Source organism: Mycobacterium montefiorense (assembly GCF_003112775.1).
Classification (GTDB): Bacteria; Actinomycetota; Actinomycetes; order Mycobacteriales; family Mycobacteriaceae; genus Mycobacterium; species Mycobacterium montefiorense.
Window position 1 is genome coordinate 57,672 of sequence record NZ_BFCH01000021.1, and the last position, 115,343, is coordinate 173,014.

General features: G+C 65.5%; 101 protein-coding genes, 1 tRNA gene and 6 pseudogenes (2 of these 108 cut by a window edge). 44 read left to right on the forward strand and 64 right to left on the reverse strand.

Annotated features, from left to right (window positions below):
- Together DB708_RS19975 and DB708_RS19980 are read right to left on the reverse strand one after the other, a co-directional pair.
- Positions 1–1,388, reverse strand: partial view of an AMP-binding protein gene (locus DB708_RS19975; protein ID WP_108924944.1) — the 5' portion only. 199 nt of this gene lie to the left of the window's left edge; the window shows 1,388 of its 1,587 coding nt (coding positions 1–1,388); it begins with the start codon at positions 1,386–1,388; its stop codon lies beyond the left edge, outside the window.
- A gap of 10 nt (positions 1,389–1,398) precedes the next feature.
- Complete coding sequence (locus DB708_RS19980) at positions 1,399–2,508, reverse strand: Rieske 2Fe-2S domain-containing protein (protein WP_108925271.1); 1,110 nt, start codon at positions 2,506–2,508, stop codon at positions 1,399–1,401.
- Positions 2,509–2,591: 83 nt separating this feature from the next.
- On the opposite strand from DB708_RS19980, the pseudogene DB708_RS19985 reads away from it, so the two are divergent.
- Positions 2,592–3,879: pseudogene (locus DB708_RS19985) on the forward strand (cytochrome P450).
- A 1-nt stretch (position 3,880) separates the two neighbouring features.
- Here the strand turns inward: DB708_RS19985 and DB708_RS19990 are convergent.
- Together DB708_RS19990 and DB708_RS19995 are read right to left on the reverse strand one after the other, a co-directional pair.
- Positions 3,881–4,075 (reverse strand): ferredoxin, encoded by a 195-nt coding sequence (locus DB708_RS19990; RefSeq protein ID WP_108924946.1) that lies wholly within the window; start codon positions 4,073–4,075, stop codon positions 3,881–3,883.
- Positions 4,076–4,114: 39 nt separating this feature from the next.
- Positions 4,115–6,514 (reverse strand): CaiB/BaiF CoA-transferase family protein, encoded by a 2,400-nt coding sequence (locus DB708_RS19995; protein ID WP_108924948.1) that lies wholly within the window; start codon positions 6,512–6,514, stop codon positions 4,115–4,117.
- A 124-nt stretch (positions 6,515–6,638) separates the two neighbouring features.
- Here DB708_RS19995 and DB708_RS20000 point away from each other — a divergent pair, with 124 nt between their 5' ends.
- Positions 6,639–7,469 (forward strand): FadR/GntR family transcriptional regulator, encoded by an 831-nt coding sequence (locus DB708_RS20000; RefSeq protein WP_108924950.1) that lies wholly within the window; start codon positions 6,639–6,641, stop codon positions 7,467–7,469.
- A 15-nt stretch (positions 7,470–7,484) separates the two neighbouring features.
- On the forward strand, positions 7,485–8,201 hold the full coding sequence (locus tag DB708_RS20005; protein WP_108924952.1) for an SDR family oxidoreductase: 717 nt from the start codon (positions 7,485–7,487) through the stop codon (positions 8,199–8,201).
- Here DB708_RS20005 and DB708_RS20010 read toward each other — a convergent pair.
- Positions 8,167–9,036, reverse strand: a complete 870-nt coding sequence (locus tag DB708_RS20010; RefSeq protein ID WP_108924954.1) for an LLM class flavin-dependent oxidoreductase — start codon at positions 9,034–9,036, stop codon at positions 8,167–8,169. The two genes, DB708_RS20005 and DB708_RS20010, sit on opposite strands and share 35 nt — an antisense overlap.
- Before the next feature lie 70 nt (positions 9,037–9,106).
- Here DB708_RS20010 and DB708_RS20015 point away from each other — a divergent pair, with 70 nt between their 5' ends.
- The 8 genes from DB708_RS20015 to DB708_RS20050 all read left to right on the forward strand — a co-directional run bounded on the left by DB708_RS20015 (position 9,107) and on the right by DB708_RS20050 (position 18,608).
- Complete coding sequence (locus DB708_RS20015) at positions 9,107–10,168, forward strand: acyl-CoA dehydrogenase family protein (RefSeq protein WP_108924956.1); 1,062 nt, start codon at positions 9,107–9,109, stop codon at positions 10,166–10,168.
- A complete protein-coding gene (locus DB708_RS20020) occupies positions 10,165–11,289 on the forward strand; it encodes an acyl-CoA dehydrogenase family protein (RefSeq protein WP_108924958.1) in 1,125 nt (374 codons plus the stop codon). Before DB708_RS20015 ends, DB708_RS20020 begins: the two co-directional genes overlap by 4 nt.
- A gap of 2 nt (positions 11,290–11,291) precedes the next feature.
- Positions 11,292–12,440: an acyl-CoA dehydrogenase family protein gene (locus tag DB708_RS20025; RefSeq protein WP_108924960.1), complete on the forward strand. Its 1,149-nt coding sequence runs from the start codon at positions 11,292–11,294 to the stop codon at positions 12,438–12,440.
- The gene (locus DB708_RS20030; protein ID WP_108924962.1) at positions 12,437–13,372 is read left to right on the forward strand and encodes an acyl-CoA dehydrogenase family protein; all 936 of its coding nucleotides are present in this window, start codon (positions 12,437–12,439) and stop codon (positions 13,370–13,372) included. The genes DB708_RS20025 and DB708_RS20030 overlap by 4 nt, the downstream gene beginning before the upstream one ends.
- Positions 13,369–14,868, forward strand: a complete 1,500-nt coding sequence (locus tag DB708_RS20035; RefSeq protein ID WP_108924964.1) for a class I adenylate-forming enzyme family protein — start codon at positions 13,369–13,371, stop codon at positions 14,866–14,868. Before DB708_RS20030 ends, DB708_RS20035 begins: the two co-directional genes overlap by 4 nt.
- Before the next feature lie 162 nt (positions 14,869–15,030).
- Positions 15,031–15,852 carry a hypothetical protein gene (locus tag DB708_RS20040; RefSeq protein ID WP_108924966.1) on the forward strand — a complete coding sequence of 274 codons (822 nt, stop codon included), beginning with the start codon at positions 15,031–15,033 and terminating at the stop codon, positions 15,850–15,852.
- A 2-nt stretch (positions 15,853–15,854) separates the two neighbouring features.
- Positions 15,855–16,829 carry a hypothetical protein gene (locus DB708_RS20045; protein WP_108924968.1) on the forward strand — a complete coding sequence of 325 codons (975 nt, stop codon included), beginning with the start codon at positions 15,855–15,857 and terminating at the stop codon, positions 16,827–16,829.
- Between the two features lie 102 nt (positions 16,830–16,931).
- Complete coding sequence (locus DB708_RS20050; RefSeq protein WP_108924970.1) at positions 16,932–18,608, forward strand: HNH endonuclease signature motif containing protein; 1,677 nt, start codon at positions 16,932–16,934, stop codon at positions 18,606–18,608.
- Between the two features lie 309 nt (positions 18,609–18,917).
- Here the strand turns inward: DB708_RS20050 and DB708_RS20055 are convergent, their stop codons facing one another.
- Positions 18,918–19,328, reverse strand: coding sequence for a hypothetical protein (locus tag DB708_RS20055; protein WP_108924972.1), 411 nt, complete (start codon positions 19,326–19,328; stop codon positions 18,918–18,920).
- A 26-nt stretch (positions 19,329–19,354) separates the two neighbouring features.
- Positions 19,355–23,776, reverse strand: coding sequence for a cation-translocating P-type ATPase (locus DB708_RS20060; RefSeq protein WP_133251038.1), 4,422 nt, complete (start codon positions 23,774–23,776; stop codon positions 19,355–19,357).
- A gap of 197 nt (positions 23,777–23,973) precedes the next feature.
- Between DB708_RS20060 and DB708_RS20065 the strand changes: the two genes are divergently transcribed.
- From DB708_RS20065 to DB708_RS20085, 5 genes and pseudogenes are all read left to right on the forward strand, one after another.
- Positions 23,974–24,255, forward strand: coding sequence for a hypothetical protein (locus DB708_RS20065; RefSeq protein ID WP_108924976.1), 282 nt, complete (start codon positions 23,974–23,976; stop codon positions 24,253–24,255).
- Between the two features lie 125 nt (positions 24,256–24,380).
- Entirely contained in the window at positions 24,381–25,409 is a 1,029-nt protein-coding gene (locus DB708_RS20070) for a hotdog fold thioesterase (protein WP_108924978.1), read from the forward strand.
- A 75-nt stretch (positions 25,410–25,484) separates the two neighbouring features.
- Positions 25,485–26,690 (forward strand): annotated as a pseudogene (locus tag DB708_RS20075) (amidohydrolase family protein).
- Between the two features lie 203 nt (positions 26,691–26,893).
- Positions 26,894–27,325, forward strand: a complete 432-nt coding sequence (locus DB708_RS20080) for an anti-sigma factor antagonist (RefSeq protein WP_108924980.1) — start codon at positions 26,894–26,896, stop codon at positions 27,323–27,325.
- A 173-nt stretch (positions 27,326–27,498) separates the two neighbouring features.
- Entirely contained in the window at positions 27,499–29,463 is a 1,965-nt protein-coding gene (locus tag DB708_RS20085) for a SpoIIE family protein phosphatase (RefSeq protein ID WP_108924982.1), read from the forward strand.
- 15 nt (positions 29,464–29,478) lie between these two features.
- On the opposite strand, the gene DB708_RS20090 is transcribed toward DB708_RS20085, so the two are convergent.
- The 6 genes from DB708_RS20090 to DB708_RS20115 form a co-directional block, all read right to left on the reverse strand.
- Positions 29,479–30,714 (reverse strand): acyl-CoA dehydrogenase family protein, encoded by a 1,236-nt coding sequence (locus tag DB708_RS20090; protein WP_108924984.1) that lies wholly within the window; start codon positions 30,712–30,714, stop codon positions 29,479–29,481.
- Complete coding sequence (locus DB708_RS20095) at positions 30,711–31,877, reverse strand: acyl-CoA dehydrogenase family protein (protein ID WP_108924986.1); 1,167 nt, start codon at positions 31,875–31,877, stop codon at positions 30,711–30,713. Before DB708_RS20095 ends, DB708_RS20090 begins: the two co-directional genes overlap by 4 nt.
- Positions 31,878–31,996: 119 nt before the next feature.
- Positions 31,997–32,962: an alpha/beta hydrolase gene (locus DB708_RS20100; protein WP_108924988.1), complete on the reverse strand. Its 966-nt coding sequence runs from the start codon at positions 32,960–32,962 to the stop codon at positions 31,997–31,999.
- 199 nt (positions 32,963–33,161) lie between these two features.
- Positions 33,162–34,334 (reverse strand): amidohydrolase family protein, encoded by a 1,173-nt coding sequence (locus tag DB708_RS20105; RefSeq protein WP_108924990.1) that lies wholly within the window; start codon positions 34,332–34,334, stop codon positions 33,162–33,164.
- Positions 34,334–35,374, reverse strand: coding sequence for an amidohydrolase family protein (locus DB708_RS20110; protein WP_108924992.1), 1,041 nt, complete (start codon positions 35,372–35,374; stop codon positions 34,334–34,336). The genes DB708_RS20105 and DB708_RS20110 overlap by 1 nt, the downstream gene beginning before the upstream one ends.
- Positions 35,371–35,730 (reverse strand): Rieske (2Fe-2S) protein, encoded by a 360-nt coding sequence (locus DB708_RS20115; protein WP_235616866.1) that lies wholly within the window; start codon positions 35,728–35,730, stop codon positions 35,371–35,373. Before DB708_RS20115 ends, DB708_RS20110 begins: the two co-directional genes overlap by 4 nt.
- Positions 35,731–35,925: 195 nt before the next feature.
- Between DB708_RS20115 and DB708_RS20120 the strand changes: the two genes are divergently transcribed.
- Together DB708_RS20120 and DB708_RS20125 are read left to right on the forward strand one after the other, a co-directional pair.
- Positions 35,926–37,152 (forward strand): cytochrome P450, encoded by a 1,227-nt coding sequence (locus DB708_RS20120; protein ID WP_108924996.1) that lies wholly within the window; start codon positions 35,926–35,928, stop codon positions 37,150–37,152.
- Complete coding sequence (locus DB708_RS20125) at positions 37,149–38,306, forward strand: Zn-dependent alcohol dehydrogenase (protein WP_108924999.1); 1,158 nt, start codon at positions 37,149–37,151, stop codon at positions 38,304–38,306. Before DB708_RS20120 ends, DB708_RS20125 begins: the two co-directional genes overlap by 4 nt.
- Positions 38,307–38,308: 2 nt before the next feature.
- On the opposite strand, the gene DB708_RS20130 is transcribed toward DB708_RS20125, so the two are convergent.
- The 5 genes from DB708_RS20130 to DB708_RS20150 are packed head-to-tail and all read right to left on the reverse strand — an operon-like array spanning position 38,309 to position 42,745.
- Entirely contained in the window at positions 38,309–39,043 is a 735-nt protein-coding gene (locus DB708_RS20130) for an SDR family NAD(P)-dependent oxidoreductase (RefSeq protein WP_108925001.1), read from the reverse strand.
- Positions 39,040–39,480, reverse strand: coding sequence for a VOC family protein (locus DB708_RS20135; protein ID WP_108925003.1), 441 nt, complete (start codon positions 39,478–39,480; stop codon positions 39,040–39,042). Before DB708_RS20135 ends, DB708_RS20130 begins: the two co-directional genes overlap by 4 nt.
- A gap of 41 nt (positions 39,481–39,521) precedes the next feature.
- Entirely contained in the window at positions 39,522–41,426 is a 1,905-nt protein-coding gene (locus tag DB708_RS20140) for a YhgE/Pip domain-containing protein (RefSeq protein ID WP_108925005.1), read from the reverse strand.
- Positions 41,427–41,428: 2 nt separating this feature from the next.
- The gene (locus DB708_RS20145) at positions 41,429–42,106 is read right to left on the reverse strand and encodes a hypothetical protein (protein WP_108925007.1); all 678 of its coding nucleotides are present in this window, start codon (positions 42,104–42,106) and stop codon (positions 41,429–41,431) included.
- Positions 42,107–42,118: 12 nt separating this feature from the next.
- Positions 42,119–42,745: a TetR/AcrR family transcriptional regulator gene (locus DB708_RS20150; RefSeq protein WP_108925009.1), complete on the reverse strand. Its 627-nt coding sequence runs from the start codon at positions 42,743–42,745 to the stop codon at positions 42,119–42,121.
- Positions 42,746–42,858: 113 nt separating this feature from the next.
- On the opposite strand from DB708_RS20150, the gene poxB reads away from it, so the two are divergent.
- The gene (poxB, locus tag DB708_RS20155; RefSeq protein ID WP_108925011.1) at positions 42,859–44,595 is read left to right on the forward strand and encodes a ubiquinone-dependent pyruvate dehydrogenase; all 1,737 of its coding nucleotides are present in this window, start codon (positions 42,859–42,861) and stop codon (positions 44,593–44,595) included.
- Positions 44,596–44,662: 67 nt separating this feature from the next.
- Here the strand turns inward: poxB and DB708_RS20160 are convergent, their stop codons facing one another.
- From DB708_RS20160 to DB708_RS20170, 3 genes and pseudogenes are all read right to left on the reverse strand, one after another.
- On the reverse strand, positions 44,663–45,487 hold the full coding sequence (locus tag DB708_RS20160; protein ID WP_108925274.1) for an SDR family NAD(P)-dependent oxidoreductase: 825 nt from the start codon (positions 45,485–45,487) through the stop codon (positions 44,663–44,665).
- Between the two features lie 36 nt (positions 45,488–45,523).
- A pseudogene (locus tag DB708_RS20165) lies at positions 45,524–46,743 on the reverse strand (cytochrome P450).
- Between the two features lie 11 nt (positions 46,744–46,754).
- Positions 46,755–47,777: an LLM class F420-dependent oxidoreductase gene (locus DB708_RS20170; RefSeq protein ID WP_108925013.1), complete on the reverse strand. Its 1,023-nt coding sequence runs from the start codon at positions 47,775–47,777 to the stop codon at positions 46,755–46,757.
- 87 nt (positions 47,778–47,864) lie between these two features.
- Between DB708_RS20170 and DB708_RS20175 the strand changes: the two genes are divergently transcribed.
- The gene (locus DB708_RS20175; RefSeq protein WP_108925015.1) at positions 47,865–49,361 is read left to right on the forward strand and encodes an acyl-CoA carboxylase subunit beta; all 1,497 of its coding nucleotides are present in this window, start codon (positions 47,865–47,867) and stop codon (positions 49,359–49,361) included.
- A 20-nt stretch (positions 49,362–49,381) separates the two neighbouring features.
- Here the strand turns inward: DB708_RS20175 and DB708_RS20180 are convergent, their stop codons facing one another.
- From DB708_RS20180 to DB708_RS20200, 5 genes are read right to left on the reverse strand one after another with little or no spacing between them, the layout of a single operon-like run.
- Positions 49,382–50,425, reverse strand: a complete 1,044-nt coding sequence (locus DB708_RS20180; protein ID WP_201263569.1) for a TIGR03857 family LLM class F420-dependent oxidoreductase — start codon at positions 50,423–50,425, stop codon at positions 49,382–49,384.
- Positions 50,422–50,802 carry a nuclear transport factor 2 family protein gene (locus DB708_RS20185; protein ID WP_108925017.1) on the reverse strand — a complete coding sequence of 127 codons (381 nt, stop codon included), beginning with the start codon at positions 50,800–50,802 and terminating at the stop codon, positions 50,422–50,424. The genes DB708_RS20180 and DB708_RS20185 overlap by 4 nt, the downstream gene beginning before the upstream one ends.
- Complete coding sequence (locus DB708_RS20190; RefSeq protein ID WP_108925019.1) at positions 50,799–51,911, reverse strand: alpha/beta hydrolase family protein; 1,113 nt, start codon at positions 51,909–51,911, stop codon at positions 50,799–50,801. The genes DB708_RS20185 and DB708_RS20190 overlap by 4 nt, the downstream gene beginning before the upstream one ends.
- 18 nt (positions 51,912–51,929) lie before the next feature.
- Positions 51,930–53,552, reverse strand: a complete 1,623-nt coding sequence (locus tag DB708_RS20195) for a flavin-containing monooxygenase (protein WP_108925021.1) — start codon at positions 53,550–53,552, stop codon at positions 51,930–51,932.
- On the reverse strand, positions 53,545–54,009 hold the full coding sequence (locus DB708_RS20200) for a nuclear transport factor 2 family protein (protein ID WP_108925023.1): 465 nt from the start codon (positions 54,007–54,009) through the stop codon (positions 53,545–53,547). Before DB708_RS20200 ends, DB708_RS20195 begins: the two co-directional genes overlap by 8 nt.
- 97 nt (positions 54,010–54,106) lie before the next feature.
- Here DB708_RS20200 and DB708_RS20205 point away from each other — a divergent pair, with 97 nt between their 5' ends.
- Genes DB708_RS20205 through DB708_RS20225 form a run of 5 tightly spaced genes read left to right on the forward strand, consistent with a single transcriptional unit; the run spans position 54,107 to position 58,872 of the window.
- On the forward strand, positions 54,107–55,117 hold the full coding sequence (locus tag DB708_RS20205) for a Rieske 2Fe-2S domain-containing protein (protein WP_108925025.1): 1,011 nt from the start codon (positions 54,107–54,109) through the stop codon (positions 55,115–55,117).
- Positions 55,114–55,752: a cysteine hydrolase family protein gene (locus DB708_RS20210; protein WP_108925027.1), complete on the forward strand. Its 639-nt coding sequence runs from the start codon at positions 55,114–55,116 to the stop codon at positions 55,750–55,752. The genes DB708_RS20205 and DB708_RS20210 overlap by 4 nt, the downstream gene beginning before the upstream one ends.
- Positions 55,749–56,369 carry a PaaI family thioesterase gene (locus DB708_RS20215; protein ID WP_108925028.1) on the forward strand — a complete coding sequence of 207 codons (621 nt, stop codon included), beginning with the start codon at positions 55,749–55,751 and terminating at the stop codon, positions 56,367–56,369. The genes DB708_RS20210 and DB708_RS20215 overlap by 4 nt, the downstream gene beginning before the upstream one ends.
- A 20-nt stretch (positions 56,370–56,389) precedes the next feature.
- Entirely contained in the window at positions 56,390–58,048 is a 1,659-nt protein-coding gene (locus tag DB708_RS20220) for an acyl-CoA synthetase (RefSeq protein ID WP_108925030.1), read from the forward strand.
- Entirely contained in the window at positions 58,045–58,872 is an 828-nt protein-coding gene (locus DB708_RS20225) for an SDR family NAD(P)-dependent oxidoreductase (RefSeq protein WP_108925032.1), read from the forward strand. Before DB708_RS20220 ends, DB708_RS20225 begins: the two co-directional genes overlap by 4 nt.
- On the opposite strand, the gene DB708_RS20230 is transcribed toward DB708_RS20225, so the two are convergent.
- A complete protein-coding gene (locus DB708_RS20230; RefSeq protein WP_235616870.1) occupies positions 58,869–60,305 on the reverse strand; it encodes a coniferyl aldehyde dehydrogenase in 1,437 nt (478 codons plus the stop codon). The genes DB708_RS20225 and DB708_RS20230 overlap by 4 nt on opposite strands.
- Positions 60,306–60,507: 202 nt before the next feature.
- On the opposite strand from DB708_RS20230, the gene DB708_RS20235 reads away from it, so the two are divergent.
- The 3 genes and pseudogenes from DB708_RS20235 (at position 60,508) to DB708_RS20245 (ending at position 64,138) form a co-directional block, all read left to right on the forward strand.
- Positions 60,508–61,713, forward strand: a complete 1,206-nt coding sequence (locus DB708_RS20235; protein ID WP_108925036.1) for a cytochrome P450 — start codon at positions 60,508–60,510, stop codon at positions 61,711–61,713.
- Between the two features lie 64 nt (positions 61,714–61,777).
- On the forward strand, positions 61,778–62,995 hold the full coding sequence (locus DB708_RS20240; protein WP_108925279.1) for a CaiB/BaiF CoA transferase family protein: 1,218 nt from the start codon (positions 61,778–61,780) through the stop codon (positions 62,993–62,995).
- A pseudogene (locus tag DB708_RS20245) lies at positions 62,992–64,138 on the forward strand (thiolase family protein). Before DB708_RS20240 ends, DB708_RS20245 begins: the two are co-directional and overlap by 4 nt.
- 16 nt (positions 64,139–64,154) lie before the next feature.
- Here DB708_RS20245 and DB708_RS20250 read toward each other — a convergent pair.
- From DB708_RS20250 to DB708_RS20275, 6 genes are read right to left on the reverse strand one after another with little or no spacing between them, the layout of a single operon-like run.
- Entirely contained in the window at positions 64,155–65,348 is a 1,194-nt protein-coding gene (locus DB708_RS20250; RefSeq protein ID WP_108925038.1) for an acyl-CoA dehydrogenase family protein, read from the reverse strand.
- Between the two features lie 15 nt (positions 65,349–65,363).
- On the reverse strand, positions 65,364–66,428 hold the full coding sequence (locus DB708_RS20255; protein ID WP_108925040.1) for an acyl-CoA dehydrogenase family protein: 1,065 nt from the start codon (positions 66,426–66,428) through the stop codon (positions 65,364–65,366).
- A gap of 2 nt (positions 66,429–66,430) precedes the next feature.
- Complete coding sequence (locus DB708_RS20260) at positions 66,431–67,279, reverse strand: amidohydrolase family protein (RefSeq protein ID WP_108925042.1); 849 nt, start codon at positions 67,277–67,279, stop codon at positions 66,431–66,433.
- Entirely contained in the window at positions 67,276–68,928 is a 1,653-nt protein-coding gene (locus DB708_RS20265) for an acyl-CoA synthetase (protein ID WP_108925044.1), read from the reverse strand. The genes DB708_RS20260 and DB708_RS20265 overlap by 4 nt, the downstream gene beginning before the upstream one ends.
- 12 nt (positions 68,929–68,940) lie before the next feature.
- Complete coding sequence (locus DB708_RS20270; RefSeq protein WP_108925046.1) at positions 68,941–70,143, reverse strand: amidohydrolase family protein; 1,203 nt, start codon at positions 70,141–70,143, stop codon at positions 68,941–68,943.
- A gap of 18 nt (positions 70,144–70,161) precedes the next feature.
- Positions 70,162–71,019, reverse strand: a complete 858-nt coding sequence (locus DB708_RS20275; protein ID WP_108925048.1) for an enoyl-CoA hydratase — start codon at positions 71,017–71,019, stop codon at positions 70,162–70,164.
- Positions 71,020–71,264: 245 nt separating this feature from the next.
- On the opposite strand from DB708_RS20275, the gene DB708_RS20280 reads away from it, so the two are divergent.
- Both DB708_RS20280 and mbp1 read left to right on the forward strand, forming a co-directional pair.
- Positions 71,265–71,537 carry a hypothetical protein gene (locus DB708_RS20280; RefSeq protein ID WP_108925050.1) on the forward strand — a complete coding sequence of 91 codons (273 nt, stop codon included), beginning with the start codon at positions 71,265–71,267 and terminating at the stop codon, positions 71,535–71,537.
- Positions 71,538–71,634: 97 nt separating this feature from the next.
- A complete protein-coding gene (gene mbp1 / locus DB708_RS20285) occupies positions 71,635–71,853 on the forward strand; it encodes a microaggregate-binding protein 1 (RefSeq protein WP_108925052.1) in 219 nt (72 codons plus the stop codon).
- 77 nt (positions 71,854–71,930) lie between these two features.
- Here the strand turns inward: mbp1 and DB708_RS20290 are convergent.
- Positions 71,931–72,938 (reverse strand): annotated as a pseudogene (locus DB708_RS20290) (dihydrodipicolinate synthase family protein).
- A 34-nt stretch (positions 72,939–72,972) separates the two neighbouring features.
- Entirely contained in the window at positions 72,973–73,770 is a 798-nt protein-coding gene (locus DB708_RS20295; protein ID WP_108925054.1) for an SDR family NAD(P)-dependent oxidoreductase, read from the reverse strand.
- A gap of 252 nt (positions 73,771–74,022) precedes the next feature.
- On the opposite strand from DB708_RS20295, the gene DB708_RS20300 reads away from it, so the two are divergent.
- Positions 74,023–74,829, forward strand: a complete 807-nt coding sequence (locus tag DB708_RS20300) for a TetR/AcrR family transcriptional regulator (RefSeq protein ID WP_108925056.1) — start codon at positions 74,023–74,025, stop codon at positions 74,827–74,829.
- Between the two features lie 27 nt (positions 74,830–74,856).
- Here the strand turns inward: DB708_RS20300 and DB708_RS20305 are convergent, their stop codons facing one another.
- Together DB708_RS20305 and DB708_RS20310 are read right to left on the reverse strand one after the other, a co-directional pair.
- Positions 74,857–75,747 carry an enoyl-CoA hydratase/isomerase family protein gene (locus tag DB708_RS20305; protein WP_108925058.1) on the reverse strand — a complete coding sequence of 297 codons (891 nt, stop codon included), beginning with the start codon at positions 75,745–75,747 and terminating at the stop codon, positions 74,857–74,859.
- Positions 75,744–76,421 carry a hotdog family protein gene (locus DB708_RS20310; RefSeq protein WP_108925060.1) on the reverse strand — a complete coding sequence of 226 codons (678 nt, stop codon included), beginning with the start codon at positions 76,419–76,421 and terminating at the stop codon, positions 75,744–75,746. Before DB708_RS20310 ends, DB708_RS20305 begins: the two co-directional genes overlap by 4 nt.
- Positions 76,422–76,607: 186 nt before the next feature.
- Here DB708_RS20310 and DB708_RS20315 point away from each other — a divergent pair, with 186 nt between their 5' ends.
- The 6 genes from DB708_RS20315 to DB708_RS20340 are packed head-to-tail and all read left to right on the forward strand — an operon-like array spanning position 76,608 to position 83,662.
- Positions 76,608–77,429, forward strand: coding sequence for an enoyl-CoA hydratase/isomerase family protein (locus tag DB708_RS20315; protein ID WP_108925062.1), 822 nt, complete (start codon positions 76,608–76,610; stop codon positions 77,427–77,429).
- Positions 77,430–77,476: 47 nt separating this feature from the next.
- Positions 77,477–78,289 (forward strand): enoyl-CoA hydratase/isomerase family protein, encoded by an 813-nt coding sequence (locus DB708_RS20320; RefSeq protein WP_108925064.1) that lies wholly within the window; start codon positions 77,477–77,479, stop codon positions 78,287–78,289.
- Positions 78,280–79,089: an enoyl-CoA hydratase/isomerase family protein gene (locus tag DB708_RS20325; RefSeq protein WP_108925065.1), complete on the forward strand. Its 810-nt coding sequence runs from the start codon at positions 78,280–78,282 to the stop codon at positions 79,087–79,089. Before DB708_RS20320 ends, DB708_RS20325 begins: the two co-directional genes overlap by 10 nt.
- Complete coding sequence (locus tag DB708_RS20330) at positions 79,089–80,570, forward strand: class I adenylate-forming enzyme family protein (protein ID WP_108925067.1); 1,482 nt, start codon at positions 79,089–79,091, stop codon at positions 80,568–80,570. Before DB708_RS20325 ends, DB708_RS20330 begins: the two co-directional genes overlap by 1 nt.
- Entirely contained in the window at positions 80,560–82,125 is a 1,566-nt protein-coding gene (locus tag DB708_RS20335) for a class I adenylate-forming enzyme family protein (RefSeq protein WP_108925069.1), read from the forward strand. Before DB708_RS20330 ends, DB708_RS20335 begins: the two co-directional genes overlap by 11 nt.
- Complete coding sequence (locus DB708_RS20340) at positions 82,118–83,662, forward strand: class I adenylate-forming enzyme family protein (RefSeq protein ID WP_108925071.1); 1,545 nt, start codon at positions 82,118–82,120, stop codon at positions 83,660–83,662. Before DB708_RS20335 ends, DB708_RS20340 begins: the two co-directional genes overlap by 8 nt.
- On the opposite strand, the gene DB708_RS20345 is transcribed toward DB708_RS20340, so the two are convergent.
- The 6 genes from DB708_RS20345 to fabG all read right to left on the reverse strand — a co-directional run bounded on the left by DB708_RS20345 (position 83,659) and on the right by fabG (position 89,217).
- Positions 83,659–84,021 (reverse strand): hypothetical protein, encoded by a 363-nt coding sequence (locus tag DB708_RS20345; protein ID WP_108925073.1) that lies wholly within the window; start codon positions 84,019–84,021, stop codon positions 83,659–83,661. The two genes, DB708_RS20340 and DB708_RS20345, sit on opposite strands and share 4 nt — an antisense overlap.
- A gap of 89 nt (positions 84,022–84,110) precedes the next feature.
- Positions 84,111–84,824, reverse strand: a complete 714-nt coding sequence (locus DB708_RS20350; RefSeq protein WP_108925075.1) for a GntR family transcriptional regulator — start codon at positions 84,822–84,824, stop codon at positions 84,111–84,113.
- Positions 84,825–84,828: 4 nt separating this feature from the next.
- Positions 84,829–86,022 (reverse strand): acyl-CoA dehydrogenase family protein, encoded by a 1,194-nt coding sequence (locus tag DB708_RS20355; RefSeq protein WP_108925077.1) that lies wholly within the window; start codon positions 86,020–86,022, stop codon positions 84,829–84,831.
- A gap of 24 nt (positions 86,023–86,046) precedes the next feature.
- Positions 86,047–87,249: a CoA transferase gene (locus DB708_RS20360; RefSeq protein WP_108925078.1), complete on the reverse strand. Its 1,203-nt coding sequence runs from the start codon at positions 87,247–87,249 to the stop codon at positions 86,047–86,049.
- A gap of 2 nt (positions 87,250–87,251) precedes the next feature.
- Positions 87,252–88,475, reverse strand: a complete 1,224-nt coding sequence (locus DB708_RS20365; protein WP_108925080.1) for an acetyl-CoA C-acetyltransferase — start codon at positions 88,473–88,475, stop codon at positions 87,252–87,254.
- A gap of 1 nt (position 88,476) precedes the next feature.
- The gene (gene fabG, locus DB708_RS20370; RefSeq protein ID WP_108925082.1) at positions 88,477–89,217 is read right to left on the reverse strand and encodes a 3-oxoacyl-ACP reductase FabG; all 741 of its coding nucleotides are present in this window, start codon (positions 89,215–89,217) and stop codon (positions 88,477–88,479) included.
- Positions 89,218–89,340: 123 nt separating this feature from the next.
- Here fabG and DB708_RS20375 point away from each other — a divergent pair, with 123 nt between their 5' ends.
- Together DB708_RS20375 and DB708_RS20380 are read left to right on the forward strand one after the other, a co-directional pair.
- Positions 89,341–90,534 (forward strand): acyl-CoA dehydrogenase family protein, encoded by a 1,194-nt coding sequence (locus DB708_RS20375; RefSeq protein WP_108925084.1) that lies wholly within the window; start codon positions 89,341–89,343, stop codon positions 90,532–90,534.
- Entirely contained in the window at positions 90,534–91,355 is an 822-nt protein-coding gene (locus DB708_RS20380) for a mycofactocin-coupled SDR family oxidoreductase (protein WP_108925086.1), read from the forward strand. The genes DB708_RS20375 and DB708_RS20380 overlap by 1 nt, the downstream gene beginning before the upstream one ends.
- A 66-nt stretch (positions 91,356–91,421) precedes the next feature.
- Here DB708_RS20380 and DB708_RS20385 read toward each other — a convergent pair whose 3' ends face one another.
- Positions 91,422–91,619 (reverse strand): hypothetical protein, encoded by a 198-nt coding sequence (locus DB708_RS20385; protein ID WP_133251039.1) that lies wholly within the window; start codon positions 91,617–91,619, stop codon positions 91,422–91,424.
- Between the two features lie 169 nt (positions 91,620–91,788).
- Here DB708_RS20385 and DB708_RS20390 point away from each other — a divergent pair, with 169 nt between their 5' ends.
- Positions 91,789–93,639 (forward strand): fatty acyl-AMP ligase, encoded by a 1,851-nt coding sequence (locus DB708_RS20390; protein WP_108925282.1) that lies wholly within the window; start codon positions 91,789–91,791, stop codon positions 93,637–93,639.
- Between the two features lie 7 nt (positions 93,640–93,646).
- On the opposite strand, the gene DB708_RS20395 is transcribed toward DB708_RS20390, so the two are convergent.
- From DB708_RS20395 to DB708_RS20420, 6 genes are all read right to left on the reverse strand, one after another.
- Positions 93,647–94,723, reverse strand: a complete 1,077-nt coding sequence (locus DB708_RS20395; RefSeq protein WP_108925090.1) for a phosphotransferase — start codon at positions 94,721–94,723, stop codon at positions 93,647–93,649.
- A 91-nt stretch (positions 94,724–94,814) separates the two neighbouring features.
- Positions 94,815–96,554, reverse strand: coding sequence for an ABC transporter ATP-binding protein (locus DB708_RS20400; RefSeq protein ID WP_108925284.1), 1,740 nt, complete (start codon positions 96,552–96,554; stop codon positions 94,815–94,817).
- Entirely contained in the window at positions 96,551–99,169 is a 2,619-nt protein-coding gene (locus DB708_RS20405; protein ID WP_108925092.1) for an ABC transporter ATP-binding protein/permease, read from the reverse strand. The genes DB708_RS20400 and DB708_RS20405 overlap by 4 nt, the downstream gene beginning before the upstream one ends.
- 181 nt (positions 99,170–99,350) lie before the next feature.
- Entirely contained in the window at positions 99,351–100,583 is a 1,233-nt protein-coding gene (locus tag DB708_RS20410) for a fatty acid desaturase family protein (protein ID WP_108925094.1), read from the reverse strand.
- A gap of 10 nt (positions 100,584–100,593) precedes the next feature.
- Positions 100,594–101,721 (reverse strand): ferredoxin reductase, encoded by a 1,128-nt coding sequence (locus tag DB708_RS20415; RefSeq protein WP_108925286.1) that lies wholly within the window; start codon positions 101,719–101,721, stop codon positions 100,594–100,596.
- Between the two features lie 210 nt (positions 101,722–101,931).
- Positions 101,932–102,013 (reverse strand) — tRNA-Leu (locus DB708_RS20420).
- Positions 102,014–102,152: 139 nt separating this feature from the next.
- On the opposite strand from DB708_RS20420, the gene DB708_RS20425 reads away from it, so the two are divergent.
- Positions 102,153–102,785, forward strand: coding sequence for a GNAT family N-acetyltransferase (locus tag DB708_RS20425; RefSeq protein WP_108925096.1), 633 nt, complete (start codon positions 102,153–102,155; stop codon positions 102,783–102,785).
- Here the strand turns inward: DB708_RS20425 and mbtN are convergent.
- From mbtN to DB708_RS20440, 3 genes and pseudogenes are all read right to left on the reverse strand, one after another.
- Complete coding sequence (gene mbtN / locus DB708_RS20430; RefSeq protein WP_108925098.1) at positions 102,752–103,921, reverse strand: mycobactin biosynthesis acyl-ACP dehydrogenase MbtN; 1,170 nt, start codon at positions 103,919–103,921, stop codon at positions 102,752–102,754. The genes DB708_RS20425 and mbtN overlap by 34 nt on opposite strands.
- A gap of 1 nt (position 103,922) precedes the next feature.
- Positions 103,923–105,497, reverse strand: coding sequence for a long-chain-fatty acid--ACP ligase MbtM (gene mbtM, locus DB708_RS20435; protein WP_108925100.1), 1,575 nt, complete (start codon positions 105,495–105,497; stop codon positions 103,923–103,925).
- A pseudogene (locus DB708_RS20440) lies at positions 105,494–105,748 on the reverse strand (acyl carrier protein); the annotation flags it as partial. The pseudogene DB708_RS20440 and the gene mbtM, both read right to left, overlap by 4 nt.
- A 134-nt stretch (positions 105,749–105,882) precedes the next feature.
- Between DB708_RS20440 and DB708_RS20445 the strand changes: the two are divergent.
- Both DB708_RS20445 and DB708_RS20450 read left to right on the forward strand, forming a co-directional pair.
- Positions 105,883–106,275 carry a hypothetical protein gene (locus DB708_RS20445; RefSeq protein WP_108925288.1) on the forward strand — a complete coding sequence of 131 codons (393 nt, stop codon included), beginning with the start codon at positions 105,883–105,885 and terminating at the stop codon, positions 106,273–106,275.
- Positions 106,272–106,610 (forward strand): DUF3817 domain-containing protein, encoded by a 339-nt coding sequence (locus DB708_RS20450; protein WP_108925104.1) that lies wholly within the window; start codon positions 106,272–106,274, stop codon positions 106,608–106,610. The genes DB708_RS20445 and DB708_RS20450 overlap by 4 nt, the downstream gene beginning before the upstream one ends.
- A gap of 20 nt (positions 106,611–106,630) precedes the next feature.
- Here the strand turns inward: DB708_RS20450 and rdgB are convergent, their stop codons facing one another.
- From rdgB to clpS, 11 genes are all read right to left on the reverse strand, one after another.
- Entirely contained in the window at positions 106,631–107,236 is a 606-nt protein-coding gene (rdgB, locus tag DB708_RS20455; protein ID WP_108925290.1) for an RdgB/HAM1 family non-canonical purine NTP pyrophosphatase, read from the reverse strand.
- Positions 107,237–107,280: 44 nt separating this feature from the next.
- Positions 107,281–108,060: a ribonuclease PH gene (rph, locus tag DB708_RS20460; RefSeq protein WP_108925106.1), complete on the reverse strand. Its 780-nt coding sequence runs from the start codon at positions 108,058–108,060 to the stop codon at positions 107,281–107,283.
- Positions 108,061–108,106: 46 nt separating this feature from the next.
- The gene (locus DB708_RS20465; RefSeq protein WP_201263570.1) at positions 108,107–108,892 is read right to left on the reverse strand and encodes a cyclic nucleotide-degrading phosphodiesterase; all 786 of its coding nucleotides are present in this window, start codon (positions 108,890–108,892) and stop codon (positions 108,107–108,109) included.
- 71 nt (positions 108,893–108,963) lie between these two features.
- Positions 108,964–109,779: a glutamate racemase gene (gene murI / locus DB708_RS20470; protein WP_108925110.1), complete on the reverse strand. Its 816-nt coding sequence runs from the start codon at positions 109,777–109,779 to the stop codon at positions 108,964–108,966.
- The gene (locus DB708_RS20475; protein ID WP_108925112.1) at positions 109,776–110,438 is read right to left on the reverse strand and encodes a rhomboid family intramembrane serine protease; all 663 of its coding nucleotides are present in this window, start codon (positions 110,436–110,438) and stop codon (positions 109,776–109,778) included. Before DB708_RS20475 ends, murI begins: the two co-directional genes overlap by 4 nt.
- Positions 110,435–111,406, reverse strand: a complete 972-nt coding sequence (locus DB708_RS20480; RefSeq protein WP_108925114.1) for a cysteine synthase — start codon at positions 111,404–111,406, stop codon at positions 110,435–110,437. Before DB708_RS20480 ends, DB708_RS20475 begins: the two co-directional genes overlap by 4 nt.
- Before the next feature lie 9 nt (positions 111,407–111,415).
- Entirely contained in the window at positions 111,416–111,676 is a 261-nt protein-coding gene (locus DB708_RS20485) for a MoaD/ThiS family protein (protein WP_108925116.1), read from the reverse strand.
- Between the two features lie 34 nt (positions 111,677–111,710).
- Positions 111,711–112,151 (reverse strand): M67 family metallopeptidase, encoded by a 441-nt coding sequence (locus DB708_RS20490; RefSeq protein ID WP_108925118.1) that lies wholly within the window; start codon positions 112,149–112,151, stop codon positions 111,711–111,713.
- Positions 112,126–113,157 (reverse strand): P1 family peptidase, encoded by a 1,032-nt coding sequence (locus DB708_RS20495; protein WP_108925120.1) that lies wholly within the window; start codon positions 113,155–113,157, stop codon positions 112,126–112,128. The genes DB708_RS20490 and DB708_RS20495 overlap by 26 nt, the downstream gene beginning before the upstream one ends.
- Entirely contained in the window at positions 113,154–113,747 is a 594-nt protein-coding gene (aosR, locus tag DB708_RS20500; protein WP_108925122.1) for an oxidative stress transcriptional regulator AosR, read from the reverse strand. Before aosR ends, DB708_RS20495 begins: the two co-directional genes overlap by 4 nt.
- A 25-nt stretch (positions 113,748–113,772) precedes the next feature.
- Positions 113,773–114,078 carry an ATP-dependent Clp protease adapter ClpS gene (clpS, locus tag DB708_RS20505; protein WP_108925124.1) on the reverse strand — a complete coding sequence of 102 codons (306 nt, stop codon included), beginning with the start codon at positions 114,076–114,078 and terminating at the stop codon, positions 113,773–113,775.
- Between the two features lie 56 nt (positions 114,079–114,134).
- Between clpS and DB708_RS20510 the strand changes: the two genes are divergently transcribed.
- Positions 114,135–115,343: the 5' portion of a nicotinate phosphoribosyltransferase gene (locus DB708_RS20510; RefSeq protein WP_108925126.1), read on the forward strand. It continues 96 nt past the right edge of the window; 1,209 of the gene's 1,305 nt are visible here — the first part of the coding sequence; its start codon is at positions 114,135–114,137; the stop codon falls past the right edge of the window.

Consider the following 115,343-nt stretch of genomic DNA (forward strand, 5'->3'; position numbering starts at 1 on the left):
TCGGGGTGCAATGTCACGGCCAGCAGGATGTCGTCCTCGCCCAATTCGCTGGGCACGCCGATCGCTGCGGCTTCGGCCACCGCGTGATGTTGCGTGACAACACGTTCCACTTCGATCGAGGAGATGTTCTCACCGCGCCGGCGCAGCGAATCCTTGAGTCGATCCAGATACGTCAGGTTCTGATCGGCGTCGAGTCGGCCGAGATCGCCGGTGCGGAACCATTCCGGATGCGGGTCGACCCGCGCACCGTCGCCCACGTAGCCCTCGCTCATCACGTGCGGATGCCTGGGCCGGCAGGCGATCTCCCCGACGGTGCCGGCGGGCAGTGGGTTGCCGTCGCCGTCGACGATACGCACGTCGAAATTGGGATTCGGCTTACCCGACGTTCCGGGTTCGCCCTCGTCGGCCACACCTTTGACCGCGATCGGAAATGCTTCGGTCAGCCCGTACATCGTGACAATCCGGCAGCCATAACGCTTTTCGATGTCGTGGTAGGAAGCCGCGTCGATCGGCGCGGCAGAGATGAACCGCAGCGGCAGCTGCGCGTCGCGCGCATCGGCGGGCAGGTTGTGCAGCATCGACACCATCGCTCCGGCTCCGGCAAAACCGACGGCGCCGTGGGCGCGGATGTCGTCCCACACCCGGCCGGGATGGAACGAATCGGCCAGCACCGTCGTCCCGCCGACCAGCATCGGGGTCAGCACACTGGGCGCGGCGCTCAAGTGGAACAACGGCATCGCCGTCCACAACGCCTCCCCCGCCTGCAACTTCCAGGCCGTCGCGACGGTCGCGGCGACCGAGAACAGGTAATGCCAGCTCGTGGCAACGGCTTTCGACGGACCGGTGGTGCCCGAGGTGTAGAACAGCGCCCCCACCTCGTCGGCATCCTCCGGGTCGTCGGCAGCACTGCGGCCGGCATCGTCTACCAGCCGACGACTCAGCGAATTATCCTGCACCACAACGTCGGTCACCGTATCCAACCGGTCGGCAACCTCGTCCACACGGGGCTTGCGCTCGGCGTCGGTGAGAATCACCTTGGCCCGCGACAGCCGCAGAGTGTGCAGCAGGAAGTCGCCCCTGTTCGCGGCGTTGACCGCCGCGCTCACCGCGCCGATACGTGCCGCGCCCAGCCAGAAGTAAACCCATTCCGGGCAGGTGCCGGTGAACAGAGCCACGCCATCGCCGCGCCCCACACCCAACGACGCCAGCAGGTCGGCGGCCGCGCGGGAGCGCCGCCGCATCTGCTCGAACGTCACCTCGGTGCCGGCGATCGACATCATCACCCGGTCGGGGTATTCCTGGGCCCGGCGATCCAGCACCGCCGCGACGGTGAAGCGATCGACGCCGAAATCGGAGGGCCGCAGCGGCTTACTCCGGACCGAATGCATCAGGCGCCACTTAGGCTTTCGCGGCAGCCGGGTCGGGCTCGCCCTCGGCGGTGTACCCGAAGTCGATGGGCGTGGGCTCCGTGCCCGGGTAGAAGCGGTGTGCCCAGCGGCGCAGCGCCGCGTAGTCGTGTGCCTCTTCAGGAGCCAGGTTCGGCTTCTCCAGGTACTTCATGTTCTCCCACGTGAAGAAGTCCTGTTTGATGACCTGTTGCTGCAGCTCTAAGAACTTGGCCGCGCGCCCGGTGGGCACGTCGCCGCTGTCGCCCGGCTCGCGGATCGACGCCTGGGTATAGAAGTAGTCGGTGTAGTCCTCGTCGACCGGGGTTTGTCCGGTGACCTCGATGGTGGCCACCAGGTCGCTCGGAAACCGGACGAGCCCCAGCCCGAGCGAGTAGTTGTCGTAGATGATCTTGGCGTCGACCGGCCCGTTGGGGGTCAGCCAGGTCTTGGCTCGGCCTCCACCGAAGTGAGCGTTGACGGTGGCGTGCAGGTGATATCCCGCTACCTCGAAAGAGGCCGTATTGGCGGGGTTGGCGGCCTTGTGCACGTATTGCACGTGGTACGGGTCGGCCGCGTTCTCGATGATCATCTGCGCGTGCACCTTGACCCGGTTGAGCATCCGGCTGTGCGGGTGCAGCGGGTAGTACTCGCCGGTTTCCAGTTCGGGCAGCGCCGGCGGCTGCCAGTACGGTGCGCGACCGTGGCGTTCGTGCCAGACCAGGATGAAGCCGTACCACTCCACACAGGGATAAGTGCGGATTCGAACGTTGTTCTTGCAGCCGATCTTGCTGTACGGGATCAACGCGTTGGTGCCGTCACCCCGCCACTGCCAGCCGTGCCAGGGGCAGACGATGTTCTCGTCTTCGACCGTGCCGCCGACGCCCATGTTGGCGCCAAGGTGCTGGCAGTAGGCATCCAGCACGCTGACCTTGCCGGAAGCGGTGCGGAACAGCACCAGCTCCTCACCGAAGTAATGCAGGCGCTTGACGTCGCCGGGTGCCACGTCGCTGGCAAAGGCGACGATGAACCACCCCGTCGGGAACCGGTAGGTGGACAGCGCAATGCCGGACTGTCCGAACTCACGTTCGGACGGGTCGGACTCTGAAATCGTATTCGTCACGAGAACTCCGTTTCCCACGCGGCCGGGCCGCTCTTACCTCACCGCGTTTCGACGACTAAAGTCTATTTTTACTATTTTAAGCATTGAACGTCAACGCGGCACCAGCCGGTGGCCGCGTGGCAGGAGAGCAAGCGGGGTTGCGCATGACTGCTGCCGCAGTGGATCTATCCGATTTCGCGTTGTGGCGTAACGGTTTTCCCGACGAGTTGTTCACCGAGTTGCGGCGCACCAAGCCACTTTTCCGACACGACATGACGCCGGGCGTGGCGCAGACCGTGCACCGTGATTTCTGGGTCGCGACCAAACACCGGCACGCGGTCCGCCTGCACCGCGACACCGAGTCGTTCACCGCGGCTGACGGCCCACTCATTCAACCGGTCGCCATGTTCTCGTCGTCCCCCACGATCATCACGCTGGACCCGCCGGACCTGAACAAGCGCCGCAAGCTGATTTCCAACGCTTTCAACCCGCGTGCGATCGCCAAACTCGAAGACGGCATCCGGGCGCGTGCGGCGCGGATGATCGACGCCCTGCTCACCAAGGGCGGCGGGGATTGGATCGAGGACGTCGCCGACGCGTTGCCGATGACGGTGATCGGCGACATCATCGGCATCCCGGACGACGACCGGCCCCGAATATTCGACCTCTTCGACCGCATCCTCAAGGCGCTCGCGCCCGAGCGGGCAGGTAGAACTCGAGCTCTTCGCCTCGGTCTTCGGATACGCGACCGACCTCACCGCCGAAAAGCGGCGCAACCCAACCGACGACATCTGGAGCACACTGGCGTCCGCGGAGATCACCGGTGACGATGGCGAGCAGTTCAGCCTGCCCGGAAACGAACTCGACTTCTTCTTTTTCGTGCTGGCCTTTGCCGGCAGCGACACCACCAAGAACGCCCTGGCCATCGGGCTGCAGGCGTTCGTCGGCAATCCCGAGCAGATCGAACGCTATCGCGAGGATGAAGCGCTGCGGCCCGGCGCCGTCGAGGAGGTGCTGCGCTGGGCGTCGCCGGTGGCGTACTGGACGCGCACCGCGAAAGTCGACGTGGAGATGGACGGCCAGCACATTCCGGCGGGCGACCGGGTGGTGTCGACGCTGCGTTCAGCCAACCGCGACGAGGAGGTCTTCGAGTCCCCGTTCACCTTCGACATCGGCCGGCAGCCCAACCCGCACGTCGCTTTTGGCGGCGGCGGGCCACACCACTGCCTGGGTGCGATGCTCGCGCGGGCCGAACTGCGGGCGGTGCTCGACGAACTGCTGCTGCGCTGCGATCGCATCGAAATCGGGCCTGCCAAGGTGTCGTATCCGAACCTGACCACCAACATGTCGATCTATGACGAGATGGCGATCTCGCTGACCGCGCGGCGCTGACTCAGTCTTCGTGGATTCGCAGCGCGGCTTTCGGGCATTGCTCCACCGCGGCGCGCACGTCGATCTCGCGATCCGGCGGCACCGGGCCGTCCGCGATCTGCACCACGTCCTCGTCGCCCAGCTCGAAGATGTCGGGGGCCAGCGATTCACAGAAGCCTTGTGCCTCACACAATGTCTCGTCGACTGTCACGCGCATCAGATGCCTCACTCTCTACGGTCCTCTGGGAAGGGACTCCTACAGGCCCTTGGGGCGGGTTCCGATCACCCCGCTGGCGGTGAGGTTTGCCAATTCCTCGTCGGTCAGCCCGCACCGATCGCGCAGTACTTCTCCATTGTGCTCGCCCAGCAGCGGCGGTGGGCGCAACAGCCACCGGTCCTGGCCGGACAGCGCTGCGAACGGCGGGCACGGATACTGCGCCGACCCGATGCTCGAATGCTGCAGCGTCTCGAAGAAACCCCGATCGCGCAGCTGGGGGTTCTCGGTCACCAGCGACGGCGAGACCACCGGCGCGGCGGGAACACCCGCGCCGGCCAGCCGCTCCACCGTCGAGCCCAGTGGCTGCTCGGCGAACCATTGCTGCAGCCGGTGATCTATGTCGTCGGCCCGTTCGCGACGGCCGTCGGCGGTGGCCAGTCCCTCGTCGCACCAGGCCGGTCGCCCCATCACCTCGACGAGCGCAAGCCAGTGCTGGTCGTCACGCACGATGACCGCGATCCAATCGTCCTTTTCTGGCGCGCCGGCACACCGGTAGATGTTCTGGACGAACCCGCCGTGACCGCGATTGCCACGGCGGCTCAACGTCTTTCCGAAGACCTCGGATTCGATCGCCTGTATCGCGGTGGCGTTCAGCACCGTTTCCAGCATCGGCAGCTCGACCTGCAGACCAATTCCGGTGCGTTCGGCGAAGTTCAGCGCGGCCAGCACGGCGAACGCGGCGTGCACCCCGGCCAGCGGATCGCAGGCACCCCGCGGCGTCACCGGCGGAGCGTCCGGCAGTCCGGTCACCCAGGCCAGCCCCGCGAGCTGCTCCATGGTGGGGGCGAAGCCGACCCGTTCGCGCCACGGGCCGTCCAGCCCGAACGCGGGCATGCGGGCGACGACGAGTTTGGGATTGACCTCGAGCAGCACATCGGCGGTCAACCCGAACTGGTCCATCACCCGCGGCGAGAAGTTCTCGATCACCACGTCGGCGCCGGACGCCAACTTCTTGAACAGCCGACGCCCCTCCTCGGATCCCAAATCCAGTGTGACCGAACGCTTGTTGGTGTTCATCGCATGGAAAACCCAGCCGTACTCCCACCAGTCGTCAACGTCTTTGCGCATACCGCCGGAGTACCGAATGCCGTCGGGGCGCTGGATCGACTCCACTTTGATCACCTCGGCACCGAACGCCGCCAGCAGGTGGGTTGCTGCCGGCCCGGCCCAGAAGGCGGTCAGATCGACGATCCGGACGCCTTCCAATGGGCGTGCTAGCTTGGCCGGCTGGATCTCAGATTGACTTGTACACCAAGGAGATTCGTCGTTGTCCGCGCCCGGGGCGGCGGTGTCTCCCACCGGGGCCGCCGCGCACTGCGACATCAGCCACGGCGCACGGGGCTGATGAAAGCCGGCGGGGTTTTGCACGAATACCCCACGCTCGGTGGCGTATTCCACGTCACGGATGGTGGCGCCGTTGCCCAGCGACGCGATCGGCAGCCGGAACAGTTGCCCGAGCTCGACGATCTCCGCCACGGACCGCTGCGCCAGCCACGGGCCGATCTGTTCGCGGATCAGGTCGCGGTAGCCCCAGCGGCCGATCTGAAAACGCAGCTGCTCAATCTCTTCCAGGCCCGGGCACTCGACCATCGCCAGGAAGTCGAGCCACTGCTGGCCGGTGACCATGGTGATCCCGACGTAGCCGTCCTGGGCCGGCTCGATCGACGGGACTTCGGTGGTGCGGCTGATCGGCGGCACCCGCAGCAACTGCGAATGCAGCCATTCGCTGCTCTGCATCAACGTCATCGCCTCGAGCATGGACAGGTCGAGATGCTCGCCGGGACCGCCCCGTTCGACGCGGCGGCGCACGGCCAGCGCACCGAACGCGGCGAACACCCCGCCCATGTACTCGCCCAGGTCGCCGCCGATCGAAATCGGTGGCCCGGCCGGATCACCGCGGAAACCCGGCGAGCCCGCCCAGGCCTGCAAGGTGAACTCGGTGGCGGCGCGATCGGCATACGGTCCGGTCCAGCCGAAGTCGGAGATCGTGACGACGACCGCCCGCGGCGCGTCGGCCAACAGCTGGTGCGGATCGATGCCCAGCGCCGCGGCGCGCGATGGACCGGCGGTGAGGATGATCACGTCGGCGGCGGCCAATTCGGCCCGAAACCGCTCGGAGTCGGGCGCGAAGGTCATGCTGCGTTTTCCCGCGCTGAGGTAGCTGTAAAACGGCGACGCCTGGTCATCGGCCACCGGCGAACAGCTGGCGGAATACCGGCGCAGCCAATCCCCTTGCAGCGGTTCGATTTTGCGCACCTGCGCCCCGGCGTCAACCAGCAACTTACCGCAGTAGCTGCCGGCTATCCGGTCGCTGATCTCGACGACACGCAACTCGTGCAGCGGTGTCGGACGGTCATCAGACCCCTGACTCACTTGCATCCGCCCTTCCGATCGACACGCGACCAGAGATGCTATTTATATCATTACTGCTAAAATAGCTAAGCCAGCTGAGTGCGCGCGCCACGCGCCGCGCCGCTCTTCCCGCTGCTCCTGCGAGGATTGAATGACCCTGGGGATTGGTCCCGATGCCCGTCGCCGGTTGTCGGCGCCGAGGATCGCCGAAATCGTAGCCGACGAACTGCGCCGGCAAATCATCGACGGCGAGCTTGCCGACGGCGATCTGCTGCCGCGCCAGGAAGTGCTGGTCGAACAGTTCAACGTCAGCCTGGTCTCGTTGCGGGAGGCTCTGCGCATCCTGGAAACCGAGGGACTGGTCTCGGTACGACGCGGTAACCGTGGCGGCGCCGTCGTGCACGCGCCGGCCAAGACCAGTGCGGCCTACATGTTGGGGCTGTTGCTGCAAAGCGAGTCCGTTCAGGTCGCCGACCTGGGCATGGCGTTGCAGGAACTCGAGCCCGCCTGCGCCGCGCTGGCCGCCCAGCGACCGGACCGGGCGGACACCCTGGTGCCAGAACTCAAGCAGGTCAACGATTCCATGGCCGAGAATCTCGACGACGGTCGGCTGTTCACCGAAATCGGCCGCCAGTTCCACGATCTCATCGTGCAGGGGTGTGGAAATCACACCATCATCGCGGTCGTCGGCAGCCTCGAGACGCTGTGGGGCAGCCACGAACGCCAGTGGGCCGACGAGAGTGCGGCGCGTGGCACTTACCCCTCGCTGGCCCAGCGTCGTGCGGTCCTCAGCACGCATACCAAGCTGGCCGAGACCATCGCGGAAGGCGACGTCGACCGGGCCCGGCGTATCGCGGGTCGTCACCTCGCCGACACCCAGACCTATGTGCTCGCCGGCCGGCCCACCCAACGGATCTATGCACTTTCGCCGCAGGCTCTTTCTCGTTCGGGGTCACGCTCGCCGGGCCTCCGGCAGTCCTGAGGAGCCTCCATCCCGATGCGAACCGCGTTGGTCACCGGCGGCAGCGGCGGGATCGGAAAGGGCTGCGGCGCCAAGCTGGCCGAACTCGGCTACGACGTGGTGCTGGCGGCCCGGCGCGAGGGCCCGTTACGCGCGGCCGCCGAGGAGATCGGGGCCCGTCACATCGTTGCCGACGCATCCGATCCGGACGGATTCGCCGCTGCGCTAAGCGCTTTGGAGGCGATCGACCTGGTCGTTCACGCCGCGGGCACGCTGGGCGGAACGTATGCGCGCAAGCAGACGTTCGAGCAGTGGCAGACCATCATCTCGGCCAACCTGGATTCGTGCTTCGTGGTGACCTCCGCGGTGCTGCCGCGGATGCACGCCGGCTCGCGGTTCGTGTTCATCTCGTCGTCGGCGGCACACGAGCCGATGATGGCCCGCACCGCTTACTCCGCGTCCAAAGCCGGCATGAACGCGTTCGCCCGGGCCTTGGCGCTCGAGGTCGATCGGGACGGCATCGCGGTGCACATCGTGACACCGGGCCCGGTGGAAACCGAGATGCTGCAGGACGTTCCCTTCGAGATGTACGCGATTCAGATCTCCGACGTCGCCGAGGCCGTCGCCTGGCTGGACACCGTGGACCCGTCGGTCGATCTGCCGGAGATCCGGCTTTCCGCGGTGCAGCGCGGTCCGTATGCCCGGCCGCCGGTCGTCCCTAACGAAGCTCGCCGGCGCCAGGGAACGTCTTGATCACCGTCTCGCCGAACTCGTGCAGGGAGTCCGGGTTCGCGAAGTCGGCGAACCAGACGTAGCAGCGCTCGACGCCCTGGGCAGCCAGACCCGCAAAGTGCTGGGTCAGCTCGTCGGCGTCGCCGCACACCAGCCCCGGGCCGAGGTTGCCGAACCGGCGGGTGCTCACCTCGCGCACGGTGTCGGGGTCGTCACCCGAACGAACGAAGCCGATCATCTGTTGAACCGAAATCCGGGCACTTCCCGCCGCCGGGGCCAGCTTGGGCAGCCGGTCGAGGTGGTTGGCCTGCAAGTTCCACCAATCCGCGTAATTGCGAACGAGTTCCATCATGCGCGGTCCGCTGCCACCCAGAACCAGCGGTATCGGATGACTACGCCTCGGTAGCGCAACCACGCCGTCCTCGTTCGTCTCATCGCCCCAGTACTGCCTGATCAGGGCCAGGTGCCGGCCGAGCTGCTGGACGCGGGCCACCGGATCCTGCTGACCGACATCGAATCTGGTGAACTCGGCGGGCCAGGATCCTGAACCGAGGCCCAGATCGAATCTGCCTTCGGAAGCGTCGGACAGGGTGACGGCTTGCTTGGCCAGCACGGCGGGATGCCGAAAGGCATCGCACAGCACCAAGTGACCGATCCGCAGCCGCTCGGTCTTGGCCGTCACCCAGGTGGCGACGGCCATTGCCTCCCAAATGCTTTCGCCGGGCAACCCGGGAGCCTCGAGATGGTCGATGAACGCCATGCCATCGAAGCCGCTGGCCTCGGCGTGACGGGCCCGCTCCGTGATGCCGCTTACCGACAACCGCACCTGCGGCAGGAACAGATACCAGTCGACCATGCGCCCACCTATGCTCGTGCCGATTGCAACCGAGTCGCTAGTTTACTATCTTTATTATGTTAGGGGTCTTATGGATGTCGGACTGACTTCGGATCAGCTGTCGCTGCGCGACACCGTGCGCGACATCCTGCGCACCGAATGTCCTCCCGATGCCGCCCGGCAGGCCCTGACGGATCCGGAGCGCTGGCGCGCTGTGTGGAAGACGGTAGTCGACCTCGGTTGGACCGAACTGGCCGCACCCGGCGGCGACTACGGGCCCGTCGAACTGGCCGTGGTTCTCGAGGAGTGCGGCGCGGCGCTGGCGCCAATTCCGTTACTCAGCAGCGTCGGGCTGGCCGCGGGTGTCTTGCGCGCGTGTGGGCTGGACCCATTGCTGACCGAGATCGCCGGTGGCGCGGTTGCCACCTTGGCGGTGCACGCCAAGGGATCTCGGACGGCCGGGGCGCCGATGACGCTGCGGCACGGACGGGTGCGCGGTCGCGCGGTCGCGGTCCCGAACGTGTCCCGGGCAGAGCTGATCGTGGCGCTGGCAAAATCCATCGACGGCTACGTCGCCGTGGCCGTCCGCGGCGGCGACGGCGTGGCAATCATTCCCGGCGAGTCCACCGATCCCGCCCAACCGGTGGCCGACGTCGAGATCGACGCCGAGCCGTTGGCGTCTGCACCCGTCAACCTCGAATCAGCGCTGACGGCACCGTTGGTCGCCGTCGCCGCGGATCTGGTCGGCGTGGCCAGCGCTGCCCTGCGCCGCTCCGTCGAGCACGCGAAAGCACGCCGCCAGTTCGGCACGGTGATCGGGGCGTTCCAGGGAATCAAGCACGCGCTGGCCGACAACTACGTCGGCGTCGAGCGGGCCCGCAGCCTCACCTACGCGGCCGCGGCACGCCTTGCCGATCCGGACACCGCGCCCGCGGATGCCTGGATCGCCGCGGCACTGGCCAAGGCGGCGGCCGGCGACGCCGCGGCCGGCTGCGCGCGCACCGCAATCCAGGTACACGGAGCGCTCGCGCAGACCTGGGAGCACGACATGCACCTCTACGTCCGGCACGCCTGGCAGGGTGCGGCGCTGCTGGGAGACAGTCGCGCGCTCTACCACGAAGTGGGCTGCCGTTTCACCGGAGGCACCGCATGACAAGCACAACGACTCCGTCGGCGGCCGTCGCCGAGTTCGTCGACTGGTTAGCCGCGTTCCTGCCCGACGACTACTACGAGAACTACCGCCAATACCGATGGGATATCCCGCTGCGGCGCGACTATCAGCGGGCCGCCTTCGAGGGCGGGTGGATCCAGCCCACTTGGTCGCGCGAGCACGGCGGCCGATCGCTGGGCTTGCGCGACGCGATGGAGATCCGGATCGAAGGCGCGCTGCGGTCGGCGCCAAAGCTGCCCAACATTCAGGGGCCAGGCGTCGCCGCACCCGGCATTCGCCAATTCGGCACCACCGCACAGATCGAGCGCCTGCTGGTGCCGCTGCTGCGCGGCGACGAGTGGTGGGCACTGGGCATGTCCGAGCCGGAAGCCGGGTCGGATTTCGCCGGCTTGCGCACCCGCGCCGAGCGCGACGGAGACGTCTTCCGCGTCAACGGTCACAAAATCTGGACCACCCAGGCCCACGAATCGCGGTGGTGCACGCTCTACGCACGCACCGATCCGGACGCGGCAAAACACCGTGGCATCTCGTGCCTGATCCTCGACCTGCACTCCCCCGGTGTGCGCATCGAACCGATCCGGATGTCATCGATCTCCGACGAGACGTTCTGCGAGGTCTTCCTCGACGAAGTCGAAATCCCCGCGGAAAATCTGCTGGGCCCGGTGAACGGCGGCTGGAACGTCGCCCTGTCGTCGCTACACCACGAACGCCAAATAATCTGGATCATGAACTGGGTCGAAATCAAGCGTGGACTCGACGCCGTGCGCAACGCCGGAGCCGTCGGCGACAGCCAGGACCTCTACACCGAGTTGGGGTCGTTGCTGGCCGACGCCGAAGCGCTGCGGGCCACCGGATACCGCGCACTGGTCAACGAACTGGCCGGCCGGAACAGCCCGGAAGCCGACATTATGAAGCTGCTCGGATCGGTTACCTTGCAACGGGTTTGGGAACTTGCGGCCGCCGCTGAAGGACCGCATTCGGCCAGCGACCCCGATCTGCTGTTCGAACGCCAGGACGCGCTCGCCGCCACCATCTACGGCGGAACATCGGAGGTGCAGCGCAACATCATCGCCGAGCGACTGCTCGGGCTGCCGAAGGGATGACGATGGACTACGACCTCGGTGACGACGCCGTCGAACTGCGACACCGCCTGCGGGAGTTGATCGCTGCGCATGTCCCGCCCGATTTCCTCGGTGCCTGTACGGAGGATCCGGCAGACCTGGCCACCACCGAAACCTTCTGCAAGCTGCTGGCAGCCGAGGGGCTGCTGGCACTGGCTTGGCCCAAAGAGCATGGCGGCGGCGGTGGTTCGGTCTGGCAGCAAACGGTGCTGCGCGAAGAGATGTGGGCCCAGCACGAGCCGCGCGGCCCGCAGTACATGGGGATCAACTGGGTCGGTCCGGCACTCATGCGATACGGGACAGCAGAGCAGAAAGCCAAGCACCTGGCGGCCATCGCCTCCGGTGATGTGATCTGGTGCCAAGGGTTTTCCGAGCCAGAGGCCGGAACTGACCTCGTCTCGCTGCGTACCCGGGCCGTGCCGGAGGGGGACCGCTGGCGCATCAGCGGCCAGAAGGTGTGGACGTCGTACGCCCAGATGGCGTCATGGTGTGTGCTGGCGACGTGCACCGACCCTGACGCGCCAAAGCACAAGAGGCTCACCCTTTTTCTGATTCCGATGGACCGTGAGGGCTTCACGGTGCGCGGAATCCCGTCGATGCTGGGGCCGCATCATCTCAACGAGATGTTCCTCGACGACGTTCCGGCGTATCCCGGCGACGTCCTCGGCGAGGTGGGTGACGGTTGGCGAGTGATGCGAGAGGCGCTCGCGTTCGAGCGCGTCGGCATCGCGCGCTACGCGCGCTGCGAGTCGCTGCTGCATCGAATGCAGAGCGAGCTCGGCGACCGGTGGGACCGGCTGCCCGAATCGCTTCGGGCTCGGTGGGTCCGGGCGCTTGTCGATTTACGGGTGGCCAGGCTGCTGGCCTATCGTGCCGTGTCGCTGCAGGATGACCCGTCGGCCGGAGCGGCGGCCAGCGCCGCCCGCATCGCCACCACCACCTGCGACCAGCAGGTCGCCGAGTTGCTGTTCGACGTGCTCGGCCCGATCGCGCTGGACAGCGGGGCGTCGGCGGGACTGCACGGGGCGATCGAAGACCATTGGCGCTACGCACAGGCGGCCACCGTAGCGTCCGGAACCATCGAGGTGCAGCGCATGCTGGTGTCACGAGACGCGCTAGGAGAACGCCGATGAAAACCGCGCTGCCCCAAGATATTAGCGACTTCGCGGCGGTCGCCGCCAAGCGATTCGACCGGCTGGGCGGCCCGCAGGCCGCGCTGCGGGCCGAGCAAGACGACGGCGTTCGGGACGCGGCGCGCGCCGCCCTGGGCGAGCTCGGCGCGTTCGAGCTCGACGTCCGGTCCGGGCCGGACGATCTGCTGGCCGCGGCGGTGCTCTGCCAAACCGCCGGTGCGCACGCGCTGCCCTATCCCCTCGTCGAGGAGCTGCTGGCCATCGACGGCGCCCGACTGGCCTTGGTCAATCCCGAGGCGCCGCGCATCGACCACGGCGATCTGCCCGGCGACTGGATCGCCGCGGACCTGGATGGCAACCGGTACCGGCCGCGGCTCGCATCGCGGACCAACGCCAAATTGGGGCCTTTTCTGGTGCCGGCCTCATTAACCGCACCCGACGGGACAGTCCCGCCGCGCGACGTTAATCTTCTTCTCGTGCTGGGATCATGGCGGATTCTGGGAGCGATGCAGCGCTCGCTGGAGATCGTCACCGAGCATGTCCAGGCCCGTATCCAGTTCGGCAAGCCGCTGGCCGACTTCCAGACCGTCCGGTTTGCCGTCGCGGACGCCTCGGTCGCGTTACGCGGACTACACGAGCTGGCGAAATACACCATCTGCAGACCGGAATCGCTGCCGGTGCAGGTGCATTCCGCCGATGCGCTGATACTCCGGTTCAAGGCCACCGACACCGCACGGCAAGTGCTGCGTACCTCGCACCAGCTGCTCGGCGCCCTGGGCTTCTGCGACGAGTCCGACATCAGCGTGCTCGACCGGCACACCCAGCCGCTGATCCGCCTTCCCCTGGGCGCCGAGGCACTCGGACTGCGGCTGATCTCCGATGTGCGCGACGGCTCCCTGGAGACGCTGTTCAGCGAGCCGGTATCCGCGTGACGACCGAATCCGCCACGGCCGGGGTGACGCCCAACCCGTTCGAAGACGGAGTTCCGTTCAGCACCAAACTTGCCGAGCTCGCCCAACAGCTGCCAGACAAGGCGGCCGTCACCGTTGTCGCGCTCGACGGCACCGCCCAGACCCTGACCTTCGCCGAACTCGACGCCGGCGCCAACCAATGGGGGCGGGCGCTGGCGGCCAGCGGCGCTCAGACGGGTTCGCTTGTCGCGCTTGCCATCCCGAACTCTCAGCACCTCACCTTGGCCACGCTCGGGTGCTGGAAGATCGGTGCGGTTCCGATTCCCATGCACTGGGATCTGCCCGAATGGGAGCGAGACCGGGTACGCGAGGTGATCAACCCCGCCGTGGTCGTCGACGAAAATACCCGCTGGGAGTTGGATGCGCGTGCGGCCGGCGAATCCCGGGACCCGTTGCCCGAAGCCGTGTCACCCGCCGCGAATGGCATTTGCAGCAGCGGATCCACCGGCGTGCCGAAGGTGATTCTCACCTTGGCGCCGTCGCTGTGGATCCCGCAGCAGGGCGAACCGTTCCTGTCGAACTGGACACCGGTGGCCAAGCCGCAGACCATTCTGGTGCCCGCGCCGATGTATCACACCAACGGCTTCGCGACGTTCCTGATGCTGCTCAGCGGCGACCATCTGGTGATCCTCGAAAAGTTCGATGCCGCAGTGTTTGTCGACACCATTGAGCGTTACCGGATTACGAACTTCACGGCCACGCCGACGATGTTGGCACGCATCGCGGCCCTGCCCGACATCCAGGACCGCGACTTCTCCAGCGTTGTGTTCGTCCTGCAAGGCGCGGCGGTGATGCCGCCGTCGCTGCTGCACACCTGGTTCGAATTGCTCAGTCCAGAAAAGATCGTGACGGCGTACGGCATGACCGAGAACCTCGGCCTCACCGCGTTGCGCGGCGACGAGTGGCTGGCTCATCCCGGCAGCGTCGGTCGCGGCTTCCGCGACACCGAGATCCGGATTCTGGACGCCGACAAAAACCCGTTGGGACCCGGCGAAGACGGCGACGTATACCTGCGCTCGGTGATGAGCGCGGGCTACCGCTATCTCGGTGGCGCGCCTCCGTTGCCGTTGACCGACGACGGATTCCGTTCGGCCGGCGACATCGGCCACCTCGACGAGGACGGCTTCCTCTATATCGTCGACCGCCGGGTCGACATGATCGTCAGCGGCGGCGCCAATGTCTTTCCCGCCGAAGTCGAGTCCGCGCTTGCTGGTCACCCCGGCATCGCCGACGTTGTGGTCATCGGGCTCGCCGACGCGCGGTGGGGGCGCCGGGTGCACGCAGTGGTGCAACGCGCCGAGGGCGCTTCGCTCACCGAACAGCAGGTGATCGGGTACGCCAAGGACCGGCTGGCACCCTACAAGGCGCCCAAGACCGTCGAGTTCGTCGACGCGATCCCCCGCACGGCGGCGACCAAGGTTAATCGCTCGGCACTGATCGCCGCCCGCGAGGGGTGAGGATCCGCGCCCGAGACTCTCGGAGTTTTCCAAAATCAATGGCCACTTTGCGCTGGGTACGCATTCACTGCAAGCAGATTTCAGATCGAAGTACCGGTGGGCGATGACGCGGCGATGGGTCAAACGCCGGGTCGGTCATCGGCAGCAGGACGAGGAGCAATCGTGATAGTGCAGCGTGAGTTAACGGTCGAGCAGGGCTTCGAGAACCTCGCAACCCGCATCGCCAACGACTCGCGGGACCTAGAAGCAATCAGGGTCCAGCCCGACTCGCCCGTCTGGGACGAGGACGCGTTCCTGGCCCCGGTCTACCGGCCATTCTCGCTATGCACCAAACAGCCACTCGGAAGTGCCCTCGACCATTTGGAGGTCGTCGCCGAGACATTCCACGCACTCGGGCAGCCACACTCTTTCGCTGAATCAACGCTGATCCGCACGGCCATCACAGCGTCGTCGTACGCATTGTGGTTGCTGTCGCTCGAGCCGACCCAACGCCGTCTCCGCGTTCTGCAATTCTCGTTCAAGGACTACGACATGTGGGCAGGCTTTGTGCGGACAGAGAGCCGGAATCCCGAGGCGCCCGAGGACCTCGTGAACACAGCCCCTGCGGTGTTAGACGAGCTGAACGAGCGTCGGACGTGGATCGTCAAGCAGGCCAACGACATCCTCATCGGCGACGAGCCCCGAACTGTTCGGGAGTACCGGAAGGATCTTCCGACGGACACAGCCGTGGTCAAGGAGGCGGGCACTCGCGTGTTGGGCGCTTGGCGCTTTCTCAGCGGTTACGCCCACGGCCTGCCCTGGGCAACACTCGCCAATCAGGTCCAGGTCCCAGGGACCGAGCCGCATCCTGAGACCGGGGCGATCACGGTCCATCAGCACGGAAACCCGGAACAGCTCCTCGACGCCGCGTTCTACACGATCGAGGTTATCGAGCAGGCGACGGCGCGATACCGCCTGCTCTGCCATGGCGAGAGCGGGGCATAGCGATGAGCGAAGATTCGATCATCTTCGAAGGCGAGTGGTCGCCGTGGCCCGAGGATCTCGACCCCGTTAAAGCTGCGGATCAGCTGACCACTTCCACGCTCGGTGATCCGCACGATTCGTTGATCCAGTTGCTCCGGACCGTCCCGACGGTAATCGGTTCGGCGCCAGTTCGGATCAGGGAAGGTAGTCGGATGGCCGAGGACGGAGATGCCGTGCCCGGATTGCTCAATTTGCCCATGCTGTGCCACAACTACCTCGCCGGGTCGGCCGACTTCTTCAAAGGGCTGTACCGAATCATGCGTCCGCGGCCAAAAGCCTTGGAAATTCCGAGGTTTTCCGCTTATCCGCTATTGCGTGGAGTGATCGAATCCAGCGGCCAGACCGCTTGGGTGCTGGGCACCAGTGAGCGCCGTGATCGCTTTCAGAGGCTGTTGCAGCTTGAGAAGGCTGAGATGGACTACGACCGCAGGTACGTCAAGAGCGCGACGGTACTGCATGACGATTACACGCGAGAGCGGCGGTCGCACATGAACGAAATCCTGCGGAAAGCGGAAAGTGAGCGGCGTATCCGTTGGAAGCAGCTCTGCAATGCGGCAGCGGCTTTGGGCATTGACGAGACCGAATTTGAGCAAGGAGTGCCGGGCGGCTACGAGTCGATAATCTCCGAATCGGCCTATGAGAGTCACCTGTCTGACGGTGAACACACGCCGGTCGAGTGCCACTGGATCAGCCGCTACTACGCGAGCATCTGGGTGTTCATAAGCGGCCTGTCGCACCCGTCGGTGTCTCGAGCATGGGCGGGCTCACTGCACGGCCCTGGCGAGACCGGGGCGGATGGTTATACGCGGGTTAAGACGTCGGCGAATCCTGAGCTCATCCGGGACGCGCTCCTAATGGCACTCAGGCTGCACATGCGCGCTCTGCGTCTCTGGGCAGAAGCGAGCGGCGTGCGCTGGTCCGACGCAATATTCGGCTGACTTACCCAACCGAAGGGGCCAAGTGGCCCCGATGATCGCCGCCCGCGGCGGCTGACGGGCCGGCGCCAAAAGCTGTCACACCCTCTCCGTATAATCGAATGTATGTTCGATATTCACGGGGATCCTCCTGCATCGGTCATCGATCGGATCTGTGCGGCGTCGCGTGCGGAGAACCGGGCGGCCGGCGCCCGACTGGCCGCGATCGGCGAACTCGACTTACTGCGGCTGCGCGAATGCGGGGAACGCGAGTCGTGGGTCTGCGATACGTGGGACGCCATCTCCGCGGAGGTCGCGGCGGCACTGAATATCAGCCAGGCGCTGGCATCGAGTTATCTGAACTATTCGCGCGCACTGCGAATTCGACTGCCACACGTGGGTGCCTTACTGGTTGCGGGCGACATCAGCTACGCGACGTTCCAGACGATCGTCTACCGCACAGACTTGATCACCGACCCCGACGTGATGTCCGCGGTCGATACCGAACTCGCGAGGAAGGTGCGGGGGTGGCCGTCGATGACGCGCGGCCAGCTGGGCGCTGCGGTCGATCGCGTGGTCGCGCGAGCGGACCGCGACGCTATCCGGCGCACCCGAAAGCAGCAGGCCGACCGCGACTTCTCTCTTCAAGACAGCGGCAACGGTCTCACGGAAGTTTTCGGCAGGCTGCTCACCACCGATGCGCGTGTGGTGGAGGCACGACTAAATATGTTGGTGCGCACGGTGTGTGGCGCAGATCCGCGAACCGTTGAGCAGCGCCGCGCCGACGCCTTGGGTGCGTTAGCGGCCGGTGCGGAAAGACTGCAGTGCCGCTGTGGACAGGCGGCGTGTCCGGCAGACGCAACGCCGGTGCCGAGCCCCGTGGTCATCCACGTGGTCGCCAACCAATCCACCGTCGACGGCACAGCTTTAGAGCCCGGCGCCATCATCGGCGCCGATGGGTTCTTTCCGGCCGAGCTGATCAGAGAACTAGCTGACTCGGCGAGATTGCGCCAGCTCGTGCATCCCGGCACCATGCCGCCCGAGAATGGGTACGTTCCCTCGCAGGCTTTAGCCGATTTCGTGCGGTGCCGCGATTTGACGTGCCGATTTCCCGGGTGCGACCGACCCGCGACCGAAGCCGACCTCGACCACACGGTCCCCCACTCGCAGGGTGGCCCCACCCACGCGACGAACTTGAAATGCCTTTGCCGCCTTCATCATTTGATCAAGACATTCTGGGGATGGCACGACCGACAGCTGCCCGACGGCACGGTGATTTGGACGTCGTCGTCCGGGCGCACACACGTGACCGCTCCCGGAAGCGCATTTCTGTTTCCGGACCTGTGTGCATCCACGGGTGAGGTCGCGTCGCCCGTGCAGCCCGACCGCTGCACCGATCGGGCTGCCATGATGCCGCGGCGACTGCGTACCCGTGCGAGGTATCGCCTCGACTACATCACCACCGAGCGACGGCGAAACCGCACAGCACGTGAAGCGCGGCGGACCGGCTCGGCCGCAACACAACTCGCCGCACAGGGCCATGCACCCGACGGCGAACCACCGCCCTTCTACGCAGAAGCGAGTGTCGCCCGACGTTGTGCCTTGCGCCTTGTGCAGGATTGGCATCTAACGGACTGCGCCGAACGCTGCCCGTTAAACAACAACAAGGGCCGGATGGTTAGACCCGGCCCTTGTTGCCCTCTCGTTTCGCCTGATTTCGCAGACTCCTCAGCAGGTATCCCTATACGAGAGGAGGCGCCCGTCTGCCCAGGACTCGACGATGGAGCGCTTGATATTCGATAGGGCTTTTCCGGCCATATCCACTCCCTTCTCCGCGACGCTAGACACCTGATGAACCAACTCCGCCAAAAAGAACTCAACCAAGAAAATCATCGGTCCGAACAGTTCGTGCAGCAGCCCTGCCATCATCAGCCTGAGTAGGGCACCTCCCAGGGACATCCCAAAAATGGGCGGAATGTTTCGACCCCTTCAGGATACCGCCGATCAGTTCTAGTCGAACGGGACGAAACCGCGACGCCAGAGTGGCTCAAAGCGCCGGCCCCGCAAGTCCGCCCGACGGCGAACCGCCGCAGTTCTAAATGTGGTGACCGACTAGATGTGGTGGCCGAAGACGTCTTCCATGACTTCACCGACCGCGGCCAGGGACCGGCTGGAGTGCTGCTTGACCAGCACGTGGCCGCCCAGCACGATGACGGCAATCGGTAACTCGACGGCCCCGAACGCCAGCAGGGCAGTGAGTCCCACGACGTAGACGACGTCATGTTTGTCGGGTCGATGGAACTTCCCGATGACCGGTAAGTCAATCGCCCGTGTTTCCAACTCCCGCAGCGTGCGTAGCGTCCTGGCACGCTTCGACGTCGGGTGCGCCGCGGCGTAGGCAGCCCACCGTTGCGCGAAGCTCGGTACGGCGCGCAGCTCGTCCGCGCCGTGATCCGTTTGCTCAGAGCCGAGTTCGTCATGCACGGTCGAGGCATTGACGTGCTCTTCGTCCAGCGTGGTCATGTCTGCCCTCTTCGTTGTGTCGGCGGTTAACCGGCTGGTGCGAGCTCAAGTTGAGGCGCCGGGACAGCCTTGGCGCCATTGCCGCCGTCCATCCCCGGGAGTTCCTGGGCCCACGCAGTGAGCGACCCGACGATGCCGGCCAAGGCGCGGTCGGCTTCGCCGCCGTACTTTGAGACGCGCTTGCCGATCCGCGATGCCATCCGGAGCAAGAGGTCGGGCTTGGCGGCGGTGAGCACGGTCAGCGCCACGGCGGGAGCAACGCCTTCGATCCACCCCAGCGGACCCAGCGGAACGCAACCGACGAGTTGGCTCAGGCCCGGAGTCGTGATCAGGGCGCCCATCGTGACGAACGTTGCTGCGCAGGTGCCGATTACGAGCGGATCGCGTGATTCCAGCAGCGTCTGCCCGAGCTGCGTGGTGACCAAGCCCACCAGACCAACGGTCGCCGCACGCTGCGGAGCCGCCCGGGTAAAGGTGGCCAGGCTCCACGAAGCGCTGGCGCCAACGGTGGTTGCGGCACCGCGGATCGCGACGGTCTGCATCAGATCGGCCATGTTGATGCCGCGCTCTGACGGCGGCCGCATGTTGCGAACCGCGCTCACCGCAACCGCCGTGGTGGGGAAGACGTCGGTCAGGATGTTCACCAGCAAGATCTGGCGCGCCGTCAGCGGCGCCACGCCGCGCACCATCGTGCCGTACATGTTGAAGGCCACTTCACCGGCGTTGCCGCCCAACAACATTGCCACCGCGGCCTGCGCTTGTTGCCAGAGTCGATGACCTTCCTCGATCGCGTCCAACAGACTTCCGACGCGCCCCTCGGTCAGCACCACGTCGGCGGCACCGCGGGCCGGATCACTGCCGTGCGAGGACACGCCCACTCCCACGGCCGCGGCACGGATCGCCGCGGCATCGTTGGCGCCGTCGCCCACCATCGCGGTGACTACCCCGGAATTGCTGATCTGCTGGACGATCTGGACCTTCTGCTCGGGCGACATCCGCGCGTAGATCACGTTGTCCTTGACGACCTCGGCGCGTTCGGCGATCGACAGTCGCTCCCAGCGTGCTCCGGTGATGATGCAGTCGTCGGCGACGTCGAGCCCAATCTCACGAGCGATGGCGCGGGCGGTTGCCGGGTGATCGCCCGTGATCACTCGCGCGCCGATGTCGCGCTTGGCCAGACCGACCAGGAGTTCCCTGGCGCCGGGCCGCGGCGTGTCGGTGATCCCGAGGAATCCCAGCAGTCGTAACCCGCTGCGGCACAGCGGTTCCAGCCCCTTCTCCTGCGCGACCGCGAGTTCGTCTTCCGTCAACGTCCGATCGGCGACCGCGATCACCCGCAGGCCGCGGGTGGCCATGTCATGGACGTGTGCCAACAGGTCCTCACGAAGGTCGTCGTCGCGGCCCTCGACGCAGGCCGAGAGGACGACCTCCGGTCCGCCTTTGACCGCGAGGGTGTCGCCGTCCAGCCCCGCCGCGTAGGCGCGTCCGGCACGGAACGGCAACTCGCGGTCGCGCCTCGGCTGGCTTCCGGCCCGATTGACGACGGCGGCATCCGTCGCCTGCAGCGGAGCGTGCTCGGTAAGCGCCACCGGTGTCGCCAGCGCTGCGCGCTCGAGAATCGCGTCCTCGTCGAACCCCGGCTGAGCCGAGACATCTGTTACCACCAAGCGGTTTTCACTCAGCGTCCCGGTCTTGTCGAAGCACACCACCTCGACGCGGCCCAGCGTCTCGACCGAGCGCGGAGCCCGGACCAGAACGTTGCGTTCGCTGAGTCGCCGCGCCGCCTCGCGCTGGGCCAGCGTCGCCACCAACGGCAGGCCTTCGGGAACCGCAGCCACCGCGCAGTACACACCGCTGGTGACGGCCTCCTTGATTCCGGACCCGCGCAGCAACGCGGTGGCGAGCACGCCGACGCCGCCGGTGAGGGTCCAGGGCAGCACCTTCGCGGTCACCGCGGCCAGCTGTGCGTGCAGCCCGACCTCGTCGCGCCGGCGCGGGGCGAGCGCCATGGCCCGACCCGCGGCGGTCGCATCGCCGACCGCGACGACCACCGCGCCACACACACCGCTGAGCACGGTCGAGCCTTCGTAGAGCATGCAAGCCCGTTCGGCCAGCGGACGGCCCGGTGTCGGAGCCGGGTTTTTGGTCACCGGCAACGACTCTCCGGTCAGCGACGATTCGTCGACTTCCACCGCGACCGCGTTCAGCACGCGCGCGTCGGCGGGGACGACCTCGCCGGCGCGGACCTCGATGATGGTTCCCGGTGTCAGATGCTCGGCGGCCACGAGCTCGAACTGGCCTAGTCCCGTACTGACGCGGGCAGGCGGCGTCTGGGCGTTGAGCATCTTGGCCAACTGGCGATCCGAGCTAAGTCGTTGCGCGGCGGAAATCGCGGCACTGCCCAACAACACGATCCCGACGAGAGCACCGTCGATCGGAGAACCGATCAGCGCGCTCGCCAGCGCCCCGGTCGCGAGGATCGGCGTGAGCGGGTCCTGCATTTCGTGCCACATCGCCTCGACGACGTCCCTGCTGCTGTCCGCGAAATTTGCGGCCAACGCCTGCATCCGGGTCTTCGGAAGCCGAGCCTGGGCCGCGACCGCGGCGGGGCTGGCGAGATCGGAGAAAAGCAGTCGAATATGTTCCTGCGCCTGGTCGACGTCCAACGCATGCCATTCGTTGTTCGCGGCGGCGGCCGGATCGGGCTGCATAGCTACCCCCCGCCCGATCATGTAGCCGGGGATCAGCGCCAGGGCAGCGGCCGCGATGCTCGGACGCACGCCCGCCGCCCGGACACCCGGCAGTAATGTCAGCGAGCCGAGAACGGTTCCGGCAGCAGCCAACTCGACGCCGCGCCGCGCCGCCGACTTCGCCGCGGGGATGGCGTCGATGATCCGGCACGCGACTTTCAGATCCGGCATCAGTATGTCCGCTGTCCAGGCGGGCGCCCGGCCGGCGACCCAGACCGCCAAGGACAGGTCCGCGGCCGCGAAGGCATTCCGGAGGTCGCGCCCGACCACGGCGACGATCTTCCCGTCGGCCTGCAATTGCCGCACCGCGGCGAAGATCGCGAGATCGACGTCGTCATCGACGGGCAGCAGTTCGTCGAACGTTCCGCGCAGGTGGCCGGCATCGGCCCGATCCACCGACAGAAGTCTGAGATCCGCCGCCCGGGCCGCGGCGATCAGCGGCTCGGCGTAGGGGTCCGCATTGCGCGCCACGACGACCTCCAGGTCGCGCAACTCCGGCAGCTGATGCGCGGGCGAAAGAGCACACCCCGTGTGGACTCCAGCCCCGAGCAGACCGTCGGTGACATCGGTTTGCGCGCACTGCCACACCTTGGTGCGAAGTTCGCCGTCGACGCCGCTGATCTCAGCGACACGCAGGGTGTCGCCGATCAGCACCGCGGGGTCGACGATCAGCACGTCGACACCATCCAGGCGCCGGATCGCGTTGGGTTGCATCACCAGCGTGTGATGGTTGCGACTCAAGCCGGCGCAGAACGTCGTGGCAAACGACTCGCGGGCGTAGTTGAGCGCCCGCGGCGCGGCGACGATGACCGCTTCGCTGGCGAGCGCCGCACCGCCGCTGACCGCGAGCGCGATGGCGCCGGCAAGGCCCGCCGCGGTTGCTGCCCTGGCGTAGTTTTCCGACGCGGTGTCCGGAATCGGCCGGGGCCGGGAAGGCTGCGGGTGTGGCTCGCACTCGGCGCTGACCGCCAGCTGGGGCTCGTGCTCTTTCCAGGCGCCGACCGCCGACAGCGCTTCAATGAGGCGCAGGCTCCGAAGCAACATGTCGGCGGCGATCACCGACGGGGTGTGGCCGAGCGACTGCGTGATGGCAGTGCCCAATGCGAGCAGTGCGTCGGCGCGGGCCCGACCGAGGGATCGCTCGAACACCCTGCGAACGTCGGGCTGCGCCTCGGCGAAAATGGTCGCGGCGGCGAATGCCCGCGGCAGTCGGGGCACCCGCGTCACTTGCAGAAACACCGTCACACCCAGCGACACAGCCTTGGCCCCCAACAGGCTCGCCCGATTGACGACCTCGGCGCCATCTCCGGGGATGTCGATCACCGGCAACTGGCCCGGTCGCCGCGACCCGGACTCGTCGCTCGGCTCGGATTTCTGGGCGACGGCGCACTCGATGGCGTCCACCATCAGGGCAAGATCGTCGACGCTGGGCCCGTCTGCATCGATGTCGACGACCAGGCGCGAAAGCGGCCAGTTCACCTGTGTGCGCGCAACGCCGGTGGTGTTGCCGATTGTCTTCGCCAGGGCGGTTGCGTACTCGCACGAGCGGGCCCCCTCGGGCATGCGCAGCTCGATCCACCCTCGGCCATTACCGGCCCACCTGCGGCGCGGACGCTCACCGCCCAACAACTCAGCTGCCGCGGCCGCGCCGCCCTTGACCACCATACGAAGCCCCGAGACGATCGGCTCTATGCGCATATTTGTGCTGTTACGCCCTCTCCTGATAGTTAGCTTTGACATTGCAGATTCACGCTGCAGACTCGCTGAAGTTGTACGTGCGTGCTATACACCGTAGGGACAGAGAGGATCTAAGAAGCAACTTAGAGAATCTGAAAAGTAAACGGACAACGAATAATTGGCCACGCGCGCAACGAAACGAATATTGGGAGAGCACAGTGACGCTCATCGAACGAGCCACCAGGTCGGCCAACTCGGTTGCCGACCAGACCGTTTCCACAGTTAGCCAGATCGGCACCGCGATCGCCGAGGGTGTGGTCGTCACAACGAGAGACATTCGTACCGGGATGCGCGAAGGCCACATCCGCCCGCGGACCGCTGTCGTCGCCGCGGCGGTCGGCCTGATCGCCGTCGTCGAATGGCCCGTCCTGCTTGCCGCCGGCGGCGCCGCCGCGCTCGCCGGCAAACTCAAGAATCGGCCCCCCGAGGCCGCGCAATAGCGATCCGACCCAACCCGCGGCGGCCGGGGCGCGCAGTCCCGGCCGGTCCCGCACGGCGCGAAGATACGCGCGGTAACCTCATTCTCGATGCGCACGCATGCGCAACGGAAGGGGATCTAGCGCTGATGACCGCCCCCAGTGATGAAGCCGAAGTGACGCGCGGTGACCGCTTTATCAAGACGGCCGTGGAGATCCTGCGCGAGACCGGTCGCACTGACTTCACCGTGCAGGAGATCGTCGCCCGCTCCAAAACCTCGCTGCGGGCCTTCTACCAGCATTTCAGCAGCAAGGATGAGCTGCTGCTGGCGCTGTTCGACCGGACCATTTCACAGTCGGTGCTGAGCTGGCGTGCCGAGGCCGCCGGGCTGGACAGCACGTCCGCACTGAAGCTGTTGATCGACCGAATCAGCCAGCAACCGGAATCAAGCACCCAGGACAGCCTGAACCGGGCGCTGGGTCTCTACAACCAGCATCTGGCCGAGACGCGTCCCCGCGAATATGCGCGGGTGCTGTCCCCGTTGCACCAACTGGTCCGCGACATCGTGGGGCAAGGCATCACCGAGGGCGTGTTCAACCCGGGCCTCGATGTCGCGGCGTCGGCCGCGATTGTGATGCAGGCGATCATGGGAGCGCAGCGTTTGCATTGGCTGGGCACCGAATTGAACGGAGCACCGGTCGATACCGGCCAGCTGTACGACTTCCTCACCCGCGCGTTGGGCATCCGGGAAACCGACGACGAAATAAGCAAGCCGACGCTGGCCGAGCTATTCGCCCAAATCGGCCTGCGTGCGGGCTCACGCAATGGCGAATTCGCCATGACGATGCCCGTAAGTCCGCATGTAGTAAACACTTCCGGTGCATTGCAGGGCGGCCTGATTGCCACGCTTGTCGACGTGGCGGGCGGACAGTTCGGACTGGATTTTCTTCAGCCGGGCACCACGATGACGACCGCGGATCTGTTCGTCCGCTACCTGCGGCCGATCCGGCAGGGTGCCGCGCTGGCGGTGCCCCGGATGCTGCGAGCCGGCCGCCGGGCGATGGTCATGCAAGTCGATATCTACGGCGACGGCGAAGACGAAGTCGCCGCAACCGCGACGGTCAATTTCGCCATCATCAACGGCGCGACACCGAAGGGCCTGCGGGCGGACACCTAGCCCGATTCACGTTGTTGTACGTAAGTGGTAACGTCATTACCACACACTGAGAATCCAGCCCTCAAGGAGATCGCCATGCCGTCTCGCGAACTTTCCTTCCCCGTGTTCGACGCCGACAACCACATGTACGAGTCGGAGGAGGCACTGACCAAATTCCTTCCGGAGAACCGCAAGCGCGTCATCGACTACGTCCAGGTCCGCGGCCGGACAAAGATCGTGGTCCGCGGCCACATCAGCGAGTACATTCCCAACCCGACCTTCGAGAAGGTAGCCAAGCCCGGCGCTCAAGAGGACTACTTCCGCAACGGCGCGCAGGGCAAGACCTACCGCGAGATCCTCGGCGAGCCGATGAAGGCGATTCCCGCGTTCCGCGAGCCCGGTGCGCGCCTCGAGGTGATGGACGAGCTCGGCATCGACTACGCGCTGATGTTCCCGACGCTGGCCAGCCTGGTCGAAGAGCGCATGAAGGATGACCCGGAGATGACCCACGACGTCATCCACGCGCTCAACGAGTGGATGCATGAGCAGTGGTCGTTCAACCACAAGGACCGCATCTTCGCTACCCCGGTGATCACCCTGCCGATCGTCGAGCGCGCGCTCGAGGAGCTCGAATGGTGTCTGGAGCGCGGCGCCCGCACCGTGCTGGTCCGGCCGGCGCCCGTACCCGGTTTCAAGGGCAGTCGCTCCTTTGGACTCGAGGAGTTCGACCCGTTCTGGCAGGCGTGCATCAAGGCCGGCATCCCGGTCTCGATGCACGCCTCCGACAGTGGCTACTCCGAATTCGCCAACGTGTGGGAACCCGGCGACGAGTTCCTGCCCTTCAAGCCGACCGCGTTCCGCAGCTTTGCGATGGGGCACCGGCCGATCCTGGACGCGATGGGTGCGTTGGTGTGTCACGGCGCGCTGTCGCGTAACCCGGAGCTGCGGATCCTGTCGATCGAGAACGGCGCCGACTGGGTGCCGGATCTGTTCAAAGGACTCAAGGGCGTCTAAAAGAAGATGCCGCAGGCCTTTCTCGAGGACCCGGTCGAGGCCTTCAAGCGCTGCGTCTACATCACCCCGTTCTGGGAGGACCGGTTCACCGAGATCGTCAACATGGTCGGCACCGACCGGGTGCTGTTCGGATCCGACTGGCCCCACCCCGAGGGACTCAAGGATCCGATCAGCTTCGTAGACGAGCTCACCGACTTCAGCGAAGAGGACGTCGCCAAGATCATGGGCGGCAACTTGATGCAGCTGATGAAGGTCTCCAGGCCGGCCCGAAAGCCGGTCTCCGCCTGATCCTGCACGCCGCATCGCCCGCCTCCGACCGACATACCGCCGAGTTGTCGCTCGGAGGCGGGCATTGTTATATGTCCAGGTCCAAGGCTTGGCTCTAGACGCGGCGTTGCGGCTTGCTATAGAAAAGAAGCTTCCCTCCGAACAAGAATGTCGTCGCCGGCGTCCCGCACGGTCTCGTTGACGCGACCGGTTAGGAGCGCACGATGAATCTGGCTTCGATCGAGTCCTCGGTGACCAGAGTGACGCTAAGCCCCCGGCTGGTCTCCGAACTCGGTGATCCGCACAGCACATTGCGGGCAGCGACCCAGCGCAGCGGCACGGTGGTCATCATTCGCGCCGGTGGTGAGGTTGACGGCGCCAACGAGGACACTTGGCGTTGCCTCGTCGAGGAGGCGGCCGCCGTCGCGACCACACCGGGTCCATTCATCGTCGACATCAATGGCCTCGATTTCATAGGTTGCGGTGCGTTCGCCGTGCTGGCCGCCGAATCGGAACGGTGCCGCGATCGCGGCATCGCAGTGCGGCTGGTCAGCTGCGACCCTGGCGTTGCCCGGACCATCCAGGCCTGCAATCTCGGCCGCGTACTGCCCCTGCATCCGACGATCGACACGGCGCTGGCAACGACAGTCGCGTGAGACGAGCCGCTGGCTCGTGGCCCGCTGACGGGCCGTTAGCAAACTGATGCACGACACACCCGCCGGCCATTGCTAATCTGATAACTTGCGTGTGTCGAATAAGCCCCGCGCAGTGCCGGATTTCTCGGTCCATAGAAAGGCCCGCAGGGAGGCTCCGTAGGAGGGACGGCCATATGGTGGCCGAAAAGGACTGGGACAAAATTGTCGGTACGGCTGACGACGTACGCCGCACCTTCGAGAAGGTCCCCGCGATGTTGGTCGGCCTGCAAGAGCCCGAGCATCGCTTCGTCGCGGCCAACGCGGCCTACCGTGCCTTGAATCCGGCGTTCAACCCGGTGGGAATGTCGGCTCGCGACGTCTATCCCGAACTCGAGAGCCAACAGATTTTCCAGATGCTCGACCGGGTCTATCAGACCGGTGAGCGGCAATCCGGCGCGGAGTGGCGGCTACAGGCCGACTTCGAGGGTTCGGGAGTCGAGGAGAGGTACTTCGACTTCCTCGTCACCGCGCGCCGCGGACCGGACGGCTCGATCGAGGGTGTGCAGATCATCTTCGACGACGTCACCGAGCGCGTGCACGCGCGGTCGGCTACCGAAACGCGCATCGAGGAACTCTCCGAGCGCTACCGCAACGTCCGCGATTCCGCCATCGTCATGCAGCAAGCGCTGCTCGCCTCGTCCGTGCCCGTCGTTCCCGGCGCCGACATCACCGCGCAGTACCTGGTCGCCACGGAGGACACCGCGGCCGGCGGGGACTGGTTTGACGCGATACCCCTCGGGGACCGGCTGGTGCTCGTCGTCGGCGACGTAGTCGGCCACGGCGTCGAAGCCGCGGCGGTGATGTCGCAACTGCGCACCGCGTTGCGCATGCAGATATCGCAGGGCCACACCATCACCGAAGCGCTCGAGGCAGTCGACCGCTTCCATGAGCACGTACCGGGATCCAACTCGGCCACCTTGTGCGTCGGGTCGCTCGACTACACCACGGGAGAATTCCAGTACTGCACCGCAGGTCATCCGCCGCCGCTATTGGTGGCCGCCAACGCGACCGCACGTTACGTGGAACCTTCCGGCGCTGGCCCGCTCGGCACCACCGTCGGATTTCCGGTCCGCACCGAAATGCTCGGCATCGGCGACTCGATCCTGTTCTATTCCGACGGCCTGATCGAGCGGCCCGGCCGGCCACTGGGCGCAAGCACCGCGGAATTCGCCGACCTGACCGCCAACATCGCCGCCGGCATCGGCGGCTTTGTCATCGACGCACCGACACGAACCATCGACCGCATCTGCTCGGAGACGCTCGAATTGCTGCTCCGGTCAACCGGTTACAGCGATGACGTGACACTGCTCGCGGCGCAACGGCGCACCCCGCCGGCGCCGTTGCACATGACGCTGGACGCAACGATCCACGCAGCACGCAGCGTGCGCTCCCGGCTGCGCACCTGGCTATCGGAGGTCGGCGCCGACGCCGACGACATCTCCGACGTGGTGCATGCAATCTCCGAATTCGTGGAGAATGCGGTCGAACATGGTTACGGCACCCAGGTTTCCGAAGGTGTCGTCGTCGAGGCATCGCTGTCCGGCGATGGCAACCTGCATGCCGCGGTGATCGACCGCGGACAGTGGAAGGATCACCGTGAAGGCGAACAGGGTCGTGGGCGCGGACTTGCGATGGCCGAGGCCCTGGTTTCCCAGGCGCTCATCACCCGCAGCGACCACGGAACGACGGCCAGCGTGACGCACCGGCTGTCGCGACCGGCGAACTTCGTCACCGACACGATCGTCAGCCGGGCCACCTACCGGCGGGCCGTCGACAACGAATTCGTATCAACGGTCCGCGATGCCGGCCACATCGTGGTCAGCGGTGACGTCGACTCCAACACCGCGTCCACGCTGGACCGCCTGATCGCAGTCGAAAGCTGCTCGGGCATAGCACCTTTGACGATCGACCTCAGTGCGGTCACGCACCTGGGGTCGGCGGGCGTCAGCGCGCTGGCCGCTGCCCGCAACCGGGCTAGCAGACAGGGCGGCGGCTGCGTACTGATCGCCCAGCCGGGAAGCCCGGCCCACCACATTTTGTCGATGGTCCAGATACCTGTCGAAAGCGGAGATAGCGAGAACGTCTTCGCGCAGGACTAGCGGGGCAGACCGCAATCAGCGAGCCTGGCCATGCCGCACCTGATTGAACGGCACCCCGCGGTCGGCGGCGTATTCGCGGGGGAAGCCCAGCAACCGCTCCCCGATCACGTTGCGCGCCATTTCCGTTGTGCCACCGCCGATCGCGACGCTTTGCCGCACCAGGTACCGCAGTCCGGTCTGTAGGCCGTCGCCGATTTCGCCGACCACGCCGGCGGCTCCCGTGATCGCCATCGCAGTGTCGACGTCGGTTTGCACGGTCTCGGAGTGGAACAGCCGAATCAGCGTGCCGGCCGACGGCGGCAAGCCTCCGTTGCGGACATTGCGGGACACGTGATCGATCAGCTGCTCGGCCACCGCCCGATGCACCAGCACCCGGCCGGCCATCTCCCGCACGCGTTCATTGCCGGCTTGGCCTGTCGACTCTATAAGTCCAACGTAGTCAACGGGATTCGCGTGGCCGCCCTCGCTACCGCTGCCGCTGGCGAACTCAGATCCTTGCCCGACGGCCCGGCGCTCGTGATACAGCTGGCGCGAAGCCACCGCCCAGCCACCGTTGACCTCGCCCACCACGGCGTCATCGCCGACATCCACGCCGTCGAGGAACTCCTCGCAAAACTCCGTGGAACCGCTGAGCATCGTGATGTGGTGCAACGTGATTCCCGGATGATCGATCGGCACCAGGAACATGGTCAGGCCTTCGTGTTTGGGCACCTCCCAGTCAGTACGGGCCAGGCACAGTCCGTAGTCGGCGGCGAACGCGCTGGTGCTCCAAGTCTTGGCGCCGTTGATAACCCACCGGTCGCCGCGCCGTTCGGCGCGGGTGATGACACCGGCCAGATCCGATCCCCCGCTGGGTTCGCTCAACAGCTGCACCAGGATCTCGTCGCCGCGCAGTGCCGCCGCGATGTGCTGCTTCTTCTGCTCTTCGGAACCGGTGTCGAGCAGCGTGGCGCAGCAGATGGTGAACGTCGGAATGTTGAGGATCAACGGCATCTCGTAGCGCAGGGATTCGTCGTCGAATGCCTTCTGGTAAGCGTAATCAAGTCCCAGGCCGCCGTACTCGCGGGGAAAGCAGATGCCGGCGAATCCGCCTTCGTAGAGCCGCTTTTGCAGTTCTCGCGCCCGCTTCCAAGCGTCCTCGTCGTCGCGCGGCGCGGGTGGCGGCGCCTCGGGGTCGATCGCCGGCAAGTTGTCCGCCAACCACGCCCTGGCGCGGGCGGCGAACTCTGCAACCGATTCCGTCGACGTCATCTGATCGTGTTTGCGGTCGAGGAGCGGCCGGCCTTCTCTGCTTCATACACCCGCAAGTTGTGCTCCTCCGGTGTGCCGAACATGGAGCGGTACAACGTAACTCGCCTTAAGTAGAGGTGTAGGTCGTGTTCCCACGTGACACCGATGCCGCCGTGCATCTGTACGCAACCCTGGACGATGCGCCCCGCCATCTCGCCGACGTAGGACTTGGCGATACTGGCCGACAAACCCGCTCCCGGTGAACGATCAGCGACGTCGGCAACCGCGGTGCTCGTGGTGGCGCGACACGCCTCCAGCCACAGCTTCATATCGGCGAAGCCGTGTTTGAGCGCTTGATACGACGCCAGCGGCCGGCCGAACGTGTGCCGGTCCAGCGCCCACTGGACGGTGAAGTCGAAGACCGTCTGCACCACGCCGACCACCTCGGCGCACTGCAGCACCTGAGCGATCTGACTCTGCCGGTCGATCAATGCGGCGGTCTCGGCCGCGGTGCCGACGGCAGCAGATGCGTCGACCACCACCCCGTCGAAATGCACCCGCGCGTATTGCTTGACCAAGTCGACGGACTGCTGCGGCTCGATCCGAACGCCGGGTGCATCCGTCGGGACCAGGAACTGGCGGATCTGGGAACCATCCGGGCCGCAGCGCGCCACCACGAGCAGCAACGCACTCTGGGCGGCGGCCTCGACGCGATCCTTGGTGCCGTCGATGCGATAGCCGGCGTCGGTCGCGGTCGCCGTCACCGACGGGTCCAACGGCGCCCAGCTTCGGCCGGGTTCGGCGACCGCCCAGGATGCCACGGTTTCGCCGGAGATCAGCGACTCGATGACGGCGGCATGTGCTTGCGCGTCGGCGCATTCGGCCAGGCCGGTGAGCACCACGCTGACCGGATACAGCGGCCCGGGTGCCACGGTCTTGCCGAGTAGTTCGGCGACGGTGGCCAGATCCGCGAGACCGCTCTGCGAGACGCTGCCGCCGCCGAGCTCCTCCGGAACAAGCAGGCCCGTCCAGCCGAGTTCCGCGGCGCGCTGCCACCAGGCCGGGTCGAAGGACGCCCCCGTCGCGTGCAGTTCGCGGACGCGAGCCAGCGGCGCTTCCTTCTGCAGGAAGGACTGGGTTGTCGAAACGAAGAGCGTCTTTTCGGGAGAGTCGACGGCGGTCATGAGGCCGCCAGACCGTTGCGCAACATTAGGCCGCCGCCGCCAAGAATCACGTTCTCAATATTAGCAAACGTCGATACCGTAAGAGCTACCGGAGTTCGGTCGATAGCCCGATCGAGCTGCTACATAGTGAACACGCGCCGCACCGACTGCGCATGCAATGCCCGGTTCTCTTCAGAGACAGCCCAATCCGGCACCATCGAATCGAAGCCGTTGAATGTCGCTGCGATGACGTGCAATTCGGTATGGACAAAAGCATGTAGCAGCCGGTTGGCATAGTCGATGGCTTCGTCGCGGCACGGGTCGATCTCGGAGCAACTGATGAATGTGGGCGGCAGCCCCTCCAGGTTCGCCCGGTGCGCGGGAACGTGTTGGCCGGTGCCGCTCGCCGGGCCCAGGTAGTGGCCCCACGCGCGGCTCACCGCGGGACCGTTGAGTCCCGGCGTGCGCTGAAACTCGCGCCGCGACGGCGTGGCGTCGCTGTCGAGCATCGGGTGGTGCAGGATCTGCATCCGGATCTGTGGACCTTCGTTGTCGAACATGCGCTGGGCCAGGCTCGCGACCAGGGCGGCACCCGCGTCGCGGCCCATCACGGCGACGCGGTTCGGATCGACATCGAGCTCGGCGCAGTTGCGGATCACGTAGTACATCCCCGCTTCAACATCGTCGAGCGCCGCCGGGGCCGGGTTCTCGGGTGCCAGCCGGTAGTCGACCGAAACCACCAGACAGCCGCCCTCGCGCGCTAGCTCCACGCACTCCGCGTGGTCGGTGTCGAGGTTGCCCGCCACGAAGCCGCCGCCGTGGGCGTACACCAGCAACGGCGCCCCCTGACCGCCTTCGATGCGGCCGCGGTAGAAACGAAGATTCAGCTGCTGGCCGCCCGGCCCGGAGATGGAGCGCGATTCGACCGCCACACCGTCGGTGTCGACTGCCGCGGCGTGCTGGGCGGCCAACCGGTCGGCGCGCTCCCGCTCGGCGGCCAATGTCTCGGCACGGAATTCGACGATGCCCAGCTCACTCGCGGCGTCGCGCAGCACCGGGTCGAGGCGGTTAATACCTTGTGGGCGGGTCAGATCCGTCTGTGTCATACCCTCTCAACTTCCGGGCTCGTGGGGCGGGCTGTCCTCCGGGCCTGGCTGAAGGCCATGTCGGAATCCACCTTCAAGGTAGACCTGAGGGGCGCGCGGCCGTCACACTCCCACAGGTCGGCCCCGGACGGCTGCATCGGGCGCCTCCCATTTCCCGTCGTATTTGCTGATCAGAGCCCAGCGAGCGGGCTCCGGCGATTCAGGTCTGCGCAGTGCCGGCGGCTTCGGACTCACCGGGGAGCGCCTTGACGGTTGCCGGCAGCCCATACAGCGCCGTCGCGTTCCCGCGCATAATCCGCTCCCGCTGGTCGGCGGGGAACCGGTTGATCGCATAGGTCGGCGAGTCATAGCTCCAGTGCGGATAGTCCGTCGAGAACATCAGATTGTCACCCATGTCCATCATTTCCAGATACTCGCGAAACTCGACGGTGTCGGCGTCTTCCAGCGGCTGGGTAGTGAAGCGGACATGTTCGCGCACGTAGTCCGACGGACGCCGACGTACCTGCGGCAGGTCGCCGCGGCGGGCCTCCCAGATCCGGTCCATCCGTGGCATCACCGGCATCGCCCAGGTGAAGCCACCTTCGACGAACACGATGCGCAGGTCGGGATGGCGATCGAAGGCGCCGTCGAAAACCAGGCTCATCAAGTGCGAGACGTAGAGCAGCGGCCAGGATGCGAAAAAGTCGTGCCAGTGCGCGGGGTTGCCGACCGGGTAGAGCGGAATTAATTCGAAGGGTGTCTGTCCCATCAGATGGGTGGCCACCGGGAAGCCGTTGCGCGAAGCGGCCTCGTACAGCGGATCGAAATGCGGGTTGCCGAAAGGTATTCCGCGTGTCTGCGGTGTCATCAGCACTTGGGACATATAGGGATGTCCCGCCCAGCGCTCGACCTCACGCGCCGCCTGCTCCGGTGTCTGCGCGCTGACGCTGATCGACCCGCGCCAGCGGCCGTGCCCGTTGCCCTTGTCCAGCCAGATGTCGGCCAGCCAATCGTTATAGGTCGACTTCAGCACGTGTTCGGCTTGCGGCAGCTGCGCGTCGCACATCGGCTCCAGCGATGCGATGCTGACCCCGGCGTCGACGAGTAACTGCTTGGCGGCGTAGTCCGGATCGCTGCCGGCGACTCCCCCATTGGGTGGCCACGAGTCCATCCGCAGCGACGAGGTCTTGTAGGCATCCGGGGTGTCGTAGAAATACGAACTCGGGCTGACCGCGTTTCCTGTCGGCCAGATTTTGTCGACCCACTCGGCGGGCGCATAGGACTTGAGTACATCCGCCGAAACGGGCAGTGGGTGCACGTCGGTGTCGACAATGGTGACCGCGATTTCGCCGTCCTGATTGGTCGGGGAATTGACTCGTTCGATGGTCGTCATCAGACACGCTCCTTGAGTCCATACAGCTCACTGGCATTTCGCCACAACACCTGGTCGCGCTGCGCGGCATCGAGCCCCACCGCGGCGGTCTCGGGCGACGACGTCGACCAATGTGGGTAGCTCGATCCGTACATCAGCAAGTCGCTCTTGCCGCTGAACTCGATCCAGCGCTGTGTCTGGCCGGGCTCGAGCGCCCCGTCGAATGCCGACGAGCAGAACCGGACGTGGCCGGGCAGGTATTCGCTGGGATAGCGATCGACCCATGGCGTCTGGTCGCGCATGGACAACCAGAAGGTGTCCAGCCGCCACATCAATGGAGTGAGGATGTCGTAGCCGCCGTCGGCGAAAACAAATTTCAGGTCGGGTAGCCGCCCGAACACGCCCTCGACGATCAGTGTGGCCAGATGCACGAAGTAGTTCAGCGGCATGAACGCCGCATATCCGGGGTAGGTATGCGCGTGCCCGGCGAAGGTGGGCGCATGATCGACGCCGTTGCCGCCGTTGATGTGCACCGCGACCGGCAGTCCGTGGGCGGCCGCAGCCTCCCAGATGGGCTCGAACATCGGCTTGCCGTACGGCTCGCGGGACTGCATCGGAACGCCGACCTGCACCAGCTTCGGGTGGCCGGCAAGGCGCTCGATCTCGGCGACCGCGCCCCGGGGGTCTTCGGGGTTGACGCGGATGGTGCCCCGGAATCGGTCAGCGGTGTCGGGCTCGAGCCACCGGTCCAGCAACCAGTCATTGACCGCGGCGCAGATTCTGCTGTTCAGCAGGTAGTCGGCGATGTTGCCGCGAGTCAACGGGTTGAGGATGGCGAAGTCAATCCCCATGTCGTCGAACAGGTGGCGACTGACGGTCTCGGGATCAGAACCGGGGTACAACTCGGCGTCGTAAAGGTCTTGCCGGTAATCGCCGCCCGGAGCCTGGTACCACTGCTGCTCCACGTCGGGAATCGACCGCAGTTTGTGGGCGTCCGGGAGGTAGCGCCGTATCTCGGCGTTGTAGCGAAAGTGCGGTTGCACGCATGTGTCGATGATCATGCGGTCAGGTACACCTCCCCGTCGGTGACATCGACTTGGTAGGTACGAATGCGGCGACGCGGATCGGCGACGTTTTGTCCCGTGGTGACGTCGAATTCCCAGTTATGCCAAGGGCATCGGACGATCTGTCCGTCGCGCACCCGGCGTATCCCGCCGGGCTGCTCGGGGGCCGATTCGGTGGTGCCGCCCAGCAAGCCCAGGCACAGTGGGGCGCCTTCGTGCGAGCAGTAGTTCACGATCGCGTACAGCGCGCCGTGCACGTTGTACACACCGACGCCGAACTTGCCGACATCGACCAGCTTCATCCCGCCGGGCGGCAGCTCGTCGAGGGAGCACACGAAACGCCGCTGGGACACTTGCGAATCACCGCCTCGTTGACCTATCCGAATCAATACTGAGCCCGTTACGGTAACCATCACAAGCCGTTGGGCTTCGTTGCTATTTATACTATGATAGCGACAATCCGCTCGGATACACCCGCCGAAGACGCCGGGGGCCGGTCAGCCCCGTCCCGCGTCGACGGCCTTACCGGTTGCTCAGGAGGAGCGCTGATGCCGTTAAGCACCGACCCCGTCGGCCAGCCCGTCACACTCGATTTCACCGGTGAAACCAGCCCCTATCCGTTTTTCGAATACATGCGGCGTACCGACCCGGTCTGGCACGGCGCCCTCGGGGACCACTCCCAGATGCCGGAGGAGCTGCGGCCCAACGACGAGTGGGTGCTGTTCGGCTATGACGGTGTGTTTCAAGCGTTCCGCGACGACCGAATCTTCACCTCGGCCGCCTACGAGAAGACCATCGGCTTGGTCATGGGACACACCATCCTGGCGATGGGCGGCAAAGAACACCACGACCACCGCAGCCTGGTCGCCAAGGCTTTCCGGGCCACCGCGCTCGAGCGCTGGGAGCCGTCCGTCATCGGGCCGGTCTGCGATCAGCTGATCGACGAAATTAAGCATGCCTGTCACGCGGACCTGGTGAAGGCGCTGACGTTCGAATTTCCGACCCGGATCATCTCGGTGCTGCTCGGCCTCCCCCCCGAGGATCTCGACATGTTCCGGCGGCTGTCGCTCGACCTCATCTCGATTCCGACCGACATCATGGCGGGGCTCAACGCGGCGAGCGAGTTGCACGGCTATTTCCTCGAACAAGTCGAGCAGCGGCGCCGCAAGCTCACCAACGACATCATCGGCGACCTGGTCGCCGCCGAGATCGACGGCGAGAAACTCACCGACGACGCCATCATCGCGTTCTTGCGCTTGCTGCTGCCCGCCGGACTGGAGACGACCTACCGTTCGTCGGGCAACCTGTTGTACTTGCTGCTGACCCACCCTGAGCAAATGGAGATGGTTCGCCAAGACCGGTCACTGATCCCCGCCGCCATCGAAGAGGGTCTCCGCGTCGAGACGCCGCTGACCATGGTCATGCGGACCACCACCGAAGAAGTCGAGATCGGCGGCAAGACAATCCCCGCGGACGCACAGATCGACATGTGTATGGGCTCGGCCAACCGAGACGAAAGTCGTTGGCCCGACGCCAATCGCTTCGACATCCACCGGCCACGCCAATCCCACATCGCGTTCGCCGGCGGCATTCATATGTGCCTCGGAATGCATTTGGCCCGGCTGGAAACCCGGGTGATGCTGGACAGCCTGCTCGACCGTGTTTCGAACCTGGCTTTCGTACCCGACGACGGCACCGGTGAGGAGTCCAGAATCATCGGCCTCACCTTCCGCTCGCCGAACAAGCTTCCCGTCACGTTCACGCCGGCCACATGAAAAGCCGGGCGGCGATCCTGCACGATGTCGGCGGACCGTGGTCCGTCGAGGATTTCGAATTGGATGCGCCGCGCGCCGGCGAGGTACTGGTCGAGATGGCCGCGGCCGGCATGTGCCACTCCGATGATCACATCCTCAAAGGCGACATGTCGGCGCCCAACGAGATGCTGCGCTCGCTCGGGCTGCCCACCATGTTCCCGATGATCGGCGGCCACGAGGGTTCGGGCATCGTGCGTGAAGTTGGGGACGGCGTAACGGAGTTCGTGCCCGGCGACCACGTGGTGATGTCGTTCGTCGCGGTGTGCGGGCAATGCCGCTGGTGTGCGAGCGGCATTGAGTACATCTGCGACATGGGTGCCAGCGTGCTGACGCCGGGCATGCCGACCGACGGCACCTACCGCCATCACACCGCCGAAGGCAAACCGCTGGGCCATTTGGCCAAAGTCGGCGCGTTCTCCAAACACACTGTGGTGTCCACGAATTCGCTGGTGAAAATCGAGCCGCATCTTCCGCTGGCGCCCAGCGCGTTGCTGTCCTGCGCGATCCCGACCGGGTTCGGCTCGGTGGCCAACCGTTCCAACATGCGACCGGGCGACACCGTCGTCGTGGTAGGTGTCGGTGGAATCGGAACCGGTGCCATTCAGGGCGCCCGGATCGGCGGTGCGGCTTACATCGTCGCGGTCGATCCGGTGGAGTTCAAACAGAAGTCGGCGTTACAGTTCGGCGCCACGCACACCGCGTCGACCGCGGTCGAGGCAATGGATCTGGTGCGCGAGCTGACCTACGGCGTGCTGGCCGACGCCGTGGTGGTTTCGCCGTCGCTGGTCACCGCCGACGATGTCCGCGACGCGGTGCGGCTCACCCGTAAGGGTGGGACCTGTGTGCTGACCGGCATGACCTCTCAGTTGACCAGCTCAGTCAAAATCGATCTGCAGGATTTCATCCTGTCCAACAAATCGCTCGCCGGCACCGTATTCGGTTCGTGTAACCCGAAATCCGACATCTTCCGGCTAGCCCGGCTCTACCAGACCGGACAGCTGCAGCTCGACGAGATGATCACCCGCCGTTATCACCTCGACGACATCAACGACGCCTACGACGACCTGCGGAACGGCAAAATCGTGCGGGGCATCATCGATTTCGGGATCGAGTGAATTTACTTTCCGCGACCCTTCAGCCGCTGTACCTGGCCGTAGGCATCGATGGGACTGTGCAGGGCCAGGCCACCGTCGGCGTGCACGATCTGTCCTGTCACCCAGGGTAATTCGAGCACGCCCACAATGGCCCCGGCCACGTCGTCGGCCTGTCCCAGGCCGCCGAGTGCTGTTCGCTCGGTCATGCCTTCCACCCAGCCGGGCAGAGATTCCGGATTGGCCAGCATCGGCGTCCGGGTCACCCCGGGCCCGACGGCGTTCACCCGGATGTCGTGCCTACCCCACTCCACCGCGGCGACCTTGACCAACATGTCCACACCGGCCTTCGACACACAATAGGCACCCATGTCGCGATCGGCGATCGACCCGCTGATGCTGGAGACCGCGACGATCGACCCGCCCACCCCCGCGTCGATCATGGCAAGTGCGGCGGCGCGGATCGTCAGCCAAGTGCCGGTGAGGTTCACCGCCAGCACCCGTTCCCAGTCCACCGGCGACTGTTTGAGTAGCACGCCCGCCGCTCCGATTGCGGCGCAGGTCACCACCCTGGTGGGCACACCGTGCTCACGCACGGTTCGTTCCATCGCCGCCGACACCGCATTGGGATCGCTGATATCGCAGGCGATGTCGGCGTTCGCCAAGTCCCACACCACGACGTCGTGACCCGCGTCGCACAGCCGTTTCCCGACTTCACGCCCGATGCCCGACGCGCCGCCGGTTACCAGAGCGATGCTCATTTCGCCCGTCCGATCAACTCGACGAGCACACCGTCCGGTGCGGTGATCACCGCCATGGCGACCGTCTTTCCGTCCGGAGCCACCACATCGATGCGACGAACACCCTCGGTGAATCCCAATGCCGCCAGAGCGTAGAGCGTCTCATCGACCTCGCGCTGCAGTGAGAGCAGGAAGAATCCATGCCGCGGCACACTGGACCCCGGTGGCTCCTCGGCTGCGCCCGCTAGCTCCACGAGTTCGACAATCCCGCTGCCGGGCTTTTCCGGATCGCCGAGAAAGATCGATCGCAGCCGGTCGGTCTTGGCGCCGAACAATTCTGGCCAGTTGCCGGTGAAGTGATAGTCCATTAACTGGCTCATGCCCAGGCCGTCACGCCAGAATCGAAGCGATCGTTCGACATCGGAGGTGCAGATCGCCGAATGGTGCACACCTAACATGGGCTTCCTCTCGATTGCAGACTAGCTGCGCAGACCTTTGGCTACATCTTGATCGCGGGGATCAGCCTGCTGACATTCCAGGTTCGGTCTCGTCGTGCGGATACCGACGAGATCGCCAGTGCGACAGCCGTGATCACCACCAGCACGACGATCGCTTGCCACAGCCGGGCGTCGATGCCGCCGAGTATGAGCTGCCGGAGTCCGTTGACGCCGTAGGTCATCGGGTCAAAGCGATGCAAGATCTGGAACGGCCGTGACGTGGTCTCCACGGGGTACATGCCGCCGGCGCTGACGAGCTGCAGCATAAGCAGGGCCATGATCAGCACTCGGCCCACCGCTGGACCTACAAGCGCGTTGATCGCCTGCGTCGCCGCCACGAATGCACCGGAAATGAGAACCATGAACCCCAGCATTGCCACCGGGTGTACCGCGTGCATGCCGAGGGCGAACCGGACCACGCAGTACAGAATGATGGCCTGGAATAGCCCGATCGCCGCCGCCGGCAGATAGCTGGCGAGCACCACGCGGAACGCGAGCACCTCGGCGGCAATCGGGCGGGTCTGCAAGGGCCTCAGCACCATCCACAGCACCAATGCGCCGAAGAACAAGGCCAGCGTCAAGAAGAACGGAGCCATACCGGTGCCGAAGTTAGGCGCGGCATTCTCATGTGAGGCGGCGAGTTGCACCGGGCCACCGATGGTGTCCGCGACCGCATCTTTTTGCTGGGTATTCCAGTTGGGCAACTGCTTAGCCCCGTCGGCAAGTTTGGTCGCCAGCTCGGCAGATCCCGCCTTGAGTTGTTGAGCGCCGTCGTCGAGTTTCGCTATGCCGCCGGCTAATTCGGCGTTGCCTGCGGCGAGCTGTTGGGCTCCGTCGCGGAGTTGGGTGAGCTTGTTCGTCAGCTCCTGGCTGCTATTGCCGACTTGGTCGAGGGCCGATCCCAGCGGGCTGCCGGGTCCGCGCAGCGAAGACGTCATCGCGATCGCGGCGTTTTGCGCGTCGGTGAGCTGCTGGCGGATCTGCGGCGTGAACTGGTGTCCCCGAAGCTGATCCTGGACGCCGCGCAGGTTGTTCGCCAACGGATCCTGTCGCGCGGACAGCTGATCGATCACCGATGAAAGCGCGTTCGCGGCGGCATCCTGGGCCGTGGCGACGGCACCGATCTGATCGTTGGCCTGCTGTAGCGCGCTCGCCCCCTGTTGCAGTTGCTGCGTATTGCCGCTGACTTGCGACAGTGCCCTGGTTATCGCGATCAGTGGGTCGGTGGCTTGGTTGATTCCGTCCGAGAGTTGCCGGGCACCGGCGGCAAGCCTCGCCGAACCGGACCGGGCACTGTCAAGACCGGCCAACAACTGACCGGCGCCGTCATCGAGTCGAGCCGCCCCGTCGGCAGCCTGCTTGATGCCCGCTCCGGACGAAACCACCACCGAAAGCATGTGATTGACCGCCTGTCCGGAGATCCGGCTGGAGACGGCGTTGAGCACCTGGCTGATAGCGGTGCGACCAATACTCGTCGAGATGTAGTTGTTGGCGTCGTTGTAGACGGCGATAAGGTTGGCCTTCTTGGGTTGCCCGGTCACGGGCGACGCGATCGCCGCGCTGAAGTCGGGCGGCAATTCGACCATGAAGTAGTACTTGCCGTGGTCAACCCCGTTGCGCGCTTCCGCTAAGTCCACGACGTGCCACTCCAAGCCACCGTCCGCGGTCAGGCTCTTGGCAATCTCTGCGCCGGCGTTGAACTGCTCCCCGGAAATCATGGCCCCTTGGTCCGAGTTGACCAGTGCCACCGGCATTTTGTTGGTGTGCCCGAACGGGTCCCAGAACGCCCACAGGTATAACGCCCCATACACCAACGGCAGCAGCATCAGCACAACGATGGCCACGCGCGTCAACCGTTTGCGACCGAAACGCTTTATCTCCGAGCCGAATGCGAGTCCAGCCAGCATCGTCAATCCCCTTCGGTCAGGATGCGGTGATCGTGAAGTTCATGCTCGGGTGCGTCCGTACCGAGCGGGTTGGTGGCACCGACGACGACGGTGCGTTGCTTCGCGATGGCGCCGAGACGCTCCACCGCGATCGCTCGCCGGGAATTGTCACGAACTTGCTCGAGGTCGCCGACCACCAGGATCGGGCGGTTCGACAGCAGGGCCAGCGTGATGCGCAGCAAAAACAGCTCGAGGTCGGACAGCTCAACGATGTAGGCGGCCGACGGCGGCGGGGGTGTCTCGCCGAAGACCTGTGCCAGTTCATCCTGACCGGCTTGCAGCGGCACCAGTGAGTACCACGGCGCCAACCACCGGCGTTGCTCCGCGAGCACGGTCGCCACGGTCACCGACTCCTCCAGGTCGTCGATGTCGTCGAAGGCCGCTATCGAGCATTGTCGGCGAATCGCGTGCAGCGTCGTTTCGCCGAGCACGGTCAGCGAGCCGTGGGTGGGCTTGAAGCGCCCCGCGAGGGTCAACAGCAGCGTCGTCTGTCCCGGTCCGCCGGGCATCTGAATCGCGTGAAAGCCCGGCGTGAGCTCGAGATCGACACCCGAGAACAAAGGTCCGTGCTCGCCGTCGACCCCTAATCCGGATGCGACGATCACCGGCGCATCAGCGTCCGACTCGTCTGTTGTATCCATCTGTGGCTCCCCCTAGTCGCCGGAATCCGGAGCCGATTCCAGCAGTGCGGTGATCAGTTGCGTGAGCAAGTCAGGGTTTATGGTTCCGGGGCGCAGGACCTCTTCCATCGCGACGCCCAAATTAAGGGTGACGACGAGCTGGGCGAGGTCGGCCAGCCGCCGGTCGGAGGGCACGGTGTCAGTCGACTTGACGATGTGAAGTGCTTGGCCGGCGGCGGCACGACGGCGTTCGATCAGTCGCTCGCGAAGCTGCGGATCGCGCTGTGCGCGCAGCCAGTACTCGACCAGCAGGACGTAATAGTCGGAATGATCACGAACCGAGTCGAGCACCGACCGGCTCAATTCGGTTGCGGCCACGCCGGTGTCACCGCCGCTGCTGTCCAGCACCGTCGCGATCTGCTCGCCGCGCAGCTCGAACTCGCGGTCGAGCAGGGCTAGGAACAGTTCGTCCTTGGACTCGAAGTTCGAGTAGACCGCACCCTTGGTGAAGCCCGCGGCCTGACCGATCGCATCGATGGTGGCACCGGCGAACCCTTCAGCGGCGAACACTTTCGAGGCCGCATCCAAGATCCGGTCGCGTACCTCGCCGCGAGTGGGGCGGGTCCGATGCGGCTTGACCGACGACATGTCCCGCAGCATACTCTTCGGTATCGATTAGATACTAATGAGTATCGAAAGCGTCCGGTGCCCCGGTGTGGGATGGTCATTTCTAACGAAGCCAACGCCGGACAGACTCGGAGAGGACGGCAACGATGACGACCGTCGCCGACCAGATCATCGCCGCGCTGAAAGCCAGTTGCATCCAACGTGTTTACGGCCTGCCCGGTGACAGTCTCAACGGGTTCACCGACGCGATCCGCCGCGCGGCGGGCATCACCTGGAATCACGTACGCCACGAGGAGGCCGCCGCGTTTGCCGCTGCCGCGGACGCCGCCTTAACCGGTGGGCTGGCAGTGTGCGCCGGCAGCTGCGGGCCGGGCAACCTGCACCTGATCAATGGGCTCTACGACGCGCAGCGCAGCGCGGTTCCGGTGCTCGCGATCGCAGCACAGATCCCGCTGACCGAAATCGGATCGGACTACTTCCAAGAGACCCACCCCGAGCAGCTATTCAAAGAATGCAGCGTCTATTGCGAGCTGATCAGCACGCCCGAGATGGCACCGCGCATCGTCGAGATGGCGATGCGCGCCGCCGTCGAAGAACGCGGAGTCGCCGTGGTGGTGATACCCGGCGAGGTGTTCTTGAGCCGAGCGGCACAGAACGCGTGGGACGTTCGCCCCGTAAAGCCCACCCACTCGGTGCTACGTCCCGACGACGAGTCGCTGACCCGCGCGGCCCGGATCCTCGACGTTTCAAACCGGATCACGATCCTCGCCGGCGCCGGCGCGGCCGGTGCCCACGGTGAATTGATCGGGTTGGCCGCCACGCTGCAGGCGCCGATCGTTCATACCCTGCGCGGCAAGGAGCACATCGAATACGACAACCCCTACGACGTTGGCATGACCGGGCTATTGGGATTCGCCTCCGGGTACAAGGCGATCCGCGAGGCCGAGGTTCTGCTGATGTTGGGCACGGACTTTCCCTACCGGCAGTTCTATCCCGAGAACGCCACCGTGATCCAGGTGGATATCCGCGGACGCCATCTCGGGCGGCGCACCCCCGTCGATGTCGGTTTGGTCGGTACGGTCAAGGACACCATCACCGCGCTGCAGCCGCTACTGCGCAATAAGACCGACCACGACCACCTGGACCGGGCAGTGCGGCATTACCGCAAGACCCGAGGGTCGATGGACGCGCTGGCGGTCAACGACCGAGACCGCACCCCGATCCGGCCCGAGTACGTGGCGGCAACAATCGACCGGCTCGCCGCCGACGATGCCGTGTTCACCTACGACGTCGGATCCCCGGTGATCTGGGCGGCGCGGTATCTGACCATGAATGGGCGGCGCCGGCTGATCGGTTCAGCTACCCACGGCACCATGGCCTGCGCGTTACCGCACGCCATCGGAGCCCAAACCCCGGACCGCGGTCGGCAGGTAGTCGCCCTGGCGGGCGACGGCGGACTCGCCATGCTCTTCGGTGAGCTGCTGACCCTGGTGCAGAACAAACTGCCGGTCAAGGTCGTGGTGTTCAACAACGCCTCGTTGAGCTTCGTCGAGCTGGAGATGAAGGCAGCAGGCATCGTCAACTTCGGCACCGATCTGCATAACCCCGACTTCGGGGCGGTCGCCCGAGCATTAGGAATGTTCGGTGCCCGCGTCGAAAAGCCCGGCGAACTCGAGTCGGCACTGGCCGGCGCGTTCGCCCATGACGGGCCCGCCCTTGTCGATGTTGTCACCGCCCGCCAGGAATTGAGCATCCCGCCCTCGATCTCCGCCGAACAGGCCAAGGGCTTCACGCTCTACGCGATCCGCACCATCCTTGCCGGTCGCGGCGACGAACTGCTCGACCTGATCACGACCAACGTTGCCCGTCGAATCCTCGACTAACCTCCCGCGGGACCATCAACAGCGATTACCTTGGGAACGAGCGATTTTCGGGTGCGCTCCGGGGTGCTCAGCCGAGCGTGGCCGAAGTGCGCTCCCACAGCTCGCGGGCAAGGCTGGGATCGCCGGCCAAGCGGCTGGTTCTAGCGACCCTGCGTTTCGCGAAGTACTCCCCCGGCATCCATTCGTCACCGGGAACGCTGGATGCGAGCCACACCAGTTGGTCTGCCCCTTCGTCCACGCTCGCGGTGAACCGGGCCTGCGGCGTGTACTGCTGCATGAAGACCAGGAACCGCGATCCCGACGCGCGGCCGAAGTTGGAGTTGACGTAGCCGGGATGGACCGTCGCAACGGACAGCCCGCCGGCGTGGTGGCGACGGTGTAATTCCTTGGTGAACAACACGATTGCCAGCTTGGACAGTGCGTACGCGGTGCCGGGACGGCGCCGCGCGGTGTCCTCCAGGTCGTCGACGGTGGCCCGGCGAACCAGCTTGTGCGACGAGCTGGTCGTGTTGACGATGGTCGCGCGCGAATCAATGAGCACCGGCAGCAGCTGGGTGGTCAGCAGGAACGGCGACAGGTAGTTGACCTGATAGGTGTGTTCGTAGCCGTCGGGTGTCAGCTGGATTTTTGTCCGCATGCCGCCGGCGTTGTTGAGCAGCACGTCGATGCGCGGATACCGGGAACGAATCTTGTCCGCCAAGGCGCGTACCTGAGCCAGGTTGCTGAAGTCGGCCACGAAGTAGTCGGCGCCCAATTCCGTTGCCACCGCGGCGGTCTTACTCTCCGAGCGCCCGACCACCACAACGTCATCACCGCTATGGCGTAGCCGGCGAGCTGCGGCGGCACCAATGCCGTCACTGCCACCCGTGATGACAACCGTCCTATGCGTCATTGCGTAGTCCTCCACGGGGAGTCTAGCGAGCGCGTGTTAGGCCAGCGAGTAACGAACCGGCAGGTGCTTGAGGCCGCCAACGAACGTCGTGGCAACCAGTTCCGGATCACCGGTCAGCTCAATCGATTTGAGTCGGGGCAGCAGCTCGGAGAAGAAGCTGTTGACTTCCATCCGGGCCAGGGCCGCACCCATGCAGAAGTGCACGCCGTAACCGAAGGCCAGGTGCTTGTTGGGGTCTCGCCCGACGTCAAAACGGAACGGTCGTCGAAGACTTCCTCGTCGCGATTGGCCGACACGTAAGACAGCAGCACGGAATCTCCCGCGGCGATAGGTACCCCGCGCACGGTGGTGTCCTCGTTGGCAGTCCGCATGAACTCCTTGACCGGCGTCACCCAGCGGATCATCTCCTCGGTCGCCAACGGCATCAGGTCGAGATTTTCGCGCAACCGCCTCTGTTGGTCCGGATTCTCGATGAGTGCCTGCAGGCCGCCGGAGATGGTCGCGCTGGTGGTGTCGTGGCCGGCGGTCGCCACGATCAGGTAGTAGGACACGGTGTCGATGTCGGACAGCGGTTCACCGTCGACGCGGGCGTTGGCGATCGCCGAGGCGAGATCCTCGGTCGGACTCTCGCGGCGGGCCGCGGTCACGCCGTTGAAGTAACCGAACATGTCGAGCAACGCGGGTATCTGATCCTCGCTTGTGTCACCGCGCTTGAATTCGGAGTCGTCGCTGCCGAACAGTTCCTGGGTGAGCTTGAGCATGCGGGCGAAGTCGGCCTCCGGGATACCCAGCAGCGACATGATCACGTAAAGCGGGTAGTTCACCGCAACCTGCTGGACGAAGTCACATTCGGGGCCGACGGCCAGCATCTTGTCGACGTAGATCTTGGCGAGCTCGTCAACTCGCATCTTCAACGCGCGCATAGCCTTTGGACGAAACCAGTCGGAGCCGATCGCACGCACCACCCGGTGTTGCGGGTCGTCCAAATGGATCAAGGTGCGCACCCCGGCGGCGGCTTGCAGCTCGTCGCCCTCGACGGTGGTGAGCACCGGGCGCGGCCAGTTCGTGAACAGCATGTTCTCGCGCTCGATGTCCATGATGTCGGCGTGTTTGGTGATCGCCCAGAACGCCTTGTAGTCCGGCACCTCGACCCGCGACACCGGCGCGGTGGCACGCAAATGAGCCAGCGCCGCGTGCAGCCGCTTTTCGTCGGTGTACGCCAACGGATCTGCCAACAATCGACCGGCATCGTCCATCGTCGTTGTGCTCACTGGCGAAACTCCTTCATTGCGGCGGTGATACAGGACTGGGAAGCGTTGTAGAAGATCGGCAGCACCCGGTCGACCATGCCCTCACACCGGGTTCTCAGGGCGGCGCCGACTTTGTCCACCGGGCCGACGACCGCGAAGGCCGCCAGCATTTCGTCGTCGATCAGCGATCCCATCGCGTCCCATTCGCCCTGCTTGGACAGGCGATTCAGCTCGGCGTGCAGGTCGCCCCAGCCATGCAGCTCAAGCACTTTGCGGTACGCGGGTGTGGATCCGTAGAAGGCGATCTGCTTGCGCGTGGCGGTCTTGGCCGCGGCCAACTCGGCGTCGTTCTCTCCGGTCGCCACCATCACCTCGCAGGACACCTGGAAGTCGCCGCGGTCGCGGCCGCTGCGCGCCATCCCGCGCAGCAGTGCCGGCACCGTCACCTCGTCGAGGTACCGCTTCGAGACCATCGGGTGGCCGAGGTGGCCGTCGGCGACCTCGCCGCACATCTCGGTCATCACTTCACCGACCGCCGCCATGAACACCTTGGGCACCGAATACGGGTGCTGCTCCGGGGTGAACATCGGCGTCATGATCTTGTGCGTATAGAACTCGCCCTCGAAGCTCAGCTTGGCGTCGCCGTTCCAGGCCGACCAGATGGCGTGCAGCGCGGAGACGAATTCGCGCATCCGGCGGGCCGGATGACTCCACGGCATGCTGAATCGCTTCTCGATGTGGGGCTGAATCTGGGTGCCCAGGCCGAGAATGAAGCGGCCCTGCGAATACGCCTGCAAATCCCAGGCGACGTTGGCGACGATCATCGGATTGCGCGCGAACGCCACCGCGATGTTGGTGCCGAGCTCGAGTCGCGACGTGTGCTCGGCGGCCAGCAGCAGCGGCAGAAACGGATCGTGACTGGTTTCGGCCGTCCAGCCGCCGTCGTATCCCTGTCGTTCCAGGTTGCCGACCGCTTCAACCACGCGTTCAAGTCGATTCGGGATGCCGCCATCGATCTTGAGGCGGGGGCCGTCAGGCATGCGGGTAACTTTACAGTAAGCAATCCAGTATGTGACCCTGCAGATCCAGGCGTGCGCGATCGAATCCGCAAGAGGTAGGACTAACGCATGACAAAACCCCCGGACTGGGAGGAAACGCTCTCCGATCTCGCCCTTCGACGTCAGCGCGCACGGGGCATGGGCGGGGCGGAGCGGCTCGACAAGCACCGCGGCAAGGGCAAGCTCGACGCCCGCGCGCGCATCGAGCGGCTCCTCGACCCGGGCACCTTCCGCGAAATAGGCACGCTCGTCGGCGGCGAGGTCGCGGCCGACGCACTGATCGTGGGATCGGGGGAGATCAACGGCTCGCCGGTGATGCTGGGCGCCGAGGACTTCACCACGATGGCCGGCAGCATCGGGCCCGGGGGCAACTCGAAGCGCTACCGCATCGCCGAGCTGGCACTGCGCAACAAGACTCCGCTGGTGATGTTGCTCGAAGGGGCGGGCTTTCGCCCCGGCGGCGGGCACTATGGGCGCGCCCCCACCGACCTGCTCGCTCAGGCGCAGTGTTCGGGCAAGGTGCCGACCGTCGCCGCGGTGCTGGGTCCCTCGGCCGGACATGGCGCGCTGGTGGCACCGGTGTGCGACTTCCGGATCATGAGCCGACAGGGCGCGATCTTCACCGCGGGACCCCCGGTCGTCAAAGAGTCGACCGGAGAAGACATTTCAAAGGAAGACCTCGGCGGACCCGTCACCGCCTTGCCCAGCGGCGTGATCCACAACGTCGCCGAAGACGACGAAGCCGTCATTGCCGACATCCGGCGTTACCTGTCGTACTTCCCGCGGAGCGCATGGTCGTACCCCACGCCGCTGGCACCCGACGAAGACAACGGGCCACGGCCGACGCCGGAACTGCTCGAGATCGTTTCGCGCGACAACCGCCGCGTCTATGACATGCGCGCGGTGCTCGATGTGGTTTTCGACCGGCCGGACTGGTTCGAAGTGCAGCCGCAGTACGGCAAGGCGATCATCTGCGCGCTGGCCCACCTCGGTGGCCATCCGGTCGCGGTCGTCGCGAACCAGCCCAACGTGCTGGCCGGCTCCATCGACGCCGACGCCGCGGACAAGGCGGCTCAATTCATCATGGTGGCCGACTCATTCCACCTGCCGCTCATCTTCTTTGCGGACAATCCCGGCATGCTGCCCGGCAGCCGGTCCGAGCGCAGCGGGGTGCTGCGCGCCGGCGCGCGCATGTTCGCCGCCCAGACGGCGGCCACCACCGTGAAGCTGCATGTGACGCTGCGCAAGGCATACGGGTTCGGCTCGATGGTCATGTCGCTACTGGGTTTCGACAGCCAGTCCGCGACCTTCGCCTACCCCGGCGCAACGATGGGCGCCATGAGCGCGGCGGCGCTGGGCCGGGCGACGCACGCCGGCGAGGACGTCACCGCGAAGTTGCGCGACGCCGAGTTGCAGGCGTCCTATCGCTCGGCCGAAAGCATGGGATTCGACGAACTCATCGATCCCCGCGAAACCCGAGACGCCTTGCTGGCTTCCCTGCTACGGGGTCTGTCGGCCCGGCAGGCCGTCGCGGAGCCGGTGAGCCGGACCCTGATTCTGCCGTGAGCGGCGGCAGCGTCTAAGGGCTAGTCCCCCGCCCGGTACGCCGCGACCACCGGCTCCAGCTCGTCGGGGGTCGCGCCGTGCATGATCACCGCATCGGCCCCGTACTCGAATTCCTTGCGGATGCGATCCGCACACTGCTGCGACGAGCCGGTGGCCGACGGCTCCAGCCACTCGTCGGGAATCAGCGTCGCGATGTGCGCGATCTGCTCGGGCGTGGCCTTGTGGTCGATGCCGCCGGCGACCGAGGTCACCACCGCATCTGCCCGGAAGCGTTCCAGCACAGCGGGATCCCAGTTGTTGGTCTTGACCAACAGATCGCCGTACCCCTGCAGATAGGTGGCCAGCCGGGCGACGGTCTTCTTCAGGCGCAGCTGCTCGGGCAGGTGGTCACCGACCGTTGCGAAGCATGACCACACCCGCACGCTGTCGGGGTCGCGGCCCGCCTTCTGGGCCGCGGATTTGACGGTTTTGACGCAACGCGCCAACGTCTCCGGCGTGAAGTAGGTGTGCAGGATGACGTCGTCGAAGGCGCGCCCGCCGAGCTCTAGTGTGTTGGGTCCGAACGCCACCAGCGCCAATCGAATGTCTTCGTTGAAGTCCGGGTCGAGAAACAGAATGGGGTATTTACCCATCGGGCCGTCATGGTTGAAGATCAGCTCGCCGTGGAACAGGCGCCGCATGACGTGCGCCCAGTCCTCCATCTGCGCGGTCGTGACCGCCGGTATGCCGAAGGCGCCGTAGATTGCGGCGATGCCACGCCCGATGCCCAGCGTGAATCGCCCGCGGGAGAGCCGGTGCATAGTGGTTGCCCACGATCCGGTGATCAGCGGGTGCCGCGTGTTGTGATTGGTTGCGGCGGTGGCGATCTGCATCCGGTTGGTCACCGCGCAGGCCGCGCCGACCAGAGACGACGCTTCCTTGACGTTCCAGCGCTCGGAGATGAATCCGGTGCCGAAGCCCAGCTCCTCGCCGCGGCGAGCCTCGTCCATCAACGTCGCCGGCCCCTCACCTCCGGCGCCGGCCAGCAGGTAGTAGCCCAATTCGTCGAGTGCGCGATCAGTCAATTCCAAACTCCTTGGTGGTAGCCGCAGTTCCAGACTTCGGTGATCCGGCCGGCAACGACGCGGAACACTTCGATGCTGGCGATGTAGGTCTTGTTGCCGTCGCCGGTGGTGATGGTCGAGTCGTAGACGATGGCGACGTGCTCGCCGTCCTCGTTGGCGATCACGATGTTCAGGTCGAAGTGCAGTGACTCGACGTGTTGCCACATGTCCGAGACCCGGGCAACCGCCTCGGCGTGGGTCAGCGTCCGCGCCTCACCGACCTCGTGCCGGATGACGTTGTCCCCCAACAACTCTTCGGCCAGTGCAATGTCGCGATCGTTCCAGACCACGAGGTTGTACAGTTCGACGACTTCGCGCGCCGTGCGGGTCGCCGTCATCGCGCGGCCACCTCGCGCAGGAATCGTTCGGAGACTTTTTGTACGCGGCGGGAGAAGATGTGGCCGACGTGGCTGCCGTCGTACCAGTACAGCTGACCGCCCCAGCGCTCCTGCAACGCGTCGGTGGGCTCGCGCATCGCCATCCGATCGTGCCATGCCCCGACGATGAGCCGGTGCTGCGGCGGCGGTGCCGGGTCGACCTTCAGCGGATCGATCACCGACGTCAACTGCGCGACCACCGGGGATCCCAGCAGGTCACGGAAGGCGTCCCGCGCCGATCCCCAGCGCGACAGGTGCCGGGCGATCATCGCGTTCAGACCCAGAATCGGGGTGTACAGCGCAACCGCGTCGATTTGCCGTTCCAGGTGCGAAACCAGCGCGGCGACCGGAGTTCCCATCGAAATACCTGACACCACAACGACACTGGCTTGTGGCTGTGCCCAGCGCACCACCGCACGCACCTCCGACACCGAACGCATCATGCCCGCGACGTTGCCCAGTGGATCCATGTCCGGATAGGCAGGCCATTCGCGGCGCCGGCGTCCGTGACCCGGCTGCACCGGCATCGCGACGTTGAACCCCAGCGTGTGGTGAATGTGGCCGATGCGAGACAGCAACAGATCTTCGGTGCCGCCCTGGCCGGCTCCGTGCACCCAGATCAGCCACGGGCGCGGGCCGTCGCGATGGCGGCACAGGTGCACCACGGCCCTGGACGGACCGCTCAGGCCCTCGGCCGCCAGCGTCTCCGGCAGCAGCGGGTCATGCTCGAACGTCATTCGTTCGTACGCCAGCCGGCCGATGCGGTGGCGCCGTATCGATGTCGCCCGCAACGGCTTTGGCGCGGCATGTGCGCCGTCGATGCCCAGCGCCGACAACTGCTCGGCGGCCGGCACGCATGCGCTCAGCGGCCGCACATCTTTTGTCAGATTCCCGCTCAGCAACGAAAAGCCACTCAGGACAAGTTCGTCCAGCATGACCTCGCCGAACTGACGTACCCCCCGCGGTGACGCGGGGACCCAGCCCGTGGACTCGTTGAGGCCGGCCACCGTGCGCGGCAGCACCATGCCCAGTTCGCGGCCGATACCTAGCCCGCGTGTCGCCAATGACATGCCGCTCACCTTAACCAGTCAGACCAGCTTGAAGCCGGTGTATCCGCCGGCGGCGATTTCGTCGCAGCGGCGCCGATATTCGGGGATTCCACCGGTATAGCCCATGTACATCCGCTTCTTGCCGGGCACGTTACCGCCGTTGTACCAAGAGTTGCAGGATGGGTGAACCAACACCGTGGGCGCGACGAGCGCGGTGGCATGGTCGATCCATTCCTGCTGCGCGGTGTCCAGCGCTTCGATGGTGCGGATTCCGTTGTCGCGCAGATGCGCGATGCAATCGCCGATCCACTCCACATGTTGTTCCAGCGCCGCGACGAAGTTCGTGGCCGCACTCGGGCTGCCCGGGCCCTGGATGGTGAACAGGTTGGGGAAACCGGCGACCGCCAGTCCGAGATAGGACAGCGGGCCTTCGGTCGCCCAGAACTCGCCCAGCGACCTGGCGTCGCGGCCCCGGACATCGATGCGACTCAGCGCTCCGGTCATCGCGTCGAACCCGGTGGCATAGACGATCACGTCGAGCTCGTACTCGTCGCTTTCGGTGCGGATGCCGTTCGCGGTTATCTCGCGAATCGGCGCCTTGCGCAGGTCGACCAGCGTGACGTTGGACCGGTTGAACGTCTCGTAGTAACCCTGATCGATGATCGGCCGCTTGCACGCGAAGGGATGCACGGGCACCAACGACGCCGCGGTCTGCGGGTCGTTGACGATGCGGGCCACCGCCTCGCCGTACAGCTTGGCCGCCATCTGGTTGGCCTCGATGTCGAAGAAGATGTCGCTCCAGTTGAGCGCGCCCATCACACCGTTCTCCTCGACGGCACGCAATTGGTCTTCCCGCGACGCCGACTTCAGCGGCGGACTGCTCAGCATTTCCAGCAGGACGGAAAAGGCGCTCAGACGTGCCGCCCCGATCGGGTGGGCCCGTTGGGCTTCCCGGATCTCGCCGTATCGGCCTTTCATCTCGTCCAGCTCGCCGGGTTCGAACCGGTGCACCTGCCACGGCAGCGTGTATGCCGGTGAACGCTGAAACACGCAGAGCTGCAAGGCTTGTTGAGCCACAACCGGGATCAGCTGAACCCCGGTAGAGCCGGTACCGATGACGCCGACCCGCTTTCCGGTCAGGTCGAAGCCCTCCTTCGGCCACCGGCTGGTGAACAGCGACGTTCCGGCGAACGTCCCCATCCCCGGGATGTCCGGCTCCAGCGGCACCGACAGGATGCCGGAGGCGGCGACGACGATCGGAGCGACAAACGACTCGCCGGAATCGGTGCGCACCAGCCACACCGCGGCCTCTTCGTCGAACTCCATCCCGACGACCTTGGTGTGGAACGCGATATCGCGGCGCAGGTCCAACCGGTCGGCGACGAAATTCAGGTATGCCTCGATCTCGGGCTGGGCGGGCATCGATTCCGTCCAGACCCATTCCTGCTGAATCTCTTCGGAGAAGCTGTAGGAGTACTCGATGCTTTCGATGTCACAGCGCGCACCGGGGTAGCGGTTGAACAACCAGGTGCCACCGACATTTTCGGCCATCTCCAGCACGCGCGTGCGGATACCGAGCTGGTGCAGCCGATGCAGCATGTACAGGCCGGAGAACCCGGCGCCGATCACCAGCACGTCGAAGGAGGCATCGGGTTCAGCCATTCTCACCACCGCTTATCCTCAGGATCGTTCGAGTCAGGTGCAGGCTCTTGATCCGCCAGGAGCCGTCGGTCTTCTGGTAGGTCTCGTGGTAGTGACCCGCGCCGTGCATCTCGCGGCCGTCGCCGAAGATGAGCAGGTCCTCCATCGCCCAGATGCCGGTGGCGGTGGTGGCCGAGGTGAGGGTGAGCTCCGGGGTGTGGCAATGGTGCATCGTCGCCACGCCCACCAGGCCACCCAGCACGGTCGGAACGAAGTTGTCGACGCCCTCGATCGGCGCCGCCGTCATCGGGTCGGCGCCGGCGACCGAAACCGCCATGTCGAGGGTGACCACCACGTCGGCGGTGAACACGCCGCACCAGGATTCGACGTCTTTGGTGTCCAGAAATCGGCAGTATCGCGCCTTGAGTTTTCGAAGCTCTTCCAGCTCATCAGCCACCGAGACAACCGGTTGAGTCATCACGCTCCTTGCTGCGCTCTGGACGAACTTCAGAGGACCTGCTGAAATCTATACTGTAAAGGACTTAGTATGAGCGAAACTACTACGGAGGGCAGGCGTGAGGGTCCCTTTCACCTGGAAAGTCACCGGATGGTTCATGGTCGGGTGGTCGCCCGAATTCCCCGTTGGCGAGGTCCGGCCCCTGCAGTATTTCGGTGAGGATCTCGTCGCCTATCGCGACCAGTCCGGCGAACTGCACGTTCTGGAAGCGCACTGCAAGCACCTCGGCGCCCACATCGGCCACGGCGGCAAGGTCGTCGGCGACTGCGTCGAGTGCCCCTTCCACGGCTGGCGCTGGGGCCCGGACGGCACCAACCGGTACATCCCTTATCAGCCGGACCGCCCCAATCGGGCGCTGCGACTGAAGTCGTATCCCGTCCAGGAGCAGTACGACTGCGTGTTTGTCTGGCATCACCCGGACGGCAAGGAGCCGCAATGGGAGATGCCCGACATCTTCGGTAAGTTCCCGCAGTTCGAGACGGATCCGGCCGGCTACTACCGGGCGTATCCGGAGTTCTCCCGGCGCGCGGAACGCGAACCGGTGCACCCGCAGATCGTGGCGGAGAACGCCCCTGACAGCGCCCATTTCGAGTATGTGCACCACGCGACGGTGACGCCAAGGGTGCTCGACTGGAAGATCGTCGACCAGGAATGGCAATTCATCGCGGGCTGGCCGGATGCGCGCAGCGACGATCCCGACGATCTCGCGCTGCGGTTCCACAGCCACCTGTTCGGTCTCGGCGGGGCGATCAGCGTCTTCGAGGGCGCGCAGAATCACCGGCTGATTTTCACCTGCACACCGGTCGACGACGAGTGCTCGGACCTGTTCTATTCGATCTGGTGGCCGCGAATCCCCGGCGACGACTCCGACGTGCCCGACGGCAAGCTGCGCGACCTGATCGAAAAGCAGTTCCTGTCCACCGCCTTCGACGACCTGGAGATCTGGCGCTACCAGAAGTACGTGGAACGCCCGGCGCTGTCTAAAGTCGACGCGAAAGGCTATATGGCACTGCGGAAATGGGCGATGCAGTTCTACGATGTCCCGCCCGAAGTCACCGCGTCTGCATGACATCCAAACTCGCCGGCATCGCGGCGCCCGAGCACACCGCGGTCATCACCCAGGAATGCCAGGGCGCGGTCATCGGCCCGCATGCGGGATTGGCGGCGCTCGCCGAGGAAGCCCGCCGCGAGGCGCTGCCCAACATCGTGCGGCTGTTGCCGGCGGCGCGTGCGGCCGGTGTGCATGTGGTGCACTGCCTGGTGCAGCGGCGCCCCGACGGGCTCGGCTCCAACCACAATGCCAAGATCTTCGCGATGGGTGGCGGCAACCAAGTGGACATCACGCCCGGCACACCCGGGGCGGCGTTGCTGCCCGAGTTAGGCCCTGCGCCAACGGATTTAATTCTGCGCCGCTGGCACGGCGTGGGACCGATGGGCGGCACCGACCTGGACGCGGTGCTGCGTAACCTCGGTGTTTCCACGGTCGTCGTGGTCGGTGTGTCGCTGAACATCGCGATACCCAACGTCGTCATGGATTCGGTCAACGCCGCCTACCGCGTAGTCATCCCCTCCGACGCCGTGGCGGGCATCCCGACCGAGTACGGTGCTGCGATGATCGCCAACACGCTTTCGCTGCTGGCAACGATCACCACGACCTCCGATCTGCTCCAGGCATGGCAGCAGCAGGCCAAAGGATCCCCATGACCGAGACAGCGCCGGAGGTGCGCGGCGGATTTCCCGACGTCAAGCCCGTCGAAAATGCTCCCGCCGAGCTGGGCTCATTCGTCGAGGCGTTGCGCCGCCTGCAGGACCTGACGGTGTCCACCAACCCCGACCCCACGCTGTGGGCCGCCGCGACCAGCCACCTAGAGAACGCGTGCGCTCTGCTGGACGGGCACCAGGTCCCGGAGACGCAGGCGGTGGCCGGCCGGGTGCTGACCCTGCCCGGGTTGGCGCATCCCCTGATGCCGCCCTGGATGGTGACCGACTCCGGTCCCGACGGCGTGACCATGGCCGGCCATTTCACCACCGCACACATTGGTGGTAATCGGGCCGTGCACGGCGGCATGATCCCGCTGTTCTACGACTGGCTGTTCGGCATGGTGGTGTCCACCGCGGGAATACGCCCGACCCGGACCGCTTACCTGCACGTCGACTACCGCAAGATCACCCCGATCGACGAACCCTTGATCGCCAAAGGCGCCATCAGCAATGCTGATGGCAGGAAAATCTTCATCACCTCGACGATGACCGCCGCCGACGGATCGCTGCTCAGCGAAGCCAATGGCCTGATGGTCCGTCTGCTACCCCACCAGCCGTGAGAGGCGCTCGAAGGATAGAGATGTCAGATAGCACAACACAATTCACAGTTCCCGCCGTCGCCCAGGCCGTCGCGGCCACGATCGGCGACCGGGACCTGCTGATCCAGGGCGATCGACGATTCAGCTACGCGCAGACCATCGAGCGGTCCAACCGGCTCGCCGCGTACCTGCATTCCCGGGGTCTCGGCTGCCACACCGAACGCTCCAACCTCGCCGGTCATGAGGTGGGCCAGGACCTGCTCGGCCTGTACGCCTACAACGGAAACGAATTCGTCGAGTCGTTGCTCGGTGCGTTTGCGGCGCGAGTGGCCCCCTTTAACGTCAACTACCGCTACGTCAAGAGCGAGCTGCAGTATCTGCTCGCGGATTCGGGTGCGACCGCGCTGGTCTACCACGCCGCGTTCGCACCGCGGGTGGCCGAAGTCCTGCCCGACCTTCCGCAACTGCGCGTGCTGATCCAGATCGCCGACGACTCGGGCAACGATTTGGTGCACGGCGCAGTCGACTACGACAGCGTCATCGGTTCGACTGCGTCGAAGCCGCCGCCGGTACAGCACTCCCCCGACGACCTGTACGTGCTGTACACCGGTGGCACCACGGGGATGCCGAAGGGTGTGCTGTGGCGTCAGCACGACATCTTCATGACGTCCTTCGGCGGCCGCAATATGATGACCGGCGAGCCCTCCATCTCAGTCGACGAGATCGTGGCGCGGGTCGCCGGCAGCACCGCCACCAAGTTGATGATCTTGCCGCCGCTGATCCACGGTGCGGCGCAGTGGAGTGTGATGACCGCTCTGACCACCGGGCAGACCGTCGTATTCCCTTCCGTCGTACACCATTTGGACGCCGAGGACGTGGTCCGCACGATCGAGCGCGAGCGGGTATCGGTAGTGACGGTGGTCGGCGACGCGATGGCCCGGCCATTGCTCGCCGCAATCGAGCAGGGCATCGCCGACGTGTCGTCACTGGGCGTGATCGCCAACGGCGGCGCCCTGCTGACCCCGTACGTCAAGCAGCGCTTGATCGAAGCGCTGCCCAATGCCGTTGTCGTGGACGGGGTTGGATCGTCGGAGACCGGGGCGCAGATGCATCACATGTCGGCGTCCGGCGCGGTGTCCACCGGCACCTTCAACGCCGGCCCGGATGCCTTGGTGGCGGCCGAGGATCTGTCCGCGATCCTGCCGCCGGGACACGACGGAATCGGCTGGCTGGCCCAACGCGGTTACATTCCGCTCGGGTACAAGGGCGATGCGGCCAAGACCGCCGCCACCTTCCCGGTCATCGACGACGTGCGGTATGCGGTTCCGGGCGACCGGGCTCGCCACCGCGAGGGCGGCAGCATCGAGTTGCTGGGCCGCGATTCGGTGACGATCAATTCCGGCGGCGAGAAGATCTTTGCCGAGGAGGTCGAGACCGCGATCGCGTCGCATCCCGCGGTGGCCGACGTCGTGGTGGCGGGGCGGCCCAGCGAACGTTGGGGTCAGGAGGTTGTCGCCGTCGTCGCGCTCGCTGAAGGAGCGCACGCCGATACCGATGACCTGGTGGCCCACGCCGCGCAATCGCTGGCTCGCTACAAACTGCCGAAGGCGATCGTGTTTCGTCCCGTCATCGAGCGCAGCCCGTCGGGCAAAGCCGACTACCGGTGGGCCCGCGAGCAAGCGGGACAGGGGAATTCATGAAGCACCAGGGTCGTACCGCCGTCGTCACCGGTGCCGGGTCCGGAATCGGTCGCGCCTTGACGCAAGCCCTGACTCAAGACGGGGCGCACGTCGCGGCATCCGACATCGACAAGACGAGCCTGGCCGAAACCCAGGCAATGTGCCGGTCCGACCAGGTGAGCACCTATCAGGTCGATGTCGCCGACCGCGACGCGGTGTGCGGGTTCGCCGAGGATGTACGCCGCGACCTCGGGCCTGCCTCGATGCTGTTCAACAACGCTGGGGTCGATCTGTTCGCCAGCATCGCAGACATGTCCTGGAAAGACTTCGACTGGCTCGTCGGTATCAACATCGGTGGCGTGGTCAGCGGGACGAAGGCCTTCCTGCCGCAGCTGATCGAAGCCGGCTCTCGCGACCGGCCAGCACGGTTGGTCACTCTGTCCAGTGCCTTCGGTCTGATCGCAGTGCCCTACCAAGGCGCTTACAGCACTTCGAAATTCGCGGTGCGAGGCTTCACCGAGGCACTGCGCCAGGAGATGATCATCCAGGGCCATCCCGTGACGGTGCATTGCGTGCACCCGGGGGTGGTGCGCACCAACTTCGGGACAAACATGCGCACCGCGGACATCGAGGATCCCGAGCAAGCGGCGAAATATTTTCAGCGGATGGCACTCACGTCTCCCGAAAGGGCCGCTCGGGCCATCCTGCGGGGAGCCGAGAAAAACAAGCCCAGAATCCTGATCGGGCCCGACGGGCGTGCGATGGCGGCGATGCCGCGTCTGCTGGGTGTCCGATACGCCGACCTGATGGCGTACGCGGCGAGGCTGAATCCCAACACCCGCTAGGCGCGCGGGCCGCCCTTGAGCCGGCGACGGGTACGAGCCCGCGTCACGCGCATCATCGCGTCGGCATACATCCGCATCGACTTTCCGAACGGCGGGGCAGCGCCGCCGGTGACACTGAACGGCAGGTCGCTGCCCACCACCGACCGGTGATGGCTGAACGCGTCGAAGCCGGCCTTGCCGTGATACGCGCCCATCCCGCTGCGACCCACGCCGCCGAACGGCGCGGCTGACGGAATCATTTGTGCGGCAAAGTCATTGCGGGCAACACCACCACTACGGGTGTTGCCGATGAAGTTGCGGAAGTCGGCGTCGTCGGGTCCATACCAATAGGCCACCAGCGGCGCCGGTCGCGCATTGATGTAGTCGATGGCTTCGCGCAGGCGGGTATATCCCTTGACCACAAGCACCGGACCGAAGATTTCCTCGCTGGCGATCAACATCGCGTCGTCGATGTCGCGGACGATGGTGGGCGCGATCTTGCGGGAACCGCGGTCGGGCAATGACTCCCCTTCCGGTGCAATGGTTTCCACGGTGGCACCGTTGACCCGCGCGTCTTCGATCAGACCGACGACCCGGTCGAAATTCGCCGCATTGACACTCGAGCAGTAGTCGTCGTTGGCCACGATGTTGGGGAACATGCCGCGCAGTGTCTCGCGCGCGACGCCCACGAACGTATCGATCTGGTCGTCGGGGACGAAGACGTAGTCGGGACACACGCACACCTGTCCCCCGTTGACCATGCGGCCCTGCGCGATCCGGGCGGCGGAACGGCGGATGTTGGCAGCGGGCGCGACGACGACGGGGTTCTTGCCGCCGAGCTCCAGCGTCACCGGAACCAGGTTCTGCGCGGCCGCCCGTTGCACCAAGGCGCCGACCGAGGGCGACCCGGTGAAGAACAGATGATCGAACGGCAGCGTGGAGAACACCTCGGCGACTTGCGCATCGCCGGTGACGATCGCGAGTTCTTCGGAATCGAAGTAGTTCGGGGCGGTCGCCTTCATCAACTCGGCTGTGTGGGAGGTGATCTCCGACATCTTGATCATCACCCGGTTACCCGCGGCGAACGCCGTCGCAGCCGGCAGGATCACGAGGTTGAGCGGGAAGTTCCACGGGCCGATGATTCCGACCACGCCGAGCGGCGACGGCTGGACCTCAGCACGCAGTCCGAACAGCCCGGCCGCGCGCATCAGCTTGGTCGCTCGCATCCATTGAGCAACATGGGATCTCGTGTGCTCGATCACCGAGATCATCCCGATGACCTCGGTGAACAATGTTGCCGCCTTGGACCGGGTGCCGAAATCGGTGGCCATGGCGTCGACAAAGGCGTCAGTGTTGTCGAGAACGAGCGCCATCAGCCGGTCGATGCGGTTGCGCCGCAGCCCCAGGGACGGCGGTCCGTCGGCGACGAAGGCCCGGCGCTGGGAGGCCAGGATGGCGGCCAAGGCTGCCCGCCGCTGTTCGACGGGGCTGTCAGAGCGTTGATCGAGTGTGCTCATTGTGACCTCGCTAGGCGACCGCTACTTCCCACGACGCTGCTGATGGTATGCCCATATTGTCTACTGTAATAATTACAGTACGATCTTACGTAATACTGTTCCGTTCGTGCCGAGATGGAAGAAGATGCTGGAGATTTAGGTGACGACCAACGTTCACACCGCCGGCACCGGCGGCCAAACCGTCGATCTGCGCGACCCCTACCCGTACTTCGCGCACCAACGTCGTCAGTCCGGTGTTTTCCGCGGGACAGTGATGGATTACACCAAGACCCCCGAGGCCATGCTGCCCAAGAACGAGTACTCCGCGGTGTCGTTCAACGCGGTCAACACGGTGTTCCGCGACGGCCGGGTGTTCAGCTCCAAGCCCTACGACAAGACGATCGGCCTGTTCATCGGTCCGACCATCCTGGCGATGGAAGGCAAGAAGCATCGCGAACACCGCAACCTGGTGTCGGCGGCATTCAAGTCCAGGGCACTGGCGCAGTGGGAACCGACCATCGTCCGGCCGATCTGCAACGCGCTGATCGACGAGTTCATCGAGACCGGCAGGGCGGACCTGATCCGGAATTTCACGTTCGAATTCCCCACGCGCGTGATCGCCCGGTTGTTGGGCTTGCCGGATCAAGACCTGCCGATGTTCCGCAAGCGGGCCGTGCAGTTGATCAGCTACCACGTCAAATACGAGCAGGCCTTCGAGGCGTCGGCGGCGCTGAAGGACTATTTCACCGAGCAGATCGAGCAGCGAAAGTCCAAGCCCACCGAGGACATCATCGGCGATCTGGTCACGGCCGAGATCGATGGCGAAAAGCTGACCGATGAGGCGATCTACTCGTTCCTGCGACTGCTGCTGCCCGCCGGGCTGGAAACCACCTACCGGTCCTCGGGAAACCTGCTCTATCTGTTGATGACTCATCCCGAACAGTTCGCCGCGGTACAAGCCGACCACCAGCTGATCGGCCAGGCGATCGAGGAGGGCCTGCGCTACGAGACGCCGCTGACCACCGTGCAGCGGTTCACCACCGAGGACACCGAACTGGAAGGCGTGACGATTCCGACGCGCTCGGTGGTCGGCGTGTGCATCGGGTCGGCCAATCGCGACGAAACCCGCTGGGAACGGGCGGAAGAATTCGACATCTTCCGCAAGGCCACGCCGCACATCTCGTTCGCCGCCGGTGAGCACACCTGCCTGGGTCTGCACCTGGCGCGGCTGGAAACTCGGGTCGCGGTCGAATGCCTGCTGAACAGGTTGACCAACTTCACCGTGCTCACCGATGACGACCCGCACATTCACGGTCAGCCCTTCCGATCGCCGACTGCGCTTCCCGTGACGTTCGACGCCAAGTAGCGTCCGCGGTTAAGAAACGTACGGCCTGACGACGACGGAGTTGGTGGGAGAAATGGTCAAGGTAATGCAGGGCTTTCGGGTCCTCGAGCTCGCACAGTTCACGTTCGTCCCGGCGGCGGGCGCGATCCTCGCCGACTGGGGCGCCGACGTGATCAAGGTCGAGCACCCACTGCGGGGCGACACGCAGCGCGGCTTCCTCAACATGGGCGGCATCCAGGTCAACCCCGACCGGCATCCGCTGATGGAGCACCCCAACCGGGGCAAGCGCAGCGTCGGGATCGACGTGTCCACTCCCGGCGGCCAGGAAGTGATCTACGAGCTGGCCAAAACCTCCGATGTGTTTCTGACCAACTACAAGCCGTCTCAGCGGCAACAGCACAAGTTCGACGTCGAGCACATTCGCGCGGTGAACCCGAACATCATCTACGCCAGGGGTTCGGCCTATGGCGACAAAGGCGCCGAGCGCAACGTTGGTGGCTACGACGGCACGGCGTTCTGGACGCGCAGCGGCATCGGCTATGCGCTGACTCCCGAGGAGTTGGGCGGCGCACTGGGGCAAGGCATTCCCGCGTTCGGCGATTCCATCGGCGGCATGTTCATCGCCGGCGGTATATCGGCCGCGTTGCTGCATCGCGAACGCACCGGTGAAGCAGTCGAACTGGATGTGTCGCTGTTGAGCACGGCGTGGTGGGCCGCAGGCGCCAGCATGACGCAAGGCATGGAGACCGGAGAGGTGATGCGCACACCGATGCCGGGATCCGCCGGCGCGATGTCGGTGAATCCGTTCATGGGCAACTACGAAACATCTGACGGCGGCACGATCAACCTGTGCATCATCAGCCCGACCGGCGTGATCCGGGATACCTTCGAGCACCTCGGCATCCCCGAGGCCGCCGACGATGAACGCTTCTCCGAGGTGCTGCCGTTGATTCAGAACGCCAACGCGGCCGTCGAGCTGATCGCGAAGGCCTTCGCCGCCAAGCCCTTTGAGTACTGGCGTCAGCACCTGAAGACGATGAAGGGCCAGTGGGCGCCGTTCCAGAGCCTGCTCGACCTGGCGAACGACGAACAGGCCATCGCCAACGACATGATCGCCGAAGTCGAAGTCGCCGCGGGCGGGGCGCCGTTCAAGGTCGTCCGCGGCCCAGTCCAGTTCAACCACGAGCCGCTGGAAACCACCCGGGCGCCGCAGGCCTCCGAGCACACCGAGATCGTTTTGATGGAGATCGGTATGGATTGGGACCGGATCGAGGAACTCAAGAACGCGGGAGCCATTGCATGAATGATGTCGCGATCATCGGGGTCGGCCTGCACCCGTTCGGCCGGTTCGAGGGCAAGTCGGCGATGCAGATGGGTGTCGACGCCATCCTCGCCGCGGTCGCCGACGCCGGGATCGCCTGGCAGGATGTCCAATTCGCCACCGGCGGCAGCTGGACGGTCGCCAATCCGGATGCGATCGTTGGCATGGTCGGGCTCACCGGCATCCCGTTCACCAATGTGTTCAACGCGTGCGCGACGGCGGCCAGCGCGGTCAAGACCTGCGCCGACGGAATCCGGCTGGGCGATTACGACATCGGCATCGCGATCGGCTTGGACAAGCACCCGCGTGGGGCGTTCACCGAAGACCCGGCACTGGTGGGCATGCCGAGCTGGTATGCGGAGAACGGGCAGTATCTGACCACCCAGTTCTTCGGCATGAAGGCCAATCGCTACCTGCACGACCACAACATCTCCCAGGAGACGCTGGCCAAGGTGGCCGCCAAGAACTTCCGCAACGGCGCGCTGAACCCGAATGCGTTTCGCCGCAAGCCGATGTCCGAAGAGAACATCCTCAACTCGACGATGCTGAACTACCCGCTGACCCAGTACATGTTCTGCGCACCCGACGAGGGCGCCGCAGCGGCGGTGATGTGTCGGGCCGACATCGCGCACCGCTATACCGCCAAGCCGGTCTACCTGAAGGCGGTGGAGGTCCGCACCCGGCGTTACGGCGCCTACGAGGTCAACACCACCTGCGCTGCGGTCGAAGAAGACGTGGCGCCAACGGTTTACGCCGCGCGTTCCGCGTTCGAGAAGGCGGGTGTGGCTCCCGGCGACGTCGATGTGATTCAGCTGCAGGACACCGACGCCGGCGCCGAGGTGATCCACATGGCCGAGTGCGGGTTCTGCGAGCACGGCGAGCAGGAAAAACTGCTGGCCGCCGGTGCCACCGAGATCAACGGCCCCGATGCCCGTCAACACCGACGGCGGGCTGATCGCCAACGGCGAGCCCATCGGCGCGTCCGGGCTGCGGCAGATCCACGAAATCGTCCGCCAACTTCGCGGTGAAGCGGGCGATCGCCAGGTGCCGGGCAATCCGAAGGTGGGGTTCACCCAGTTGTACGGCGCCCCCGGCACTGCCGCGGCGACCATCCTGACGACCTGACGGGCTGCTCGTCGGGTCAGGAGACCTTCGCCGCCGGCGGTGAGTAATTGGGCTTGCCGAGCCCAAGCACGTGCTGCGCGATCATGTTCCGGAACACCTCCAGCGTGCCGCCGTAAATCCCGACCAGCGGGGCAAAGCGGTACGCGTACTCGGCGCTGCCGTCGTCGGCGGCGCCGTCGGCCCCGAACGGCAACGACGCCGCGGCACCGTGCAGGTCCATCAGTTCCGGGGAGACGTCCCGCATCGTTTGTGCGATCGCGACGCGCCCAAAGATGCTGGACGCGCTCAACGCAGCCTCAACTCGAGCGAAGCTGCGTCCCAGGCGATATGCCACCGACTTGTCTTCGCTGCGCCGGTGTCCGCCGGCGTCCGGCTGCGTGACGCGCGCCACGGCGTTGTCCACTGCGGCTGCCATGAAGCCGGCCTGGTGCATCATGATCGAGTTGTCCTGCAAGCCGTCGGGCGCGGCCGCCACGGCGCCATGCTCGACGTTGAGTGGCTCACGCAGCACCGTCCATCCACCGTTGACGTCACCGAGCCGGTATTTGTCGTCGACACGCACGTCGCTGTAATAGACGATGTTGGTGCGGTCGCCGTCGACCGTCCGAATGCCCTGGATCTCGATGCCGGGCAAGTTCAGCGGAACCAGGAACATGGTGATGCTCTTATGCTTTCGCGCCTCGGGGTCGGTGTTGGTGATCAGGAAGACATATTGGCAGTTGTGCGCGCCGGTGGTGAACATCTTCGAGCCGTTGATCACCCAGCTGTCACCGTCGCGCACCGCGCGCGTCTTGCAGGTGGCGATATCGGAGCCGCCTTCGGGTTCGGTGTAGCCCAGGCACAAACGGACGTGGCCACTGAACACCTTCGGCATCACGTCCGCGACAAGCTCGGGTTTGCCGAATTTCTCCACCGAACGCGCCACCATCGCGGTGGTGCCCCACGTCACCCACGGCACATGCGCCCGGCGTTTCTCCAGCTCCCAGATTCGCCGCTGCACCCGGCTGAACCCGCCGTCGGACGACGGCTTCCATTCCTTTTCCAAATAGCCGGCGGCCCCGAAAGCCAGGTGCACACCCTCGTCGAAGTTGTCGCCGGTCTCGCGGTCTCGGCGAATGACCTCGTCGGTCACCTGCGTTGCCAAAAAGCTTCGGGCTTCATCGAAAAAGGCCCTATCCTCGTCGGCTAGCTCGACGCGGGAGAAATCCATCGGTTGGCTCCTGTCCTAGGCGCGGGCGGCCTGGGCCGCACTCTCGCGGGCGGTCACGATCTCGGCAACCCGGGTGGCGGTGGCCCCTGGGTCGCCGCCGGCCAGCGGCCAGCCGCGGGCGCGCACCAGGTACGCGGTCGCGGCGGCCTCCGACGAAACACCAAGGCCGCCTTGAATATGGACCGCCATGGTGGCCGCCTTCGCGGCCTCTTCTGCCATGAACACGAACGCCGACGGCGCCAGCTCGGGACGCTCATCGGGCTCGTTGTCCAAGAACCACGCGGCACGGCGCGCCAAGTTGCGCCCGCCCGCAACGGTGATTGCCATGTTCGCCAACGGGTGCGAGATGCCCTGTAACGTCGAGATGGGCACACCCAGCGTGTAGCGGCTCTTGGCGAACTCGGCCGCTATCGTCATCGTCTCCTCGACCAGGCCGACCAGCGCCGCCGCGGTGAGCAGTCTCCATTCATCCAGTGCACGTTCGTATTTCGCGAACGCTTCGGATCCATGAGCCACGACGGTCCGGGTATCGGCGACGGCCGGGTCCACCCACGCCATCGGTAACCGGCCGATGTTATCGACCTTGGCCGGGCGGGTACCAAAGGCCAGGCGGACGATGTCGTCCCCGTCGCGAGCGACGATATGGTCGGCGATCGATCCGGTGGGTATCAGGCGGGGACCGGACACACTGTCGATGCGTGCGTCCAGGGCGGCGAGCTGTTCTCCGTTGATGATGCCCGCGGTGTCATCGCTCAATACGCCGAGGCTGGCCAGCAACCGCGCGGCACAGACGTGGTCGATCCACGGAACCGGAGCCAGCGATCGCCCGATCTCCTCTGCCACCAGAGTGAGATCCACCAGCGTGGCGCCGTCGCCCCCGCAGGACTCCGGCAGCGCCATGGTGGTGGCGCCCATCGCACAGAGCCGCTCCCATAGGTCCTTGTCGAAACCCGAAGCTTCTGCGGCACGGACCGTTTCGATCGGGCAGTGCGTCTTGAAGAACTGCTTGTAGACGGTCTGCAAATCCACGTGGTGTTCGGACAGGCTGTAGTCGATCCTGCGCAGTTCGTAACGGTCCATCGTCAGTGCTCCTCTTGAGGGGTCGGCGCGGCGCCGAAGAAGAAGTCCTCTGCATTGTTATAGAGGTAGTTGTCCAGCACCTCGGCAGGAAGGTCCAGCGCACGTGCTTCGGGGATTACCCGGTGCATCCGCAGCACCGGCCAGTCCGACGCGTAGATCACCTTGTTCGGGCCGCGGGTTCGCATGTAGTGCAGCAGGCTTTCCGGTAGCCGCTTCGGCGACCATGCCGATGTCATCAGCCGAAGGTTGGCGTACTTGAGCATCAACCGGATCGCGACGTCCCACCACGGGTCGGCTCCGTGGATCATGCACAGCTTCAGTTCGGGGAATCGCACACACACCCGGTCCAGGTGAATGGGATTTTGTACCTCGCCGGGGATCGGCGGCCCGGGCAGGCCGGTGTTCACACACAGTGGCAGCTCGAGCTCTGCGCACTTCGCATAGAGCGGGTAATACACGGCATCACTGGGCGGATACTGGCCGTCGCCCCAAAAGCTAGGTCCTACTACGGCATAGGCGACTGGCAGGTCGGCCCGGATTGCGGCTAGTTCGCGCAGCGGCTGCACCGGGCGCAGCAGATTGATGCCCCCCATCGCCAACGCGAACCGATCCGGTTTGGCGTCAACGAATTTGCGCGCCGTCGTCGACGGGCTCGCGAGGTTGTCCATCAGGATCGCCTTGCGCACACCGTGGGCGTCCATCTCGTCGAGCAACTCCGACAAATCCACCGGCTCGAACATCGATTTCGGGCCTTTGAAATAGTCGTCGCGAACCTTCAGCATCCAGTTGGGCTGCGAGCCGGTCTCGCCGAAGTGCACATTGATCAGGCAGTCGATCGCTTTGTCGGTCATCCGCGTCCTTCCGCATCGACGCCGGCCAGTGCGGGATCCGAAAGCTGTTCTGCAGCAGCCTGGGTAGCCCACCGGTAGTTTGGTTTGCCATTGCCGAGACGTTGAATCTGTTCGACGAACAGGATTGCCTTGGGCGCTTTGAAATGAGCCAGCTGCGACCTACACAGGGTGGCCAGCTCGGCGTCCTCGACACCGGCGCCCGGCGCCACCGCGACCAGCGCGACGACTTCCTGGCCCCACCGCTCACTGGGCCGGCCCACCACCAGCGCGTCGGCGACGCCGGGGTGGGTGCGCAGCACCTCTTCGACCTCTTCCACGAATACCTTTTCACCGCCGGTGTTCACCACCAGCGAATCGCGTCCGAACAGGCGCAGGGTGCCGTCGGATTCGATGCTCGCCCGGTCGCCGGGGATCACCACCCGTAGGCCGTCGACCTCGGGAAAGGTGCGCTCGGTGGCCTCAGCGTCGTTGAAGTAGCCCAACGGAATCCGGCCGCTGCGCGCCACCCAGCCGATCTCGGGATCGCCGGGCTCCAAGAATCTGCTGCGATCCTCCGACACCACCGCGCCACCCTCGCGGAGCGCGAAGGTCTCACTCTGGGTACCGCGCTGACTGTGCCCGAACCCCATGTTCCCGGATTCCGACGAGCCGTAGCCGTCGATGATGGTGAGCTGTGGCAGCTTTTCCATCAGTGCGGCTTTGAACTTCGAATTCGTTGCGGCCCCGCCGGTTCCGATCCCGTTCAGCTTCGATAGATCGTAGGAACCTCGCGTCAACTCGGCGACCAACGGGCCGGCGTAGGCGTCGCCCACCATGGTCATCATGCCGACTCCTTCGCGCTCGGCCGTTTCCCACACCGCGCGCACGTCCAATTTCCCCCGGCCGTCATAGAGCACCGCCGTGAACCCGTTCATGATCGCCGAGAAGGCGGTCCACATGCCGGCGGCATGCATCAGCGGAGACACCGCGAACCACGACTGACCGCCGCCGCGTACCTTGGCGTGGATCTCGTCGACGCTTGCGTGGTCGGCGCCGACCATCGATGCGACGTACATATCGCTTTGACGCCACAGGACTCCCTTGGGACGGCCCGTCGTCCCGCCGGTGCACATCATGATCAAGTCGTCGGGCGATCCCGGGGCGGGCTGGCCCGAGCCACCCTGCGCCAGCGCATCATCCAGCGATACCGCGCCCGGCAGTTCGGCGGCGCCGCTGCCATCGTCGATCGAGATCATCAGCTCGGCACCGTCGCTCGGCAGCACCTCGGCACACCGCGCGCCGAGCGAGGAATGATAGATGATGCCGCGGGGCCGAATGTAGGTGAGCAGATCGGCGATCTCCCGCGGCGAATAGCTGTAGTTCACGTTGACCGGGACCACCCGGGCTTTCAGGCACCCGATCACCGCGTCCGGGTAAAGGTCGTTGTACATCAGCAGCGCGACACGGTCCTGACCACACTCCCAGCGGTTCAGCGTGTCGCGCTCTCGGTACGCCCCGAAGCCGTTGGCGTTCAAGAAGTTCGCCAACCGACTGGTCCTGCTGGCCGATTCGGCGAAGGTGCTGCGCCGCGTTCCGCACACCGTCATCACCCGGTCACCGATGACGTCCGCGATGGCGTCGAGAACAGCCCCGACGGTCCATTCACTCACGGGCCACGCTGCCTACGCCGCTACAGTGGCTTTGACACCGAGCAGATCTAACGCGTTGTCGCGCATGATCTTTCGGACGTCCGATGCACTGAAGTCTTTGAGTTTCTCGGCGAACGATACCGGCAGCTCCAGGCCTTCGCCGTGCGGCCAGTCCGAGCCGAACAGGATTTTGTCGACGCCGATCACCTCGGCCAGCTCCGGCAGGTCGTCCTCGTAGTACGGGGCGATCCACACGTTGTTGCGCAACTGCTCCACCGGGTCCTCGGGGAAGTCGCGCGGCTGGGTGTTGGCCGCCTTCTTCAGGCGCTTGACGAGCCGATGCACGAAATACGAACCATTTTCGATGCTGACCGCCTTCAGCTTTGGATGCCGGGTGAACACACCGTGCACGATCATCGAGGCCATCGTGTCGTGAATGGCACGGTCGTCGAGCAGCACGTTGTCCAACGGGTCCTTGGCACCAAACCCTTCGAACGTCGCCTTGCCGCCCCATGCCGCCGCGATGTGCAGATAGCCGCTGTCGCTGAGGTGAAATCCCACCGGCACTCCCGCCTCGGCCAGCCGGGCCCAGACCGGGTCGTGGCTGAGATGCCCCAGCGACCGCGGCTTGACCAAGCCGGGCACCGGCGCCGGACGCACCAACACCAGCTTGGCTCTCCGGGCCAACACGAAATCGACTTCTTCGAGGGCCTTGACCGGGTCGGCCAGCGAGATGATCGGCGCGGCAACGATCCGGCGATCCGGACGGTCGAAGCCCCAGTCCTCGTCGAGCCACAGGTTGAACGCGTGCACCGACGCCATCGTCGCGTCGATATCGTGCTTGAGCGCCTCTTCGACCCCGCACCCGAAGGTCGGCAACATGAAGACGGTGTCGATGTCCTGGGTGTCCATCACCGAAATGCGGGCGTCGCGGTTCTGATACTCGGGGTGTTCGGCCATCCGCTCGACCTTCATCAGCGACGCTGGATCGACGCCTTCCGGGATCTCACCGCGGAACAACAGGTCGAGGCAGCCGGGCACGATGATCGGGTCGAAGGTGGGGTTCGGGACGAAGTGGTTGACCTGCCCCCCGATCACAGCCAATGTGCGCTTGCCCTGACTGACCATCTGCACGCCACGGCTCTTGAACGCCTTGTCCAGGTGGCGGGTGAACGAGTCCAACGGCTCGTAGTAGTGGTTGTCGACGTCAATGGCCTTGTAGCTCAAGCTATTCATGATCTTCCTTCCCTGGTACTAAGCGTCTGTCGGGCGCAGTGATGGAAACTGCGGGGGCCGCTTCTCGAGGAAGCTCGTGATCCCTTCGATTACGTCCGGCCGCGGCAGAGACTCCTGCAGCAGGGCGTCGGCAAGCGAAGTGGCGTCCACGACATCGCGGGTGGTGTCGCCATAGACCTGACGCTTGATCACCGCCATCGATGTGGGTGAACAATTGGCGGCCATGTCCTCGGCGTATTCCAGGACACGCTTCATCAGGTCGTCGGCCGCGACGACTTCTTTGACCAGGCCCAGCTCGGCGGCCTCCGCCGCGAGGAACGTGCGAGCGCTCAGCAACAGATCGAGGGCGACGGCCATACCGGTCAGACGCGGAAGGATCCAGGAGATGCCGAATTCGGCGATCAGTCCGCGGCGCGCGAACACCGCGCCGAACTTGGCGCCTGCGGCGGCGAACCGGACATCGCACATCAGCGCCTGGGTCAGACCGATGCCGACACACGAACCGTTGACGGCGGCGATGACGGGCTTGCGCAGCGTGGTGACGAAGTGCGGCGGCCGTTCGCCGACCAAGTCGGCGAGGTTCGTCTGGCCGGCCTTCTCCATCGATTCGCCGACCTTGGCCGCTGGGCTCGGCGCGCCGAGGTAGGCGCCGGCGCAAAATCCTCTGCCCCGGCCGGTCAGCACGATCACCCGGACGGTGGGATCGGATTCGGCGCGGTCGATGCCGGCGTAGAACCCGGCCGCAATGTCGGGCCCCCACGCATTCAGGCGGTCCGGACGATTGAACGTCAGGATGGCGACCCCGGCTTCGGTGGTCTCGTAGAGCACCGCGTCGTCGGCTTGAGAGTCCTGGGAGGCACTGTCGCTGCCGGCCATCTTCCGCGGTACCTCCTCATGGTTTAACGACGGGATTCACTGGGCTTTGTACCCATACTGTATACCTATCGGTACTGCATTCCACAACTCTGTCCACGGGCTCGCGAACCCACGCCAAACAGCGGATTTCACGGATCTGAAGCGCGGTCGGAGCGCACTGAATGTGCCTCACATTGTTTGGGACGGCGACTCGCCGGGTTACCAACCCGAGGACTTGAACAACCGGCAGCTGAGGGGATCAGTGCGTGAAGGCGGCAGCAAAAGCGATTGTGCATCGGGTGAAGCAAGCGCGCTCAGCGATTCTGAAGATCGAGGTGGCGTGGGCGGGCTTGCAACTTCTGCTCGCGCTGGGATCGATAGGCGCCCTCGTCGGACTCGTGGTGTGGGCACGACGGCGTCGAACCCGCGGCGAACCTGCGCAGGTGGACACGGCCGCAGCGCCTGCAGTGGACGGCGAACGGAGCGCGCCGGTGGGCGTCACTTCGGCGAAAGCAGCCGCGAACGGGCTGATCAACTGATGCTGTGGCGAGCGCCACTCCCGATCGGGTTTTCCCGCATCCAGTGATCGGGAAGAGGTACTGGAAGCACCCACTAGGCAGGAGGAGGGAAACGCCAATGGTTGACATCATCAAGGGCGTCATGGATGACGTTGTGGGCAAGGCCAAGGAAGTAGTCGGTACGGTCGCGGGTCGCAACGACTGGATCAGCGAAGGTCAGGCGCAGCAGGACAAGGCGGAGGCGCTGCGTAACGCCACCAAGAACGAGGCTGAAGCCGATAAAGCTCGTGCCGAGGCGAAAATTCACGAGGCACGTGAGCGCGCCGAGCAAAATTAATCGAAGCGCATACGCGAGGCCCGGTCACCGATTCGGTGGCCGGGTCTTTACATAGGCATGCAGCACAAGGGTTTTGGCTACGATTCGAGGAGGCCGAGCCGGCGGTAGGCCGTCTCGATTTGGGCTTTGGCCTCAGCGGGCAGCTCCGCTTGCGGTGGCCGCGAATGCGGGTAGGCACCTATCGGCAAGCCCAGCACCGAGGCGGCGTATTTGAACGCTCCTCCCCAGTGGGTGAAGTAATCCGATCGTCCCGGGTAGCAGGTCCACCACGGTCCGAGGTCGAGATCGAATTGGTCCAACCCGGAATCGCGGCCGTAATCCATTGCCTCAACCAGCTTGTCGGACAGCACGAGGTCCCAATACTCGGAAAACAGTCGCCGCTGCGGAGTTTCGAACAGGTAGCCCGCGGTACCCAGCTGTGCCGGACAGACGATCCCGTCGCGCAACCATCCGGCGCGGTAAACCGTCTTGTCACATTCCCACACCACCAGGCCGGGTGCCAGTTCATGCAGCATCCGGCTGCTCGCCGGCCGGAACGCGCCCTCCTTGGTGGCGCACACCGCGGGCACCTCGTGATAGATCTGGGCACTTTCGGCCGGCGTCAGCACATAACCCGAAGACGGGGAATTGAACATGCCCAGTGCGATATCCGTGCGCGCGGCGACGTATTTGAAGAACCGCAGCACGCCTTCGCCGCCGTGGGCCTCCATCATCGGCGTTTGGATGTACGCGATGTCTGCGCCCGCCTGCTGGGCGTGCAGCGTTAGGTCCAAACAGTCCTTGGGCGCCATCGCGGCGGTACAGGCTTGCACCACGACGCCGGGATTGATACCGCGCGCCTCCTCGACCGCCACCTCCAACAGACGTTTGCGCTCATCGAGGGTCAGCGACCAGAACTCGGCGATTCCGCTGGTACACCACAACATCGGGTGTCCGAGATCACCGACGCAGTAACGCACCAACGTCCGATAGGCGTCCTAGTCGATGTCGTCGCCGTCGGCGCCGCAGAACGGCGTGTAGAGGGAGTCGCCGATACCCCGCAACGCTCCGCGCGCCCACGTGCGCGCCTGCGAAGCTGTCGCCATAGTCCACTCCTTCTGTCGGCCAAGCGATTTGAAATCAGATGAAGTCTGATCCACCGTCGACGTTGATGTTCGCGCCCGTCATGTAGGAGTTGCGCCGCGACGCGAGGAACGCGACGACGGGCCCGATCTCTTCCGGCAGGCCGGCCCGCAGCATATGGGCCGGATGTCCAAAGTGCTTGGCAATGGCCTCCATCAGGCGATAGGGATCGTTGCCGTCGACACCGACCGAGTCGGCCCAGCCGACCAACGACTCGGACGCAATGCTGCCTGGTGACACCACATTGACCAGGATCTCGTCTTTGGCGAGCAACAGGGACAGGTTTTTCGAGACGCTCGTCAGCATCGATTTGGCCGCGGTGTAGGCGGGCAGCAGGACGCTTTGCCGCTGGGTGGAATGCGCCGAGAAGTTGACGATCCGCGCCCATTGGGCCTTGCGCAGCAACGGAAGCGCCGACCGCACGCAGCGCACCATCCCCATCACACCGTCTTCGACGGACTCACGCCACTGTCCGTCGGTGAGGTCTTCGAAACTGCCCGGTGCTCCCGGTCCGACCGTGTTGATCAGCACGTTGAGTTCGCCGTTCCATCGGGCGGCAATCTCGCCGAACACTCTGTCGACGTCGGCCGCATCGCCGATGTCAGCGGCGATGCCCAGGGCATCCGGACTTCCGCGATCCGTCAAGTCGGTCACCGCGCTATCGAGAGAGCCGCGAGTTCGGCCCACCAGCGCCACCCGGGCACCGTCCTCGGCGAGGCAACGGGCCGCGGCCAAACCCATGCCGTGGCTACCACCGACAACGACCGCTGTCGCATTCGCCAGCCCTAAGTCCATCGCGATGTCCGCGGCTGATCCGGCGGGGCAGCCAATGGCTTACGTCCGGTCATCTTTGCCCGTTCAGCCGCATATACCAAAAAGCCTACGATAGGTATTACAGTAGCAGATGGAAAAGCGTACGAGAGCCCGGTTGACGGTCATACCCGAACGGCGACACACCTACATATACGCAGGTGGGAGCACATCTGCGGAGTAGATTTGGTTCAATCGGTGGCACGGTTGCAGACCGTACGCACAGGATACATTTTGATGGAGGTGCCGGTAGTGGCAAAGCAGGCAACCGCTGATAAGCGTCAACGGCGCGAACGCGGGTCCATCAATCCCGATGACATCATCAGCGGCGCATTCGAACTCGCGGAGCAAGTATCGATTGACAACCTGAGCATGCCGCTGCTCGGCAAACATCTCGGCGTCGGTGTTACCAGCATCTACTGGTATTTCCGCAAGAAGGACGATCTGCTCAATGCGATGACCGACCGCGCGTTGAGCAAGTATGTGTTCGCCACGCCCTATGTCGAGGCCAGCGATTGGCGGGAAACCCTGCGCAACCACGCGCGCCTGATGCGTAAGACGTTCATGGGCAACCCAATTCTGTGCGACCTGATATTGATTCGCGCCGCGCTGAGTCCGAAGGCCGCGAGACTGGGCGCCCTGGAGATGGAGAAGGCGATCTCCAATCTGGTCGAGGCCGGCCTGTCGCCCGAAGACGCCTTCGACACGTATTCAGCGGTGTCGGTCCACGTCCGCGGCTCGGTGGTGCTGCAGCGCCTCTACGAAAAGAACCAGTCCTCCGACGTCGGTCCGCGCGCGATCGAGGATGCCGTCTCCATCGATCCCGAAAAGACTCCGCTGCTCGCCCAGGTGAGCCGGATAGGTCACCGGATCGGGGCGCCGGACGAAACCAATTTCGAGTACGGCCTCACCTGCATCCTGGACCACGCCAGCGGGTTGATCGACGAGGGATCGAAACCTGCCAAGTCGTCGACATCGCGGGCGAGCAAGACCACGAAGTCCTCTGCTCCACGCAGCCGGACCAAGGCGACCGCAGACCGGTAGCCCGGTCGCCTGCCTCGAAACCGGTTACTATGCTTCGGGTTCCGGCACATGGAAGTGTTCGTCGCGCAACCGGAACGCCTCTTTGGTGCCGTGCTGGGCCCGGGTCTTGACGAAGTTGAATTCGTCCGGCCCGAATTGCAGGTTGGTGCCGTAGGCGTGGAAGAGATAGCTCGCGACTTCCTCACCGTTATAGGCCTGGCTCTGCTCGACGAGGCGGAACGCTTCCTTGGCGATGACGACGCCGTCGGCGGGCATCTTCGCTGCCTTCTCGGCCCAGTACCGGGCGCGCGCGGTCACCGCGCCGGGATCACAAGTGTCGGTGAAGATTCCAAGATGTTCCAGCTCGCCGGCCGCAATGACGTCGCCGGTCAGCAGCAGGCGCCGAGCCACGACCGGCCCCAGCCGATGGAAGAACATGTGCAGGCTGCCCAGCGCGGGGCCCAGGAAGCGCGTTGCCGGCATGCCGATCTTCGTGTCGCGCGCGATCACCGAGATGTCGGTCATCAGTGCCATCTCGAAGCCACCGCCCAGCGCGTAGCCGGAGATCTCCCCCACCGTCACCTTCGGAAAGCCCATGAAGTTGTGGTAGAAGCTAAATGATTTGCGGTCCACGGTAAGTTGTCTGCGTTGACTGGGCCGGTACTTGGCCGCGGCATCGTCGGGCGCCTTGGTCTTGTCGCCGTACCAGCCGTACGCGTTGTTCATGTCGGCCCCGGTGGAAAAGACTCCTTCGGCGCCACGCAGCAACACCACGATCAGATCGTCGTCGTCGGCCACCTGATCTAGGCAGCGGCCGACGGCCTCACGCATGGCCGCGTCATAGGAGTTGCGCTGCTTGGGATTATTCAGTGTGATCGTCGCGATTCTTTTGCCGCGATCGACCTCGAAAAGCACGCGATCGTCGTTCGAGGCAGTCATGTAGCGGATTCCTTTCGCCGCCGGCCGAATCTGTATCCGGTCAGCTTGTCAGGTTGCGAAGCCAGGGTGTTGACCTCGCCGGTACACAGCACTTCGTCGCCGAGCAGCAGCCGCGCCGTCGACTCGATACCCCGCTCGACCTGCGACCGGACAATGTCGAAGCGCAGCTCGGTCAGCAGCGGCGTGGGCCGGCGAAAGGTCACGTACAGCGAGCGTGTCTTGCCGGACAGCCCCATCACACAACTGTGGTGCTGGATGACGCAGTCGAAGAAGACGGACAGAAAGCCACCGTGGACCAGTCCGGGCGGACCCTCGTAGGCCAGCGGAAAGACGACCCGCCCGGCGGCGGTGTCGGCGCCGAGATGATCGAAGGCGTATTCGGGAAAGGACGGGTTGTAGGCGCCGATATCGGTGGCGTGGTTGAGATAAACCCGGCGGGGATCATTGTCGACGTCACCGATCCGCGGCGCGTGGTCCTGCGGGGCCGCCGATGTGAGCTCGCTCTCCCATTCGCCGAACTTCGCCAGCATGGCATCCACCGTCGGGTGCGGATGTTCGAGCGACAGCAGCAGCGAGGTCAGGCGCCTCATCGCGCCGGCAGCCGCCACCGTCTGAGCAAGGGGCACCTCGCCGAATTTCGCGTCATCGGCGCGTATCGGTGTCGCTTCGCCCATTCGCGCCGCTCCTTCTCATCACCGTCGGCTCTGCATCGTCGCCGGCGCGGAGCCATGCGACCCTCTTTCACCGGGTATCAACGGAGTTGTTCCGTCGGCAGCGTTTCCTTGATAGCTTATACAGCGTATCAATCGCATTGCCTACTGTATGGGTAACTGTATCGCTGAGAAAGGCCGGATTCGACGGTGCGTAACGACGCCGATGCGGCCGACGCCGAGGGGTCGGTGACTGCACGCCGGGATGGCGCGATTCTGCGACTAACCATCGATCGCGTACAACGACGTAATTCGTTGACCCACTTGATGATCGAGACGCTGGTCGGTGCGCTGACCGATGCCGCCACCGACGACTCGTTGCGCGCGATTCACCTGAACAGCGCCGGCGATGACTTCTGCTCTGGCGCCGATTGGGTCGCGACCAATAGCGGCGCCGGGCAGCGCCCGCGCACCGGCGATCTGGTGCGCAGGATTCCGCACGCCGCCCACCGGCTGATCGAGCTCGTGCAAACCATCCAGCTCCCGGTGGTCTGCACCGTGCGCGGCTGGGCGGTAGGCATGGGTTGCAATCTTGCCCTCGCCGCCGATTTCGCGGTGGCCGCCACCGACGCCGTGTTCTGGGAGCCGTTCATCGAACGTGGATTCAGCCCGGATTCCGGTGCCACCTGGCTGCTCCCCCGACTGGTCGGCGTGGCGAGAGCGCGACGCCTGCTGCTGCTCAGCGAGAGGCTCAGCGGGTCGGACGCGGCCGACTGGGGGCTGATCCACCAGGCCACGGCCCCGGCCGAACTCGACAACGCCGTCGAACAGCTGCTGACGCGACTGGCTGACGGACCCACGGTCGCGATCGGGCTGGCCAAGCAGGCCCTGAGCTACGGCCAGCACGCGTCGCTGAGCCAGTCCATGACGCAGGAACTGTTCAACCTAGAATTGTCCTGTCGGACAACAGATTTCAAAGAAGGCCTAGAAGCCTTTCGGCAACGACGTACGCCGAAGTTCGATGGACGCTGACCAGATGGGCTTTCGGTCGCACCGGGCGCTAGACGAAGGGAACACGGATGCCTGCTGACTCGTTCGACACCATCAAATACGAGGTCGACGGGCACACCGCCACCATCACGCTGAACCGGCCCGATGCCCTCAACGCGCTCAGCCCGCACATGATCACCGAGCTTCGGGCCGCCTACGACGAGACCGAAAACGACGACAACGTCTGGCTGACCATCGTCACCGGCACCGGCCGCGCCTTCTGCACCGGCGCCGACGTCAAAGAGATTCCCGAAGACGGCAAGGTGATCTACGAGCGGCCGTACCTGTCGACCTACGACCAGTGGGAGGCACCACAGGAGGGCACCCCGCCGTTTCGCACCACGGCCAAGCCGGTGCTGACCGCGGTGAACGGAATCTGCTGTGGCGCCGGCATGGATTGGGTCACGACGACCGACATCGTCATCGCGTCCGATCAGGCGACCTTTTTCGATCCGCATGTCAGCATCGGGCTGGTGGCCGGACGCGAACTGGTGCGGATATCGCGGGTGTTGCCCCGCTCGATCGCCCTGCGGATGGCATTGATGGGCAAACACGAGCGGATGAGCGCGCAGCGCGCCTACGAACTCGGATTGATCAGCGAGGTCGTTGAGCACGACCACTTGCTGGACCGGGCCCATGAGATCGCCGACATCGTCAACTCCAATGCACCGCTGGCGGTTCGGGGAACCCGGCTGGCCATTCTCAAGGGCCTGAACGTGCCGCTGCACGAGGCCGAGATCATGGCCGAAACGTTTCGCGAGCGGGTGCTGCGCACCGCGGACGCGGCCGAAGGCCCCAAGGCCTTTGTGGAAAAGCGCAAACCGAATTGGCAGTGCCGTTGAGTACCCCGCGTTTCGAAACCATTGTCCTTGACATCGATGCAGACGCTCATGTCGCCACCATCACGCTGAATCGGCCTGATCAACTCAATGCGTTCAACCGCACGATGTGTGAGGAGATGGCTCAAGCCTGGCGCATCGTCAAACTCGACGAGTCGGTGCATGCGGTAGTGCTGCGGGCAGCCGGCAGCCGGGCGTTTTGCGCCGGGCTGGATATCAAGACGCCGTACGGGCAACCCGAAAACGTGTGGAACCACCAGGATCCCGGTGAATTGCTCAGCCCCAAGTGGCAGAAGATGTGGAAGCCGGTGGTGTGTGCCGTTCAGGGCATGTGTACCGCGGGCGCGTTCTATTTTCTCAACGAGTCCGATGTGGTGATCTGCTCAACCGACGCAACGTTTTTCGATTCACACGTCTCGGCCGGTCTGGTGTGCGCGCTGGAGCCGATCGGCCTGATGCGACGCATCGGCCTGGGCGAAACGTTGCGCATCGCACTGATGGGCAACGACGAGCGGGTCAGCGCGGACACCGCATTGCGGATCGGATTGGTGTCCGAGGTAGTCGCGACGGATCAGCTGTGGGGCCGTGCGCACGAGATTGCCGCGGCGATCGCGGCCAAGCCGCCGTCGGCGACTCAGGGCACCGTGAAGGCGATCTGGGAATCGCTGGACAAGCCCTACCGCGCCGCCTTGGAGCAGGGCCTGATCTACACTCGGCTGGGCAACCCGCTGGGCACCGCCGAGCTGGCGGCACAGCAGGACGCCGACGGCAAGGGCGCGCGCAGCGATCCAAAGATCCGCTGATGGCCGATCATCCGCTGAGCCAACGCATCGCCGACGTCTTGGATCTGCAGGCGAACGCACCGGCGATCGAGTACGACGGTCGATGGTTGTCGTGGGGTCAGATCGGCGCGGCGGCAAGGCGGATGGCGTCGTTGACCGCCGAGCACGCCGACAACGCTGCGATCGGGATGCTGCTGCGCAACCGGCCGGGGCAGGTGGCGGCGTTTCTCGGGGTATTGCTGGCCGGCGGCACGGTGGTCACCATCAACCCGTCGCGCGGCGATGAACGCACCCGGGCCGATATCGCGGCACTACAACTACCGCTGGTGGTCGGCGAACCCGACGATCTGGCCACGCTGGTCGCCCCCGGCACGCCGACCCTGTCGATCACGGGCCGGCTGGACGAGCCCGGCGAGCCGGCGCCGCCCGGCTACCGCGCCATCCCCGCACCTGAAGTAGCGGTGCGGATGCTGACCAGCGGAACGACCGGTCCGCCCAAGCGAATCGACCTGAGCTACGACATGCTGGCGCACACCGTGATGGGCCCGGACCCAGATCACGCACCGGCGCCTGCAGAGCCGCGGCGCGGTGTCGCAATCATGAACTCCCCGCTGGTGCACATCGGCGGCGTCTTCCGGGTGCTGCAGTGTGTCGCCGAGGCGAGATCCTTTGTGCTACTGGAACGCTTCGAGCTCAACGCGTGGGCTTCGGCGGTACGCACGCACCGGCCCCGCGCGGTGTCGCTGGTGCCGGCTGCATTGCGGACGGTGTTGCACTCCGACCTGTCGCGTACCGATCTGGACAGCATTCGCGCCGTCAGCTGTGGCACGGCCCCGCTGTCAGCCGACGATGCCGACGCCTTCACCGAGAAATACGGCATACCGGTTTTGACATCCTATGCTGCAACAGAATTCGGTGGCGGAGTGGCCGGCTGGACTCTGACCGACTACCAGAGTTACTGGATCGCCAAACGCGGCAGCGTCGGGCGGGCCAACCCGGGCGCGCAGTTGCGGGTGGTCGACGACACCGGCGCGCAGCTCGGACCGAACCAGGTTGGGCTGTTGGAAGTCAAGCCGGGGCAGCTGGGGCGCACGGTGGCTTGGATGCGGACCACGGATTTGGCGCGCATCGACGCGGATGGCTTTCTCTGGATCGTCGGTCGGGCGGATCAGGCGATCATCCGCGGTGGGTTCAAGGTGATGCCCGACGACATACGTGTCGCGCTGGAGGACCACCCCGCGGTGGCGGGCGCGGCCGTGATCGGGCAGCCCGACGAGCGACTCGGCGAGACTCCCGTCGCGGTCGTGGAACTTCGCGAGCCCGCCAGTACCGACGCCGACACGTTGGTGGAGTACCTGCGAACGCGATTGGCCCGCTATGAGATTCCCACCGAGATCGCGATCGTCGACACGATCCCGCGCACCCCGTCGGGTAAAGCCGACCTCAGCGAGATCCGGCTCTTCTTCGAAGAGTCCGCGGTGCAGCGCGACCATGCCCGGTGATTCCACCGTCGCCGAGATCCTGCGACATCAGGCCCGTACCAGGGAAACACACCCTCTGCTCGTCTGCGATGCCGAGCGCATCAGCTACACCGATGCCGACGTCCGGTCAGCAGAGCTCGCGCGCGGCCTGATCGCCCTCGGTGCCGGCAAGGGCACCCATGTTGGGCTGCTTTACCCCAACGGCACCGAGTTCGTCGTCGCCATGCTGGCGGCAGCGCGAATCGGCGCTGTGGTAATCCCGTTTTCCACCTTCGCCACGGCTGGTGAGATGCGCGAGCAATTGGTCGATAGCGATGTCGAAATCCTGTTGGCCACACCGACTTTTCGCTCTCACGATTACGCGCAGCGACTGTCCGAGGTTCTTTCGGGCGCCGATCTCGATTCGCGGTTGTGGTGTACCGCGGCACCGCAATTGCGCCATGTTGCAATCACTCACGAGTCGGTGTACCAACGAGCCGGCACCGTCGATCCGGAGCTGCTGCAGGCGTCAGAAGACGACGTCCACGGCTGCGACCCGCTGGCGATCGTCTACACATCGGGATCCACCAGCGCCCCCAAAGGGGTGGTGCACACCCATGCCGCGCTGCTCGGACATCAGTACAACCTCAACCACATCCGCGGTTTAACCAAGGCGGACAAGCTGTTCTGCAATTCACCGTTCTTCTGGGTCGGCGGTTTCGCGTTCGGCCTGCTTGCCACCTTGGTAGCCGGTTCGACGTTGGTGTGCTCCAACGCCACCGACGCGGGGGCGATGCTCGATCTGTTGGAAGCCGAAAATCCAACCATGACAAATGGGTTTGCGGCCGGGATCGCGCACCTGGTGGACCACTCGAGCTACGCCGAGCGTGATCTGTCGTCGATGCGTCGCGGCAACCTCTACCCGATCATGGCCCCCGACACCAGACCGGCCGACCCGGAGCTGCGGCACAACATGCTCGGGATGACCGAGGCCGGCAGCGTCGTGTTGATCGGCGAGGATGAATCCGACCAGCCCGAAGCGCGGCGGGGGTCTTTCGGCAAGCCCGCACCCGGATTTCAGATGATGCTCGTCCACCCCGACACGACGGAGAACGTTGCCGCCGGCGAGGTCGGTGAACTGTGTATCCGCGGGCCTTATGTGATGCAGGGCTATTACAAACGCAGCCGCGAGGAGTGCTTCGACGCCGACGGCTGGTTCCACAGCGGCGATTTGGTGCGCACCGACGCCGATGGATTCGTCTATTTCGTCGGGCGCCTGCGCGCAATGATCAAGACTGCCGGCGCCAATGTCTCGGCGGCCGAAGTGGAGCAGGCGATCACCAAGGTCACCGGCGGAGCGCCGGCTTACGTCATCGGCCTTCCCGACCCAAGGCGCGGGCAGCTCGTCGCCGCGGTTGTTGTCCGGCCGGACGGCGCTGCGCCGTTCGACGATGCCGCATTGAGCGAACGGCTCAAAACCGAACTGTCCGCATACAAGATCCCCAAGCGGTTCATCACCGTGCACCGCGCCGACGTACCGCTGCTGTCCAGTGGCAAGGTCGACACGCGCCAACTGCGGAAGCTCTTCGATGCCTGACCCGAGCGCACACACCATCGACGAGCTGGTCCGCTTTCGAGCCGGCCACGACGCGGACACGCCGATCGTGATCGATCCCACGTCCCGGCTCAGCTACCGCGAACTCGATTCGACCACACACGATTTGGCCGCAGCATTCGTCGAGGCCGGGGTGGGCAAGGGCACCCGGGTGGGGCTGATCATGCCCAACAGCACCCGCTGGGTACAGGTCGGGATCGCGCTGACCCGCATCGGCGCGGTGCTGGTGCCACTGAGCACCTTGCTGCAGACCCGCGAACTCGTCGCGCAGCTGCGGGTGGCGGCCGTGCAGTTCCTGGTGAGCGTCGAGGAATTCCGCGGTCATCGCTATCTCGACGACCTGAAGACAGTGCCGCAATCCGAACTTCCTGCCTTACGGCAGGTTTGGTCGATCGGACAGCTGGACAACGCCGCCGCGAGTGACCGGGTTAGGCAGATCGTCGACGCGATGACCGCAACAGTCACCGCCGCCGACCCGCTGGTCATCATGTTCACCTCCGGCAGCAGCGGAACACCCAAGGGAGTAGTGCACTCCCACGGCAACGCGTTGGGCGCCGTGCGATCGGGGCTGACGGCCCGTTGCATCACCTCCGAAACCCGCCTGTACCTACCGATGCCCTTCTTCTGGGTGGGCGGTTTCGGCAGCGGGATACTGTCCGTCCTGTTGGCGGGTGCCACCCTGATCACCGAAGAGATCCCCCGGCCGGCCAGCACGCTGCGACTGCTGGAGCACGAACGGGTAACCCTGTTTCGCGGCTGGCCCGATCAGGCCGAGGCACTGGCACGGCACGCGAGCTCGGCCGGCGTCGTGCTCTCGGCGCTGCGACCGGGCAGCCTCGACGCCCTGCTGCCGCCCGAGCAGCGGCCTGCGCCCGGGGCACGGGCCACGCTGTTCGGCATGACCGAGGCGTTCGGGCCGTACTGCGGCTACCCCGCCGACACGGACATGCCCGCGACAGCCTGGGGCAGCTGCGGAAAGCCGTTCGGCGGCATGGAAGTCCGCATAGTCGATACCGACAGCGGCGAGCCCGTCGCGACGGGATCCGCGGGCATGATCCAGATCCGCGGGCCGCATACGTTGCGCGGCATTTGCGGTCGCAGTCGCGAAGAGCTGTTCACCGTCGACGGCTTCTATCCGACCGGCGACCTCGGCCACCTCGACGAGGATGGGTTCCTGTTCTACCACGGGCGATCCGACGACATGTTCAAGGTCAGCGGCGCGACTGTCTACCCGAGCGAGGTCGAGCGCGCGCTGCGCACGGTCGAGGGCATCGACAACGCCTTCGTCACCAATGTGCCCGGCGCCGTCGGTGAACGGGTGGGCGCAGCGGTGGTGTGCGGCGACCGTGGGTTGGTCGCCGCACAGTTGCGCGACATGGCGCGGACTGTGCTGAGCGCGTTCAAGGTTCCGGCGGTGTGGCTATTGCTGGATTCCGACGACGCCGTTCCGCGCGGCGGCACCGGCAAGGTCGACATCCATCGACTGCGCGAGATGTTGATCGAAGCCGACCAGCCTTAGGGCACCCGGGTCCAGGGCTGACAGTTCTGCGACTCGAAAGCCTTCACCGACGTGTTGATGTTCGCGAACATCGGACCGACCGAGATATTCGTCTGGAGCACATGCTCCTTGTTCGCATCGGGCGTGCTGTAGGTAAACCACGCACACATCGAGTCCTGTGTCGGCACGTTGTTGATCCAGACCCCGAACGTCGATGCCGAACCGGCCGTCCGGTAAAGGCCCGGTGCGATGTCGGGCCCTACGACAAAGACACCGTTGCCGGGAATCGGGTCGAGCAGATCGGCATTCGCCGGTGCCGCGAACACGATGGCTGTCGCGGTTACAACGAACAGGGCCGATGCGCGAAGCGTGTGCGGCATCTTCTTCTCTCCATTCGTTGCCCACCCTGATGGCAGCGTATGCCCAGCCACGCCCAGCAACAATAGGAATCTTTGCGACGAACGCTGCGCTAGCCCGTGTCGCTGTGATCCTGCTGAACTGCCGGAATGCTTCCGTCTGCCACCACACCGCGCGCGACGAGGTGATCGATCAGCGGAACCGCGCCCGCAGCAAGGTGTTTCGACATCGCCGCTCGGGCAAGCTTGTCGTCGTGTATCTCGAGCGCGGTCAGGATCTCGCGATGGTCCTTTATCGACTGGCTGGGCCAGCCCTCGATCGTGGGAAACACCGATTCGGGAGCGTAACGGGTGATCTGCAGCATCAGCTGTGCGAGTTTGGGCGAGTCCGCAGCGACGTTGATGGCCCGGTGAAACTCGTGGTTCAGCCGAACCGTCCGCTCGTGGTCGTCGCCGGCATAGGCCTGCTCCAGCTGAGCCTGGATTTGCTTGAGCTCGTGCAGCTGATCTCCGCCGATGTTGATCGCCGCCCGCGCGGCGAGCTCCCCACCGACGTGAGCCTGCACGTTCGCGACGTCGGTCACGTCTCGCCCGGTGACCGGCAGCACCACGAACCCGCGGCGGGGCTGCTGGGCGATCAGTCCTTCGGCACGGAGCGCGAACAGCGCCTCACGCACCGGTGTAACACTGATCCCCAACTCCGCCGCCAGTTGGTCCAGACGAACGTAAGACCCCGCGGCATAGCCGCCGTCGAATATCCGCCCACGGATGATTCGCGCGACATCCTCTGAAAGTTGAGGCCGCGCGGCGAAATCCGGAACGCTCATCTGCTTACACCCGATACTCGGCGAGCAGTCGCTTGCTGATGATGTTCTTCTGAATTTCGCTGGTTCCCTCACCGATCAGCAGGAACGGCGCGTCGCGCATCAGCCGCTCGATCTCATATTCCTTGGAATAGCCGTAGCCGCCATGGATCCGGAAGCTCTGCTGGGTGACCTCGGTGCAATACTCGCTGCACAAGTATTTGGCCATTCCGGCCGCGACATCGTTGCGCTCGCCCGAGTCCTTCAGGCGCGCCGCGTTGACCATCATCAGGTGTGCCGCTTCGACTTTGGTCGCCATCTCGGCCAGCTGAAAGGCGATGGCCTGGTGCTCGGCGATCGGCTTGCCGAACGTCTCGCGCTGTTGGGCGTACCGCACCGCGAGCTCAAAAGCACGCAGCCCGACACCACACGCGCGCGCCGAAACGTTGACCCGGCCCACCTCGATGCCGTCCATCATCTGGAAGAAGCCCTGTCCGGTGGTACCGCCGAGAACATCATCGGCGCCGGCCTGATAGCCGTCAAAAATCATCTCGGTGGTCTCGATGCCCTTATAGCCCAGCTTGTCGATCTTGCCCGGAATATGCAGGCCGGGAACGACTTCACCGAAGCCGACCGGCTTCTCGACCAGGAATGCGGTCAGGTTGCGGTGCGGTTTGTCCGAGCCTTCCTCGGTGCGCACCAACACCGCCACCAGCGTGGAGGTGGCGCCGTTGGTCAGCCACATCTTCTGACCATCGATGGTGTAGGTCCCGTCGGAATTGCTCCGGGCCCGAGTGCGAATCGCGGCGACGTCAGAGCCCAGCTCCGGCTCCGACATCGAAAAGGCGCCGCGCGTCTCGCCGGCGGCCATCCGGGGCAGGAACCGCTGCTTCTGCTCGTCGGTGCCGTGCTGGCGCAGCATGTACGCCACGATGAAGTGGGTGTTGAGCACGCCGGACACGCTCATCCAGCCGCGCGCCAGCTCCTCGACACACAGCGCGTAGGTCAGCAGCGATTCCCCGAGTCCGCCGTACTGCTGCGGAATCATCAGCCCGAACAGGCCCATCTCCCGCATCTGATCGACAATCTGCTGCGGATAGGTGTCGCCTCGTTCGAGTTCGGCCGCGTGGGGAATGACTTCCTTCTCGACGAATTGGCGTACCGTGGCGATGATCTCGGTCTGGAATTCGGTCAGCCCGAGGGTTTGGGCGAGCTTGGTCATGTGCTGTGTTTCCCTTCCAGCTGCTCAGCAGGCGATCGTTTTGGCGTTCGTGAGACGCTCGATGTCGGCGGTGGTCAAGCCCAGGTTCCGCGCAAGGACATCCGCGGTGTCGTGCCCCAGCGCCGGCGCGGGTGCGCTGGCCGGATGGGCGCCGTCGAACGCGGCCGGCAGTCCGGGGGCGAGGTAGTCGCCGAGACCCGGTTGCTGCAGTCGCGAAAATAGTGGATTAGCAGTCACTTTCGGACCAGCCGCGACCTCGGCAAAGGTGCGGTAACGCTCGAACAGCACCGTGGTGCCGGAGAGCGCGGCGGTGATCTCGTCGGCCGAGTGATCGCTGAACCAGGTGGCGAACAGGCCCGACAGCACGTCACGGTATCGGTAGCGGTCACCTTCGGACCCGAAATCCACACCCAGCGCCTCGGCGAGTGCGGACACCGCGGCACCGGTACCCGTGACCTCGAGCAGGTCGCGAAAGTGCCTACCGGTCAACGTGACTAGCATGAATCGAGCCCCGTCACCGCTAACGAAGTCCTGCCCGTACTGACCATAGATGGCATTGCCCAGCCGCTCGCGTTGCGTCCCGTTGACTTGCGGCTCGGTCAGCAAGCCAAGATTCGCGGCGGTGGCCAGCGCGACGTCCTCCAGCGCGAGGCTAATCTGCGCCCCCGTCCCGGACTGCTCACGACGACGCACAGCGGTGACGACAGACAGCGCGGCGTACAGCCCGCAGCACACGTCCCAGGCCGGCAACACATGATTGATCGGACCGGCCTGATCGGCCGGGCCCGTGACGAGCGGATACCCGATACCCGCGTTGACCGTGTAATCGACCCCGGTGGAGCCATCGCCTCGGCCGAGTAATTGAACGTGAATGACGTCGGATCGCTTGGCCGCCAGCGCATCATGGCTCAACCAGGACAACCCGGCGGCGTTGGTCACCACGATCCCGTCACCCTCGACGATCAGCCGCCCGACCAGCTCTTGGCCTTCCGGAGACCGCAGATCGATGGTGGCCGAACGCTTTCCCTTGTTCAGTCCGGTCCAATAGATTGAGGTGCCGTCTGCCGTCAGCGGCCAGCGTTGGACGTCAGACGCGCCACCGATCGGGTCGACGCGGATCACTTCTGCGCCAAGCTGACTCAACGTCATGCCGCACAGGGGCGCGGCGACGAAGCTGGACACCTCGACCACGGTGAGGCCGGTCAGCGGCAACGCGGGACTACTCATGTTTAGCTGACCCGTTCGAAGATCGCGGCCAGACCTTGGCCACCGCCGATGCACATGGTCTCCAACCCGTAGCGCGCCTGGCGACGGCTGAGCTCACGCGCCAGGGTCGCCAACATCCGCCCGCCGGTCGCACCCACCGGATGGCCAAGCGAGATTCCCGAGCCGTGCACGTTGGTTCGGTCGAAGTCGGTGGCACCGAACTTCCATTCCCGTGTCACCGCAAGTGCTTGGGCGGCAAAGGCTTCGTTGAGTTCAATCAGGTCGATATCGGACAGTTGCAAGCCGGCCTTGGCCAGCGCGGCTTCGGTGGCGGGTACCGGACCGATACCCATAATGTTGGGCGCCACGCCCGCCACTGCCCACGAGACCAGGCGAACCAGTGGCTTCAGGCCGTATTCGGCCGCCTTCTCCGGCGTGGTCACCACACACATGGAAGCGGCGTCATTCTGTCCGCTGGCGTTGCCGGCCGTAACCGTGGCCTGCGGATCATCCTTGAGCGGGACCGGTTTGAGCTTGCTCAGCGACTCCACCGACGTGTCGGCGCGCGGATGCTCATCCGTGTCGACGATTTCCTCGCCCTGCCGGCCGCGGATGACCACTGGAATTATCTCCGAGGCCAGCACGCCGTCCTTCTGCGCGGCAACGGCGCGCTGATGCGAACGCACGGCGAGCTCGTCTTGCTCCTGGCGCGAAATGCCGTACTGGCGGCGCAAGTTCTCAGCCGTCTCGAGCATGCCGCCCGGGACCGGATAGTCGCGGCCACCGGCAGTAGTACGGCCCCGGGCCAACCCGTCGTGCACCTGAACACCGTTGCGGGCGCCTCCCCACCGCATGTCGGTGGAGTAGAAGGCGACGTTGCTCATGCTTTCGCAACCACCGGCGACGACGAGATCGTTGTCGCCGGCGCCGACCTGCAGACACGCCTGGATGACTGCCTGCAGGCCCGACCCGCAGCGGCGGTCGACCTGCATGCCGGGAACCGTCACCGGCAAGCCGGCATCCAGCGCCACCACGCGCCCGATCGCGGGCGCATCGCTGTTGGGATAGCAGTGGCCGAGAATCACGTCTTGCACGGCGTCGGGCGACAGCCCGGTTCGCTCGAGCAACCCCTGCAGCGCGGCGACACCGAGGTCGACGGCGCTGTGCGCCTTGAACATTCCGCCATAGCGGCCGATCGGTGTCCGAACGGGTTCACAGATTACGGCTGCGCGCACTGCGTCACCCATCTCAGAGATGCCGGCCGCCGGTGATTTCCATGACCGTACCGGTCATGTACGACGACAGGTCGGAAGCCAGGAACAACGCCACGCTGGCGACCTCGCTGGGCTCACCCGCCCGTCCCATCGGCACCTCGGCGACCTTTGAGTCCCAAATACGTTGCGGCATAGCCTCAGTCATGGCGGAGCGGATCAAACCAGGAGCGATCGCGTTCACCCGGACACCCAGGTAGGCCAGCTCTTTGGCGGCCGCCTTGGTCATGCCGACGATTCCGGCTTTGGCCGCCGAATAGTTGGTCTGGCCGATCATGCCGACCTTCCCCGATACCGAGGACATATTGATGATCGCGCCCCGCTTGTTTTCCCGCATGATCGCTGACGCCAGCCGGATGCCGTTCCACGTCCCCTTCAGATGCACATTGATCACCTGATCGAACTGCTCCTCGGTCATCTTGCGCATCGTCGCGTCACGGGTAATGCCGGCGTTGTTGACCATGATGTCGAGGCCGCCGAAACGCTCGATCGCGGTCTGGATCAGGGTTTCGACGTCGGACGACTGCGTGACATCGCACCGCACCGCGACGGCGACGTCGTCACCGCCCAGCTGCTTGGCCACGATTTGGGTTTCCTCGAGATTGACATCACCGAGCACCACTCGCGCCCCCTCGGCGACGAATCGCTCCGCGATCGCCAGACCCAGTCCCTGCGCTCCGCCTGTGATTACTGCGGTCTGACCTGCCAACAACGACACTGTCGATCACACATCCTTCACTGTTATCGCTACCAACGGGCACGTCCGAAGCAAATATCATATTTGATATAGGATCCTGCTCTGGACCGGGGTGTCCCGGATCGGGAGAGGAGTGTGGAGCCAATGGCCAGCACCGAAGTCGCGGCAGTCTCGGATGACGATTTCCGCGAGATCCTGGCTCAGACAAGGCAATTCGTCCGCACCGCCGTTGTCCCGCGCGAGCAGGAGATTCTCGACGAGGACCGCGTCCCCAACGACCTGCGCGACGAAGCCAAGAAGATGGGGCTTTTCGGCTACGCGATCCCCCAGGAGTGGGGCGGCCTCGGCCTCAACCTGATGCAGGACGTCGAGCTGGCGATGGAGCTGGGCTACACGTCATTGGCACTTCGGTCGATGTTCGGCACCAACAACGGCATCGCCGGACAGGTCCTGGTCGGGTTCGGCACCGACGAGCAGAAATCCCGCTGGCTGGAATCCATCGCGTCCGGCGACGTCGTCGCCTCGTTCGCGCTGACCGAACCCGGCGCCGGATCCAATCCGGCCGGCCTACGGACCAAAGCCGTTCGCGACAAAGACGATTGGGTGATCTCAGGCCAGAAACGCTTCATCACCAACGCACCCGTCGCCGACCTTTTCGTGCTGTTCGCGCGCACCAGGCCCGCTGACGACCAGGGCCCGGGGATCGCGGTGTTCCTGGTTCCCACCGCCACCGCCGGCGTCGAGGTGGGCACCAAGGACGCCAAGATGGGCCAGGAAGGCGCGTGGACAGCCGATGTCAGCTTCAATGACGTCCGCGTCGGTCCCGATGCGCTGATCGGGGGCAGCGAGGACGTCGGCTATCGCGCCGCGATGACCTCGCTGGCGCGCGGGCGAGTCCACATCGCCGCGCTGGCAGTGGGCGCAGCGGCGCGTGCGCTCGACGAATCGGTCGCGTACGCCGCCACCGCGACCCAGGGCGGTGCGCCGATCGGAAGCTTCCAGTTGGTGCAGGCGATGCTCGCCGACCAGCAGACCGGCGTGATGGCCGGCCGTGCGCTGGTGCGTGATGCCGCGCGGCTGTGGGTCGCGGACGAGGACCGCCGGATTGCCCCCTCTGCCGCGAAGGTGTTCTGCACCGAAATGGCCGGCAACGTTGCGGATCTCGCGGTCCAGATTCACGGCGGCAGCGGTTACATGCGTGGCGTTGCCGTCGAACGGATCTACCGGGACGTGCGCCTGCTGCGGTTGTACGAGGGCACCAGTGAGATTCAGCGTCTGATCATCGGTTCGAACCTGGTCAAGGCGGCCGGGCGAGCTAGCACATCAAAGGAGCGCTAATGGCAGGCAAGCTCGAGGGGCGAGTCGCTTTCATCACGGGAGCGGCACGCGGCCAGGGCCGCGCGCATGCGGTGCGGATGGCCCAGGAGGGCGCCGACATCATCGCCGTCGACATCGCGGGCAAGCTGCCATCCTGCGTTCCCTACGACCCGGCGACCGAGGAGGATCTCGCCGAAACCGTTCGCCTGGTTGAAGAGGCGAACCGCCGGATCCTCGCCGCCGTCGTCGACACCCGCGACCTGGAAGCACTCCGCAAGGTCGTCGACGACGGAGTCGCCGCGCTGGGGCGCCTCGACATCATCGTGGCCAACGCCGGCGTCGCGGCACCCCAGCCCTGGAACGAGATCACGGCCGAGAACTTCGGCGACGTGCTGGACATCAACGTGACGGGCACCTGGAACACCGTGATGGCCGGCGCGGACAAGATCATCGAGGGTGGCCGCGGCGGCTCGATCATTTTGATCAGCTCGGCGGCCGGGGCCAAACAGCAGCCGTTCATGGTGCACTACACCGCCAGCAAGCACGCCGTCACCGGGCTGGCGCGGGCCTTCGCGGCCGAATTGGGCAAGCACTCGATCCGGGTCAACAGCGTCCACCCCGGCCCGGTGAACACGCCGATGGGCTCCGGCGACATGGTCGAGGCGGTGGCCAGGGCGATGGAGACCAACCCCCAGCTGTCGCACGTTCTGACGCCGTTTCTGCCCGACTGGGTCGCCGAGCCGGAAGAGATCGCCGACGCCGTGTGCTGGCTGGCCAGCGACGAGTCGCGCAAGGTCACCGCGGCCCAGATCCGGGTGGACCAGGGTTCTAGCCAATACTGACGCGTAGCCGATGAAGCTATTTGCTGTCGCGCGCACGATCGTCAACGAAGGCGGAATCGTGCGTTTTCAGATATACGACAAGCAATTCGCGGCATCGGTGCGAGCAACTCGCAATGCGCCCAGCGCGGCGACGACGAACCAAAACACCGTCGACAGATTCGCCGTCGCCGCCCCGCGATCGAGCGGGATGTTGTCCCGCTCGTCCGCGATGGATTCGGGAGGAAGACGTATGCGGCCCCGGCGCCGTCCCGAGCCGCGCGTCACGCCAACATATTTCACGCTGACAACGTCTGACGTACCAGCCCTCTGACGACTAAATCCGCTAATGATTACGGGTGTGTAATGTGATGCAAATCACATTGTTATTGAACGTGGCGCGCGACACACCCACCCGGTGGAGCAAAACACTAAGTGGCTCTCTTATTCTCTGATCATGGGACGGCCCCATTTGTCGATAGATGCTGTTAAGCCACTAGCGGCTGACATAAATGATTACGTTCTCGCTGACGGCTCCATTGTCTTGCCCGACGGGTTGATTCTCACCTCGTTCTTCGATCAAAACCGGGCAGCCTTCGGTGACCGTCCGTCATACCGGTTCGTCGACTACGCGAAAGAGCAGGACGGCCGCGTCGTCGAACTGAGCTGGAATGAGCTGTGGACTCAGGTGCGTGCGATCGGCGCCCGTCTCCAGCAAGTCGCGAAGCCCGGAGACCGAGTGGCGATCTTGGCGCCGCACGGTCTGGAGTACGTGGCCTCGTTCTTCGCCGCCGTGCATGCGGGCAACATTGCGGTCCCGCTGTTCGCACCAACGCTGGCCGGCCACACCGAGCGGCTGACGGCAGTGTTGGCCGACGCCCGGCCCGCTGTGGTGTTGACGACGACCGCGGCGGCCGAGTCCGTGCGGAAATCGCTGCGTGCGCATCCGGTGGTCGGAAGGCCGCGACTGATCGCGGTCGACGCGATCCCGCCGTCGCTGGCCGCGATGTTCACCGAGCCCACCATCGCCACCGACGACACCGCGTACCTGCAGTACACGTCCGGGTCGACGCGCACTCCGGCCGGCGTGGAGGTCACACATCGCGCCGTGATCACCAACGTGCTGCAGATGATCCTGGGTGCCGAACTGCACCCAAACACCCACAGCGTCAGCTGGTTGCCGCTCTACCACGACATGGGCTTGATCATGATCATGTTCCCGGCGTTGTGCGGTGGCGAATACCTCACGCTGCTAGATCCCATGGCATTCGTGCGCCGGCCTTTCCGGTGGATCAAGGAACTGAGCGCGGAAGCCGCCAACGGTCCGACGTTCGCGGCCGCACCCAATTTTGCGTACGAGTTGGCCGCCGAGCGCGGGTTACCCCCCGACGGCGTACCCATCGACCTGCAGAACGTGGTCGGGCTGCTCAACGGCTCGGAGCCGGTGACCATGTCGGCCATCGAGAAGTTCACCACGGCGTTCGCCCCGCACGGTCTACCCGCGACAGCCGTCAAACCGGCCTACGGGATGGCCGAGGCCACCCTGGGAGTGGCCATGACCGCCCCGGACGCGGCGGCCCACGGCGTATTCCTCGACCGGGCTCAACTCGCCGCAGGACACGCGGTGATCGTCGAGCCGGACGCCGAGGGTGCGGTCGCCTATGTCTCCTGTGGCCGCCCGTTTCGTGATATCTGGGCGGTGATCGCCAGCCCGGACGGTGCCGAGGTGGCGGATAACGGCGTCGGGGAAATCTGGCTGCACGGCAACAACATCGCCCGCGGCTACTTCGGCCGCGAGGAAGAATCACAACGCACGTTCGCCAACAAGCTGCAGTCCCGGGTCGAGCGCGACAGCCATGCCGAGGGCGCCCCGGACAACTGTTACTGGTTGGCCACCGGCGACCTCGGCGTCTACATCGACGACGAGCTGTATCTGACGGGCCGGATAAAGGACCTCGTCATCATCGACGGTCGCAACCACTACCCGCACGACATCGAAACCACGGTCAGCCACTCGTCGGACGCCATCCGAACCGGCTACGTGGCCGCGTTTTCGGTTCCAGCGGACGCCGTGGACGGCGGCTCCGCCGAGCAGCTTGTGGTCGTTGCCGAACGCGCCGCGGGTGTCGGGCGTGCGGACCCCGAGGCGATCACCGCGGCCGTACGGGCAGCGGTCTCGCGCGAGCATCAGGTCCGGGTCGCCGACATCCGGCTCGTTGCCGCCGGCACGATTCCGCGCACCACCAGCGGCAAACTCGCCCGCAACGCGTGCCGTGCCGAGTACCTCGCCGGGCGGTTCAGCCGATAATCTCCGCTCAACCGAGCAGTTCCAGTGTTCGGAGTTCACGCACGGCCCGACAGCCGCGACTGAGCATGGCGAGCACCATGTCGTCGCCGCGTTCGGTGGCGGCGGCGAAGGCGAATCCCAGAGCGGAGATCAGCAGCGCGTGCGGCATCCCGAGCCGGTAGTCGCGCCAACAGGTGTCACGGTCGTAGCCGGTCACGCCGTAACCCAGCAATGCTTGATGGTATTCGCCGACGAGGTCTTTCTCGATCGCCGACCGCAGCTCCGAATTCAGGCTCGTCGCCGTGAAATACGCGAGGTCTCGTGCCGGCAGACCCACGCCGAGCGTCTGCCAGTCGACCACACTCACCCAGCTATGTGCCGGGTCGAACAGCAGGTTGTCGAGTCGGTAGTCACCGTGCAGCAGCGCGAATCGATCTCGCTCGGCGAACAGCCATGGTGTCACCAAACCCATTGTCGTGGTGAAGGTCTCGCGATCTTCGGCGCTCATGCGGTCGCCCAGCTTTTCCAGGGTGATGTCGGCGCTCATCTTCGCCACGTCGCCAAGACCCTTGGCCCCGGCTTCATCCGGCCGGGGAAAGGCCAGGCCGGGCAGGTCCAGCCAGAACGGGTCGCACCAGCTGGGCCCATGCAGTCCGGCCAGCGCCAGCACCGACAGTCGCGCCTCCTGCTCACCGCAGCCCGCGATCTGATCTCCTTGTACCGCGGGCGCTTGGTCGGCGAGCAGCAGCGCGTATTCCATGGCGTCGTCGGTGATCTGGCAGTAGAAACAGCTCGGGGTCGGCACCTTCACCCGGTCGGCCACCGAGGTGTAGAACGCGCATTCGCTGCGGTAGCCGATTACGACGCGGTCGCGCACGGTGTCGTCCTGAGCCGGCAGCTTGATCACGAAAGTCGGTGGCAGATCACCGGGATCCGTGGCATAGCGGGCCGTCACGCGATAGGTCGCGCCGGTCTGGCCCGTGCCGATCGCCACCACGTCGACGTCGGCCACCTCGACCGGTGCGTGGCGTTCGCTAAGCGCTGTGGATAACCACTCGGGTGTCACGTCGCCGGGGTACCGCGGAATCGACACCACAGCACTCATAAGCAACCACGCCTCCAGGAATCAACCAGCCGACTGCCGATCAACTGTAAGGCATACCGCAAGCGCCACCCGCCGTGGCCTGTTCGGTGGCTTACTCAGCGACTATGTGCCAATCGGCGGCGTCGTGCTGCTGCCGCCAGAACTCGCTGAAACGGCCACCCGCGGCCAGCAATTCGTCGATCGAACCGTCCTCGACCACTCGCCCGTTGTCGACGAAGAGAACGCGATCGGCGTGCCGGATGCTCGCCAATCGATGGGCCACGATCACCCGGGTGCGTGCCTGCGGATCGGCGGTCAGCGCGTCGACCACCGCAACCTCGTTCTCGGTGTCCAACGCGCTGGTCGCCTCGTCGACCAACAGCACGGGAGCGGCCTTCAGCAGCGCCCGCGCAATGCTGACCCGTTGCCGCTCGCCGCCGGACAACGCCGAGCCTGCCTCGCCGACGACCGTGTCGGCGCCGTCGGGCAATCTGCCGATCAGCTCGTCGACTCGCGCCAGCGCAACCGCCCGGCCGAACTGATCGTCGCCGGCGGTGGGATTTCCCGCGAAGACGTTGTCGCGGATCGTCCCGTGGAACAGGTACGGGTGCTGGAAGACGACACTGCTGACCGCGCGGCGAGCCTGGGCGTCCAGCGTGGCGGCGTCGGCGCCGTCGACGACGACGCGACCCCGGGTCGGTTGGTGCAGCCCGGCGATCAGCGCCAGGATCGTGCTCTTGCCGGAGCCCGACGGTCCGACGATCGCCGTCGTGGTTCCCGGCTGCAGGGCGAAGCTGACCCCGTCCAGCACCGGCGTGCTCGCGCCGTCGTAGCCGAACGCGACATCATCGAATTCGATGCGCGGGGCAACGGCGGCGTCGGACAAGCCGGCGGCCCCGGCCACCAACGCCGGTGCGGTCAGCACGCCACGGATCCGGTCGAGCGTGGCACGGGTGCTTTCCAGCGCCGGTGCCAACTCGCTGACGGTGGTAAACGGCTCCAGATAACGGGCGATCACCACGATCAAGGCGACGGCCTCGGCCACGGTCAGGGTGCCATTCATGGTGAGCGCCGTCGTGGCACCGGCCAGCGCGATCAGCGCCAGCTGACTGGCGACGCTGAACAACAGCTGGCCCGGGATCTGCATGCCCAGCAGCCGCATCGTCGCACTGTGCTGTTCGGCCAGGGCGGTGCCGACCAGGCTGCGGGCCGGCTCGACCCGTCGTGCGGCTCGCAGCGCCTGCTGGGTGCGCGCGAACTCGATGATCCGTTCGGTCAACGCGGTGTTGGCATCGCCGGCCGCCGCGTCGGCGCGACGCGTCAATCGAAGCGACGCCCACAGCGCCCCCAGCAGCAAGGGCACACCGGCCAGCGCCGCCACCCCGAGTTGCCAGGAGATTCCCAACAGCGCGACCGCGATGACCGCGGGCAGCAGCACCGCCGTGCTCAGTGGCGTGAGCAGGTTGACCACCAGGCCGACGAGTTCCGGGCCGGTAGCCGCGATCGCCTGCCGGGCCGTCGCGGTGTTGTCGGCGGTGAACCAGTCCAGCCGAACCCCGGGAAGCCGGTCCGCCACATCGTGCTGCGAGTGGTCGAGCACGGCGAATCCCAGGTTGAAGCCGATCCGCGCGGTCGTGGCGTCGACGATCCATCCGGTCACGGTCGCGACGGACAGCCAGCCCAGCCACGCCAGCGCGCGCTGCGGGGTGTCGCTGAACAGCGCACCGACCAGCGGGACGAGCAATACCGCGCCCACCGCGCGCACAACGACCGCAACGAACGCGAGCACGGCATAGTGGGTCACCTGCGCGCGGTGATCCGCCGGAACAAGGCTTATCCAGGTGCGGATCATCGCCGGACCTCCTGCACCGCCGCGGTCACGGCCACTGGCTTGCCCTGGCCGGTATCCCACAACCGGCGATACCGGCCGTCGGCGGCGAGTAACTGGTCATGGGTACCGCGTTCGGCAATCCGTCCGTGATCGAGCACCACAATCTGGTCGGCCCGGGTAATGGTGTGCAGTCGATGGGCGATCACCAACACGGTCCGGTCCTGGGTCAATCGGTTAAGCGCTTGCTGGACAAGGTATTCCGACTCGGGGTCGGCGAACGCGGTGGCCTCGTCGAGGATCAGGACTGGCGTGTTGGCAAGGATGGCGCGGGCGATGGTGAGGCGTTGCCGCTCACCACCCGACAGTGCGGCACTGGCGCCCAGCACGGTGTCGTAACCATTCGGCAGCCGTAGCACCCGCTCGTGGATTTGCGCCTCGCGGGCCGCGGCCTGGATCTGTTCGAGCGTGGCGTCGGGGACGGCCAACGCAATGTTCTCCGCGACCGTGCCGTGCACGAGCTGGGTTTCCTGCAGCACAAACCCGACCCGCGTGTAGAGCTCGTCGGCGGTCAGCGACCGGATATCTTGTCCCCCAACACGTATCGCGCCGTGTTCGACGTCGTGGAACCGGGCCAGCAGTGCTGCGAGCGTCGACTTCCCGGATCCAGACGGCCCGACCAGCGCGGTCACCGTGCCCGGCCGCAGCTGCAGTGACACGTCCTGAATCACCGGGACCCCGGGACGATAGCTGAAGCCGACACCGTCGAACACCACCGTGGCCGCGTCGTCGGGTGCTGCGCCCGGCTGTTCTTGCACCGCGAGCTCTTGCTCGTCGAGCGCGATTTGCAGGCGCCGGGCCGCGATCATGCCGCTGCGGATGCCGCCGAGTCCGTAGGCGATGCCGAGCAGTCGGACACCGAAGGTGGTGCCCAGCAACAAAAACGGCAGCAGATTGACCGGATCCATCCGATGCGTGACGACCAGCAAGGTGCCGACAACCGAGATCAGCCACAAGAAGGTGGACGGCCGGGTGGCCAGATCCATCGTGGTTTTCTTGCCGGCCAGCGGACGCTGCCAAGCCACCAGGAATCCGACATACTCGTCCAACCGGCGGCGGAAGCTCGACGCCGTCGCGCCGCCGAAAACGCGGATCACCGGCTGGCCCTCGAGGTAGGCGCCGGCCTCGGTGTTCATCCGCTCGGCCCAGCGTTGCGCCGCAACGATCTTCGGGCCGGATTGGATCGTCAACGACGACGTCAGCACCAAATAGACCAGCACCGGACCGAACAGGACGAGCGCCACCCGCCAGTCGACGAAAAACAGATAGACCAGCACCGCCACCGGCGCGACCACGGCGTTGACCGCGTCCGGGATCGCGTGGGTGACCAGGTAGTGCAGCGAGAGCGTGTCGTCGGTCACCAGTTGCTTGATCGAGCCCGATCCGCGAGCGGTGAACCAGCCCAACGGCAACCGCGACATCTTGCTCAGCAGCCGCGAGCGCAGATCACTCGCGAACCGTGCGTCGATCACGTGCAGCCAAAGGGTGAGGGCGGCACCGAGCACGGTGCCCAAACCCAGCAACCCGACCGCGGCGATTCCGACACTCCACAGTCGCGATTCGTCGGCGCCGGCCACCAATAGCCGGGCCAGCTCCACCAGCAGCACGAACGGCGCGAGCTGCACGAGAGTGATCACGGCCTGCAGCACGCCGGAGACGATCAGCGCCGAACGCAGCGGCGCGAGCAGCCGGCCGGCCGCCTGAGCGCGCCAACTGCCCTGGTTTGCCGGAGCGGACACATCGTCGACGGCAACCGGCGCCGCGTCGGGCTGGGCCGCAACGCTTTCCGGTAGCTGGCCGGCACCGGGCACCGAGGTGGTCTGCGGCTCACCGCCGCGGGTGGTACCCATCTCGCGGCCGGCGCTCCAGTACGCCTGCGCGTGCACCTCGGACTTGGGAAACCCGAATACTTCTTTCAGCCGCTTGCGGACGTTTTTCAGCGTGGTCGCCTCGGGTGTCGCCCAGGCATACCAATTCGACCAGTCGCGGGTCTCGATGGCGTCGGCCAGCGACTTCTCGTCGCCGCGGGCAACCCAGTGCACCCGCAGCCGGGGGTGCTGCGCGATCGGGATCGCGGTGTCGTTGTCGTCGTGCTGCTCGAGGTACATCTCGATCGGCACGTCGTCGGGGACGGTGCCGATGATTCCGTTCATCCCGGGAATCGACGCCGAGTCGCCGATCAGCAGATAGCCGGCCGGCTGCTCCTCGGGGGTGTCGAACCGCGACGAGCCCATCAGCGACATCAGCGCGATGGTGGCACCGGGTGCGACGGTGCGCGCCCACTTCGACGCAGGACCGGCGGGCTCGTGCAGCACGACGTCGACCGCGAAGCGGCCGGCGGGGACATCGGCCTCGGAGATCGTGTAGGCGCGCTGGAATTCGGTATTGGAACCGTCCGGGTCGGGAAACCAGAACCGCAGCCACGCGGCGGGTTCGGCCTCCGCGTCTTCGAACAGAGTCGCCGACTCCATTCGAATCCGCACGAAATGCGGTGCGATCCGCACGGTTTCCAGCACCGTTGCGGTGTGGTCGCGCGCGCCGAAGCCCCGCAATATCGCGCCCTGGAACCCGCGTGCCATCAGCGGTCCTCTCCCGCGGCGGGGAGTTCCGCCACGACCTCTACGATCGAACGCCCCAGCGGATGTCGCCGGCCCGGACCTGGACATAGCAAGTTCCCGAACTAAGGGTTGCCTTACCATAGCTGAACCCATGCGGACGGTCGAGACGCGGTGGCCAGCGGCGCGAGCCGTAGCAGCGCATTTAGGCGGCTACCCGACCTGCCTGCAAATCGCGCAGCGCGGTGCGCAGGCCTCGTCGTTTTCCTGTCGCAGGGTCGACGAAGCTCTCCCGCAGCCCGTCGCGGACGCGGAACTTCAACTCGGAGTTGGTCTCCGGCGCGTCATCAGGAGTTCCTTTGAGCAGCTTGTCGGGCAACGCGAGCTTGAAGATCGTCCAGAACGACTGCCAGTACTGCCGCCCAAGTGATCCCGTGGTGTAGGGCAGGTCGTACTTCTCACACAACTCGCGCACCCGCACCGAGATCTCCGCATAGCGATTGCTCGGCAGGTCGGGAAAAAGATGGTGCTCGATCTGATAGCACAGGTTGCCACTGATAAACGCCAGCAGTGGTCCGGCGTTGAAGTTGGCCGAGCCCAGCATCTGGCGCAGATACCACTCCCCCTGCGTCTCGTTCTCGAACTCCTCTTTGGTGAACTTCTCGGCACCGTCGGGAAAGTGACCACAGAAGATCACCATGTAGGACCAGTAATTGCGGATCAGGTTGGCGACCGCGTTGGCCCGCAGCGTGTGCTTCCAGTTCCGACCGGCCAACGCCGGAAAAACGACGTAGTCCTTGCCGACCTGTTTGCCGACCTTCCTGGCGATGATCTTTAAGTCCTTGCGCACTTGCGCCCAAGTCTTGTCGTGCCTGCGGACCGCCGAAAGCTCCAATCCGTGTGCGGCAACACCCCATTCGAAAAGTGTGCCCAACAGCAGGTTGTAGATCGGGTTGCCGAGCATCCAACGCGCCCAGGGCTCGTCCCGGGTGACGCGCATGATGCCGTAACCGACATCGTCATCCATGCCGACGATGTTGGTGTACTTGTGGTGGATGAAGTTGTGCGACTTCTTCCAATGCACACTGGGCGAGGTGGTGTCCCATTCCCATTCGGTGGAGTGGATCTCCGGGTCGTTCATCCAGTCCCACTGACCGTGGGTGATGTTGTGACCTAGTTCCATGTTCTCGATGATCTTGCCGGTGCCCAGCATCGCCGTCCCAGCGGTCCAGGCGTACTTATTGCGGCTCGCCATCAGCACGATCCGCGCGCCGACTACCAAGGCGCGTTGCAGCTGGACGGCTCGGCGGATGTAACGGGCGTCGCGCTCGCCGCGAGACTCCTCGATGTCGGCGCGGATCGCGTCGAGTTCGCGCCCTAGCGCCTCGACGTCCTCGGCGCGCAGGTGTGCGTATTGCTTTACGTCGGTAATTGCCATCTTCTTCTCCTTAAACCTTGAGGGTGCAATCGCCGGATGCCGTGGAGATGCAGGTTTGGATGCGATCGCCTTCGCCGTGCTCCGTGCCGGACCTGAAGTCGCGTACGTGCCCCGACTCCAGCGGAAGTACGCAGGTTTGGCAGATTCCCATCCGGCACCCGAAGGGCATCTGAATGCCGACTTTCTCGCCTGCCTCTAAAAGCGATGTGGCGCCGTCGATTTCAATGGTCTTGTCTGATATCGCGAAGCTGACCGTGCCACCCTCGCCGCCTTTGTCGGTCGCCGCGATGGTAAAGCGTTCCAGGTGCAGTTGCTCACCGACGTCCGCGTCCTTCCACACACCTTCTACGGTGTCGAGCAGGGCTGACGGCCCGCATGCCCACGTCGAACGATCCTGCCAGTCGGCCACCGTTGTGGCGAGCTCGTCGAAATCAAGATGGCCCGCAGATTCGGTGAGTTGCAGGTGAAGTCGATACCCGGGCTGGGATTGTTCGAGTTCGCGCAACTCGTCGCTGAAGATCACGTCATCCGCACGCGGCGCCGAGTGAATGTGCACAATGTCGGCGTCTTGATTACGGGAGTGCAGAGTCCGCAACATGGCCATCACCGGCGTGATGCCGCTGCCGGCGGTGACGAACAGGATCTTCGCCGGCGGCGGATCAGGCAGCGCGAACTCTCCCTTCGGAGTAGCCAGCCGCACGATCGTGCCAGGTTCCACGCCGTTCACCAGGTGCGTCGACAGAAAGCCCTCAGGGGTCGCCTTGACGGTGATCGTGATGTTCTTGTTGTCGCGCTGCGGAATTGATGTCAGCGAATACGAACGCCAGTGCCACCGTCCGTCGATCCGCAGTCCGATACCGACGTACTGGCCCGGCCGGTATTTTCCGGAGAACCCCCATCCAGGTTTGATCGTCACCGTCGCGGAATCTGCGGTCTCGGGGTGCACGTCGACGATGAGGCCGCGCAGCTCGCGCGCCGACCACAACGGATTGAGCATCTTGAGGTAGTCATCCGGCAGCAATGGGGTGGTTGCGCGGGCGGCCAATCCCCGTGGCACATTGACCCAGGATTTGGCGGCAGTGACCCCTTTGGCGGGCGCCTTGCTCCATCGACTCAGGCTGCGCAGCGTAGAACCCATAGTCCGTCCAATGCTTTGATCGAATTCGCCGCGGATCGGCTGATCCACGGTTCTGAATCGGCTACCCACACCCGGGTGTTCAATAAACAGTTGTTCGCTGAGTTGCTCGGCGGCGGCGCGGCGCCGGGTGCGGCTACCCGAGGAAATCGGCACCCGAGCGGTCCGGGCAAGGGCGAGGTGAGACGGCCTACTAGGCCGAAAACACCGGAGTGCGCAAGGGGGGACTCGAACCCCCACGTCCTAAGACACTGGAACCTAAATCCAGCGCGTCTACCAATTCCGCCACTCGCGCCTGGGCGTAGCGATATTACCGCCTACCGGCCCGGCGGCCGGGCCAACGTCACATCGCGGGCGTCTTACCGACAGGCTCTCATAGAAATTTGGCATGCCTAACCTAACCTCAAAACGGGCTCGGGTAAGGTCAGCAAACCATGGACGGAGCTTCGAGCACCCAGACCGCAGACGAGTCGACTCAGGTATTGAAGCGCGAGCGCAAGGACCTATCCGAGGAGGTACGGCGCATCGGCCGGCCTCCGGTCCCCTTGCTGGACCCGCCGTACTATTTCCGTGCCGCCGCGAGCGACGACGCGGAGATGGTGTCTGAGTGGATGAATCTCCCTCACCTCGCCGAGACCTGGGAATACGCCTGGCCGGCGTCGCGCTGGCGCCAACACCTCGACGCGCAGCTCGAGGGGACCTATTCGCTGCCGTTGATCGGAACCCTGCGCGGCAAGGAGTGCGCCTACCTGGAGATTTATTGGGCAGCAAAGGACATGATCTCGCATCACTATGACGCCCAGCCCCACGACATCGGGCTGCACGCGGCCATCGCCGATCTGGCACTGGTCAACCGGGGATTCGGCCCGCGACTCCTGCCGCGAGTCATGACCAGCGTGTTCGCTCAGGAGCCGCGCTGCGAGCGGATCATGTTCGACCCCGATCACCGCAACACCGTTGTCCGCCGACTGTGCGAGTACGTCGGATGCCGTTGCCTGGGCGAGTATGAAGCGCCGAACCGGCGGATGGTGCTCTATGCGTTGGAGCGTCCTACCCAGTCCTCGTAGCCCTCGTGGTCGGCTTTCATGCCGGCCGCCACCAATTCCCAGAGGATTTCGTCGGTGCCGCCGCCAACCCGGGCCAGCTTCATGTCCCGCCACAACCGGCCGAGCGGTGTTTCGTCGACGAGATAACCTGCACCGCCGAAGATGTGCATGCACTCGCCGATGACTTCTTCGCCCAACCGTGCCGCGGTCACCTTGATACCCGCGGCCGCACGCAGATCCAGCCGCCCCTGAGCGGCGATGCCATGCAGCGCGAAGCGCAGCTGGTCGACGCGGGCCTGCAGGTCCGCCATCCGCAGCCGCAACGCCTGATGCTCGAACAGCGTTTGTCCGAATTGTCGCCGAACCATCATGCGGGCCAACGTAATTCCGATCACCCGCTGGCACGACGCCGCGATCTGTCCGGCAATCGACATCCGCTCGTGCGCCAATCCCCAACTGATCGCGGCCAGCCCGGTGCCGGCCCGTGCGACCATCGCGTCGGCCGGAACCCAGGTATCGATGTGAACGGCCGCGGTGTCCAGCGGCCCCGCCCCCACCTTGTCGTAAGGCCGCTGCACGTCGACATGCGTAGTCGGCACCGCCACCACGACGACATTGCCGTGCCGGCTGGACGAGTCGTGGTCGACGCTGCGCGCCACGACCATGATGTAGTCGGCGATGGGAGAAAGAGAAACGAACTTCTTGATGCCGCGGACTTCGAAACCGCCGTCACGCGAGCGAACTTCGGTTTCGACGATCTGCAGGTCCGATCCGCCGGATTCTTCCGAGGCGCCGATGCAGAGCACCGCATCGCCGCGGATTGCTTTTTCGCAGATGTCTTGCAGGTAGTCCGACTTGCCGAAACGGCGCAGCAGGGCGATGGCCGAGTCGTGCAGGCTTACGCCCACGCCGATCCCGGCGGACGCCAGGTGCCCCAGCGCGAAGGCAAGCTCCACGATTTTGCTGACATCAGGCTGGGCCTGGTCAGTCCACTTGGCAGCGAAGACACCGCTCGATCCCAGATGCTCGATGAGCTTACGCGGAAAGCGTTGCTGTGCTTCGGCTTCGGCTGTCCACTCCGAGACGCGGTCATCGAAGACCTCGGACAGCAACGCGCGATAGTCGGCATCGAAGACGGTTTGGCTTGTCGTTGTCATGTCAGTCCACCAGCTCAAGGGTGCGCCGCACTTCCAGACGGCGTAATTTGCCGGACGATGTGCGCGGCAGAGATCCCGGCGACATCAAGACCACGTCGGCGGGCACGATCCCGCATACCGACGCGATACGCCGAATCACCTCGGTGCGCGCCTGCGTCTGGTCGTCGCCTTTAAACTCGGCCGCCACGACCAGACCGGGACGGGCGGAACGCTCGCCGGTGCCCAGGGCAACCACGCAGCCTTCCCGAACCCCGTTGACTTGGGCCGCGATCAGCTCGATTTCCGTCGGGAAGATATTGCGTCCCGCAATCGAAATGATCTCCTTGGCCCGGCCACACACGACCAGGCCACCATCGTCGAAGAAGCCCAGATCTCCTGTGGGAAACCAATCCTCGCGATCGATCACCGGGTGTCCTAGGTAGCCATCCATCATCGACGTACCGCGTATCTCGATCTCACCGATCTCGCGGTCGGTCGTCTCGGAGTAGCGAGCGCTGGACACGACCCGTATCTCCATGCCCGCAACCGCCTGACCCAGAACGGCGTATTTGTGCGAACCGCTGGCATCCGAGACAGTAGCAACGCTCAATCCCGTGCCCAGCGCGGGTAGCGCGACCGCGCAGGTGGACTCGGCGAGCCCATAGGACGGCGCCAGCGCGTCCGCGTCAAATCCGAACGGCGCCATTGCTTCTGCGAACCGCGCGAACCCGTCGCAATCCACCGGCTCCCCACCGTTGAGCGCCACCCGCATCGCACTGAGGTCGACATCGGACACCAGCGACGCGTACTTGCCGAGGATGTTGTAGGCGAGGTTGGGCGCGGCGGTCATCGTCGCGCGGTTTTCCGACATCCACTTGAGCCAATTGAACGGCGACGCGGAGAACGCCGTCGGCGAAGCCAGCAACAGCGGCAGCCGGGCCAGCATTGCGGCGAGCACGCAGCTGAGTCCCATGTCGTGAAAGAGCGGCAGCCACGAGCAAACAACATCGCGGGACGCGTCGAAGCCGAACCGTTGATCAACCCCGCGCATGTTGCTAAGCACGGCGCCCGGAAAGAGCATGGCGGTTTTGGGCGATCCGGTCGATCCCGCCGTTCCCTGCAAAATGGCGGGGCCAACGGTTTCGGCGTGGGGAATGCCTGACGCCGAGCGGTTGGTGCGCGCCGCGGTTGCGAGGTCTTCAATCGTGATGCCCGCGGGCTCAACCGATTGCAGGCTTTCCAGGAATGAGCCGTGGCTCAGGACGGCGGTTACCCCGATCCCGGCGAACCGCGTCAGCGTCGACTCCGCCCAATGCCGTAACTCGGCGCCACGCACCGGCCCCGGCAGTATCGAGATTGCCGCGCCGGTCAGCCAGGTACCCTGGATCGCGGCGACGAACTCGACGGTGGGTTCGCCGACGAGCCCGACGACGGTGGGTCGGCCATGGTCGAGTAGCCAGGCCGCAACTCCTTCGGCCAGCCCGTGCACCTCTGGCCACGGGCGCCGTTGCCACTGCGAGGTCTCCTTGTCGAAGACGGACAAGTCGGAGGTCGCGGTCTGCATTGACCGCGTGATCGCCGTCGCGAGTTCGCTCATTGCGCTGTTTTTGCCGCGATCGCTGCGTCTAGATCGCCGACCGTGTCGCAGGTCAACAGTTCTTCCTCGGACAGCGCGACGCCGAGCCGCTCCTCGATGGCGACCATGCCGACAGCAAATGCCACCGAGTCCAATCCGACGTCGTCGATCAATCGGGCCTCGGGCGTGACCCGGGTCATGTCGACATTGAGCTCGTCACGCAGAATGCTTTGCAGCGCAGTCGTGACCGCGGAAGTTGGGGAGGCCATGGCGAGCGACCTTACACGTTGTCAGTAAGGCAAGGCTAGCCTACCCCTAGCCCGTGAGAGTTTTGCCACATCAGGTGTCCAGCGAACCCGCCGCGCTGCTGTCACTGCGCACCGAGAGCTCGCGGTACCGTCGAGGGGTGTCCAGCCAGGCCCATCCGAGGCGCCATCACCGGCCCGCCCTGATCATCCTGGTGATCGTCGCGGCCTGCGGCTGCCTGGCCCTGGGCTGGTGGCAATGGACCCGGTTTCAGTCGCCGTCCGGCTCCTTCCAGAACCTCGGCTACGCGCTGCAATGGCCGTTGTTCGCATGGTTCTGCGTCTACGCGTACCGCAATTTTGTTCGCTACGAGCAGGCTCCGCCGCAGCCGCGCAACCACGGCGCGGTGACCGAGATACCGGCCGGACTGCTCCCCGAGCGGCCGCAATCCGCGCAGCAACCGCCCGACGATCCCGCACTGCGGGAGTACAACGCTTACCTGGCCCAGCTCGCAGCCAAAGATGCCGAAAAACAGAATAGGACCACCGCATGACCACACCCGAGACACCCGGAGTCGCCTCCGCCGACCGCGTCCGCCCTTCCCTGCTCGGCTATCGGATCATGGCGTGGACGACGGGCCTGTGGCTGATCGCGCTGTGCTACGAGATCGTTTCGCACCTTGCGTTGCACCATGAGATCCGGTGGATCGAAGTGGTGCACGGTTGGGTGTACTTCGCCTACGTCCTCACGGCTTTCAACTTGGCGATCAAAGTTCGCTGGCCGATCGGCAAGACCATCGGTGTGCTGCTGGCCGGTACGATCCCGCTGCTGGGCATCATCGTCGAGCACTTCCAGACCAAGGAGATCAAGGCCCGCTTCGGCCTTTGAGGGCGAGCGTGCGGCGCCGCTTAGGCCAGAGCGCGCAAGGCGGGTAGCAACAGCGCCAGCGCGCGACCACGATGTGAGGCCGCGTCCTTCTGCTGCGGGCTCAGTTGCGCTGCGGTGCAGTCACTTCCGTCGGGTACGAAAACCGGGTCGTAGCCGAACCCGCCGTCGCCGCGTGGCGCGCGGACAATCGCGCCCGGCCACTCGCCGCGGACAACGACTTCGCCGCGGTCCCAGACGAGCGTGCAGGCGGACACGAACGCCGCGGAGCGCCGTTCGTCGGGCACATCACGCAACTGGGCAAGCAGCAGCGCGGTGTTCCCGGCGTCGTCGCCGTGGCTGCCCGCCCAGCGCGCCGACAGCACGCCGGGCATGCCGTTCAGCGCTGCCACTTCTAAACCGGAGTCATCGGCCACGGTGGCTAAACCCGTCGCGGCGAACGCATCTCGCGCCTTGGCCAACGCGTTGTCTTCGAACGTCGCACCGGTTTCGGGCGCCTCGTCGAACGGCGTCACATCGTTCAGCGACACCAGCGTCAGCGCCGTCAAGCCTGCGCCGTCCAGCACCCGGCGCAGTTCGGCCAGCTTCTTGGAGTTACGGCTGGCGACCAGCAGCCGTGATGAGCGCAAGCGCGGCGAAGCCGGGCGCGGCGGGTCATCACCTTGCGGCACGGTCAGCTTCCGAACGCCTTCGGCGAATTCGGCCCCTCGGGCAGCACACCCGGGTAGGGCAACTCCAGCGCCTCGCGCTGCGCGGCGAACAGAGCGTCGCACGCGCCGAGCGCCATGTCGAGCAGCTTGTCCAGCGTCGAGCGCGGGAACGTCGCACCCTCACCGGTGCCCTGGATCTCGACCAGGGTTCCGGTGTCGGTGGCGACGACGTTCATGTCGACCTCGGCGCGCGAATCCTCCTCATACGGCAGATCCACCCGGACCCTGCCGTCCACCACGCCGACGCTGACCGCCGCGATCGCGCACGACAACGGGCGCGGATCCGACAGCTTGCCCGCCGCCGACAGGTAGGTCACCGCGTCGGCCAGCGCCACATAGGCACCCGTGATCGCGGCGGTGCGAGTGCCGCCGTCGGCCTGCAACACATCGCAGTCGACGGCGATGGTGTTCTCCCCCAACGCCGCCAGGTCGATGCACGCGCGCAGCGACCGTCCGATGAGCCGGCTGATTTCCTGGGTGCGCCCGGACTGCCGGCCTTTGACCGATTCCCGGTCCGAGCGAGTGTGAGTAGCCGACGGCAGCATCGCGTACTCCGCGGTCAGCCAACCCAGTCCAGACCCCTTGCGCCAGCGCGGTACTCCCTCGGTGACGCTGGCGGTGCACAGGACTTTGGTTTGGCCGAATTCAATCAGTACCGAACCAGCGGGATTTTCGGTGAAACCCCGGGTGATGACTAGTGGGCGAAGCTCGTCGTCGTTGCGACCGTCTTCTCGTTTTGACACGACGCCACCCTAGTCCTCCGGGGCGGCGAAGGCCGGGTCGGTTGAATCAGACTCGTTCGGAGTGCCCAACATCGAACGTCTCGTTGCACACCACCGCGTGCACGGGACCGTCGAACTCGGCCTTGGCCTCACTGATCACATCCTCGCGCGCGGTCCACGGCGGGATGTGCGTCAGCAGCAGCTCGCGAACACCGGCCTGCGCCGCGACGCGGCCGGCTTCGGTGCCCGACAAGTGCAGGGCCGGCGGACGATCCGGCGCGTGCGTCCAGGACGCCTCGCAGAGGAACACGTCGGCACCGCGGGCCAGCTCGATGAGCTGATCGCAGAATCCGGTGTCGCCGCTGTAGACGAATGACGCACCGCTGGGATCGGTGATCCGCAATCCGTAGGACTCGGTGGGGTGCGCCACCACGCGCGGCGTGACGGACAGCGCACCGATGTCGACCGCCTCGCCATCGACCCAGTGACGGACGTCGAAGATGTCCGAGCAGTCGTCGATTTCACCGCCGTACGGTGACGACGCCGCGCCCAACCGCGACCAGGTGTCGCTCGGGCCGTACAGCATCGCCTTGGCCAGCGGACGGGCCGACGGATGGTAGCGGCGCCACACGAACAGGCCCGGCATATCCAGGCAGTGGTCGGCATGCAGATGCGACAAGAGCACCTGAACGGAAGCCGGGTCCGCGTAGCGCTGCAGAGCCCCTAGCACACCCCCGCCGAAGTCGAGAACCAGCGGTGGTGTGTCCGGTGCCCGAAGCAAATATCCCGACGCGGGCGAGTCCGGACCCACCACGCTGCCCGAGCAGCCGAGCACGGTTATTCGCACAGGCACTACTGTGCCATGCCCGGAACCACCATGAGAAAAACATCGCCGCATTGATGTGATGAGAATCTCTCTGGGGGCTAGCCAATGGGCGAGCGATGCACCGGCCGAACACCGACGACGGCGGGCCCCAGGAATCGGGCCGCCAATTTCGTGAAGGCCTCGGGGTCGCCGGTAGCTTCGAAAATGCGGGTCGCCGGCGCCGCGTCATGCGGACGCAGCAAATCCCGTTCGGTGAGCACCCGCAGCACTTCCTTAGCGGTCTCCTCGGCGCTGGAAACCAATGTCACATTTTCGCCCATCGCCAGCTGAATCAAGCCGGACAGCAGCGGATAGTGCGTGCATCCCAGCACCAGCGTGTCGACCTGAGCGCGTTGCAGCGGCTCCAGATACCCCTCGGCCAGCCCCAGCACCTGGCGCCCACTCGTCACGCCGCGCTCGACGAAGTCGACGAAGCGCGGGCAGGCCGCCGCGGTGATCTCGGTGTCGCGGGCGGCGGCGAACGCGTCCTGGTAGGCGTGCGAGGTGATGGTCGCCTGGGTGCCGATGACGCCGATGCGGCCGTTGCGGGTGGTGGCGACGGCACGGCGCACCGCCGGCAGGATCACCTCGACGACCGGCACGTCGTAACGCTCGCGGGCGTCGCGCAGGCACGCCGCGGAGGCCGTGTTGCAGGCAATCACCAATGCCTTTACACCGCGGCCGACCAGGTCGTCACCGATGGCCAGCGCGTGGGCGCGAACCTCGGGAATGCTGAGCGGACCGTACGGACCGTTGCCGGTGTCGCCGACGTAGACGATGTCCTCGTCCGGCAGTTGATCGATGATCGCGCGGGCGACTGTCAGTCCCCCCACGCCGGAGTCGAAGACCCCGACGGGCGCTAGCGGCGAACTCATGAGTGCGTGCCGGCTTTTCGCTTCGCCCGGGCCTTGCGTTCTGGAGCGGACAATAGGTACGCGGCCACGACACCGGCGATGGCACCGCACAAATGGCCCTGCCACGACACCCCACCGCATTGACCGAGCACCGGCATCGCGCCGAGCAGCACGCCGCCGTAGACGAACAGCACCACCAGGCCGATGAAAATATCGGTGAATCTGCGCACGAATATGCCGAAGACCAGCAGAAATGCCAGCCAGCCGAAGATCACCCCGGAGGCCCCGATGTGGTCCGTCGGCCCGCAATTACTACCCCAGTTGCCGATCAGCCAGGTGCCGAAGCCACCCAGGATCCAGACGATCGCGGTGGCCCACACGAACCGCGACATTCCGGCCAGCGTCATCAGAAATCCGAGCACCAGCAGCGGGATGGTGTTGGCCATCAGGTGCTGCCAATTGGCGTGCAGCACGGGCGCGAAGATGATCCCCCACAGGCCGTCGGTTTCCAGCGGCCTGATGCCGTTGGCGTCCAGGGAATGCCGCGACAGTTGGTCGAACAGCTCAACGAGGTAGAGCAGCCCGACGAAGGTGAGGATCGTGGCCCCGCCCACCATCCACCGCGGACGCTTGGTTGTCTGCGTCGCGGGTGTGCGCGAACTTCCGGCTGGCTGGCTCATGCCCACAACTGCCCTTCTAGAGCGTCTTCGGCATCATCCAGGCTACCGGCATAGGCACCTGTCGACAGGTACTTCCATCCGGCGTCGGCCACCACGAACGCGATGTCGGCGCGTTCGCCGGCAGCGAGCGCCTTGCCGGCGAGGCCCAGGGCGGCGTGCAGCACCGCGCCGGTCGAGATGCCCGCGAAGATGCCTTCGAACTCCACCAGCTCGCGGGTGCGACGGACCGCGTCCAGCGCGCCGACCGAGTAGCGCGTCGTCAAAAGGTCCGGGTCGTACAGCTCGGGGACGAATCCCTCGTCGACGTTGCGCAGCGCGTACACGCCCTCGCCGTAGCGGGGTTCGGCGGCCACGATCTTGACGCCGGGAACCTGCTCACGCAGAAACCGCCCGGTGCCCATCAGCGTGCCGGTGGTGCCCAGGCCCGCGACGAAATGGGTGATACCGGGCAGATCGGCAAGCAGCTCGGGGCCGGTGCCGTGGTAGTGCGCGTCGGTGTTGGCCGGGTTGCCGTACTGGTACAGCATCACCCACGACGGGTTGGCCGCGGCCAGTTCCTTGGCGGTGGCCACCGCGGTGTTGGATCCGCCCTCGGCCGCCGAGTTGATGATCCGCGCGCCGTAGAGCTCGAGCAGCTGGCGCCGTTCCACCGAGGTGTTCTCGGGCATCACGCAGATCAGCCGATAGCCCTTGAGCCGGGCGGCCATCGCGAGCGAGATCCCGGTGTTGCCGCTGGTGGGTTCCAGGATCGTCGCGCCGGGCGTCAGCAGCCCGTCCGCCTCGGCCTGCTCGATCATCCGCAGCGCCGGCCGATCCTTGATCGATCCGGTCGGATTGCGGTCCTCAAGCTTGGCCCACAGCCGCACATGCGGGCCATCCGCGCCATCGCTCCAGCGCGGCGAGAGCCGCGCCAGACCGACCAGCGGCGTGTTACCCAGAGCCTGCAACAGCGAGTCGTAGCGCGTCATGCGCCCCGCTTACCCACCCGCCACGGCGGGCAGGATGGTGACCGAGTCGCCGTCGGCGATCTCGGTGTCCAGGCCGCCGGAGAAACGCACGTCCTCATCGTTGACGTAGATGTTCACGAAGCGGTGCAGCTTGCCGGTGTCGATCAGACGCTCGGAGATGCCCGAGTAGTTGGCTTCCAGGTCGCTGAGCACGGCGCCCAAGGTGTCGCCACTCGCCGAGACGCGCTTCTCGCCGCCGGTGTGGGGCCTAAGGATGGTCGGGATGGACACGGTGACGGCTCATACGGGCCTTTCTCCGGACGGGTCAGTACTGCTCGACGATATCGACAGGTTCTTCGGTGACCTCGCCGTCGACGATGCGGTAACTGCGCAGCTCGTGGCGCTCGGGATCGCGCGTGGACACCAGCACATAGTGCGCATCCGGTTCGCCGGCCAGCTGGACGTCGGTGCGGCTCGGGTACGCCTCGGTCGAGGTGTGGGAGTGGTAGATGACAACCGGCACCTCGCCGGCGTCGTCCAGCGCCCGCCACACCTTGAGCTGTTCGTGCGAGTCGAAGCGGTAGAACGTCGGCGAACGCTCGGCGTTGGCCATCGGAAGGTGGCGTTCGGGCCGATCGGAGCCCTCGGGGCCGGCCAATATTCCGCACGCTTCGTCGGGGTGGTCGCGGCGGGCGTGCGCAACCATCGCGTCCACCAGATCGGCGCGAATCGCCACCACCTCAATCGCTCCCTTTCCCGAATGCACCGGGCAACGTGTCGCGGTAAGTCGGTATTCCGGCGACCGACTCGGCCGCCAGCATGCCGACCAGCACCGCGCGGGCCAGGCAGTCCGCCGCCGCGGCGCCCACCTCGGTGACCAGCCGCGTCTCCGGAGACATCCCGGCGGGCGCGTCAGCCACCGGTGGCACCTCGACCGCCCCGGTGGCGAGCGCGAAAACCGTGTCGCCGTCCAGCGGGGTGTGCGATGGCCGCACGGTGCGGGCCAAGCCGTCCTGAGCGGCGATCGCGATGCGCCGGCACGCCGCCGAACTCAGCGCCGCGTCGGTCGCGACCACGGCGATCGTCGTATTGAGCGGATCCAGCGAAGAACGCAGCGCAGCGAGCGCGTCGATCTGGCCGGCAGGCGGAGGCGTCAGCGCGAACTCCTCGATCAATTCCGCCATCCAAGGCAGCCCGGTGGCCCGGTCCACGACATCGCCGACGGAGTTGACCACGACGACCGCGCCGACGGTGACGCCGCAGGGCAGCGTCGTCGACGACGTTCCGACACCACCCTTGAGTACACCGGCTCGCGCCCCCACCCCGGCGCCGACCGTACCGACGGCCATCTGGACGTCGGCGGCCTCGCACGCGGCGTAACCGAACTCCGCCGTCGGCCGGCAAGCCCAGCCGCCGACCGGCAGGTCAAAGATGACCGCGCCCGGCACGATGGGAACCAGGCCGCCATCCATCGCCAGGCCCCGCTCGTGTTCCTCCAGCCAGCGCATGACGCCGTCGGCGGCCGCCAAACCGTAGGCGCTGCCACCGGCGAGCAGCACCGCGTCGACGAACCGCACCGTGTTGGCCGGGTCCAGCAGATCCGTTTCGCGCGTGCCAGGTGCGCCGCCGCGGCAATCGACGGCGCCGACGGTGCCCGGCGGTGTCAGCACGACGGTGACGCCGCTGGCCCACCCGGCGCCCATGGACGCGTCGGGGTCCAGCCGATGGAATTGGCCGACGCGAATGCCGCCGACATCGGTGAGCGCGTTCATCCCACGGACTTGCCCATCAGCACCAGCACCAGGTACTCCTGCAGGACGGTCAGCCACTGGTAGACGTCGAAATGCGTGGCCATCGGATGCTCGATCGGCAGACGTTCGGGCCCGTCGGGGCCGATCTCGAGCATGACGCCCAGCGCCAGGCGAATGTCGTTGACGGCCGAGATCCAGGCGTTCGCCTGGTCCTCGGACAGCTCGAACCGTCCGCCGCTTTGCGGAACCGTATCCAATAACTGCTGTGCCGCAACACGTTTGGCGTCGATGATCTCCGGCTCGTGCAGACTGCGTAGTGCGGCGTTGAGACCCTCGGGTGTCTCGGTGCCGGCGTTCGAGGCATCTTCGTTGCGCGATCGGTAGAAATCGGGCAGCAGCCGGCGCAGCGTCGGATCCCCGGGAGGTTCCGAATTTCCGGTCTTGATTCCGGTGATCTCTTCGAGTTCGTCTGATGGCGAAGCGGATTCGCGTTCGTCGAGCAAGTCGATCAACGCGTTGACCAGGTTCTTGAGCAGGTCGGCCTCGTGCGCAGCCAAGGACGAACGGAAGCGGGGGCCGTCGGCGGTGTCGACCCGTTTCCATTTGCGCACAAGAAATCCCGAATACCCTCGAATTTCAGCGGTCCTGCTGCAGCGTCGCCCACAAACCGGCGGCGTGCAGCTTGGACACGTCGACTTCCATTGACTCGCGGCTACCGGCCGACACCACTGCCCTGCCTTCGTTGTGCACCTGCAGCATCAGTTTGGTGGCATGCGGTTCGCTGTAGCCGAACAGTTTCTGGAATACATACGTCACGTACGTCATCAAATTGACGGGATCGTCCCACACGATCGTGACCCAAGGACTGGCCGTGACCTCCACTGGAGCGGACTCGCGCTGTCCGGTGGTGCCGGGCTTGGCGGGCGCTGACGCAGCAACCATGACCTCCAGAATACCGAGCCGCCGGCTGCAAGCAGTTAGCCGTTACCGTTGGGAGAATGAGCGAGCCGGCCTTAGCTGGGCTGTTGACCGACAAGTACGAGCTGACCATGCTGGCCGCGGCGCTGCGCGACGGTGCCGCCGAGCGCCGGACCACGTTCGAACTGTTCGCCCGCCGGCTTCCGGAGGGGCGGCGCTACGGCGTGGTCGCGGGCACCGGGCGTTTGCTGGAAGCTTTGCCGCAGTTCAGGTTCGACGACGAAGCGGGTGAGTTGCTCGCGCAGTTCCTCGACCCTGACACCTTGCGTTATCTCCGCAGTTTCCGGTTCACCGGCGACATCGACGGCTACGCCGAAGGCGAGCTGTATTTTCCCGGCTCTCCGGTGCTGTCGGTGCGCGGCAGCTTCGCCGAATGCGTAGTGCTCGAAACGCTGGCGCTGTCGATCTTCAATCACGACACGGCCATCGCGTCGGCGGCGGCGCGGATGGTCAGTGCCGCCGGCGGACGCCCGCTGATCGAGATGGGATCACGCCGAACCCACGAACGTGCCGCCGTTGCCGCCGCCCGGGCCGCCTACATCGCCGGTTTCGCCGCGTCATCCAACCTGGAAGCCGGGCGTCGCTACGGAGTACCTACCGAAGGCACCGCCGCGCACGCATTCACCATGCTGCACACCGCCGACGATGGACCCGACGAGCTCGCGGCATTTCGCGCGCAGGTCGACGCGCTGGGTGTGGGTACCACGCTGCTGGTCGACACCTACGACGTGACAACCGGGGTGGCCAACGCCGTGGCAGCTGCCGGCGCGACGCTCGGGGCCGTGCGGCTGGACTCCGGTGAGCTCGGAATGCTGGCTCGCCAGGTACGTGAGCAGCTCGACCAGCTGGGCGCCACCCGCACCCGCATCGTGGTGTCCGGCGACCTCGACGAGTTCTCCATCGCCGCGCTGCGTGCCGAGCCGGTGGACAGTTACGGCGCCGGCACGTCGGTGGTGACCGGCTCGGGCGCACCGACCGCGGGCATGGTCTACAAGCTGGTCGAAGTCGACGGCATACCGGTGCAGAAACGCAGCAGCCACAAGGAATCCCACGGGGGGCGCAAGGAGGCGCTGCGACTGTCCCGCCCGACCGGCACGATCACCGAAGAGGTCGTATATCTGGCCGGCGATCCGCCCCCGGCCACCGAACCGTTCCGGCTGCTGAGCACGCCGCTGGTCCGCGGCGGCGAGGTGGTGGCCGGCACGGATCGCGCGGCCCTGGCCGCAGCC

Coding starts and splice junctions, on each gene's coding strand:
- DB708_RS19990 (WP_108924946.1), bottom strand. CDS start 4,075: ATGCGCGTGACAGTCGACGAGACATTGTGTGAGGCACAAGGCTTCTGT.
- DB708_RS19995 (WP_108924948.1), bottom strand. CDS start 6,514: ATGCAAGTGAGTCAGGGGTCTGATGACCGTCCGACACCGCTGCACGAG.
- DB708_RS20000 (WP_108924950.1), top strand. CDS start 6,639: ATGACCCTGGGGATTGGTCCCGATGCCCGTCGCCGGTTGTCGGCGCCG.
- DB708_RS20005 (WP_108924952.1), top strand. CDS start 7,485: ATGCGAACCGCGTTGGTCACCGGCGGCAGCGGCGGGATCGGAAAGGGC.
- DB708_RS20010 (WP_108924954.1), bottom strand. CDS start 9,036: ATGGTCGACTGGTATCTGTTCCTGCCGCAGGTGCGGTTGTCGGTAAGC.
- DB708_RS20015 (WP_108924956.1), top strand. CDS start 9,107: ATGGATGTCGGACTGACTTCGGATCAGCTGTCGCTGCGCGACACCGTG.
- DB708_RS20020 (WP_108924958.1), top strand. CDS start 10,165: ATGACAAGCACAACGACTCCGTCGGCGGCCGTCGCCGAGTTCGTCGAC.
- DB708_RS20025 (WP_108924960.1), top strand. CDS start 11,292: ATGGACTACGACCTCGGTGACGACGCCGTCGAACTGCGACACCGCCTG.
- DB708_RS20030 (WP_108924962.1), top strand. CDS start 12,437: ATGAAAACCGCGCTGCCCCAAGATATTAGCGACTTCGCGGCGGTCGCC.
- DB708_RS20045 (WP_108924968.1), top strand. CDS start 15,855: ATGAGCGAAGATTCGATCATCTTCGAAGGCGAGTGGTCGCCGTGGCCC.
- DB708_RS20050 (WP_108924970.1), top strand. CDS start 16,932: ATGTTCGATATTCACGGGGATCCTCCTGCATCGGTCATCGATCGGATC.
- DB708_RS20055 (WP_108924972.1), bottom strand. CDS start 19,328: ATGACCACGCTGGACGAAGAGCACGTCAATGCCTCGACCGTGCATGAC.
- DB708_RS20060 (WP_133251038.1), bottom strand. CDS start 23,776: ATGCGCATAGAGCCGATCGTCTCGGGGCTTCGTATGGTGGTCAAGGGC.
- DB708_RS20070 (WP_108924978.1), top strand. CDS start 24,381: ATGACCGCCCCCAGTGATGAAGCCGAAGTGACGCGCGGTGACCGCTTT.
- DB708_RS20080 (WP_108924980.1), top strand. CDS start 26,894: ATGAATCTGGCTTCGATCGAGTCCTCGGTGACCAGAGTGACGCTAAGC.
- DB708_RS20085 (WP_108924982.1), top strand. CDS start 27,499: ATGGTGGCCGAAAAGGACTGGGACAAAATTGTCGGTACGGCTGACGAC.
- DB708_RS20090 (WP_108924984.1), bottom strand. CDS start 30,714: ATGACGTCGACGGAATCGGTTGCAGAGTTCGCCGCCCGCGCCAGGGCG.
- DB708_RS20095 (WP_108924986.1), bottom strand. CDS start 31,877: ATGACCGCCGTCGACTCTCCCGAAAAGACGCTCTTCGTTTCGACAACC.
- DB708_RS20100 (WP_108924988.1), bottom strand. CDS start 32,962: ATGACACAGACGGATCTGACCCGCCCACAAGGTATTAACCGCCTCGAC.
- DB708_RS20105 (WP_108924990.1), bottom strand. CDS start 34,334: ATGACGACCATCGAACGAGTCAATTCCCCGACCAATCAGGACGGCGAA.
- DB708_RS20110 (WP_108924992.1), bottom strand. CDS start 35,374: ATGATCATCGACACATGCGTGCAACCGCACTTTCGCTACAACGCCGAG.
- DB708_RS20120 (WP_108924996.1), top strand. CDS start 35,926: ATGCCGTTAAGCACCGACCCCGTCGGCCAGCCCGTCACACTCGATTTC.
- DB708_RS20125 (WP_108924999.1), top strand. CDS start 37,149: ATGAAAAGCCGGGCGGCGATCCTGCACGATGTCGGCGGACCGTGGTCC.
- DB708_RS20130 (WP_108925001.1), bottom strand. CDS start 39,043: ATGAGCATCGCTCTGGTAACCGGCGGCGCGTCGGGCATCGGGCGTGAA.
- DB708_RS20135 (WP_108925003.1), bottom strand. CDS start 39,480: ATGTTAGGTGTGCACCATTCGGCGATCTGCACCTCCGATGTCGAACGA.
- DB708_RS20140 (WP_108925005.1), bottom strand. CDS start 41,426: ATGCTGGCTGGACTCGCATTCGGCTCGGAGATAAAGCGTTTCGGTCGC.
- DB708_RS20145 (WP_108925007.1), bottom strand. CDS start 42,106: ATGGATACAACAGACGAGTCGGACGCTGATGCGCCGGTGATCGTCGCA.
- DB708_RS20150 (WP_108925009.1), bottom strand. CDS start 42,745: ATGCTGCGGGACATGTCGTCGGTCAAGCCGCATCGGACCCGCCCCACT.
- poxB (WP_108925011.1), top strand. CDS start 42,859: ATGACGACCGTCGCCGACCAGATCATCGCCGCGCTGAAAGCCAGTTGC.
- DB708_RS20160 (WP_108925274.1), bottom strand. CDS start 45,487: ATGACGCATAGGACGGTTGTCATCACGGGTGGCAGTGACGGCATTGGT.
- DB708_RS20170 (WP_108925013.1), bottom strand. CDS start 47,777: ATGCCTGACGGCCCCCGCCTCAAGATCGATGGCGGCATCCCGAATCGA.
- DB708_RS20175 (WP_108925015.1), top strand. CDS start 47,865: ATGACAAAACCCCCGGACTGGGAGGAAACGCTCTCCGATCTCGCCCTT.
- DB708_RS20185 (WP_108925017.1), bottom strand. CDS start 50,802: ATGACGGCGACCCGCACGGCGCGCGAAGTCGTCGAACTGTACAACCTC.
- DB708_RS20190 (WP_108925019.1), bottom strand. CDS start 51,911: ATGTCATTGGCGACACGCGGGCTAGGTATCGGCCGCGAACTGGGCATG.
- DB708_RS20195 (WP_108925021.1), bottom strand. CDS start 53,552: ATGGCTGAACCCGATGCCTCCTTCGACGTGCTGGTGATCGGCGCCGGG.
- DB708_RS20200 (WP_108925023.1), bottom strand. CDS start 54,009: ATGACTCAACCGGTTGTCTCGGTGGCTGATGAGCTGGAAGAGCTTCGA.
- DB708_RS20210 (WP_108925027.1), top strand. CDS start 55,114: ATGACATCCAAACTCGCCGGCATCGCGGCGCCCGAGCACACCGCGGTC.
- DB708_RS20215 (WP_108925028.1), top strand. CDS start 55,749: ATGACCGAGACAGCGCCGGAGGTGCGCGGCGGATTTCCCGACGTCAAG.
- DB708_RS20220 (WP_108925030.1), top strand. CDS start 56,390: ATGTCAGATAGCACAACACAATTCACAGTTCCCGCCGTCGCCCAGGCC.
- DB708_RS20225 (WP_108925032.1), top strand. CDS start 58,045: ATGAAGCACCAGGGTCGTACCGCCGTCGTCACCGGTGCCGGGTCCGGA.
- DB708_RS20240 (WP_108925279.1), top strand. CDS start 61,778: ATGCAGGGCTTTCGGGTCCTCGAGCTCGCACAGTTCACGTTCGTCCCG.
- DB708_RS20250 (WP_108925038.1), bottom strand. CDS start 65,348: ATGGATTTCTCCCGCGTCGAGCTAGCCGACGAGGATAGGGCCTTTTTC.
- DB708_RS20255 (WP_108925040.1), bottom strand. CDS start 66,428: ATGGACCGTTACGAACTGCGCAGGATCGACTACAGCCTGTCCGAACAC.
- DB708_RS20260 (WP_108925042.1), bottom strand. CDS start 67,279: ATGACCGACAAAGCGATCGACTGCCTGATCAATGTGCACTTCGGCGAG.
- DB708_RS20270 (WP_108925046.1), bottom strand. CDS start 70,143: ATGAATAGCTTGAGCTACAAGGCCATTGACGTCGACAACCACTACTAC.
- DB708_RS20275 (WP_108925048.1), bottom strand. CDS start 71,019: ATGGCCGGCAGCGACAGTGCCTCCCAGGACTCTCAAGCCGACGACGCG.
- mbp1 (WP_108925052.1), top strand. CDS start 71,635: ATGGTTGACATCATCAAGGGCGTCATGGATGACGTTGTGGGCAAGGCC.
- DB708_RS20295 (WP_108925054.1), bottom strand. CDS start 73,770: ATGGACTTAGGGCTGGCGAATGCGACAGCGGTCGTTGTCGGTGGTAGC.
- DB708_RS20300 (WP_108925056.1), top strand. CDS start 74,023: ATGGAGGTGCCGGTAGTGGCAAAGCAGGCAACCGCTGATAAGCGTCAA.
- DB708_RS20305 (WP_108925058.1), bottom strand. CDS start 75,747: ATGACTGCCTCGAACGACGATCGCGTGCTTTTCGAGGTCGATCGCGGC.
- DB708_RS20310 (WP_108925060.1), bottom strand. CDS start 76,421: ATGGGCGAAGCGACACCGATACGCGCCGATGACGCGAAATTCGGCGAG.
- DB708_RS20320 (WP_108925064.1), top strand. CDS start 77,477: ATGCCTGCTGACTCGTTCGACACCATCAAATACGAGGTCGACGGGCAC.
- DB708_RS20330 (WP_108925067.1), top strand. CDS start 79,089: ATGGCCGATCATCCGCTGAGCCAACGCATCGCCGACGTCTTGGATCTG.
- DB708_RS20335 (WP_108925069.1), top strand. CDS start 80,560: ATGCCCGGTGATTCCACCGTCGCCGAGATCCTGCGACATCAGGCCCGT.
- DB708_RS20340 (WP_108925071.1), top strand. CDS start 82,118: ATGCCTGACCCGAGCGCACACACCATCGACGAGCTGGTCCGCTTTCGA.
- DB708_RS20345 (WP_108925073.1), bottom strand. CDS start 84,021: ATGCCGCACACGCTTCGCGCATCGGCCCTGTTCGTTGTAACCGCGACA.
- DB708_RS20350 (WP_108925075.1), bottom strand. CDS start 84,824: ATGAGCGTTCCGGATTTCGCCGCGCGGCCTCAACTTTCAGAGGATGTC.
- DB708_RS20355 (WP_108925077.1), bottom strand. CDS start 86,022: ATGACCAAGCTCGCCCAAACCCTCGGGCTGACCGAATTCCAGACCGAG.
- DB708_RS20360 (WP_108925078.1), bottom strand. CDS start 87,249: ATGAGTAGTCCCGCGTTGCCGCTGACCGGCCTCACCGTGGTCGAGGTG.
- DB708_RS20365 (WP_108925080.1), bottom strand. CDS start 88,475: ATGGGTGACGCAGTGCGCGCAGCCGTAATCTGTGAACCCGTTCGGACA.
- DB708_RS20375 (WP_108925084.1), top strand. CDS start 89,341: ATGGCCAGCACCGAAGTCGCGGCAGTCTCGGATGACGATTTCCGCGAG.
- DB708_RS20380 (WP_108925086.1), top strand. CDS start 90,534: ATGGCAGGCAAGCTCGAGGGGCGAGTCGCTTTCATCACGGGAGCGGCA.
- DB708_RS20390 (WP_108925282.1), top strand. CDS start 91,789: ATGGGACGGCCCCATTTGTCGATAGATGCTGTTAAGCCACTAGCGGCT.
- DB708_RS20395 (WP_108925090.1), bottom strand. CDS start 94,723: ATGAGTGCTGTGGTGTCGATTCCGCGGTACCCCGGCGACGTGACACCC.
- DB708_RS20400 (WP_108925284.1), bottom strand. CDS start 96,554: ATGATCCGCACCTGGATAAGCCTTGTTCCGGCGGATCACCGCGCGCAG.
- DB708_RS20405 (WP_108925092.1), bottom strand. CDS start 99,169: ATGGCACGCGGGTTCCAGGGCGCGATATTGCGGGGCTTCGGCGCGCGC.
- DB708_RS20410 (WP_108925094.1), bottom strand. CDS start 100,583: ATGGCAATTACCGACGTAAAGCAATACGCACACCTGCGCGCCGAGGAC.
- DB708_RS20415 (WP_108925286.1), bottom strand. CDS start 101,721: ATGGGTTCTACGCTGCGCAGCCTGAGTCGATGGAGCAAGGCGCCCGCC.
- DB708_RS20425 (WP_108925096.1), top strand. CDS start 102,153: ATGGACGGAGCTTCGAGCACCCAGACCGCAGACGAGTCGACTCAGGTA.
- mbtN (WP_108925098.1), bottom strand. CDS start 103,921: ATGACAACGACAAGCCAAACCGTCTTCGATGCCGACTATCGCGCGTTG.
- mbtM (WP_108925100.1), bottom strand. CDS start 105,497: ATGAGCGAACTCGCGACGGCGATCACGCGGTCAATGCAGACCGCGACC.
- DB708_RS20450 (WP_108925104.1), top strand. CDS start 106,272: ATGACCACACCCGAGACACCCGGAGTCGCCTCCGCCGACCGCGTCCGC.
- murI (WP_108925110.1), bottom strand. CDS start 109,779: ATGAGTTCGCCGCTAGCGCCCGTCGGGGTCTTCGACTCCGGCGTGGGG.
- DB708_RS20475 (WP_108925112.1), bottom strand. CDS start 110,438: ATGAGCCAGCCAGCCGGAAGTTCGCGCACACCCGCGACGCAGACAACC.
- DB708_RS20480 (WP_108925114.1), bottom strand. CDS start 111,406: ATGACGCGCTACGACTCGCTGTTGCAGGCTCTGGGTAACACGCCGCTG.
- DB708_RS20495 (WP_108925120.1), bottom strand. CDS start 113,157: ATGAACGCGCTCACCGATGTCGGCGGCATTCGCGTCGGCCAATTCCAT.
- clpS (WP_108925124.1), bottom strand. CDS start 114,078: ATGGTTGCTGCGTCAGCGCCCGCCAAGCCCGGCACCACCGGACAGCGC.